The sequence below is a fragment of the Acinetobacter sp. CY79 genome, assembly GCF_059515845.1.
This window is the reverse complement of record NZ_JCAKMY010000003.1, coordinates 57,672-152,469: the sequence shown is the minus strand read 5'-3', so window position 1 is coordinate 152,469 and position 94,798 is coordinate 57,672. Positions and strand designations below refer to the sequence as shown.

Annotated in this window: 90 protein-coding genes, 1 tRNA gene and 1 pseudogene (1 of these 92 running past the window's edge); 61 read left to right on the top strand and 31 right to left on the bottom strand. The window is 40.0% G+C overall.

Going from position 1 to position 94,798, the window contains the following annotated elements; genetic code table 11:
- Nucleotides 1-485: transposase (locus AC5YCE_RS02370; protein WP_496170869.1), on the bottom strand; the 485-nt coding region annotated here is incomplete at its 3' end.
- Nucleotides 486-776: 291 nt separating this feature from the next.
- Between AC5YCE_RS02370 and AC5YCE_RS02365 the strand changes: the two are divergent.
- A pseudogene (locus AC5YCE_RS02365) lies at nucleotides 777-1,022 on the top strand (hypothetical protein); the annotation flags it as partial.
- A 21-nt stretch (nucleotides 1,023-1,043) separates the two neighbouring features.
- Nucleotides 1,044-1,688: a tetratricopeptide repeat protein gene (locus AC5YCE_RS02360; protein ID WP_496170867.1), complete on the top strand. Its 645-nt coding sequence runs from the start codon at nucleotides 1,044-1,046 to the stop codon at nucleotides 1,686-1,688.
- 132 nt (nucleotides 1,689-1,820) lie between these two features.
- Here AC5YCE_RS02360 and AC5YCE_RS02355 read toward each other — a convergent pair whose 3' ends face one another.
- The 7 genes from AC5YCE_RS02355 to AC5YCE_RS02325 form a co-directional block, all read right to left on the bottom strand.
- Nucleotides 1,821-3,236 carry an efflux transporter outer membrane subunit gene (locus AC5YCE_RS02355; protein ID WP_496170865.1) on the bottom strand — a complete coding sequence of 472 codons (1,416 nt, stop codon included), beginning with the start codon at nucleotides 3,234-3,236 and terminating at the stop codon, nucleotides 1,821-1,823.
- A 10-nt stretch (nucleotides 3,237-3,246) separates the two neighbouring features.
- Nucleotides 3,247-5,226, bottom strand: coding sequence for a MacB family efflux pump subunit (locus AC5YCE_RS02350; protein WP_496170863.1), 1,980 nt, complete (start codon nucleotides 5,224-5,226; stop codon nucleotides 3,247-3,249).
- Nucleotides 5,227-5,228: 2 nt separating this feature from the next.
- The gene (locus tag AC5YCE_RS02345; RefSeq protein ID WP_496170861.1) at nucleotides 5,229-6,578 is read right to left on the bottom strand and encodes a MacA family efflux pump subunit; all 1,350 of its coding nucleotides are present in this window, start codon (nucleotides 6,576-6,578) and stop codon (nucleotides 5,229-5,231) included.
- Between the two features lie 135 nt (nucleotides 6,579-6,713).
- Nucleotides 6,714-7,703, bottom strand: a complete 990-nt coding sequence (gene holA / locus AC5YCE_RS02340; protein WP_496170859.1) for a DNA polymerase III subunit delta — start codon at nucleotides 7,701-7,703, stop codon at nucleotides 6,714-6,716.
- A 15-nt stretch (nucleotides 7,704-7,718) separates the two neighbouring features.
- Complete coding sequence (locus tag AC5YCE_RS02335) at nucleotides 7,719-8,279, bottom strand: LPS-assembly lipoprotein LptE (protein ID WP_496170857.1); 561 nt, start codon at nucleotides 8,277-8,279, stop codon at nucleotides 7,719-7,721.
- A gap of 243 nt (nucleotides 8,280-8,522) precedes the next feature.
- Complete coding sequence (leuS, locus tag AC5YCE_RS02330) at nucleotides 8,523-11,159, bottom strand: leucine--tRNA ligase (protein ID WP_496170855.1); 2,637 nt, start codon at nucleotides 11,157-11,159, stop codon at nucleotides 8,523-8,525.
- Between the two features lie 122 nt (nucleotides 11,160-11,281).
- Nucleotides 11,282-11,653, bottom strand: a complete 372-nt coding sequence (locus tag AC5YCE_RS02325) for a DUF4124 domain-containing protein (protein ID WP_496125870.1) — start codon at nucleotides 11,651-11,653, stop codon at nucleotides 11,282-11,284.
- A 578-nt stretch (nucleotides 11,654-12,231) separates the two neighbouring features.
- On the opposite strand from AC5YCE_RS02325, the gene AC5YCE_RS02320 reads away from it, so the two are divergent.
- The 38 genes from AC5YCE_RS02320 (at nucleotide 12,232) to AC5YCE_RS02135 (ending at nucleotide 47,574) form a co-directional block, all read left to right on the top strand.
- Nucleotides 12,232-13,959, top strand: coding sequence for an acetolactate synthase 3 large subunit (locus AC5YCE_RS02320; protein ID WP_496125851.1), 1,728 nt, complete (start codon nucleotides 12,232-12,234; stop codon nucleotides 13,957-13,959).
- A complete protein-coding gene (gene ilvN, locus AC5YCE_RS02315; RefSeq protein WP_496125850.1) occupies nucleotides 13,956-14,447 on the top strand; it encodes an acetolactate synthase small subunit in 492 nt (163 codons plus the stop codon). Before AC5YCE_RS02320 ends, ilvN begins: the two co-directional genes overlap by 4 nt.
- 137 nt (nucleotides 14,448-14,584) lie before the next feature.
- The gene (gene ilvC / locus AC5YCE_RS02310; protein ID WP_496125849.1) at nucleotides 14,585-15,601 is read left to right on the top strand and encodes a ketol-acid reductoisomerase; all 1,017 of its coding nucleotides are present in this window, start codon (nucleotides 14,585-14,587) and stop codon (nucleotides 15,599-15,601) included.
- Nucleotides 15,602-16,109: 508 nt separating this feature from the next.
- The gene (locus tag AC5YCE_RS02305; protein WP_496125848.1) at nucleotides 16,110-16,499 is read left to right on the top strand and encodes a hypothetical protein; all 390 of its coding nucleotides are present in this window, start codon (nucleotides 16,110-16,112) and stop codon (nucleotides 16,497-16,499) included.
- A 64-nt stretch (nucleotides 16,500-16,563) separates the two neighbouring features.
- Nucleotides 16,564-16,974, top strand: coding sequence for a hypothetical protein (locus AC5YCE_RS02300; RefSeq protein ID WP_496125847.1), 411 nt, complete (start codon nucleotides 16,564-16,566; stop codon nucleotides 16,972-16,974).
- Between the two features lie 101 nt (nucleotides 16,975-17,075).
- Entirely contained in the window at nucleotides 17,076-17,894 is an 819-nt protein-coding gene (locus AC5YCE_RS02295; protein ID WP_496170853.1) for an XAC2610-related protein, read from the top strand.
- 182 nt (nucleotides 17,895-18,076) lie between these two features.
- Nucleotides 18,077-19,453 carry a glycosyltransferase family 4 protein gene (locus AC5YCE_RS02290; protein ID WP_496125845.1) on the top strand — a complete coding sequence of 459 codons (1,377 nt, stop codon included), beginning with the start codon at nucleotides 18,077-18,079 and terminating at the stop codon, nucleotides 19,451-19,453.
- Nucleotides 19,443-19,994 carry a phosphatase PAP2 family protein gene (locus tag AC5YCE_RS02285; RefSeq protein WP_496170851.1) on the top strand — a complete coding sequence of 184 codons (552 nt, stop codon included), beginning with the start codon at nucleotides 19,443-19,445 and terminating at the stop codon, nucleotides 19,992-19,994. The genes AC5YCE_RS02290 and AC5YCE_RS02285 overlap by 11 nt, the downstream gene beginning before the upstream one ends.
- A 111-nt stretch (nucleotides 19,995-20,105) precedes the next feature.
- Entirely contained in the window at nucleotides 20,106-20,306 is a 201-nt protein-coding gene (gene iscX / locus AC5YCE_RS02280; RefSeq protein ID WP_496125843.1) for a Fe-S cluster assembly protein IscX, read from the top strand.
- Between the two features lie 109 nt (nucleotides 20,307-20,415).
- Nucleotides 20,416-20,847: a nucleoside-diphosphate kinase gene (gene ndk, locus AC5YCE_RS02275; protein WP_496125842.1), complete on the top strand. Its 432-nt coding sequence runs from the start codon at nucleotides 20,416-20,418 to the stop codon at nucleotides 20,845-20,847.
- 122 nt (nucleotides 20,848-20,969) lie between these two features.
- Nucleotides 20,970-22,205: a dual-specificity RNA methyltransferase RlmN gene (gene rlmN / locus AC5YCE_RS02270; RefSeq protein ID WP_496170849.1), complete on the top strand. Its 1,236-nt coding sequence runs from the start codon at nucleotides 20,970-20,972 to the stop codon at nucleotides 22,203-22,205.
- A gap of 33 nt (nucleotides 22,206-22,238) precedes the next feature.
- On the top strand, nucleotides 22,239-23,042 hold the full coding sequence (pilW, locus tag AC5YCE_RS02265) for a type IV pilus biogenesis/stability protein PilW (RefSeq protein WP_496125840.1): 804 nt from the start codon (nucleotides 22,239-22,241) through the stop codon (nucleotides 23,040-23,042).
- The gene (locus AC5YCE_RS02260) at nucleotides 23,033-23,827 is read left to right on the top strand and encodes a helix-turn-helix domain-containing protein (protein WP_496125839.1); all 795 of its coding nucleotides are present in this window, start codon (nucleotides 23,033-23,035) and stop codon (nucleotides 23,825-23,827) included. Before pilW ends, AC5YCE_RS02260 begins: the two co-directional genes overlap by 10 nt.
- A 21-nt stretch (nucleotides 23,828-23,848) precedes the next feature.
- Nucleotides 23,849-24,967: a flavodoxin-dependent (E)-4-hydroxy-3-methylbut-2-enyl-diphosphate synthase gene (gene ispG / locus AC5YCE_RS02255; RefSeq protein WP_496125838.1), complete on the top strand. Its 1,119-nt coding sequence runs from the start codon at nucleotides 23,849-23,851 to the stop codon at nucleotides 24,965-24,967.
- Between the two features lie 9 nt (nucleotides 24,968-24,976).
- Nucleotides 24,977-26,269, top strand: coding sequence for a histidine--tRNA ligase (hisS, locus tag AC5YCE_RS02250; protein WP_496170847.1), 1,293 nt, complete (start codon nucleotides 24,977-24,979; stop codon nucleotides 26,267-26,269).
- A gap of 29 nt (nucleotides 26,270-26,298) precedes the next feature.
- Nucleotides 26,299-27,042: a YfgM family protein gene (locus tag AC5YCE_RS02245; protein WP_496125836.1), complete on the top strand. Its 744-nt coding sequence runs from the start codon at nucleotides 26,299-26,301 to the stop codon at nucleotides 27,040-27,042.
- Complete coding sequence (gene bamB, locus AC5YCE_RS02240) at nucleotides 27,042-28,190, top strand: outer membrane protein assembly factor BamB (protein ID WP_496170845.1); 1,149 nt, start codon at nucleotides 27,042-27,044, stop codon at nucleotides 28,188-28,190. The genes AC5YCE_RS02245 and bamB overlap by 1 nt, the downstream gene beginning before the upstream one ends.
- Nucleotides 28,191-28,383: 193 nt before the next feature.
- Nucleotides 28,384-29,793, top strand: coding sequence for a ribosome biogenesis GTPase Der (der, locus tag AC5YCE_RS02235; protein ID WP_496125834.1), 1,410 nt, complete (start codon nucleotides 28,384-28,386; stop codon nucleotides 29,791-29,793).
- Nucleotides 29,794-29,982: 189 nt separating this feature from the next.
- On the top strand, nucleotides 29,983-30,606 hold the full coding sequence (locus AC5YCE_RS02230) for a beta-ketoacyl synthase chain length factor (protein WP_496170843.1): 624 nt from the start codon (nucleotides 29,983-29,985) through the stop codon (nucleotides 30,604-30,606).
- On the top strand, nucleotides 30,600-31,400 hold the full coding sequence (locus AC5YCE_RS02225) for a lysophospholipid acyltransferase family protein (protein ID WP_496170841.1): 801 nt from the start codon (nucleotides 30,600-30,602) through the stop codon (nucleotides 31,398-31,400). The genes AC5YCE_RS02230 and AC5YCE_RS02225 overlap by 7 nt, the downstream gene beginning before the upstream one ends.
- Nucleotides 31,397-31,657 (top strand): phosphopantetheine-binding protein, encoded by a 261-nt coding sequence (locus AC5YCE_RS02220; RefSeq protein WP_496170839.1) that lies wholly within the window; start codon nucleotides 31,397-31,399, stop codon nucleotides 31,655-31,657. Before AC5YCE_RS02225 ends, AC5YCE_RS02220 begins: the two co-directional genes overlap by 4 nt.
- Before the next feature lie 9 nt (nucleotides 31,658-31,666).
- Nucleotides 31,667-31,915: an acyl carrier protein gene (locus tag AC5YCE_RS02215; protein WP_496170837.1), complete on the top strand. Its 249-nt coding sequence runs from the start codon at nucleotides 31,667-31,669 to the stop codon at nucleotides 31,913-31,915.
- Nucleotides 31,912-32,466, top strand: a complete 555-nt coding sequence (locus AC5YCE_RS02210; protein ID WP_496170835.1) for a COG4648 family protein — start codon at nucleotides 31,912-31,914, stop codon at nucleotides 32,464-32,466. The genes AC5YCE_RS02215 and AC5YCE_RS02210 overlap by 4 nt, the downstream gene beginning before the upstream one ends.
- Before the next feature lie 25 nt (nucleotides 32,467-32,491).
- Nucleotides 32,492-34,165 (top strand): ApeI family dehydratase, encoded by a 1,674-nt coding sequence (locus AC5YCE_RS02205; RefSeq protein WP_496170833.1) that lies wholly within the window; start codon nucleotides 32,492-32,494, stop codon nucleotides 34,163-34,165.
- A 6-nt stretch (nucleotides 34,166-34,171) separates the two neighbouring features.
- Nucleotides 34,172-34,909 (top strand): glycosyltransferase family 2 protein, encoded by a 738-nt coding sequence (locus tag AC5YCE_RS02200; RefSeq protein WP_496170831.1) that lies wholly within the window; start codon nucleotides 34,172-34,174, stop codon nucleotides 34,907-34,909.
- Nucleotide 34,910: 1 nt separating this feature from the next.
- Nucleotides 34,911-35,840 (top strand): lysophospholipid acyltransferase family protein, encoded by a 930-nt coding sequence (locus AC5YCE_RS02195; protein ID WP_496170829.1) that lies wholly within the window; start codon nucleotides 34,911-34,913, stop codon nucleotides 35,838-35,840.
- A complete protein-coding gene (locus AC5YCE_RS02190) occupies nucleotides 35,837-37,396 on the top strand; it encodes an HAL/PAL/TAL family ammonia-lyase (RefSeq protein ID WP_496170827.1) in 1,560 nt (519 codons plus the stop codon). Before AC5YCE_RS02195 ends, AC5YCE_RS02190 begins: the two co-directional genes overlap by 4 nt.
- Complete coding sequence (locus AC5YCE_RS02185; protein WP_496125824.1) at nucleotides 37,389-37,808, top strand: acyl-CoA thioesterase; 420 nt, start codon at nucleotides 37,389-37,391, stop codon at nucleotides 37,806-37,808. The genes AC5YCE_RS02190 and AC5YCE_RS02185 overlap by 8 nt, the downstream gene beginning before the upstream one ends.
- 21 nt (nucleotides 37,809-37,829) lie before the next feature.
- The gene (locus AC5YCE_RS02180; RefSeq protein ID WP_496170825.1) at nucleotides 37,830-38,456 is read left to right on the top strand and encodes an outer membrane lipoprotein carrier protein LolA; all 627 of its coding nucleotides are present in this window, start codon (nucleotides 37,830-37,832) and stop codon (nucleotides 38,454-38,456) included.
- On the top strand, nucleotides 38,431-40,758 hold the full coding sequence (locus AC5YCE_RS02175) for an MMPL family transporter (protein ID WP_496170823.1): 2,328 nt from the start codon (nucleotides 38,431-38,433) through the stop codon (nucleotides 40,756-40,758). The genes AC5YCE_RS02180 and AC5YCE_RS02175 overlap by 26 nt, the downstream gene beginning before the upstream one ends.
- 15 nt (nucleotides 40,759-40,773) lie before the next feature.
- A complete protein-coding gene (locus tag AC5YCE_RS02170) occupies nucleotides 40,774-42,120 on the top strand; it encodes an NAD(P)/FAD-dependent oxidoreductase (protein ID WP_496170821.1) in 1,347 nt (448 codons plus the stop codon).
- A gap of 16 nt (nucleotides 42,121-42,136) precedes the next feature.
- A complete protein-coding gene (locus AC5YCE_RS02165) occupies nucleotides 42,137-42,700 on the top strand; it encodes a DUF3261 domain-containing protein (RefSeq protein ID WP_496170873.1) in 564 nt (187 codons plus the stop codon).
- The gene (locus AC5YCE_RS02160) at nucleotides 42,678-43,940 is read left to right on the top strand and encodes a beta-ketoacyl-ACP synthase (RefSeq protein ID WP_496170819.1); all 1,263 of its coding nucleotides are present in this window, start codon (nucleotides 42,678-42,680) and stop codon (nucleotides 43,938-43,940) included. Before AC5YCE_RS02165 ends, AC5YCE_RS02160 begins: the two co-directional genes overlap by 23 nt.
- Entirely contained in the window at nucleotides 43,937-44,374 is a 438-nt protein-coding gene (locus AC5YCE_RS02155; RefSeq protein WP_496170817.1) for a hotdog family protein, read from the top strand. The genes AC5YCE_RS02160 and AC5YCE_RS02155 overlap by 4 nt, the downstream gene beginning before the upstream one ends.
- A gap of 2 nt (nucleotides 44,375-44,376) precedes the next feature.
- Nucleotides 44,377-45,102 carry a 3-ketoacyl-ACP reductase FabG2 gene (locus AC5YCE_RS02150; protein WP_496170815.1) on the top strand — a complete coding sequence of 242 codons (726 nt, stop codon included), beginning with the start codon at nucleotides 44,377-44,379 and terminating at the stop codon, nucleotides 45,100-45,102.
- Nucleotides 45,102-46,322 (top strand): beta-ketoacyl-ACP synthase, encoded by a 1,221-nt coding sequence (locus AC5YCE_RS02145; RefSeq protein ID WP_496170813.1) that lies wholly within the window; start codon nucleotides 45,102-45,104, stop codon nucleotides 46,320-46,322. The genes AC5YCE_RS02150 and AC5YCE_RS02145 overlap by 1 nt, the downstream gene beginning before the upstream one ends.
- A 125-nt stretch (nucleotides 46,323-46,447) precedes the next feature.
- Entirely contained in the window at nucleotides 46,448-46,882 is a 435-nt protein-coding gene (locus AC5YCE_RS02140) for an excinuclease (RefSeq protein ID WP_496125817.1), read from the top strand.
- Nucleotides 46,883-46,911: 29 nt separating this feature from the next.
- Complete coding sequence (locus AC5YCE_RS02135; RefSeq protein WP_496170812.1) at nucleotides 46,912-47,574, top strand: 4'-phosphopantetheinyl transferase family protein; 663 nt, start codon at nucleotides 46,912-46,914, stop codon at nucleotides 47,572-47,574.
- Nucleotides 47,575-47,685: 111 nt separating this feature from the next.
- Here the strand turns inward: AC5YCE_RS02135 and secF are convergent, their stop codons facing one another.
- The 8 genes from secF to queA form a co-directional block, all read right to left on the bottom strand.
- Nucleotides 47,686-48,675 carry a protein translocase subunit SecF gene (secF, locus tag AC5YCE_RS02130; RefSeq protein WP_496170810.1) on the bottom strand — a complete coding sequence of 330 codons (990 nt, stop codon included), beginning with the start codon at nucleotides 48,673-48,675 and terminating at the stop codon, nucleotides 47,686-47,688.
- 7 nt (nucleotides 48,676-48,682) lie between these two features.
- Entirely contained in the window at nucleotides 48,683-50,584 is a 1,902-nt protein-coding gene (gene secD, locus AC5YCE_RS02125) for a protein translocase subunit SecD (RefSeq protein ID WP_496170808.1), read from the bottom strand.
- A gap of 51 nt (nucleotides 50,585-50,635) precedes the next feature.
- Nucleotides 50,636-50,965: a preprotein translocase subunit YajC gene (gene yajC / locus AC5YCE_RS02120; RefSeq protein WP_496125813.1), complete on the bottom strand. Its 330-nt coding sequence runs from the start codon at nucleotides 50,963-50,965 to the stop codon at nucleotides 50,636-50,638.
- A gap of 101 nt (nucleotides 50,966-51,066) precedes the next feature.
- Nucleotides 51,067-52,197, bottom strand: coding sequence for a tRNA guanosine(34) transglycosylase Tgt (tgt, locus tag AC5YCE_RS02115; protein WP_496170806.1), 1,131 nt, complete (start codon nucleotides 52,195-52,197; stop codon nucleotides 51,067-51,069).
- A gap of 297 nt (nucleotides 52,198-52,494) precedes the next feature.
- Nucleotides 52,495-53,316 (bottom strand): DUF4303 domain-containing protein, encoded by an 822-nt coding sequence (locus AC5YCE_RS02110; RefSeq protein ID WP_496170804.1) that lies wholly within the window; start codon nucleotides 53,314-53,316, stop codon nucleotides 52,495-52,497.
- 93 nt (nucleotides 53,317-53,409) lie between these two features.
- Nucleotides 53,410-53,976 (bottom strand): LemA family protein, encoded by a 567-nt coding sequence (locus AC5YCE_RS02105; RefSeq protein WP_496170802.1) that lies wholly within the window; start codon nucleotides 53,974-53,976, stop codon nucleotides 53,410-53,412.
- A 41-nt stretch (nucleotides 53,977-54,017) separates the two neighbouring features.
- A complete protein-coding gene (locus AC5YCE_RS02100; protein ID WP_496170800.1) occupies nucleotides 54,018-54,992 on the bottom strand; it encodes a hypothetical protein in 975 nt (324 codons plus the stop codon).
- A 69-nt stretch (nucleotides 54,993-55,061) separates the two neighbouring features.
- Complete coding sequence (gene queA / locus AC5YCE_RS02095; RefSeq protein ID WP_496170798.1) at nucleotides 55,062-56,099, bottom strand: tRNA preQ1(34) S-adenosylmethionine ribosyltransferase-isomerase QueA; 1,038 nt, start codon at nucleotides 56,097-56,099, stop codon at nucleotides 55,062-55,064.
- 177 nt (nucleotides 56,100-56,276) lie between these two features.
- On the opposite strand from queA, the gene AC5YCE_RS02090 reads away from it, so the two are divergent.
- From AC5YCE_RS02090 to arsH, 5 genes are all read left to right on the top strand, one after another.
- A tRNA-Leu gene (locus AC5YCE_RS02090) sits at nucleotides 56,277-56,363 on the top strand.
- Nucleotides 56,364-56,728: 365 nt separating this feature from the next.
- Nucleotides 56,729-57,154: an arsenate reductase (glutaredoxin) gene (gene arsC, locus AC5YCE_RS02085; protein ID WP_496170796.1), complete on the top strand. Its 426-nt coding sequence runs from the start codon at nucleotides 56,729-56,731 to the stop codon at nucleotides 57,152-57,154.
- The gene (locus AC5YCE_RS02080; protein ID WP_496170794.1) at nucleotides 57,151-57,477 is read left to right on the top strand and encodes a metalloregulator ArsR/SmtB family transcription factor; all 327 of its coding nucleotides are present in this window, start codon (nucleotides 57,151-57,153) and stop codon (nucleotides 57,475-57,477) included. The genes arsC and AC5YCE_RS02080 overlap by 4 nt, the downstream gene beginning before the upstream one ends.
- A gap of 2 nt (nucleotides 57,478-57,479) precedes the next feature.
- Nucleotides 57,480-58,535, top strand: coding sequence for an ACR3 family arsenite efflux transporter (gene arsB, locus AC5YCE_RS02075; protein ID WP_496170792.1), 1,056 nt, complete (start codon nucleotides 57,480-57,482; stop codon nucleotides 58,533-58,535).
- Nucleotides 58,536-58,537: 2 nt separating this feature from the next.
- The gene (gene arsH / locus AC5YCE_RS02070; RefSeq protein ID WP_496170789.1) at nucleotides 58,538-59,242 is read left to right on the top strand and encodes an arsenical resistance protein ArsH; all 705 of its coding nucleotides are present in this window, start codon (nucleotides 58,538-58,540) and stop codon (nucleotides 59,240-59,242) included.
- 178 nt (nucleotides 59,243-59,420) lie between these two features.
- On the opposite strand, the gene AC5YCE_RS02065 is transcribed toward arsH, so the two are convergent.
- Together AC5YCE_RS02065 and AC5YCE_RS02060 are read right to left on the bottom strand one after the other, a co-directional pair.
- Nucleotides 59,421-60,716: a Y-family DNA polymerase gene (locus AC5YCE_RS02065; protein ID WP_496170787.1), complete on the bottom strand. Its 1,296-nt coding sequence runs from the start codon at nucleotides 60,714-60,716 to the stop codon at nucleotides 59,421-59,423.
- Nucleotides 60,717-60,742: 26 nt separating this feature from the next.
- Nucleotides 60,743-61,312, bottom strand: coding sequence for a LexA family protein (locus AC5YCE_RS02060; RefSeq protein ID WP_496125800.1), 570 nt, complete (start codon nucleotides 61,310-61,312; stop codon nucleotides 60,743-60,745).
- Nucleotides 61,313-61,831: 519 nt separating this feature from the next.
- Between AC5YCE_RS02060 and AC5YCE_RS02055 the strand changes: the two genes are divergently transcribed.
- From AC5YCE_RS02055 to AC5YCE_RS02025, 7 genes are all read left to right on the top strand, one after another.
- Complete coding sequence (locus AC5YCE_RS02055) at nucleotides 61,832-63,109, top strand: sensor histidine kinase (RefSeq protein ID WP_496170785.1); 1,278 nt, start codon at nucleotides 61,832-61,834, stop codon at nucleotides 63,107-63,109.
- A gap of 75 nt (nucleotides 63,110-63,184) precedes the next feature.
- Nucleotides 63,185-65,935, top strand: a complete 2,751-nt coding sequence (gene glnE, locus AC5YCE_RS02050) for a bifunctional [glutamate--ammonia ligase]-adenylyl-L-tyrosine phosphorylase/[glutamate--ammonia-ligase] adenylyltransferase (protein WP_496170783.1) — start codon at nucleotides 63,185-63,187, stop codon at nucleotides 65,933-65,935.
- Nucleotides 65,936-65,961: 26 nt separating this feature from the next.
- The gene (locus tag AC5YCE_RS02045) at nucleotides 65,962-66,888 is read left to right on the top strand and encodes a branched-chain amino acid transaminase (RefSeq protein WP_496125797.1); all 927 of its coding nucleotides are present in this window, start codon (nucleotides 65,962-65,964) and stop codon (nucleotides 66,886-66,888) included.
- 332 nt (nucleotides 66,889-67,220) lie between these two features.
- A complete protein-coding gene (locus AC5YCE_RS02040) occupies nucleotides 67,221-67,991 on the top strand; it encodes a glycosyltransferase (protein ID WP_496170781.1) in 771 nt (256 codons plus the stop codon).
- Between the two features lie 3 nt (nucleotides 67,992-67,994).
- The gene (locus AC5YCE_RS02035; RefSeq protein WP_496170779.1) at nucleotides 67,995-69,608 is read left to right on the top strand and encodes a glycosyltransferase family 2 protein; all 1,614 of its coding nucleotides are present in this window, start codon (nucleotides 67,995-67,997) and stop codon (nucleotides 69,606-69,608) included.
- Between the two features lie 109 nt (nucleotides 69,609-69,717).
- Nucleotides 69,718-70,695, top strand: coding sequence for a glycosyltransferase (locus AC5YCE_RS02030; protein ID WP_496170776.1), 978 nt, complete (start codon nucleotides 69,718-69,720; stop codon nucleotides 70,693-70,695).
- Nucleotides 70,696-70,714: 19 nt separating this feature from the next.
- On the top strand, nucleotides 70,715-71,479 hold the full coding sequence (locus AC5YCE_RS02025) for a glycosyltransferase family 25 protein (protein ID WP_496124344.1): 765 nt from the start codon (nucleotides 70,715-70,717) through the stop codon (nucleotides 71,477-71,479).
- 226 nt (nucleotides 71,480-71,705) lie between these two features.
- On the opposite strand, the gene AC5YCE_RS02020 is transcribed toward AC5YCE_RS02025, so the two are convergent.
- The 4 genes from AC5YCE_RS02020 to AC5YCE_RS02005 form a co-directional block, all read right to left on the bottom strand.
- The gene (locus AC5YCE_RS02020; protein ID WP_496170871.1) at nucleotides 71,706-72,569 is read right to left on the bottom strand and encodes a lysophospholipid acyltransferase family protein; all 864 of its coding nucleotides are present in this window, start codon (nucleotides 72,567-72,569) and stop codon (nucleotides 71,706-71,708) included.
- A 40-nt stretch (nucleotides 72,570-72,609) separates the two neighbouring features.
- Nucleotides 72,610-72,828, bottom strand: coding sequence for a hypothetical protein (locus AC5YCE_RS02015; protein ID WP_496124345.1), 219 nt, complete (start codon nucleotides 72,826-72,828; stop codon nucleotides 72,610-72,612).
- Nucleotides 72,829-72,952: 124 nt separating this feature from the next.
- Nucleotides 72,953-74,740: an aspartate--tRNA ligase gene (aspS, locus tag AC5YCE_RS02010; protein WP_496124346.1), complete on the bottom strand. Its 1,788-nt coding sequence runs from the start codon at nucleotides 74,738-74,740 to the stop codon at nucleotides 72,953-72,955.
- A gap of 179 nt (nucleotides 74,741-74,919) precedes the next feature.
- The gene (locus AC5YCE_RS02005; protein WP_496124347.1) at nucleotides 74,920-75,684 is read right to left on the bottom strand and encodes a DUF4184 family protein; all 765 of its coding nucleotides are present in this window, start codon (nucleotides 75,682-75,684) and stop codon (nucleotides 74,920-74,922) included.
- A 111-nt stretch (nucleotides 75,685-75,795) separates the two neighbouring features.
- Here AC5YCE_RS02005 and AC5YCE_RS02000 point away from each other — a divergent pair, with 111 nt between their 5' ends.
- The 3 genes from AC5YCE_RS02000 (at nucleotide 75,796) to AC5YCE_RS01990 (ending at nucleotide 80,972) form a co-directional block, all read left to right on the top strand.
- A complete protein-coding gene (locus tag AC5YCE_RS02000; protein ID WP_496170774.1) occupies nucleotides 75,796-77,076 on the top strand; it encodes an O-antigen ligase family protein in 1,281 nt (426 codons plus the stop codon).
- 191 nt (nucleotides 77,077-77,267) lie between these two features.
- Nucleotides 77,268-79,406 carry a zinc piracy TonB-dependent receptor ZnuD gene (gene znuD / locus AC5YCE_RS01995; RefSeq protein ID WP_496170772.1) on the top strand — a complete coding sequence of 713 codons (2,139 nt, stop codon included), beginning with the start codon at nucleotides 77,268-77,270 and terminating at the stop codon, nucleotides 79,404-79,406.
- A gap of 102 nt (nucleotides 79,407-79,508) precedes the next feature.
- Nucleotides 79,509-80,972 (top strand): phospholipase D family protein, encoded by a 1,464-nt coding sequence (locus AC5YCE_RS01990; protein ID WP_496170770.1) that lies wholly within the window; start codon nucleotides 79,509-79,511, stop codon nucleotides 80,970-80,972.
- Nucleotides 80,973-81,035: 63 nt separating this feature from the next.
- Here AC5YCE_RS01990 and AC5YCE_RS01985 read toward each other — a convergent pair whose 3' ends face one another.
- A complete protein-coding gene (locus AC5YCE_RS01985; RefSeq protein WP_496124351.1) occupies nucleotides 81,036-81,488 on the bottom strand; it encodes a hypothetical protein in 453 nt (150 codons plus the stop codon).
- 280 nt (nucleotides 81,489-81,768) lie between these two features.
- On the opposite strand from AC5YCE_RS01985, the gene AC5YCE_RS01980 reads away from it, so the two are divergent.
- Complete coding sequence (locus AC5YCE_RS01980; RefSeq protein ID WP_496170768.1) at nucleotides 81,769-82,383, top strand: RcnB family protein; 615 nt, start codon at nucleotides 81,769-81,771, stop codon at nucleotides 82,381-82,383.
- Between the two features lie 169 nt (nucleotides 82,384-82,552).
- Here AC5YCE_RS01980 and AC5YCE_RS01975 read toward each other — a convergent pair whose 3' ends face one another.
- Nucleotides 82,553-83,047, bottom strand: coding sequence for a phosphate-starvation-inducible protein PsiE (locus tag AC5YCE_RS01975; RefSeq protein ID WP_496170766.1), 495 nt, complete (start codon nucleotides 83,045-83,047; stop codon nucleotides 82,553-82,555).
- A 167-nt stretch (nucleotides 83,048-83,214) separates the two neighbouring features.
- Between AC5YCE_RS01975 and AC5YCE_RS01970 the strand changes: the two genes are divergently transcribed.
- Nucleotides 83,215-83,403: a hypothetical protein gene (locus AC5YCE_RS01970; RefSeq protein WP_496124354.1), complete on the top strand. Its 189-nt coding sequence runs from the start codon at nucleotides 83,215-83,217 to the stop codon at nucleotides 83,401-83,403.
- Between the two features lie 91 nt (nucleotides 83,404-83,494).
- On the opposite strand, the gene AC5YCE_RS01965 is transcribed toward AC5YCE_RS01970, so the two are convergent.
- From AC5YCE_RS01965 to AC5YCE_RS01955, 3 genes are all read right to left on the bottom strand, one after another.
- A complete protein-coding gene (locus tag AC5YCE_RS01965; RefSeq protein WP_496170764.1) occupies nucleotides 83,495-85,276 on the bottom strand; it encodes an acyl-CoA dehydrogenase C-terminal domain-containing protein in 1,782 nt (593 codons plus the stop codon).
- A 226-nt stretch (nucleotides 85,277-85,502) separates the two neighbouring features.
- The gene (locus AC5YCE_RS01960; RefSeq protein ID WP_496170762.1) at nucleotides 85,503-87,305 is read right to left on the bottom strand and encodes an acyl-CoA dehydrogenase C-terminal domain-containing protein; all 1,803 of its coding nucleotides are present in this window, start codon (nucleotides 87,303-87,305) and stop codon (nucleotides 85,503-85,505) included.
- 287 nt (nucleotides 87,306-87,592) lie between these two features.
- Nucleotides 87,593-88,225: a hypothetical protein gene (locus AC5YCE_RS01955; protein ID WP_496124357.1), complete on the bottom strand. Its 633-nt coding sequence runs from the start codon at nucleotides 88,223-88,225 to the stop codon at nucleotides 87,593-87,595.
- 135 nt (nucleotides 88,226-88,360) lie between these two features.
- On the opposite strand from AC5YCE_RS01955, the gene baeS reads away from it, so the two are divergent.
- The 3 genes from baeS to AC5YCE_RS01940 all read left to right on the top strand — a co-directional run bounded on the left by baeS (nucleotide 88,361) and on the right by AC5YCE_RS01940 (nucleotide 91,556).
- On the top strand, nucleotides 88,361-90,022 hold the full coding sequence (baeS, locus tag AC5YCE_RS01950) for a sensor histidine kinase efflux regulator BaeS (protein WP_496124358.1): 1,662 nt from the start codon (nucleotides 88,361-88,363) through the stop codon (nucleotides 90,020-90,022).
- An 11-nt stretch (nucleotides 90,023-90,033) separates the two neighbouring features.
- A complete protein-coding gene (locus AC5YCE_RS01945; RefSeq protein WP_496124359.1) occupies nucleotides 90,034-90,720 on the top strand; it encodes a response regulator in 687 nt (228 codons plus the stop codon).
- Between the two features lie 176 nt (nucleotides 90,721-90,896).
- Nucleotides 90,897-91,556: a VOC family protein gene (locus AC5YCE_RS01940; protein ID WP_496170760.1), complete on the top strand. Its 660-nt coding sequence runs from the start codon at nucleotides 90,897-90,899 to the stop codon at nucleotides 91,554-91,556.
- A 136-nt stretch (nucleotides 91,557-91,692) separates the two neighbouring features.
- Here AC5YCE_RS01940 and AC5YCE_RS01935 read toward each other — a convergent pair whose 3' ends face one another.
- The gene (locus AC5YCE_RS01935; RefSeq protein ID WP_496170758.1) at nucleotides 91,693-92,232 is read right to left on the bottom strand and encodes a TetR/AcrR family transcriptional regulator; all 540 of its coding nucleotides are present in this window, start codon (nucleotides 92,230-92,232) and stop codon (nucleotides 91,693-91,695) included.
- An 88-nt stretch (nucleotides 92,233-92,320) separates the two neighbouring features.
- Here AC5YCE_RS01935 and AC5YCE_RS01930 point away from each other — a divergent pair, with 88 nt between their 5' ends.
- A complete protein-coding gene (locus AC5YCE_RS01930) occupies nucleotides 92,321-92,851 on the top strand; it encodes an HPP family protein (protein ID WP_496170756.1) in 531 nt (176 codons plus the stop codon).
- A 69-nt stretch (nucleotides 92,852-92,920) separates the two neighbouring features.
- Here AC5YCE_RS01930 and AC5YCE_RS01925 read toward each other — a convergent pair whose 3' ends face one another.
- The 3 genes from AC5YCE_RS01925 to AC5YCE_RS01915 all read right to left on the bottom strand — a co-directional run.
- The gene (locus AC5YCE_RS01925) at nucleotides 92,921-93,295 is read right to left on the bottom strand and encodes an MmcQ/YjbR family DNA-binding protein (protein WP_496170754.1); all 375 of its coding nucleotides are present in this window, start codon (nucleotides 93,293-93,295) and stop codon (nucleotides 92,921-92,923) included.
- 12 nt (nucleotides 93,296-93,307) lie between these two features.
- Complete coding sequence (locus tag AC5YCE_RS01920; RefSeq protein ID WP_496170752.1) at nucleotides 93,308-93,907, bottom strand: L,D-transpeptidase family protein; 600 nt, start codon at nucleotides 93,905-93,907, stop codon at nucleotides 93,308-93,310.
- A 206-nt stretch (nucleotides 93,908-94,113) separates the two neighbouring features.
- Nucleotides 94,114-94,798, bottom strand: partial view of a protein adenylyltransferase SelO gene (locus AC5YCE_RS01915; RefSeq protein WP_496170750.1) — the 3' end only. 761 nt of this gene lie beyond the right edge of the window; 685 of the gene's 1,446 nt are visible here — the last part of the coding sequence; the start codon falls outside the window, past its right edge; it ends in the stop codon at nucleotides 94,114-94,116.

Sequence of the window (94,798 nt, the reverse complement as noted above, 5' to 3'; positions counted from 1 at the left end):
GCAATTTCACCAAATTGATTCATCGCAATATGTAATTTACAGCCATAAAACCAGCCCATTGAGCTTCTACCACGTGATGCAATTTGGACTAATGATTTATGACGCTGAATACGTTGATTTTTACAAACTGGCAAAGTTGTTGAATCAATCCATAAATATTGTGTACCTTGACCTTTCATCAGTGCCACATGTAAAGCGTGTAGAGCTAATTGATGCCTATTGATCAGATGAATCATCCGTTGGTAACAGGGTAAGCTTTTAAATAAATGATTTTTATCCTGTTTCAACCATGTAAAAAAGGCTTTGAAATTAGTGAAATGAGAACATTTATACCAGATAGCAATAAAAGTGATTTCTGAGATACTCAAGTGAGCGGTTCGGACTCTTGAGAAACGACGACTTTGTTTAAGGAAATTCCAATAGGTTGCTTCAAATTTAAGAAAGAAATCATCAATTAAACAGAATAATTCGGTACTATTAAACATAGGGACTAGAGTTTTAAGTTTTGTGTGGTAACTCAACTGATGGCTCTAGTCCTCTTATTTTTCAAGTCAATTTCTTATCCGCGATTCGGGTTAAATAGAGTTGAGACCTAAATCGAATTCGATGGGCGTGAAGTGTAAGAAAATGAACATATGAAAAATTCTCTTTTATTTTTAATTTTAAGTACTTTAACCCGAATCCTGCTTAAGGCAATGAGACAATTCATCTTAAGATTTATGCATCATTTTGATCATAAAAAAGTATTTACCTTGATCTGATAGCACTAAAAATTAATCATAAAATTACATTTAGCTTATGATTTTAAAGAAAAATCCTTATCCGCGATTCGGGTTACTTTAATAATTGGTTGTAATAACGATTCTAATGCAAAGAAACCTGTAGAAAATGAGAGTCAGGATGTTAATGCGCTTATAAAATCAGAAAACTCTTCTGAGATTTTTAAATTAGCAACGACCTACGCTTCTAATGGTGGCAAGGAAAATTTAACAAAAGCTTATGAACTTTATAATAAGGCAGCAGAACTAGGATCCACAGATGCTATGTTGCAGTTAGGTTTAATGTATAGAGAGGGAAATGAAGTTGTATCAAGAAATGATAAAGCTTCTACGCAATGGTTTATGAAACTAGCTGAAAAAGGTGAGGCAGCTGGATTGCATAACGTTGGTGTAGCCTACTATAAGGGGCTCGGTGTTGAACTGGATAAAAAGAAAGCGTATCATTATTTTTTACAATCTGCGGAAAAAGGCTTGTTACAGTCTCAAGTGCTAGTTTCAGGTCTATTATATAATGGGGATGGTGTTAACAAAGATTTAGCTGCTTCATTTCAATGGATGTTAAAAGCTGCAGAGCAAGGTGATATAGACTCTCAGAATAATGTTGGTTTAGCTTATGAAAATGGTGAAGGGGTAGAGAAAGATCCTAAGCAATCATTCATATGGTTTAAAAAGGCTGCTGATAATGGACAAGTATTTGCAAATTATAATGTGGCGTTAAAATATTTTACTGGTAATGGTGTTAATCAAAATCTAGATGAGGCAATTAAATATGCAGAAGTTGCTTTTAAACAAGGTGATGAAGGCGCTTATGAATTGCTTTCTGAAATCTATGGTGATGAAACAAGCTTGAAATATAATCCAGCTAAAGCAGCTAATTTAAAGAAAGAATATGAAAATCTGAAGAATTAATGTCTTATTGATATTTAGATCAGAGATAAGTAAGACTTGGCTATATTTTTACTGGGATTAATTAACTCTTCCGAAATCAATTAAATAACTTACATAAATAAAAAAGCCCTCTCGGGCTTTTTTTATTTTAAATCAAGGTAACTGCTGAATCGGACTTCCACCCAATGCCTGCAATAACGTCACATAAGCATTGTATTGGCTTTGTTTAGTCTGAACTAAACTTAAACGGGCCTCACGTGTCGTACGTTGCGCATCGATCAGATTCTTTAACGCCACAGCACCATTTTTATAACGAACTTGGGTCAGTTGTTCTGTTTTCTCTGCAAGTTGAACATTACGTTCTTGTAGAGCCACTTGTTTATCGATTTCATTACGTGCTGATAAAGCATTTTCAACATCTGCAAAAGCTTTATATAGCGTTTGACGGTATTGAATAATTGACTTTTCATACTCAAGTTCATTGACGCGTAAATCACGCTTCATGTCATTCCATTGCAAGAAGGGGAGCGTAAGACCAGCCCCTAAGATCGCAGCAGGATTAGACAGCACATTACTCAGTGAAGTACTCGCGCCTCCTGTAGTAATGCTGCCCGTTAAATTAATCGAAGGATAATAGCTGGCTTTATTGGCATCTTTGTTGGCTAGTGCTTTACGTAAGCGTAACTCAGCCGCTTGTAAGTCAGGACGACGCGATAACAATTCAGCAGGTAAGCCCGACTGAATCTGTGGCAGGGCAGAACGAGGTAAACGTTGTGGCTCCGCGATATTCAGCTGTTGCACAGGTTGATTGAGCAACACAGCGAGTCCCGTACGTGTTTCTACTTTTTGCTGTTCAATCTGACTTAAAGTGGCCTTTTGACTTTGAACGGCTTGTTCCGCTGAAGTCAAATCGAGTCCAGAGACAGCTCCAGCACGATACTGAGTTCTGACTAATTCATAAGTTTTTTGGGTGCTGGCTAAGTTCTGCTGTGCCACAGACAAGCGTTCATTTAAATAACCTAACTGCCAATACAATTGTGTCGTCGTTGCAATCAAGCTTTGCGCAGTGGCTTGAAGGTCTTGCTCTGTAGCCAGCGCTTCCCAACGCGAAGCTTCAGTTTGATTGGCCAATTTACCGAACAAATCCAGCTCATAGCTTAAGCCTGGATAGTTCAGCGAAATCCCATTCGATGAGTCCCCATCACCATCTAAACTAAAGCGATGACCGACAGATGCCCCTGCATTGCCAATACGTATACCTTGCTGGCTTTCAGACTGTTTGGCTTGAATGCGTGCTTGTTGCAGGTTAATCCCTGCAACAGCCAAATCGGTATTACGTGCAATCACTTGATCAACCAATTGATTGAGCTGTGCATCACCAAATAACGTCCACCATTGGTCATGAAAAGCCTGCTGATGGACTTGCTGACTCATTTGCTGACTATTTTGAAATCCCTGTGGAATATCAACGGTCGGTACTTGATACGGTGATTTGACGATTGCAGCACAACCCACCAATGAGCTCGTAAGAATTAAGGCAGTCGTGAGTTTGGTTAAATTTAATGGCATATTCTTTTCCTTATTCTCTTGAAAGTGCATCAACAGGATTGAGTCGAGCTGCGTTACGCGCAGGAATGAATCCGAACACGATACCAATCAAGCTTGAACATACGAAAGCGGCAATAATCGATGTCGTTGAATACGCCATTTGGAATGTTCCGCCGGCAAAATGACTAATCAATTGTCCAATTCCAAGGGATAATAGCACCCCTAAAATACCACCCAAAATACACACCAAGACAGCTTCAATCAGGAACTGCTGCAAGATGTCACTTTGACGCGCACCGACCGCCATACGCACCCCGATTTCCTGTGTACGTTCAGTCACAGATACCAGCATGATATTCATCACTCCAATACCACCGACCACCAATGAAATCACGGCAATAGCAGAAACCAATAAAGTCATGGTTTGTGTGGTTTGTTGAATCGTTTCACGGATACTGTCAGAGTTTTGCGTAAACACATCTTGCGCACCATGACGCTGTACCAATAAATTCAAAATGGCATTTTCAGCGGCAGCACTTGGGTATTCATCTTTAATGCGGACAATAATGCTACGGACATTAGATTGACCCAACATCCGGCTCATGACAGTGGAGTAAGGTAAGTAGACATTGAGACTGTCTGCATTGCCCATCGCGCTTTTTTGCGGTTCAATGACCCCAATAATACGGCTCGGCACACTTCCAAGTAAGATCACTTGACCGACAGGATTTGAACCATCAGCAAAAAAGGTCTTCTTGGTGTTGTCATCAATGACCACATCTTGTGCTTGTTCATTGATACTTTGTTTGTCAAAAGTCTGTCCTGATTGAAAGTTGAGACCTTTGACATAGAAGAAATCTTCACTCACGCCATTCACAGTCGTGCTGGCTTCAATATCTTTAAAGCGACCTGTCACACTGGAGTTCACCGATGGGCTGACCCCGTCGACATAAGGTTGTTCTGCTAAGGCATCAGCATCGGCAGGAATTAAGGTTTTGCTTTGTGAGGATCGTGAGTTGTCACCAAAACCTCGTCCTTGATAAACGGTAATGGTATTGGTGCCAAGACTGCTAATATTCTCTAAAATCTGCTTTTGTGAACCATTCCCGAGTGCAACTACGGATACCACCGAGGCAATACCAATAATGATCCCGAGCATGGTTAAGAAAGTACGCATACGGTGTGCATTCATGGCCAAGATCGCCATGCGGAATGCTTCACCTAAGCGATCCGTAGCAGAACGCCATGATGAAATTTTCTTTTGTTCAGGGCGAACTAAAGTGTGTTTCTCTAGAGGTTCATCATCATTAACAGGTATATTCGGCTCATCGGAAATAATATTTCCATCCGAGATTTCAATAATACGTGTGGCATTTTTAGCGACATTGTGATCATGCGTGACCAGAATAATGGTGTGACCCTTGGCATTCAGCTCACGCAAAATACGCATCACTTCAATACCACTGTTCTTATCCAGTGCACCTGTGGGTTCATCGGCAAGAATTACATCGCCACCGTTCATCAATGCACGCGCAATCGACACACGTTGTTGCTGACCACCAGAAAGCTGACTTGGACGGTTTTGGGTTTTATCGCTTAATCCCAAATCTGTGAGTAACTGAACTGAGCGTTGATGACGTTCAGACGAATCAGCACCTGCATAAATGGCAGGGACTTCAACGTTACCTGCGGCATTCAGATCACCCAATAAATGATAACGCTGGAAAATAAAACCAAAATATTCACGACGCAGTTCAGCCAGTTCATCGGCTTCTAACTCGCGCGTTTCACGTCCTTGAACCTTATAACTGCCTGCTGTGGGCTGATCGAGACAGCCCAAAATGTTCATCAGCGTGGATTTACCTGAACCAGATTGACCGACAATCGCCACCAGTTCACCGGGATAAATTTCGAGATTTACCCCTTTTAAAATCTGTACCGTGCTTTCCCCAGCAGGGAATTCACGGGTCAGATTTTTAACTTCGAGTAAGGGTTGCTTGTTTTGATCCATGATTACATTCTCATTGGACCAGCGCCACCACGGGCACCGCGTTTCGCAGCATCATTCGATGAGTCGGCACCATCAGCAATCACGACTTTATCGCCTTGCTTCAAACCACGAATCACTTCAGCGGTAACACGGTTATTTAAACCGATCAATACAGACTGAGGTTTCGCAGAACCATCTGCTTGTAATACGCGAACCATACCGATCGAAGCCTTGCCTTGATCAATCAACTGACGTTCTTCAGCAGTCAGCTCTAAACGAGCAGGGCGGTTTGGATTATTGGCATTGCCTTCACGGTTACGTTCACCACGAGGTGGTTCAGCACCTGCTTCAGGGTTCGATTTTTGAGTGCGTTGACGCTGTGGACGATTTGAAGCTTGAACAGCTGATGCGGGAATGGTGAGTACATTTTTTGCTTCATCTAAAATAATGAAGACTTGCGCCGTCATATCAATACGCAGTTTGCCATCTTCATTGGGGACATCAAACAAAGCATTGTAGTAGACAGCTGAGCTTGTAGAAGATGTATTGGCATTTGATTCAGTATTGATTGAATTAGGTGCAGGTTCAACTTGACGAAGCGTTGCGTAATGCTTTTTCTCGTTGTTGCCTAAAGTGGTGAAGTATACTTTTTGACCTTCTTGAACCTTCATGACATCGGCTTCTGAAATTTCAGATTTCACGGTCATGGTGTCCAGCTTTGCCAGTTTGACGATGGTCGGTGCACTTTGATTCGCATTGACCGTTTGACCTTCTTCAGTCACGATTGCAACAATCGTTCCATCCATCGGTGCAACAATTTGGGTATAACCCAAGTCTTCTTTCGCAGTTGAAAGCGTTAAACGAGATTGTTCAATTTGTGCATTCACGGCAGTGATGTCTGATTGCGCTGTTTTAAAGCTTGCAAGTGCAGATTCTAGTTCAGCACGAGACGTTGCATCTTGCGCATACATGGCTTTTTGACGGTTATATTCAGCCTCAACTTTAGCCAGATTGGCTTGACGTGTTGCCAATTGAGCTTGTTGATTTTTAATATTGGCTTCTACAGTTTTGAGTTCATTCTCTTGACGGATAGAATCAATTTGCGCGATCAGTTGACCTTGTTTAACCTGATCACCCAGTTGCACATACATTTTTTTGACTTGACCGGACACCTGTGAACCGACGCTGACCATTTTGGTCGCTTCAAGGACACCTGTTGCAAGCACTGAGTTTTCAATATCACCACGCGTCACCTCAGCAGTAATAAATTGACTTTTCTCCGGCTCAGGCTTGAAGAAATACCAAGCAGTCGCCGCAATTGCAATCGCAACGACAGCAATGATAATCAGTTTGCTTAATTTTATTTTTGGCATAGTAGTCAATAGAATTTGAAAATTATGCGAATTATAAAGGTGAAATAAGGAGAAAGCGTGAATATTTTAAATTATTGAAAATGATAATTATTATTAATAAATAGAGTCTTAAAATATGATCTGAAATCGCTTTAATTAATGAACGAATAGAGTGCGACCACAGACTTCAGCGATACATTGCTGGATTAAATGTTCGGGGTTTTCTTGGCTTTTGCCTTTAATCGCAGCATCAATGCGAAGCAGAAGGAGTGGCCAAGTCAAAAATTGTTGGGGATTTAAACGACGTAAGGCTTGCTGATATTGACTGACTTTGGTTTTCCAAATACCGAGTTGTAAGGCATTTTGAGGTTGCTCATACAATTGCATGAGTAAACGCATTTCTTTACTGATTGTCCAAAGAATTAAACTTGGTGCTTCACCAGATTCAATCAGATACTGAAATGTTTTAATCGACTGTGCCAAATGACCTGCAAGCATTGAATCACTCAGATCAAAAGTGCTGTAGCGCGATTGATCCTGCAAGCATTCAACAAGATGATTGACTTGAATTTGAGCTTCATTGGGAAATGTGTCAGCCACACGCATCAAGCTATTTTTTGCAGCAAGGAGGTTGTGCTCATGATGTTGTTCAAGCCAAACCCATGCATCACGATCCAGTTGTATCCCCAGTTTATCGGCTTCAAAGCTTAAAACTTTTTGGCGCTCTTGCGGATAATTTGCCGTTAAAGCGACAACAACGCCGTTGGCTTCTACCGTTTGGAAAAAAGCAGATTTCAAACTGGCACTGTCTTGTTTGGGCATTATGATCACAAGTAAATTGTGTTCATTATGTTGAATATAACTTTTCAGTAATTTGAGGGTGTTGGCATCAGGTTTGATGTTGCCATGCACTTCAACTGCTAAATTTTGAGAAAATAAAGACAGACTATTTAAGGCATTAAAGACATTTTTCCAATCACTGACTGAAGCAATATCGTAACGCTGACGTTCAATATCTTGTTTCGTCCAACTCTGACGAAATGCATCAATCAAATTTTGTTCGAGAAGCGGTTCTTGCCCATGCAGAATCCAAGCACCGCGAGCTTCATCAACGCGTTTTAACGCTTGGAGGTAATCTATCTTCATGGTTTTAGTGATTCATTAATTTTGTGGTTGATTCAGCTGAACGTCTTGCTGGATAGGGAGTTGAACATTGACCTGTGCTTTAGGTAAACGATTCGCCGAAATTTGACGTGACATCTGCTGTGCAACGTCATCAATTAAAATTTGGCTTAAATAACGATACTGTTGATCATCGGTGTTCACCGTTGCAACATTATATTGGTAGCTACGAGATGCTGTTAATGTACGTGGTTCTGTAATCGGATTACCTTGGCGATCTTCAATTTGAAAGGTCACGCTTAAACGCAATAGGACTTCAATTAGACTTCCTTTGAGCTCATGACGTACAGGCTTGTAATCAAGCACACGTAAGACATAGGCATCATTGGCATTACTCAATTGAACGCCAGTTGCTGATAAATATGCGCTCAGTTTCTTTTCTAGATCTTGAGTATTTTCAGGCAGGATTAATTCTAGTTTGGTATAGACCAATGGGGTTGCCACTGGGTTGGTTCCTTTTAAATGAAAATCACAGCCGACTAAGCCTGCACCTAAGCCCAAAGTTAAAACAACTGCTGCTAAACGTTTGACCAAATACATGCGTAATCCTCTGTATATATTCCTCAAGATAAGGAAGATCAATGATATGTTCGATTGTATGTGCAAAGCCCGTTGGCTGGCAACGGGCTTTGTGTTTTTTAAGCCTCCCTTTAGTAAAGGGAGGTTTGGAGGGATTTATCTTCAAGCATTCCCTATCCTTTTAGGAGAGGGTTAGGGAGAGGTTTATTTATTTAATAACCCTCATCCCAACCTTCTCCCAGAGGGAGAAGGTGCTATAAAGAATTAAACCACCAAATTCACGAGTTTATTCGGAACCACAATTTCTTTCTTGGTTGGACCTGTTAAGAACTGTTGTACTTCAGGCAATGCTTTTGCAAGCGCCAAGATATCATCTTTAGAAATATCTACCGACACTTCTAATTTGCCACGAAGCTTACCGTTGACTTGAACCACAATGGTTTGGGTGTTACGTGTTAAGGCAGATTCATCCACCACTGGGAACAATACTTTTTCCAATTCGATCCCAAATTCAGCCAATAATGTTTGGCTTAAATGTGGTGCAAATGGGGCAAGCAAAGTCAGAAGCGTCGTAATAGACTCACGTGCAACAGCAACATCATTGTCATCTTTTGCTTCAAACTTATTGTTTGCGTTTAAAAGTTCCATCATCGCGGCAATAGCCGTGTTAAATGCATGACGACGTTCGATGTCATCACCCACTTTTTGGATGGTTTCGTGTGTTTTACGACGTAGATCTTGTGCAGCTGTCGACAGTGCAGCTTTGTCGATGGTTGATGCATTGTTGCCTTTTTCAAGGAAGCCTGTCGCCAAACGCCATACACGTTTTAAGAAGCGGTTAGCGCCTTCAACACCCGCATCAGACCATTCAAGTGATTGATCAGGTGGTGCAGCAAACATCATAAATACACGTGCAGTATCTGCGCCGTATTGATCAATAATCGATTGCGGGTCGATACCGTTATTTTTCGATTTCGACATTTTCTCTTGACCGCCAACCACAACATCTTGACCATCTTGTTTGTATTTAGCAGAAAGCACACGACCTTTTTCGTCTTTTTCAAGCTCGATATCGGCAGGGTTAAACCATGTTTTCTTGCCTGAATCTGCCTCGCGGTAGAACGTATCTGCCAGTACCATGCCTTGAGTTAAAAGGTTAGTGAATGGTTCGTTACCTTGTACCACGCCTTCATCACGCATGAGTTTGTGGAAGAATCGTGCATAAAGCAAATGTAGAATGGCGTGTTCAACACCACCAATATATTGGTTTACAGGTAACCACGTTTGACCTGCAGCAGGATCAACCATACCACCAGTAAAGTCTGGAGATGCATAACGTGCGTAGTACCAAGATGATTCTACGAAGGTATCTAGCGTATCTGTTTCACGACGTGCATCGCCACCACAGCTTGGGCAAGAGGTTTCATAGAACTCAGGCATTTTGTTCAGCGGGTTACCTGAACCATCTGGAACCACATCCGTTGGAAGTACAACTGGAAGTTGATCTTCAGGCACGGGCACTTGACCACATGATGGGCAGTTAATCATTGGAATTGGACAACCCCAATAACGCTGACGAGAAACACCCCAGTCACGTAAACGGAATTGAACTTTAGTGTTCGCAAGTTCAGTCGGTTCTAGTTTCGCAAGGAAAGCATCGTATGCACCTTGTAAATCTAAACCATCAAATTCGCCTGAATTTACCAGTTTGCCTTCTTTTGAGCCGTACCATTCTTGCCAAGCTGTCGCGTCAAAATCACTGTCATCTGCGCCTTTAGCATCAATGACTTGTTTGATGGTTAAGCCGAATTTGTTGGCAAACTCAAAGTCACGTTCGTCATGAGCAGGAACAGCCATGACAGCGCCAGAGCCGTAAGACATAAGAACGTAGTTTGCAATCCAAACAGGTAATTCTTCATCAGTCACAGGGTGCTTAACTGAAAGACCTGTTGCCATGCCTTTTTTCTCGGCAGTCGCAAGATCAGCTTCAGCAACTGAACCCATACGGCACTCTTCAATAAAGGCAGCAAGTTCAGGATTGCCTGCTTCTGATTGGAGAGCAGCCGCTTTCAGCGCCATTGGGTGTTCTGCTGCAACAGCAACATACGTCACACCCATTAAAGTGTCAGCACGTGTGGTAAATACAGTTAAACCATCTGCATATACGTCGGTATTCGCTGAAGGGAAGGTAATCTCCATCCCTTGTGAGCGACCAATCCAGTTACGTTGCATGGTGAGAACTTGTTGTGGCCAACCGTCTTTCAGCGTGTCTAAATCATCCAGTAATTCTTGGGCATAATCCGTGATACGGAAGTAATACATTGGAATATCACGTTTTTCTACCAATGCGCCAGAACGCCAACCACGACCATTTTCAACTTGTTCGTTTGCTAAAACAGTTTGATCTACAGGATCCCAGTTCACGGTTGAAAGTTTACGGTAGATCAGACCCTTTTTATAAAGCTGAACAAACAACCATTGTTCCCAGCGATAGTATTCAGGTGTGCAAGTTGCAAACTCACGATCCCAGTCGACAGCCAAACCTAATTTTTTAAGTTGATCACGCATGTATGCAATGTTTTCAAATGTCCATTTTGCCGGCGCAACTTGATGGGCAATTGCAGCATTTTCCGCAGGTAAACCAAACGCATCCCAACCCATTGGTTGAAGCACAGTTTCACCTTTAAGTGTATGGAAACGACTGATCACGTCACCAATCGTATAGTTACGCACATGACCCATATGCAGTTTACCGCTTGGGTAAGGGAACATCGAGAGGATATAACGACGTGGACCTTCTACAGTGTCGGCAACTTTAAAGGCTTTGCGAGATTCCCAGTCTTGTTGGACTTGAGGCTCAATCGCACTTGCTTGATATTCGGAATCAATGTGAGTAGTCATAAACGTATTAGTGAATTACGGTCAAAAAGTTTGTTGCACAGCATAGCGCAAAATGCACCTAAAAGTGAATTTTGCGCGATGCATTCTTTGCAAAAATTAATTCACTAAATAGACTTTTTGAATTAACGCAACTCTGCACGTTCCACAGCACCATTTTGTAGTGCAGCATTGGCATCACGTTGTTGTGAATCCATCGTTTGAGGTTGCGTGCTATTTGATGTCGGTGGTGCTTGCACTGGATTTGAAGTCGGAGCAGTATTCGTTGAACTTGTGTTCGATGAATTTTGCTGTGCGTTAGACGTTGTTGGTGTTGATGTGCGATAACCATAGGTATCAATCTTGCCACGGCTTTTACTTGATTTAGGTGGGGGCGTGGTTGTGTAATGTGTCGTCCCTTTGCTATCTACCCATTTGTAATATTCTTTTGCAAAGCTGAGTGATGGTGCTGAACACAGCAGACTCAAAGTTGCCCCAAGTAAAACAGATTTTTGCATCAATTTTTTATTGTTCATACCGTGTACCTAATTCCCAATTACATTCAAAATGAATCGTTGTATTTAAATTTTTAAAACATTATATCCTGTTCCTGAAAATTTGGATATTTTGTCTTAATTTTAATCGAAAAGTATGAGGTTAAAAGATTTCCTTTTGAAATTTATAATCTTATAAGTGATTGAATTATTATTTATAAATGATACAAGAAAAAGTTATAGTTTGAAATTCGCCCGCTTGGTAAATAAACAATAAAAAGCACACATCAAACCTTGACTTTAGTCCTATAAATAACTAAAAATGCTGCTCTAGTTTTATATGTTTTGTTCGATCACCCTTCGAATGAAACACATTGCTTGTAATAACATCTGCTCTAAGCCGAGAAGATGAAATCGCAGAAATATGTTTATCCCAACATGTTGAATATGCACTCACAACTCAAACGGTTGTGAATCAGAAATTTTTTTATTACAGCAAAAACGAATGTATATGTGTGCTATAACAGTGCATACAAATGAATGAATGAGTCTCGAGTTATGTCTCCCATAACTTCGTGCATATAATATTTAGGGTGAAGACGTTGGAACTTTTATCTGGTGGTGAAATGCTTGTTCGCGCTTTGGCTGACGAGGGCGTTGAACATGTTTTTGGGTATCCAGGCGGCGCGGTTTTACATATTTATGACGCGTTATTCAAGCAAGACAAAATTAATCATTACTTAGTGCGCCATGAGCAAGCTGCTGGTCATATGGCGGATGCTTACTCGCGCGTTACAGGTAAAACAGGTGTGGTTCTCGTGACTTCAGGTCCGGGCGCAACCAACACCGTGACACCTATTGCAACTGCCTACATGGACTCAATCCCAATGGTGATTTTGTCTGGTCAGGTGCCGTCGCATTTAATTGGTGAAGATGCTTTCCAAGAAACAGATATGGTCGGTGTATCACGTCCAATTGTGAAGCATAGTTTCCAAGTGCGTCATGCAAGTGAAATTCCAGAAATTATTAAAAAAGCATTCTATATTGCGTCTTCAGGTCGTCCAGGCCCTGTTGTTGTTGATATTCCAAAAGATGTAACGAATCCAACGGATAAGTTTGCATACGAATATCCAGAAAAAGTAAAAATGCGTTCGTATCAACCGCCACATCGCGGTCATACTGGTCAAATTCGTAAAGCCATTGATGAATTAATTAACGCTAAACGTCCTGTCATTTATACAGGTGGTGGTGTTGTTCAAGGGAATGCTTCTGAATTGTTGACTGAGCTTGCACATCTTTTAAATTATCCAGTAACCAATACCTTGATGGGTTTAGGTGCTTTCCCTGGAAATGATGAGCAGTTCATCGGTATGTTGGGTATGCATGGTACATACGAAGCCAACATGACGATGCATAATGCAGACGTGATTTTAGCGATCGGTGCACGTTTTGATGACCGTGTAACCAATAATCCTGCAAAATTCTGTCTCAATGCAAAAGTGATTCATATTGATATCGATCCAGCCACGATTTCAAAAACCATCATGGCGCACATTCCAATTGTGGGTGCGGTAGAGCCAGTTCTTCAAGAAATGTTGGCTCAATTGAAACAATTGAATGTTTCTAAACCGAATCCAGACGTGATTGCCTCTTGGTGGTCGCAAATTAATGAATGGCGCAAGGTTCATGGCTTACGTTATGAAGCGGCTGTGGATGGTGGTATGAAACCACAACAAGTGGTTCAGGCTTTGGATAAAATCACCAATAGCCAAGCGATTATTACTTCTGACGTCGGTCAGCATCAAATGTTCGGTGCGAACTATTATAAATATACACGTCCACGTCAATGGATCAACTCGGGTGGTCTAGGTACCATGGGTGTTGGCTTGCCGTATGCAATGGCAGCGAAGCTTGCGTTCCCAGATCAACAAGTGGTGTGTATTACAGGTGAAGCATCGATTCAGATGTGTATCCAAGAGCTTTCTACGTGTAAGCAATATGGCTTAAATGTAAAAATTCTATGCTTGAATAACCGTGCACTGGGTATGGTTAAACAATGGCAGGATATGAATTACGAAGGTCGTCATTCAAGCTCGTATGTAGACTCATTACCTGACTTTGCAAAATTGATGGAAGCTTACGGTCACGTCGGTATTCAAATTGACCATGCGGATGAACTTGAGTCTAAGTTAGCAGAAGCGATGGCGATTAATGATAAATGTGTATTCATTAACGTGATGGTTGATCGTTCAGAACATGTATACCCAATGTTGATTGCAGGTCAATCTATGCAAGACATGTGGTTAGGAAAAGGGGAGCGCACAGCATGAGACACATTATCTCTGTACTTGTAGAAAACGAAGCAGGTGCGCTTTCACGTTTGGTCGGTTTATTTTCTCAACGTAACTATAATATCGAGACTCTAAACGTAGCACCGACTGAAGATTCGACGATGTCACGTTTAACCTTGACCACTTATGGCGATGATCACAAAATCGAACAAATTACCAAACAATTAAACAAGTTAGTTGAAGTGGTAAAAGTGGTTGATTTGTCTGAAGGTGCACATATTGAACGTGAACTGATGCTGATTAAAGTTAAAGCATTGGGTTCTGCACGCGGTGAAATTAAGCGCACAGCGGATATTTTCCGTGGTCAGATTGTCGATGTAACTCCTACAACATATACGATTCAAATCGCTGGTACGACTGAAAAAATTGATGGCTTTATTGATGCTTTGGCTGAAAATACCATTCTTGAAGTTGTACGCTCAGGTGTATCTGGTATCGCACGTGGCGAAAAAGTTTTAACGCTTTAATTTTCTTAAAAGAAAATTAGACAAAATAGATTTAAATTTTATTCACAAATTCTTCCTGCTCTTTGAGCAAATCTGACCAAGTCATTCAATACTTGGTCGGGGAAAGGGAAAACAAAAGCATTTTAGCGGAGACAGCAATGCAAATTTTTTACGATAAAGACACAGACTTATCAATCATCCAATCTAAAAAAGTAGCGATCATTGGTTACGGTTCACAAGGTCATGCGCATGCGCTTAACCTTAAAGATTCAGGCGTTGACGTAACTGTAGGTTTACGTGCGAACTCTGCATCTTGGAAAAAAGCTGAAAATTCTGGTCTTAAAGTTGCTGAAGTTGCTGCTGCTGTAGCGCAAGCTGACGTAGTAATGATTTTGACTCCGGATGAATTCCAATCTCAACTTTACCGTGACGAGATTGAGCCAAACATCAAGCAAGGTGCGACTTTAGCATTTGCTCATGGTTTCTCTATCCTTTATAACCAAGTTGTGCCACGTAAAGACTTAGACGTCATCATGGTTGCGCCTAAAGCACCTGGTCATACCGTTCGTTCTGAATACCAACGTGGTTCAGGTGTTCCTGATTTAATCGCGATTCACCAAGATGCTTCTGGTAATGCACGTAACGTTGCACTTTCTTACGCTTCAGGCGTAGGTGGTGGCCGTACTGGTATCATCGAAACTTCTTTCCGTGAAGAAACTGAAACTGACCTTTTCGGTGAGCAAGCAGTTCTTTGTGGTGGTGCTGTAGAATTAGTTAAAATGGGCTTCGAAACTTTGGTTGAAGCGGGTTATGCACCAGAAATGGCGTATTTCGAATGTCTACACGAACTTAAATTGATCGTTGACTTAATGTTCGAAGGCGGTATCGCGGACATGAACTACTCAGTATCTAACAACGCCGAATATGGCGAATATGTAACAGGTACTGAAGTCATCAATGAACAGTCTCGTGAAGCGATGCGTAATGCGCTTAAACGTATTCAATCTGGCGAATATGCGAAGATGTTCATTCAAGAAGGTGCGTTGAACTACCCATCTATGACTGCTCGTCGTCGTCAAAATGCTGCTCACGGTATCGAAGTAACGGGTAACAAGTTACGTGCGATGATGCCTTGGATTCAAGCAAACAAAATTGTAGACAAAGAAAAGAACTAAGTTCTAATTTCTAAGTAAAAAAGCCCTTGTTTTTAACAGGGGCTTTTTATTGTATTAATTAAAGCCGTAACAATGATACGTGCCTCAAGATAAGTAAAGCAGTGCTTTACTTATCTTTCGTACCTTGGATTCAAGCAAACAAAATCGTTGATAAAGAGAAAAACTAATTTCTTGAATCATTTGATTTGAATGCGAAAACCCACTCATTTTGAGTGGGTTTTTTAATAGATCAAAATTTAAGTTGCGTGCCTCAAAATATAGCAAAGCACTGCTTTGCTATATTTTTCGTACCTTGGATTCAAGTGAACAAAATCGTAGACAATGAAATGAGCTAAGTTTAAATTTCTAACTCAAAAATCCCTTGTTTTTAACAGAGGCTTTTTTGCGTAAAGATGATTCTCTTTATTTTGGAATTTTAAAGATGGTTGATCTAGTATCTTTTTGGAATATTTGCAATTTTTTTTTAAATTTTTATATACTTTAGCTATATATGAGTAAGAGAATAATAATGAAATTTAAATTTTTCACAGTTATATGTGCAAGTCTTTTTAGCAATTTTGCCTATTCTGAGATTATGACGCATGCAAAATATCAGTCTATGAAGCAAGAAGCATTGGATTTTGAAAAAAAACTTGAACCGCAAGTTTTGTCGGCACTTAATCTATCTAATGGACCTATTTTAAGAAATATATTTGAGGTCTGTACACCGCTTGAATTGCCTACATCATTTGAGGTTGTAGCACATGTCAATCCCAGTGGAATTGTTGAAAATGCATGGTCAGATACTCAGACCTTGTTTGGGCAGTGTGCTGCGAGAGTTTTTATAGGTAAAACTCAATACCCAATTAATCAGCAATATTATTATTCGATATTAAATCTTAATCTTACATCTAAATAATAACTTCAACATGAGGATATGTTTTTGATTTTGGGAAGATTAGCTTTATTTTGGTTGAAAAAACATGAGATTAGAAAATGAATTGAGGGTATGGAAGTTTTTCTCTTTTTCATGGACTGAGATCGGGTTGAGCGAAAGTGAGCTTCAAAGTCATGTAGAGGGTTTGCATATAAATCAACTTTCAATAAATGAGATTAAAGTAGTTCTTTATAGCCAAGTTTTATGGGGTTTTGCTTGGATTTCTTTAAGTATTTTATTTTGCTTTATTCCTTTGGTTGGAGTTTTAATTGCTTCGAGAATGATGCCAGATTGGGAGTTTGACAATATTTGGCTTAAGCATAGGTATCTCCATATACAGAAATGTAGATGGTTTTATGTGTTTTGCCCTTTGGCTTGGATAGGGTGGTTAGTAGGCTATATGGTTTGTAGACGAACGATGAAATTGATTTCTTCATTTTATGTGTCAATTAAATAGATCGTTTAATTGGGTATGAGAAAATCAGTAATTTGGTATTTGAGTGCGATGCGCTTATGCTAAATTAAACTAATTTTTTTGGATTTATGCAGGATTTTATAATGAAAATAAAAACATTTCTTAGCTCAATGCTGATCTCAATGCCTGTATATACGCATGCTGAGATAGTTCAAGATTTATCACTTAATCCATTAAAACAACTGAGTGTCCGAGTCTCCATGCAACGCATGTTGCAATCTACAGATCAACAATATTTCTTGAGTCTGTTTGCGGGTGTGACCAATCCTAAAGCCACTCTAACTGTATTAGAAAATTCAGATTCAATTAAACTTAAAGGTACGCAAAAGGGCAATGATTTAACTTTATATGCTGATACAACGACACAATCAAATATTGAAGTGCTTAAACAAATCACAGGTGTTTTAGACTCAAATTCAGGTGTATTTCAAACAAAAGTGTTGATCGATAATGATTGGCAAAATATTCAATTTGAACCAGCTTTTAAAGTCGAAAATAAACCACTTTTTACTTTTAAATTTTATGGGGTAAAAGCAGATACCCAAACGCGTGAACAACTACTCACCCGTGTTGATGTGATCAATAAAACCAACAATACCGTGGCGCAAACACTGACAGGATTCTCAGCGTATCCAAACAGTATGGGCTATATGGATATTAACTTTGATGGTTATTATGACGTGATTTTGTCAGATCTGTCGCAAGACCGAAAAGTCACAGATAAGCGCTATATTTATTGGATGTATAACCCAAAAACCACCAAATATCAGCGCTCACCGCAGTTGGAAAAAATTGTAGGATTTCCAAACTTACATGGTGAAAAGCAACAGATTGATTTTGGAAATGGGCAATTGTTCCAAGTTGAAAATGGCTTACTCAATCAAATTGTTGCTGATGAATAAAGGGTATGATGACCACAAGTAAATGATCTAAGTGTGGTGATTTAAAATCATAGAAAAATTCTATAAATGCATCAGAATATGTTTGTAGAAAAAAATATCACGAGACTTTAATGAAAAATTCATGATATTGAAATTATTATCTTTTACTGTTTGGTAATGAAAAAAGAAATAATAGAGGTGTAATGATGAGAATCATGGACACTGCATTATCTAGACAGAGAACAATATGTGATCACAATCGTTTTCATTTTAAAAGTCAAAATAATCCACAGTCTGAATTAAAGTTAGTCGAAGATTTGATTCGCCCTCGATTAAAAATAGCCATTGTCACTGAAACGTGGTCACCTGAAGTCAATGGTGTGGCATTGTCGCTCTTGCATATTTGTAAAGGATTACAGAAGCTAGGGCATAAGATTTTATTAATTCGACCTTCACAAAAATTTGCCTGTACAGAATTTGCTCCAAATAAGGAGTGTTTGGTGAATGGGCAGACGATTCCAAAGTATGGACAAATGCAGTTTGGGTGGCCTCAATACCGTAAGGTTTCTAAGTCATTTGAAGCTTTTGCCCCTGATATTGTTCATATCGTGACGGAAGGGCCGTTAGGGCTTGCTGTACTTCAAGCTGCAAAAGCCAAAAATATTCCTGTAACCAGTGGTTTTCATTCTGCTTTTCAAGATTTTAGCCGATTTTATGATTTGGCTTTTTTGGTCAAGCCGATACAGCATTATTTAAAATGGTTTCATAATAATACACGTGTCACGTGTGTACCTAGTCGGGACACAGCAGAAGCCATCCAAAATTTTGGCGTGACCTGTGAGGTGCAGGTGATTAAAACAGGTGTGGACATAGAAAAATTCTCACCACGTTTTAGAAGCTCAGTTTTACGCCGTAAATGGAATGTATGTGAGTTTACAACAGTGATGCTCTATGTAGGACGAGTGTCACAAGAAAAAGAAATTCAAGTGCTGATTGATGCCTATATTCAACTCAAACAAAACTCAGATAAAAAAGCAAAACTGGTCATTGTGGGAGATGGGCCAGATCGGGAGCGACTTGAACGTTACAGCAAAGAGCATGATGTGATTTTTACAGGTGTATTGCGAGGTCAGGCACTGGCAGAAGCATTTGCCAGTGCAGATGTATTTTGCTTTGCCAGTCAGACTGAAACTTTTGGCAATGTCGTGTTAGAAGCGATGGCAAGTGGCTTAGCTGTTGTCGCTTATGATTATGCGTGTGCCAAACAATATTTAGATGCAGATTCTGCATGGTTGATTCCACTTGGGGAAAAACCACGATTTAGTCAACAATTACAGAACCTACCCAACAATAAAATACTGCATGCCATGGGACGAAATGCGCTGATTAAAGTTGAAAATGCAGGGTGGAGTCATCCTGTTCAGCAGTTAGAAGCCATGTTTTATCACATTGTTCATCAAGATGTCGGTCATCAAGATTTGGGTCGCCCAGGTTTAGGTCATAAAGATCAAGCTCATCCCGGTCAACCTAAGCAACTTCTCAATCCTATACATGCAAGGAGTGGAGATTATGAATATTAAAAACACCAAAACAAAAATATTGGATTTAGATTTAAAAGGCTGTTTATACCTCAATCATTTTTCGCATCAACACAAGATCGCTCATTTTTTTAAAGTCATTAGCCGACTGGGTGATGGTTTATTTTGGTATTTGATGTTGGTTTTGGTATGGGGCATACAGGGAATCGGCTACAGCCTACAAATTCTTTATCTCATTTTGGGTTGTAGTCTAGGAACAGTGATGTATAAAACTTTAAAGAATAAAACGACCAGACCTAGACCGTATCAAGTGCATCAGGTGATTCATTTGGGTGAGCGACCACTGGATCATTTTAGTTTTCCCTCAGGGCATACCTTACATGCGGTCATGGTTACTACCATCTTGGGGTATATTCAGCCGATGTTGTTAATTGTGATGTTGCCCTTTACGCTCTTGGTGGCATTGTCTCGGATGGTTTTAGGCTTGCATTATCCAACAGATGTATTGGTGGGGGCGTGTATTGGTGCGGTCATGGCGGTGAGCATGATTCACTTTGCATCTTACTTGAATATTCTGCTTTAGAGCCTTTTAAAAGTTGATGGTGAATTAGATGAACGCTGTAACAAAATGAATAGGCGTGTTTATTGAGTTTTGTTAATATTTAGCTTTAAAGCATTGAATTTAGGAATACCTATGGGCTTACGTTGGACGGATACCCTTGATATCGCGATTGAACTTCTTGAAGCACATCCAGATGTTGACCCACAATGGATTCGTTTTACGGATTTACATGCATGGGTATGTGCTTTACCTGATTTCTCTGATGATCCAAATAAATCGACTGAAGGTTTGTTGGAAGGAATTCAGATGGCTTGGATTGATGAGGCGCGCTAAGTCTCCAATTGAAAAAATCGATTTTTTTACACAGTAAAAGCAGAAAAATGGCTTTTATTCGGTATAATGCGCAAAATTTTCTCGTCTAAATAGACTTAAGGAGCCGATCATGGCTATTGAACGTACATTATCTATCGTTAAACCAGACGCAGTTGCTAAAAACAACATCGGCGACATCTTTGCTCGTTTCGAAAAAGCGGGTCTTAAAATCGTTGCGACTAAAATGAAACATTTGACTCAAGCTGAAGCTGAAGGCTTCTATGCTGAGCACAAAGAACGTGGTTTCTTTGGTGACCTTGTTGCATTCATGACTTCTGGTCCTGTAGTTGTATCTGTTCTTGAAGGCGAAAACGCTGTTCTTGCTCACCGTGACATCCTTGGCGCGACTAACCCTAAAGAAGCTGCTCCTGGTACGATCCGTGCAGATTTCGCTGTAAGCATCGACGAAAACGCTGCTCACGGTTCTGACTCTGTAGCATCAGCTGATCGTGAAGTTAACTACTTCTTCGCTCAAACTGAGATTGCTCCACGTACTCGTTAATACGCAGTATTCGAACCAGATAAGTGATATACTGCTTATCTGGTTTTTTTATTCCCGAAACATTTTTTTGCTCGATTATTGAGCAATCGCTTCCATCCCACGACATGATTTAGGTAGTCCTCATGAATTCAGAAGTTGTCGCTTCATCCGTACATTTAGATGAACCACAGCAATCCTCTCCTCGTACAATTCAAACCAGTACGGTTGAGAAGGTGAACTTACTGGGCATGTCTCGTCCTCAAATGGAAAAATTTTTTGAAGACATGGGAGAGAAGAAGTTTCGTGCAGGACAGGTGATGAAATGGATTCACCAGTTCTTTGTGACTGACTTTGCTGAAATGACCAATATTTCAGGCAAGCTTCGTGAAAAATTAGAGCGCATGTGTGAAATCAAAGCGCCAGAAGTGGTACATCGTAATTATTCAAAAGATGGGACACGTAAGTGGGTATTCCGTGTCGGTGATGGTGAAGGGTCTTTGGTTGAGACTGTACTAATCCCTGCTGATGATAAAACGGGTGCACGTAAAACTTTATGTATCTCATCGCAAGTCGGTTGTGCGTTGGATTGCTCATTCTGTTCGACAGGTAAACAAGGTTTTCAACGTGATTTAAACCAAGCAGAAATTATTGGTCAGCTTTGGATGGCAAACTTTTCCTATATGGAAGATGTGCCTGTAGCTGATCGTGAGCGTTCGGTGACGAATGTGGTGATGATGGGGATGGGCGAACCATTACTCAACTATGATGCAGTGTTAAACTCAATGCGTATCATGCTTGATGACTTTGCTTATGGCATGTCTAAACGCCGTGTGACCCTTTCGACGTCAGGTGTCGTACCGAAGATTGACCAAATGATCAAAGACATTGATGTTGCACTCGCAATTTCATTACATGCTCCAAATGATGAGTTACGTAATGAGTTGGTGCCGATCAATAAGAAATATCCGCTTGAGCAGTTGATCGCAGCTTGTCAGCGCTATATCGCCAAAGATGGCAATGAAAGTTCGCGTAAACATGTGACCATTGAATATGTGATGCTCGATGGTGTGAATGATCATCCAGAGCATGCGCAGCAAATGATTAAGTTGTTGAAAAACTTACCAAGTAAAATTAATTTAATTCCATTTAATCCATTTCCGCATGCACCATACGGTCGTTCAAGTCGAAATCGAATTATTTCTTTCCAAAAAACTTTGTCTGATGCCGGATTTGTGTGTACGATTCGTCAAACACGTGGTGATGATATTGATGCGGCGTGTGGACAATTGGTCGGTCAAGTGGCTGACCGAACTCGCCGTGCAGAACAATGGAAAAAGAAAGTCGAAGAACGTAATGTGATTATGCGTTCTCAAGGCTAAAACATTATAAAGGGGCAGGTTTTGAATAAACCTATGTATAAAAAAACGGTCGTTGTATTCGCGATGTGTTTATCTGCATTGGTAGTCCAAGGTTGTCAAACGACGACCACTGGATCTGTCTTAAAAAAAGACCCTGAAAAAGCAGTCAAAGTCCGTACTCAAATGGCGGCAGAATATATTCGTAGTGGTGATTTAGATGCCGCAAAACGTGCATTAGATCAGGCGCTGGAAACGGATTCGAAAGATGCAACTGCCAATATGATGATGGGTGTCTTGTTGCAACAAGAAGGCAGTCAAATTAGCTTAGATAAAGCCGATCGTTATTTTAATCGTGCGATTTCTTTAGAATCTGATAATGCGCAAGCGCGTAATAATTACGGGACCTATTTGTTTCAAGCTAAACGCTATAATGATGCAATACAGCAGTTTACAATTGCTGGCGCAAGTTTAGGGTATGATCAACGCTTTCGAGCTTTGGAAAACTTAGGTCGCACCTATTTAGCAGTCGGTGATAGTGCAAACGCAGAAAAAGCATTTAAACAAGCACTGTCGGTCAATCGGAATTCTGCGATTTCCATGATTGAATTGTCTGAAATTTTTTATTTACAGCAGAACTTTGCTGGTGCTCGACAGGTATATGAACAATATGTTCGTATCGTCGGTCAAAAAAATCAGGGTGCACGTGCACTTTGGATTGGTTTGCGTATTGCGCGTGCCAATGGTGATGATATGGGAATGAACGTGATTATTAACCAATTACGTGCACTGTTTCCAGAGAGTCAAGAATATCAACGTTATTTGCAATTACAGTACAGTACTGAGGCCGTATGGAAGTAAATCCTAATTCACAGCAACCTACTGGTTCAAGCGTAGTACCTAATGTTTTAGGAAATATTCAGCGCCCTGGTGAGTATTTGCGTCAAATCCGTGTGTCTCAATCACTTGAGCTTTCACAAGTCGCTCAAGATTTGAAAATGCCGATGAAAACTTTAGAGGCATTAGAACATGATGATTATACCTCTTTGCCTGAAGCAACCTTTATCAAAGGCTATTACCGTTCATACGCAAAGTATTTAAAAGCAGATGCAACAGCCATTATTCAGCGTTTTGATGAAATTTATGAAAATGATACCGGCTTATTGCCGAATCACGCTCTAAATAATTCTCCAATTAAAATCATGGGTAAATTGTCGGGATCTAAATCAGATCGCAATCGCAAATGGTTAAAGCGTATTTTATATACCTTACTCGCATTGGCTATAATTTGGATGGTGGTTCTCGGGATTCAAAAAATCACAGCGAAAAATAAATCTACAACATCATCTACGACACAAAACAACGATCTTCAAGTTTTAAACTTGGATAATAACGCGACGACTGCTGTTTCAGGTGATCAAATGGAGTTACAGTTTACGCGTCCAACATCGGTACATATTGTCGATAGTACAGGTAAAGTTTTGGCAACAGGTCGCCAATCTACGGCATTGATTTTGAATGGTGAATCTCCATTCCAAATTCGTTTAGATGATGCAGAAGCTGTGTCATTGAGCTTAAACAAAGAGTCGATTTCATTGTCTCCATATACTGTGGACGGAAAAGCCGAATTCCGTTTGTCTCGTTAATGGAAAGAGAGTAAAGCGTACATGATCGTAAATCCAATTAAGCGCCGCCCGACCCGTAAAATCCGTGTCGGTTCTGTATATGTCGGTGGTGATGCACCGATCAGTATTCAAAGTATGACCAATACTGAGACTTGTGATGTGGCTGCGACAGTTGCACAGATTCAGCGTTGTGCAGATGCGGGCGCAGATATCATGCGTGTTTCTGTACCGTCGATGGAAGCCGCTGCTGCTTTTGGTGAAATTCGTAAGCAAGTGACTGTGCCTTTGGTTGCAGATATTCATTTTGATTATAAAATTGCGCTTGCTGTCGCGGACTTTGGCGCAGATTGTTTACGGATTAACCCAGGCAATATTGGTTCTGAAGCAAAAATTCGTGAAGTGGTTGCTGCGGCACGTCATCATGATATTTCGATGCGCATCGGTGTCAACGCAGGCTCGCTTGAGAAAGATATTCAGAAGAAATATGGCGAACCTACAGGGCAAGCTTTACTTGAATCTGCAATGCGTCACATTGATATTTTAGATCGTTTAGACTTTCAAGAATTCAAAATTTCGGTAAAAGCATCAAATGTGTTTTTAACCATGGATGCTTATCGTTTATTATCAGAGCAAATTGATAATCCTCTACATTTAGGTGTAACAGAGGCTGGGATTTACCGAACAGGTTCTGTGAAATCAGCGATTGCTTTGGGTGGTTTGTTGATGGAGGGCATTGGTGACACCATGCGTATTTCATTGGCAGCAGAGCCTGAAGAAGAAGTGAAAATTGGTTTTGATATTTTAAAATCATTGAGTCTTCGTTCTAATGGGATTAATTTCATCGCTTGCCCAAGCTGTTCACGTCAAGAATTTAACGTGATTTCAGTGATGCAAGCATTAGAAGAGCGTTTAGAAGATATTCGTACACCGATGGATGTGTCGGTGATTGGTTGTAAAGTGAATGGGCCGGGTGAAGCCAAAGAAGCGGATATTGGCGTTGTTGGTGCTGCACCACGTTCATTGGTTTATCGAAATGGTGAGAAAAGCCATTTAATTGATACCAACCAATTGGTTGACGAAATTGAATCCATGGTTCGTCAACGCGTCATTGAGCTTGAAGAAGCTAAATCTAAAGAGATCATTCGTACAAGTTTTGAGTAAGTTTAAGTCATGAGTTCAATCGTCGCAATTAAAGGTTTTAATGACATTCTCCCAACGCAAACCCCTGCGTGGAGACGTCTTGAGCAACATCTAGCATCAATCATGGATGCTTATGGTTACCAGCAAATCCGTCTGCCGATTGTTGAACAAACAAATTTGTTTAAACGTTCAATTGGTGATGCAACCGATATCGTTGAAAAAGAAATGTACACGTTCTTTGATAAAGGGAATCCACCTGAATCTTTGACTCTGCGTCCAGAAGGAACAGCAGGTTGTGTACGTGCAATGCTTGAGCATAATATGCTACGCAGTGCGACGCCACGCGTTTGGTATGTTGGCCCAATGTTCCGCTATGAAAAGCCACAAAAAGGTCGTTACCGTCAATTCCATCAATTCGGCGTTGAAACATTCGGTGTTGCAACACCTGATATGGATGCTGAATTGATTTTGATGACGGCACGTTTGTGGAAACGTATGGGTATTGCCGGCAAAGTACAGCTTGAACTGAATACTTTGGGTGAGTCAGACGAGCGCGCTGAATATCGTCATGCTTTGGTTGAATATTTGACTGCGCATAAAGATGAGTTGGATGAAGATTCTCAACGTCGTTTAACCACGAATCCATTACGTATTTTAGATTCGAAAGATGCACGAACTCAGCAAATTCTTGAAAATGCGCCAAAATTGCATGATTTCATGCAACAAGATACCATGGATCATTTCGCTAAATTACAACAGTATCTAAGCGATGCTGGCGTGGAATTTGTGATCAATCAAAAATTAGTCCGTGGTCTAGACTACTACAACAAAACGGTATTTGAATGGACGACAACCCATTTGGGTTCACAAGGTACCGTTTGTGCAGGTGGTCGTTATGACGGTCTTGTAGGACAGTTGAAAGGTAAGCCAGAGCAATCTGTACCAGCAGTGGGTTTTGCGATGGGTATGGAGCGTTTGTTGCTTCTTCTTGAACAAGTTGAAGACAATACGCCTGTACGTGACTGTGAAGTATTCTTGTTGGCAGATCCAAATACCCAAGGTCAAGCCTTGGTATTGGCGGAGCAGATTCGTAATCAACTTGAAGCGGCGAACAGTAATATTCGTTTAAAAACAGGTTCACAAGGTTCGATGAAAAGCCAAATGAAAAAGGCAGATCAATCGGGTGCATTGTTTGCTTTGATTTTAGGTGAGCGTGAATTAGAAGCACAACAACTGTTGGTGAAAGAGTTGGCGACAGCTGAACAAACCGAAGTTGCGATTGCTGATATTGTTTCGTTTATCATTGAAAAAAATTTAGTCTAAATAATTCCAAGATAGGGTAAGGGTAATCCATGAACGCAATGACTGACCAAGAACAGCTTGATACAGCAAAGTCATTTTTCCAAAAATACGGCTCTGCCATGATCAGTGGTGTGCTCATTGCGTTGATTGCTTTCTTTGGATGGCAGTATTGGAATAAGAAAAACGCAGCTGAAGATCAAATTTCAACAGCAAAAGTTCAACTTTTGGTGGATGAAGCTCGCGCGGCTGAGACGGATCCTAAAGCGGCTGCAGCACTTGCGGCATCAGCTGATAAATTGGTTAAAGAAGACCCGAACTCTATACATGCAGTTCAAGCGCAAATGGTGATGGCAAAGCATGCTTTTGATCAAAAAGATTATGCAAAGGCTGAGCGTGAACTGAAAAAAATTGAAAATACTGAGTTAAAAGATGAAGGCTTAAAGCAAGTGGTTAAGATTAGCTTGGCAGATGCTCAATTGGCTCAGAAAAAATATGATGACGCTTTAAAGACTTTATCGACAGTAACATTGCCTGCGTTTAAAACGACTGTTGAGGAAGCACGCGGTGATATTTATGTGGCTAAAAATGATATTGAAAATGCTAAGAAGGCATATCAAAGTGCTTGGAATAATTTAGTAGAAACGAAACAAGAACGTCAAATTTTACAAATCAAATTGGAAAGCGTAGGTGTGCTGGTTGATGATATTGAAGTTGACCGCCCAATTATTCAAGTGGAAATGGATGAGTCTCAGACTGATCGCCCTGTCGCAGTAACACAAACGGATGAGTCTTAATGGATATAAAATATAAAATCTCGTGTGCATTAACCGTACTATCAATTGCAATGGTAGGCTGTTCAAGCAATAAAGTTAAAGTTGAAGACGTTAAACCGAATCCATTACCAAAGATTGCACAATCAGCAAGTTTAGCGCAAGTGGGCTCTTATAAAGTATCGGCTACGCCAGCTGAAGACCCGTTACGCTTAACCATGAAAAGTGATCAGGGCGTTCTATTCCTACTTGATCCAAAAGGTTCTGTTAGTGCTTATAAAGGCAAGCAGCGCGTTTGGGAAAAACAAGTTTCGAAAATTGGTTTGAGCTCAGGTGTTGAGGCTGCCAATGGTTTAGTGGTTGTTGGAAATAGTAAAGGTCAATTATTCGCTTTAGATCAAGCAACAGGTGCTGAAAAATGGACGGTAAATCTGTCAAGTGCATTGATCAGCACGGCTTTGGTACAAGCGGATCGTGTCATAGTCGTTGCCAATGATGGCACTGTTTATGGCTTAAATGCTGCAACAGGTCAACAAGTGTGGACCTATAAACTACCGGCTGAACAGTTGAGTTTACGTGGTCAAGCTGCACCTGTAAGCTTGGATGGTCGTACAGTATTACTTGCATCTTCGAATGCATTTATCTATGCGATTGATAGCATCACAGGAACCTTGCGTATGCAACGTCGTGTTGCTGTGAGCGATGGGCGTTCTGATATTCAGCGTTTGATCGATATTGACGGTGAGCCAACAGTTGCAGGTCAGTTCGTGGTGACCACGAGCTATCAAGGTCAAGTCACTGTCACAGATTTAGCTTCACAACGTGTTGTATGGAGTGAAGACTCAAGTAGTACAACGCGTCCAGAAGTGTCTGGACGTCAAGTTTTTGTTGCTCAATCTGATGGTAAGGTTAAATCGTATGACTTGGTGACAGGTCAAGTGATTTGGGAAAATGATCAACTTTTACATCGTCAATTGAGTAATCCTGTAATGCTGGGTCAACAGCTTGTTGTGGGTGATTTGGCGGGTGCATTGCATTTGATCGATCCAACAACAGGAAACTTGGTTGGTCGCGAAAAAACCAGCGGTGAAGTTCGTACTTTGCGTGTAATGGACAACCAGCTCTATGCCGTAACACGTGCTGGCGCTTTAAGCATTTGGCAGAACCGTTAATTTTTTTTCTGCTTATGTTAAACTAGTACAACTTTCAAATTTTATGCCTCGGGGTCTTCGATTTTCTAAGACCCCGAGCTTTTTATTCAGGTGCTTTACCTGAGGGGCTGTTTAACATAACAGTGCCTACAATCTTCCACAGTTTCTGATGTTCAGGCCAATTGAGTTGGCTGATCTTGTTAAAGGTTAATCTATGAAACCCGTTATTGCGCTCATTGGTCGTCCGAACGTCGGAAAATCAACGCTATTTAACCAAATTACCAAAAGCCGTGATGCACTGGTTGCAGACTTCGCGGGTTTAACGCGTGACCGTAAGTATGGTGATGCTAAATTTGAAAATAAATCATTCATCGTTGTTGATACTGGTGGTATTGGCGAAAACGAAGGTGGTATTGATTCATACATGGCAGAGCAGTCTAAAACTGCCATTAATGAAGCGGATATTATTGTATTTGTCGTTGATGCTCGTGCAGGCTTACTTGCTTCCGATGAACAAATTGCACGTGAACTTCGTACATTAGGTAAGAAAGTTTATTTGGTTGCAAACAAAGTGGATGGCGTCCATGCCGAAGCGGCTTTGGTTGAATTCTACAAATTGGGTATGGGCGAACCGATGCAAGTGGCTGCAAGCCATGGTCGCGGTGTACAGCAAATGCTGGAAGAGGTGCTTGCCGAAGTTCCTGAAGATCAAGATGAAGCTGAACACGATAAAGCAACAGGTTTGCGTTTAGCGATTATTGGTCGTCCAAACGTGGGTAAATCCACGCTAGTGAACCGTTTGTTGGGTGAAGACCGTGTGGTTGCATTTGACCAACCTGGTACGACACGTGATTCGATTTATATTCCGTTTGAGCGTGATGGTCGTCAATACACATTGATTGACACTGCAGGTGTACGCCGTAAAGGTAAAGTAGATGAAATGATTGAGAAATTCTCAATCGTGAAAACTTTACAAGCGATTAAAGATGCGCACGTGATTGTGGTTGTGTTGGATGCGCGTGAAGGTGTGGTTGAGCAAGATCTACACTTAATTGGCTACGCTTTAGAGGCGGGTCGTGCCATGGTGATTGCCATTAATAAATGGGATAACATGACAGAATACGATCGCAAGCAATGTAAGCTTGATATCGAACGTCGTTTTGACTTTATTCCTTGGGCGAAGGTTCATTTAATCTCTGCATTACATGGCACTGGTGTGGGTGAGATGTACCCATCAATCCATCGCGCATATGATTCTTCACACTTAAAAGTGTCACCTGCGAAGATCACTCAAATTCTGAGTGATGCTGTTGATGCGCATGCACCACCCATGGTACAAGGTCGTCGTATTAAAATGCGTTATGCGCATATGGGTGGTCAAAACCCACCGACGATCGTTGTCCATGGTAACAAGGTGGATAAAACGCCAGCCGATTATCGTCGCTACTTAGAAAACGTATTCCGTAAAGTGTATAAGCTTGAAGGAACACCCGTTCGTATCGAATTTAAAACATCTGAAAACCCATTTGAAGGTCGTAAGACGGTGATGGATGAGCGTATTGCAGCGCGTAAGCGTCGTTATGTTCAGAAATTCAAGAAAGCTGAGAAGAAGTTTAAGCGTTAATTTTCTAATGCATCACTTTAGATAATATTAGCGACAAGCCCAAAGTGATCTTTGGGCTTTATTTATATTTCAATTCTAGATTTATTTTTAAATGTATATAGGATTTCTGCACTCAAATGTTATAATTGGTTACAAGAGAGAATTCTTCATAGCAAATAATTACAGCGAAATTACGCTTTTAGGATCTGTATGATTCAGATTAATTTATCATATGTAAATTACTGTGATGTTCACCACCCACTAGATGCGATCGATATTATTCCCGCCATGCAACGCAGACGTTTGTCTTGTCTTGCAAAAATTGCGCTCAATAATTTGATAAAAACTAAAGAAAATTGCGCGATCAACTATATTGTTTGGGTCTCACAATATGGCGAAGAAGAAAAAACACTCAAAATTTTAGAAGATGTATTACAAGATCAAACCCCATCACCAACACAGTTTTCAACGTCAGTTCATAATGCTATTTCAGGTTTATATTCGATTTTATGTCAAGACAGTACCCCTGCGACAAGTCTGGCGGGCTCTTGGAATGATGCATTGATTGAAGCGTATGCTTGGCTTAGAACTTCACATCAGTCGGATGCAAAGGTCATGATTGTTTACTATGAAGCGCCGTTACCAGATGTGTATAAGGAGTCACAAGTGTTTGATTGTTTTTCCTTGTCAGCAGTGGTGGGTTTGGCACAGCCTAATCTTGAAGTGAATGCTTATGATTTTACAGATAAAGGTGATCACTTTAAGCAGGCGAAGCAATTTTTAAACTTTTGGCAGGGTGACCAACAACATTTTAAGGTCTGGTCAAAATGTTAAATTTCAACCACCTCAAAAAAAATGCTAACTACAAGTGGCGTGTTGCTGCAACAGGTTTGAGTTTTGCAAGTTTTGGTTTGGGTGGTGTAGTTATTGGAAGCCTAATCGCGCCTGTGATTAAATTGACGACCCAAGATCCTGAATTACGTCAAAAAAGAACACAAAAGGTGATTAAACATAGTTTCAAAGGTTTCACTGAAATGATGGTGAAACTTGGCATTATGACCTATGACGTACAAGGTTTAGAAAAATTAGAAAGTAGTCGGCAAGAACTGGTGATTGCCAATCATCCAACGCTGATTGATGTGGTGGTTTTGATTGGTTTAATGCAAGAAACAAATTGTGTGGTGAAACAGGCTTTGTGGGCCAATCCATTCACCAAAGGTCCCGTGCAAAATGCTGGCTATATTTTAAATTCAGGTTCAGAACAGTTTATCGAAGACTGTGTTGCTCGTTTAAAGCAAGATAACGCTGCATCTTTGTTGATTTTTCCGGAAGGAACACGAACTGAAAAAGGACATCTTTTAAATCAGTTTCAGCGTGGCGCAGCCAATATTGCGTTACGTGCGCAAGTGCCTATTCGACCTGTATTGATCCGCTGTACACCATCGACTTTGACCAAAAATGAGAAGTGGTATCATATTCCAGCTCGACCCTTTCATATTCAAGTTAAAGTTTTAGATCCGATTCATATCACTGATGTATTGGAAGACGTGACGATCAACCCTAAAAATGTTCGTCATTTGAATCATCAACTACAGCAGTTTTTTAACCAAGAGTTATTGAAAAAATGAGTAATCTTGCTGAAGAATTAAAGCAAATGATCATCGATGTTTTAGTCCTAGAAGACATTACATCCGATGATATCGATATTGAAGCGCCATTGTTTGGTGATGGTTTAGGCTTAGATTCGATCGATGCTTTAGAGCTCGGTTTGGCATTGAAAAAACGTTACAACATTCATTTAAATGCCGAATCTGCAGAAACAAAACAACATTTTAAGTCAATTCAGAGTCTTGTGGCTTTGGTTGAAGCACAAAGAACACTGTAAGAGGCCATTATGCTTAGCCAAGATCAAGTACTGAATCATTTGCGTGAATGGATGCAAGAATTGTTTGAAATTGAAGCTGAAGATGTTCAGCTTGAATCAAACTTAGCCACTGATCTCGATGTAGACAGTATTGATGCGATTGACCTGGTGGTTAAAATCAAGGCACTCACAGGCAAACAAGTCAACCCAGAAGATTTTAAGAGTGTGAGAACCGTTCAGGATGTCGTGACAGTCATTCAAAACATGACGACTGAATGAAGACTGTTTTAAAAGGGGTAGGTGTGGTCGGATTGATCCTCTATCCCTTTATTGTGGGTTACAGTTTATCGCAAGGTTATATGTTTGGGGTGGCTGTATTTCTGATGATCATGGGCGGCCTTCGATGGGTGACTGGGGGCGGCACACTCATGTGGCCACTGACATTCTTTGCGATTTTGTGTGGTGGACTCAGTCTTGTGTTTCAAGATCAGGCCTGGTTAAAACTGTATCCGGTAATGATGAGTCTGGGGGCCTGTGTTATTTTTACCATTACCCTGTTCAAGCCACCTTCCATGATTGAGCGTTTTGCACGATTAGTCGAGCCAGATCTACCGCATGACGGGGTAATCTGGACCAAGAAAGTGACCCAAATTTGGTGTGTTTTCTTTGTGGTCAATGCTCTGATTGCTTTATATACGGTGTACTTCGCCAGCACCCAAGTTTGGGTGATTTATAATGGTTTTATTTCCTATGTGCTGATGGGGATTTTACTGCTGGGCGAATATTTTTTACGTAAACGCCAGCAAGGTTTAAATCAAATGCGGCGCTAGAGCTGCTGTATTTCTATGGATCGCTATGTGTTGTCATTTTAGAGACTATTTAAACTCTCCACGGATCTTATGTGTGAAAGCAGATCTGAGTGGTGTGAGTTTTCAAGAATTTTGGCAGGACGTGGCGGGGCAAGCTGCATGTATCAAGCAGAAAACCACGCCTGTTTGGGCACTCTGGGAGCAGGACAGCTACACATTTTTGGTGTTATTTTTTGCAGCACTCAATGCAGGAAAAAAGCTGCTACTGCCTCCGCACCGTGTTCGTGATTTAGAACAAGAATTAGCACAGCAACAGATTTATTTTTTAAGCCGGACTGAACCCAAACCTTCTCTTGAACCGATTGAAATCAATGTCGATGATCAGTTTCTAAAAGACGCTGAAGTTTCTTTTTATACCTCAGGTTCAACCGGGCAAGCCAAAAAAATACCTAGAAATTTAATGCAACTCTTCAATGAAGTGGCAGGTTTAGAGGCGAGTTTTAAGCGAGAACAACAGGGAATTGCCTTAGCAACAGTCAGTCATCAACATATTTATGGCTTATTGTTTAAGTTGTTATGGCCTTTGGCGAGTGGACGAAGTTTTTATCAACCACAACTGGCATTTCCAGAAGATGTTGTGGATGCGCAACAACATTTAACTGATTTCAATGTCCCGAACTATGTTATTTCAAGTCCTGCATTGCTCAAGCGATGGACGGCTGATGTGGTGTTGAAAGACTGCATTCATGTATATTCGTCTGGCGGTAAACTTGATTCGGGTATTCGTCCTCAACTGAATCGACCGATTATTGAAGTTCTAGGCAGCTCTGAGACGGGTGGGATTGCCTATCGACAACAGGATGAGGCTGCATGGACACCTTTTCAAAATGTCGAAATCAAGTCAAGTGAACAGGACGAACTTGCCGTCAGAAGTAATCATGCGTGTGATCAGGATTGGATTTTGACGGGTGATCGCGTCAAAGTATGGGATTCTCGAAATGTTCAATCTGCATTTGAATTGTTAGGTCGTTTAGACCGCATCGTGAAACTTGAAGAAAAAAGACTAAGTTTAGATGCGATTGAACAGGTATTAATGTCGCTGACAGAGATTGAGCAATGTTATGCTTTGCTCATCCAAAAGGAAAATCGTCAGATCTTGGCAGTCGTGGTGACGTTGACTACACAGGCTCGCCACGATTTAATCGGGTTAGGAAAAGCCCGCTTTGTTCAAGGTCTCAAAACACAGTTGGCAGACAAATTAGAAGCACTTGCGATTCCAAGGCAATGGCGTTTTTTAACTGAAATGCCGCAGAATGCGCAGTCCAAACTCAATAAACAGTATTTAGCTTCTTTGTTTGCTCCGCTTTACCTGCCTGTGGTGTTATCTCAATCTTTTGAACAGGATAAAATCCAAGCGCGTTTAGAAATATGCCCTGAACTTGAGTGCTTTAAAGGGCATTTCCCGAATCATCCGATTTACCCAGGGGTCGGACAAATTGGATTTATCCAGCATTTTGCAAAGCAATATTGGGCAGATTTAAAGTGGTGCTGCGGATTTGAGCAGCTAAAGTTTCAAGATTTAATCCGACCTTATGATCAGCTTGAAATGACGCTGATGCGTAAAGCAAACAAGGTCATTTTTGAATTAACTAAAACACAGAAAATAGTGGCATCGGGTCGACTGAATTTTGTTTCTGACAATCAGACCACCTCGGAGTAATAAAGTATGCAAACATGTTTTGTGATTCCGGTATACAACCATCCGCATTATTTACAAGCGTTGGTAGAACACTTAAGTGGCTTTGACTTGCCGATTGTAGTCGTCAATGATGGAAGTGATGCAGAGTGTACGACAATCTTACGTCAAATGCGTTCACAGTATAAGCAAGTTGATTTGGTTGAGCATCAAGTCAATCAGGGTAAAGGACAAGCAGTTATAACAGGGCTTCTACATGCCTATAATTTGGGTTATAGCCATGCCCTACAAATCGATGCAGATGGTCAGCACGATTGGTCCGATATTCAACGCTTTTTAGATACAGCGCAACAAAACCCAGAAGCGATGGTCATTGGGCAACCGATCTTTGATCAGTCTGTACCACGGAAACGTTTATATGGTCGTTATGCAACCCATATCTGGGTCTGGATCAATAGTTTATCTTTTGACATTAAAGACAGCATGTGTGGTTTCCGTGTTTATCCTTTAGCACAAACGTTCAAGGTATTGAATTCGGCAAAATTTCAGCCGCGTATGGGGTTTGATTCAGAGATTTTAGTGCGTTTAAAATGGGAGCAAGTTAAATTTATCAATGTTCCCACGCAGGTCATTTACCCAGAAGATGGTATATCCCACTTTAATGTTTGGCGTGACAATCTGGGGATGACACAGGCACATTCGCGGTTGTTTGCGGGTATGCTGTATCGTTTACCCACCTTAGTGTATCGTAAAGTGAAAGGTGAGTAACATGCCACGCAGCCAAGCTCAGACATGGAACACCATCAAAGAGCGTGGAGGGGTGCTTCCGCTGATGTTGGTGCTGTTTTTCTATCGTTTGGGAGGGCGCTGGTTATGTCGAGTTGTACTGTATTTTGTTATTTTGTGGTATTGGGTGTTTTCAACGACAGCACGCCAAGCATCTGCGCAGTATTTACAAAAATTGCATGATTTTGCAGGCGCTTTTTCACCCTTTGAAGGGGTGCCGCAGTTACCGCAGACCTTTACCCATCTCATACAATTTGGCGAATGCATTCTCGACAAAATTGAAGGTTGGTTGGGCCGAGTTTCTGATCAAAATTTGCAGTTGCATGGACATGAGCATTTTCGTGAACATTATCAAAAGGGGGCGATTATTGTGGTGTCGCACTTTGGTAATATTGAATTGCTACGAGCAGTCAAATCTGAGCATCCACAAAAAATCAATGTGTTGGTCTATCAGAAACACGCCACGCAATTTAATCAGTTCCTTAAAAAGCTTAATCAACATGCTGATGTGAATTTGCTCTCGGTCGATGCGTTGGGCATTGAAACTGCTTTGATCTTGCAGCAAAAGCTTGATCAAGGGGAGTGGATTATCCTCGCAGCAGATCGTGTACCGATTCAGTCTGATCGTATACAGCCAATTGAGTTTTTGGGAGAACATGCGGATTGGCCGGAAGGCGCATGGATTCTTGCCAACCTTTTAAAAGCCCCTGTGTTGGCCGTGTTTTGTTATCGTGTCAAAGATCATTTCGAAGTACATATTCATAACATTGCAGCACAACTCAATTTTCCTCGCAAAGATCGAGCGACAGCCATACGTCAAGTGATGCGAGTTTATGTTCATTTGCTCGAACAACATTGTCTTCGGGCACCCTACCAGTGGTTTAATTTTTATAATTTTTGGAATAAAAGATGAGTCTTGTGTTAATTGTTGGGGAAGCACCACTCAGTATTGAAGATGTGATTGCTGTGGCTCGTAAAGAAAAAACGGTTGCATTACCGTCTTCGTTGGCATGGAAAGAATTGATACAAAGAGGGGCTGATTTTCTTGATCAATTATTGCAAGACGAAGGTGTGATTTATGGAGTAACCACAGGCTATGGGGATTCTTGTCTGGTCGAAATCCCACCGCATCAAGTCAATGAGTTGCCTTTGCATTTGTCACGTTTTCATGGCTGTGGATTGGGTCAGAATCTAGATATCGTCACAGCACGGGCTGTGGTCGTGGTGCGTCTATGTTCTTTGGCTCGAGGCTATTCAGGGGTTTCACTGGCACTGCTTGAACGCTTGGTATGGATGTTAAATGAAGATGTGATTCCGGTGATCCCATCTGAGGGTTCTGTGGGTGCCAGTGGTGACTTAACCCCATTATCCTATGTGGCAGGGGCTTTGGTCGGTGAGCGCGATGTTTATTATCGTGGAGCGATTGTTCCCGTTGCTGAGGTCTATGCCGAAAAAGCCATGCAACCGCATGTGATGCGACCTAAAGAAGGTTTGGCATTGATGAACGGTACCGCAGTGATGACGGCCATCGCGTGTATAAACTATAAGAAAGCAGAACAGATTGGCTTTGCCAGTACCTTAATTACGGCGTGTAATGTGTTGGCGCTTGAAGGCAATCCGAGTCATTTTGACGAAGTGCTCTTTGCCCAAAAACCGCATTCCGGGCAACAACATATCGCAGCTCAACTACGTGAGTGGCTCAATAGTGAAGTGCAAACGGCCCATCAAAGTTCACGTTTACAAGATCGTTATTCATTACGTTGTGCACCGCATATCATTGGCGTTTTTGAAGATTCAAAAATCTGGTTACGTCAGTTTATTGAAAATGAATTGAATTCGAGTAATGACAATCCATTGATTGATCCTGTGAATTTACGCGTTTTACATGGTGGACATTTTTATGGTGGCCATATTGCACAGGCAATGGACAGTTTAAAGATTATGATGGCCAATATTGCAGATTTATTGGATCGACAATTGGCTCAATTGGTCGACTATAAAATGAATAATGGACTGCCACGCAATTTAACAGGTGCAAGCAGTGAACGCTTAGCCCTCAATCATGGGTTTAAAGCGGTACAGATTGCGGTTTCTGCGTGGACGGCTGAGGCCTTAAAACACACGTTATCGGCCTCTATTTTTTCACGCTCTACCGAATGTCATAATCAAGACAAAGTCAGTATGGGCACCATTGCAGCGCGTGATGCTACTCGCATTATGGTGTTGACTGAGCAAGTGGTTGCCGCTTTGGCATGTGCGTGTGTACAGGCACTTAAGTTAAAAGGGCTAAATACACAATTAACCCCTGCATTAACCGCTTTTCAACACTGGGTTCTTCAGAGCTTCACGTATGTAGACGAAGATCGTGCTTTACAAAATGAGCTACAGTGCTTGGTGGATCGTTTAGAACGGTTTGAACTTGTACAGTCTCTAGATCAGCATCACGGTGAAGGAAAAGATTATGCATAGCGATGTCATCATTGAAGTGCCATTTCATGATGTCGATACCATGAATGTGGTCTGGCATGGGCACTATTTAAAATATTTTGAAATTGCACGTTGTAAGCTACTGGATCAATTTCATTACAACTATAATCAGATGCGGGATTCTGGTTATGCATGGCCAGTCATTGAAAGTCATGTGCGCTATGCACATGGGATTGTGTTTGAGCAGAAAATTCGTGTTCGTGCAATTTTAAAAGAATGGGAAAATCGCCTCAAAATTGAATATCAAATTTTTGATGATGTTTCTGGGAAAAAATTAACCAAAGGCTATACCACTCAAGTTGCGGTCCATATTCAAACGCGCGAAATGTGTTTTCAATCGCCCCAAGTTTTGTTGGATTGTTTAAATGCATGGTCTGAATTTAAAGCCGACTAGGTGATCAATATGGTAAATAGAATGCTCAGAAAAATTGGTGCGACTGCAATGTTAGTTCTGTGTAGCGCCATGCCCATCATGTCAAATGCACAAACGCAAAACATCAAGCCTATCTTTACGCAACTTGCAGCAGTGCCCATGGTTCGTGCGCATTTTGAACAACATAAAAAGTTAGCGTCTTTGAATAAGACATTTACTTCGCAAGGCACGGTGTTGTTTCATCAAAAACAAGGCGTGTTATGGCAAATTCGTCAGCCTGTCCAAGCAGAATTAATTGTGACGCAAAAAAAACTGGTACAGAAAACACAACGTACCCAAAGCCAAATTGCCGTAGATCAGACTCCTTATGGTTCAGTTGCGACGATGTTCTTGCAATTGATGTCAGGCAATCAGGCTGCTTTGGCTCAGAATTTTAATATTGTTTCAGCAGAATATCATCCGAACCAATGGAAGATGGTGTTAAGCCCTAAATCAGCTCTATTTAAAAAACTATTCGTACGGGTGGAAGCGCAAGGTCAACGCTATGTCGATCGAATTGTGATTGATGAAAAAGCCAATAACAGCACCACCATCCGCTTTAGTCAGCACACGGCTCAACCTCAATCTTTAACGGCAGCTGAACGTGCACTTTTCCAACTGGCAAAATAAACTTAGCGCAATCTGGCTGGTGATCTTGTGTGTCATCGCGATTGCGCTTGGGATGGCTTGGCTGAAAAAAGATATTCATATTGAGACCAATATCTTTGCACTATTGCCTAAAGCTCATCAGGATGATGAACTTCAAAGTATTCAGACCTATGTCAGTGATCAACTGAATCAGAAAGTTTTTGTAGTGCTTGATGCAAAAACAGAGGCTGAACTTGAGCAAGCGACCCAGTTGTTAAAAGATTCTGTCGCCAAGAGTGGGTTATTTGAAACCGTTCAGCCACAGTTAGATCAAGATCAGTTTGCACAAACCCTGTATCAACATCGAGCGGGGCTGCTTTCTGCATCAGACCGTCAGCATTTAGAGCATAAAGATTACCAAGCACTGACTGAGCAAAGTATGTTACAGCTCATGAGTCCCGGAATGCCGATGACTGCCGATTTGCTGAAGCACGATCCTTTGTTGTTGTTTCCACGTTATGCAGTGCAACTCAGTGCATTACAAAGTCATCCTGAAATTCAGTTAGAACAGGGATTAGCCACGATTAGAGATGATCAAGGCATTTCTCGCTTGCTGGTATTAACGCTCAAAAATAGTCCTTATAACATCGCTTATCAGCAACAGACTGCTGAATTTATTGGCGTAGTGAATCAAAAAATCGCGCAGATTCGGGTCAAACCGCATTGGACGGGCACTTTACTCTTTGCTCAATTCGGGACAACATCTGCCAAAAACGAAATTTCAACCATTGGCTTAGGCTCTACACTGGGTATTTTGCTGTTGGTTTGGTTTGGTTTTCGCTCAATTCGCCCGATGTGTACAGAAATGATTGCTGTAGGCAGTGGATGCCTGCTGGCTTTTGCTGCAACGTTCTGGCTGTTTGGTGAAATACATCTGATGACTTTGGTATTCGGTGCAAGCCTGATCGGAGTTTGCGTTGATTTTTCATTTTACTTTATGGCGATGCAGTCTCAGCATCGAACCGTCAATGGCTTCACAGTCTTAAAACCCTTATTACCGAGTTTGTTTGTCGGGTTGATGACAACCTTATTGGCCTATGTGGTGCTCAGTTTTACCCCATTTCCAGGATTTAAACAGATCGCGGTATTTTCGATGGTCGGTTTGGCTGGCGCATGGGTGACAAGTATTTTGTTGCTTCCACGACTCAAAGCCTTAAATGCTGAACCTGCTATTCGTCGCCTTGGATTTATTGGTCGAGCACGTTGCTATATGCAAGCGCGTCGCAGTTTACGTGTGGGGTTAATCATGGGCATTCTGACGGTGAGCAGTAGCAGTTTGTTGTTCTTGAAAAGCAATGATGATATCCGTAATTTGCAAAGTATGGATGAAGGCTTAAAGCAGCAGGATCATTACATTCGTGATCGATTTATGCAGCAACAGGGCAGTGACTACTTTGTGGTTCATGGCAAGAATGCGCAAGATCTACAACAAAAAGAGCAGCAATTGCTGAATGATTTATCTGCTTTACAAGCAGCAGCGAAGTTAGAGCATTTTCAGGCCTTAGGTCAGTGGCTTGTTCCAGAGCAGCAACAGCAGCAAAATATTGCTCTCCTGCAAGCGATTCCAAAAGCCGTATTGATCCAGTATGCCCATGACATGCAATTGAATGTCGATGAGGTCTTGCACTGGCAAAATCAATTGTCCAACCCTGCACTTTTAACCACAGAGGCATTTGCAGATCATCCATTGGCGTTTTTGCAGATCAGCCCTACCGAGCGTTTAGTGATCTTACAGGGCATTCATGATTTAGCGTCTTTGCAAAAGCTCAGTAATGAGCATGTCCAATTATTACGCCCGGTCAGTGAGTTATCCGCACTTTTTCAACAGCATCGACAACATGCCCAATATTTACTTTTGATCGCCTTGGTCATGCTGGCTATGGGTTTAGGACTGTTGTATGGTCGAACATCTATTTTGCCTTTGATACTTCCGGTCAGTTTGGCATTGCTGAGTACCTTTGCAGTTCAGGCGTGGCTCGGGGTCGAAATCAATTTATTTAGTATTATGGGGACGTTCTTAATTATTGGGATCGGGGTTGATTACGCGATCTTTTATCGTCATGGCCATGATCATCCTCAGGTGGTCGGTATGGCGTTATTTTTGTGTATGATGTCGACTTTGTTTGGCTTTGGCTTGTTATCGTTGAGTCAAACCTATGCCATTCATTGTTTTGGTTTAACCGTACTTTTGGGCGTTATATTCGCATTTATTTATGCCACACTTTTTACCGCTTCGGATGAAAGCCAAACTGTGGTTCAACAGATTCAGCAGCAGGCTGAGTGATGAGGATCGAGTGCAATGAGCACCATGCAACAGACTGATGTCGTGATTATTGGGGCGGGACCTTCAGGGAGTTCAGCCGCCGCTTTACTACGGAAAAAAGGCTATCAAGTCACGATGCTTGAAAAGCAATATTTTCCTCGTTTCTCCATTGGCGAGTCGCTGTTGCCACAATGTATGGTGTTTTTAGAAGAAGCGGGGTTATTAGAGACATTAAACGCGCATGCTGAAGAATACGCCTTTCAGTTTAAAAATGGTGCAGCATTTTTGAGAGGTGAGCAACGTAGTTTTTATGACTTTAGGCAGAAATTTAGCGATGGTCCAGGGACCACATGGCAAGTACGCCGTGCACAATTCGACCATCTTTTGGCACAACAAGCCGAAAAAATGGGGACAGACATTCGCTTTGGACATGAAGTCACTGCAGTTAACATTGAACTTGAACATCCTATTCTGGACGTCAACGACGAGCAGGGTGAGCATTATCAAATTCAGGCAAAATTTTTATTAGATGCCAGTGGCTTTGGTCGAGTATTGCCTAAACTCTTAGATTTAGAGCGTCCTTCCAATTTTCCAGTACGCCGTGCTGTGTTTACGCATATTCAAGATGGCATATTGGATCAGCCTGATTTTGATCGAGAAAAAATCCTGATTACGGTTCATGCCAAAGATCATCGTGCATGGTATTGGTTGATTCCCTTTGCAGATGGACGTTGTTCATTTGGTGTGGTGGCGGAGCAAGATTTCTTCGACAAATATGGTTTTGAACATACGCAGGATGTTGATTTAGAACCATTATTTAAACGAATTTTAGCAGATGATGAAAGCCTATCTGCGCTTTTAAAAAATGCCCAATTTGATACCACTGTCCGTACATTGGTGGGGTATTCAGCCAATGTTAAATATCTGGCAAAACGAAATTTTGCCTTATTGGGCAATGCAGGGGAGTTTCTAGATCCTGTATTTTCATCAGGGGTGACCATTGCATTGAAGTCTTCAAGCTTAGCAGTGCCCTTGGTTGATCAGGTATTAAAAGGTCAGTCTGTCGACTGGATGGAGCAATATGAACAACCTTTACGCCGGGGGATTCAAGTATTTCGTGCTTATGTAGAGGCTTGGTATTCAGGGGATTTTCAAGATGTTGTCTTTTCACAGCGTCAAGATGAAAAAATCCGTGGAATGGTGTCTTCCTTATTGGCAGGTTATGCATGGGATGATACCAACCCGATTCATAAAAATGCCAAACAACGTTTAAGTACATTGGCTGAGTACTGTCGTGAAGGACAATCTCGTGAAGCAGAATCTGCTAAAGAAAAATCCCATGAAGCAAAATCTCCTGAAGCAGATTGTCGTGAAACAAAGTAACGGGAAAATTCAATCCATGTTGATCTACCCTCGTATGCAACTCTTGATACTGCTGATGTGTGGCACTTTATGCTTGAGTGCTTGTCAACATGTTGTGCCGCCAGCGCAAGGCTTAATTACGCCAGCCTGGCAGGCAAAAAACTATCAGCGCCAAGATCAAATTGAAGTGCAATGGAAAAATCAGGGTTTAAGTTTTTTACTGTATCAACAGCAGCGCGGACAGACCCTTGAAATGTTGGCACTGACCCTCACTGGACAGCCATTGTTTCAGTTAACCTTCGATGGAAACACAGTGAACGTTCAACAACGTATTGATCCAATGAAGCGCTTACCGTTTGATTATCTGGTGCGAGACATTTTGTACGCAACCTATCCTGATTTTATGCAATTGCACCATAAACAAGTCATGCTCAAACAGGTGGATGACACAACTCAGGTTTATATCAAAGGCAAGGCCGTTCTAAATATTCAACAACAAAAGGCTGTGATTGAACTGAACAATATTCAAGTGCCTTATCAGATGAATATTAGCCCTGTCAGCGATACTTTGCAGAATAATGAGGCACAGCATGTCGAATAATGTTCAGCATTCAACTCATGCGGTTGGTATTCAATGTGCTGTCGGATTGTCAGCTCTAGGTTTTGAGCAAGATGACATTCGAACTCATCTGACCACCAAAACCAACACTTTAACCCTCATGCCGAATCTTTTGGCCGAACGAGAGGTCTGGGTGGGGCATTACCCACATGAGCTGGTTGGGCTGGTTGAGGGTGTCGATGTTCTCAAAGACAGCACGTCACGTAATTTAAGATTTGCGCTCACCGCACTCAAGCAGATCGAGTCGCAATTGAAAGAAAAAACAGTGCATATTAAAAAACAGCGCCTTGCGATTGTAATGGGAACCTCGACATCAGGGATTCAAGACAATGAACAACCGCTAAAAGCGCATTTTCTTGGAGTGTCGGACGAGTTAATCTCACATCAAAAACAAGAAATGGGGTGTTTGGCCAAAGCACTGCAACAGTATTTGGGTTGGCAAGGACCTGCTTATACGATTTCTACCGCCTGTTCATCGAGTGCCAAAGCCATGGCAGCGGGGCAACGTCTGATCCATGCAGATTTGGCAGATGTCGTTTTGGTCGGTGGTGTCGATACGCTGTGTAAACTAACCTTAAATGGGTTTAATAGCTTAGAAAGTTTATCAAATGGAATTTGTCAGCCCTGTGGCATACAGCGTGATGGCATTAATATTGGTGAAGCTGCGGCTTTATTTTTACTTTCAAAACAATCAGCGCCTGTGATGTTGCTCGGTAGTGGTGAGTCTATGGATGCTTGGCATATTTCTGCGCCACATCCTGACGGAAAAGGAGCTGCTGAAGCCATGCAAAAAGCCCTGAATATGGCAGGTTTACAGGCTGAAGATATTGGATACTTGAACCTGCATGGTACGTCTACCCTACAAAATGATGCGATGGAAATAAAAGCAGTGCAAACGGTCTTTAAAGATTATGCTGTACCTTTAAGCAGTACTAAACATAAGACAGGGCATTGCCTAGGTGCGGCAGGTGCGATAGAAGCCTTTATTTGTCATCAGGTTTTACAAGATCAGCTTTCACAAGATCAGCTTTTACAAGATCAGCTTTCACAAGGGCAGTGTTGGTTGCCTGTACATCAATCCGGTGCTATTGATCCTGAATTATCCGGACAAAATTATGTCCTTGAGCCATCCTCAAAGTCCCGTATTCGCTATGTCATGAGTAATTCATTTGCATTTGGGGGAAGTAATATCAGTCTGATCTTAGGTTGTTCACAGTCATGATGGATGCTTTAGCTTTTATACCGCATGCTAAACCCATGGTCTTTGTAGATCAGCTTATTGAAGCCAATGATGATTTTGCGATTGTAGAGCTTAAAATCACAGCTGATTTGATGTTCTATGAAGCAGAAGGTCTACCGACATGGACCAGTATTGAACTGATGGCGCAAACCGTCAGTGTCTATGCGGGTTATAAAGGGCATTCTCGTGGAGAGTCGCCTAAGGTGGGTTATCTATTGGGCACGCGTAAATTACAGTTGCCGATTGCCTATTTTGCTCTCGGCGAAGTGGTCAGAATTCGCGTGGAACAACATTATTTACATGATGGATTGGGTCAATTCAACTGCGAAATTCAATATCAAGCACATTGTTTTAGTGCGATATTGAGCGTGTATGAACCTGCAACTGATTTAGAACAGATACAGATAGGGACGTAAAAGTGAATAGAAGAATTTTAGTGACAGGTTCAAGCCGCGGAATCGGCAAGGCAATTGCATTGGCATTGGCAGAAGCAGGGTTTGACGTGACGGTTCACGCACGCGCAAGACTGCACGAAGCAGAGCAGGTTGCAAATGCAATCAGGCAACTGGGTCAACACAGTCATGTACTGATGTTTGATGTAAATCAAAGAGCTCAGATTAACGATATTCTGGAACAGGACATAGCGCAATACGGTGCATATTATGGGGTTGTGCTCAATGCAGGTTTAACCCGTGATGGTGCATTTCCAGCACTGACGGATGAGGATTGGGACGATGTGATTTCAACGTCATTAGATGGTTTTTACAATGTGCTTAAACCTCTGGTGATGCCTATGATTCGATTGAAAAAAGGCGGTCGAATCGTGACGCTTTCATCGGTATCAGGCTTAATGGGCAATCGTGGACAAGTCAATTATAGCGCTGCAAAAGCAGGATTAATTGGCGCAACCAAAGCCCTTGCCTTAGAGCTTGCCAAACGAAAAATCACAGTGAACTGTGTCGCTCCAGGTCTGATTGAGACAGAAATGGTCACTGAAGAAGTCAAAGAACATGCCTTAAAAATGATTCCCATGCAACGGATGGGGCAGGTCGATGAAGTGGCCAACGTGGTGAAGTTTCTATGCAGTGATGATGCCAGTTACATCACTCGACAAGTAATTTCGGTGAATGGGGGTTTAATCTAATGAAGCGAGTCGTGGTCACAGGCATGTCAGGTATCACCTCATTGGGTGAAACGGCGGATCAAATTTTTGCCCAATTTGCGTTGGCTAAAAGTGGCGTGACATATATGCCAGATTGGGAAATTTATTCTGATCTGCGCAGTAAATTAGCCGCACCAGTCAAGCATTATACGATTCCGAAACACTTTAATCGCAAAGTGACTCGCGGCATGGGAAGAGTCGCCCTAATGTCGGTGGTGTGTGCTGAAAAAGCACTTGAAGATGCAGGACTGTTGAATTCTCCATTACTGAGCAATGGAGAGGCTGGCGTTGCATTTGGTTCATCGGCGGGGAGTGTGGACGCGGTACGTGAGTTTGGTGCCATGCTGATAGAGAACCATATGAATGAGCTGAATGCCACCACTTATATTCGCATGATGTCGCATACCAGTGCAGTGAATATGACGGTTTACTTCGGTTTAAAAGGATTGACCTTACCCACATCAAGTGCTTGTACCTCAGGTTCTATGGCGATTGGGCAAGCGTATGAAGCAATTAAATATGGCAAACAAACCTTAATGCTGGCAGGTGGAGCAGAAGAACTCAGCGCAGCAGGTTCAGCGGTATTTGATGTGCTTTTGGCAACAAGCACCCAAAATGAACATCCTGAAGCTACGCCACGCCCTTTCGATGCCAAACGAGATGGATTGGTGATTGGTGAAGGTGCAGGCTGTTTGATTTTAGAAGAATATGAGCATGCCAAAGCACGTGGCGCTAAAATCTACGCGGAAATTGTAGGCTACGGTAGTAATACCGATGGCCAGCATGTAACACGGCCTGATTCTGAAATGATGGGGCGTTGTATGCAGTTGGCACTCAAAGATGCACAGCTGACTGCACAAGACATCGACTATGTGAATGCCCATGGTACTTCGACCGACCAAGGTGATATTGCGGAGTCGCAAGCCACAGCACGCATTTTGGGATATAAGCCGATCAGTTCCTTAAAAAGCTATTTTGGTCATACACTTGGCGCATGTGGTGCAATTGAGGCATGGCTCAGTATCGAGATGATGTTACGTCAAGAGTTTATACCCACCTTAAATTTGGATCAGATTGATCCAGCATGTGGGGATTTGGATTATATTCAGCATCAGTCTAGACAGCTTGATGCAAATCTCATCATGAGTAATAATTTTGCCTTTGGGGGAATTAATACATCACTCATTTTAAAGAAGATTTAAAATGATCAGTAGAATCGTATGGCATGTATTACATGAATTTAATCAAAGAATTACACGACTTTAACCAAAGAATTAGATTACTTTAATCAAAGAATTACATTAGTTTAACCAAAGAGGGGTTTCTCATGACTTTAAAAAAAATAGCAATGACATTTACATTGTGTATAGGCACGGCAATGGGGGTACATGCTGCTGATGATATGCATAATTTTAATTTTAAAGAAGCGGTTGACCGTGCAGTTGCCGATGGTTTCTTAGATGGCAGTGTGAAGTTCTATTTGGCAGGGACAAAGTCAGGTGGACAGGTGATTGAAAAAGATTTAGTCACCAATAAAAAGACCAATGGTTTTGCAAAGCCTGCCGATAAGGCATGTGATCATGTACTGCGTTCAGCCCTGATTCAATTTCAGAATACTGCAAAAGCAAAAGGGGCCAATGCAGTCACCAATATTGTGAGTTACTATAAATCCAATGAGAGCAAAAGTACCACCACTTACCAATGTGCTAAAGGAACTGCCCTTGCAGGTGTTGCACTCAAAGGGGATATCGTTAAACTATAAGTTGTATTTATAGTTTACTCATTGAGCCGATGAAACACGTGGTCATTCAAATTCATGTTCAGCCATTGGCTCAATTTATCCTCAAACAAAAACAGCAATTTTCAAATTTTGCTGAATTTAATCAGTATAAAAAAAATACCATTTACGCACATAGAAATACATTCATCTCGAATTTCTTGAATCAAACAATTTGCAATCAAGATATACAGCACACCGAGTTTGGAAAGCCTTACCTATCTAATGTGACGCAATTTTCATTTAATCATTCCCATAGTCAACATCATTATGCTTTAGCCATGTCAACCAATATGGCTGATTTAGGTGTGGATATCGAAGATTTAGATCGTCAAGTTCGCTTTGATGCTTTAGCACAACATGCATTTCACCCAACTGAATATCAGACTTGGCAAGGCTTGGACTGTGATCCCCTGTATTGGTTTAAGGTCTGGACCACCAAAGAGGCGGTACTCAAAGCCAGTGGTTTAGGCATTCGGATGGATTTAAAAGATTTGAATACCCATGCTCATCCTCTACAAAATGGCGGAATGTGTGAACATGAAAAAGTGGGTGTCTTCGCCTATCAGAATTTTGAGCTGGCACATTGCATGCTGACCGTCGCATGGCGATCTGAGCACTCCTGCTCAGGTTTTGCATTACCCAATATTCAAATTCATCAACATTCTGAATCTTGAAATTCAAAATGAATCATGCCTAAGTCTTTATTGTTGAAAATAGATTTATAAATTCACATTAAAAAAGCCCATCAAGTGATGGGCTTTTTGTGCAGTTAGATGTGTAAATGCTTAATGAGGAATTTCTTCTTCTTCAAATTCAGGCTTCACTTGTACGATAAAGTCCTGACGGTTCAGACCACGCCATAAGGCAAATCCTGTACCGATATAGATTGAAGAGTAAGTCCCCACGAAAACACCGACAAACATGGCAACAGAGAACCATTGTAGACCATCACCGCCCATAATCATCATTGCAACAACAACCAGCAATAGTGTCATAGAGGTGTGAATGGTACGACGTAGGGTTTCAGTCAATGCAATGTTAATTACTTCAAGCGGTTCTGCACCACGAATCTTACGGAAGTTTTCACGAATACGATCCGATACCACGATGTTATCGTTGAGTGAGAAACCAATAATCGCAAGCAATGCTGCAAGAACAGTGAGGTCAAACGGCCATTGCATTAAGGCAAAGATACCCAGTGTCACCACAATATCGTGGAATAATGACAGTACAGCACCAATCGCCAATTTGAACTCAAAGCGAATCGTGACGTAGACCAACATGAGTAGCAGCGCAAGTGCTACAGCACCACCAGAGCGTACATAGAGCTCATTACCGACTTGACCACCCACTACATCCACTTTAGGAACAGTGACCGTATTATTTGGCAGTTGAACCGCTTGTGTAATCGCTTTGGTTAGGTCATCTGCTTCCATTTCTTCCTGAACGGGCATACGTACCATGAGGTCGCGTTCAGAGCCTAAGGTTTGTACCACAGAGTCCGTGAAGCCCGCTTTGGTTAAAGCAGCATTCACCTGTTCAGGTTTGACTGGATTGCTGTAATTAAGCTCAGCAGCGATACCACCCGTAAAGTCTAAACCTAAATTTAAACCTTTGGTTGTGATAAAAAATAGACTGGCAATCGTTAAGAAGATAGAAAGCAATGCCGCAGGCAAAGCAATCTTCATAAACGGAATCACGCGCTCGTCTTCAGGGCGACCATATTGTTTTGCTTTATCTTCTACTTTTTCAAGTTGAGTATTTTCAGTCATCATCGATCTCCTAAATGCTCAACTTTTTCAAGTTACGTTTTTTGCCATAAATGATTTGTACAATTGCGCGTGTCACGGTAATCGCAGTGAACATCGAGCAAACAATACCAATCATGAGTGTTACAGCAAAGCCTTTAATTGGACCTGTACCAATCGCGAACAAGATGAAAGCCACTAAGAATGTCGTCAAGTTGGAGTCGAAAATGGTGTTATACGCTCGATCATAACCTGCAACAATCGCCTGTTTAGGGGAGGCGCCCCATTTAATTTCTTCTCGTATTCGTTCACAGATCAATACGTTCGCATCGACTGCCATACCAATCGTGATCACGATCCCTGCAATACCTGGAAGGGTTAACGATGCACCAATCCAAGACATCACGGTAAGGATCATGGCAAGGTTAAATACCAGAGCAAAGTTCGCAATCAAGCCAAATAGACGGAAGAAAACGACCATCCAGATCGCAACCAGAATGAAACCGATTTGAGTAGAAAGGACACCTTTGTCAATGTTTTCTTGACCTAGGCTTGGACCAATCACACGTTCTTCAACGAAGTACATTGGCGCTGCTAATGCACCCGCACGTAGCATCAATGCAAGCTCAGCTGCTTCTTGGGGTGAATCCAAACCTGTAATACGGAATTGTGAACCTAATACCGCTTGAATCGTTGCAGCATTAATCACCACAGATTCAGTATAAGGTGTACGTACTTCAGTCTGTGTACCTGTTGCTGGGTCAGTCACAAAGCTAATTTTTTGTTTGTTCTCAATGAACAATACTGCCATACGTTTGCCGACCGAATTACGCGTAGCATCTGACATGAGCTTGCCGCCAGCGGTATCTAAAGTAATATTTACTTCAGCGCCACCACTGTCTTGGCTAAAGCCAGAAGATGCATTTTGAACGCGTTCACCTGTCAGAATACGGTTACGGTTCAATAGCAGTTCACGACCACTGTCTAACGATTCAAATGCAAATTTTTCAGTGCCAGGTGGAAGGGCAGAACTTGTGGCTTGACCTGTCGCTGGACTGATGAATTGATCATTTAAATCAGAAACAAGTCGGAATTCTAAGTTCGCTGTACGACCCAAGACACGTTTCGCTTCTGCAGTATCTTGTACACCAGGAAGTTCAACCACAATACGGTTACTACCTTGGCTTTGAACCATCGCTTCAGCAACACCCAACTCGTTAATACGGTTACGTAATGTTGTTAAGTTCTGATCCAATGCATAGGATTGAATTTCTTGTTTGGCTGCAGCGTTATAAACCAGCTTTAAAGTTGAGCCAGTTGCTGTTGCTAAAGCCTGTTGATCGTATTTATTGCCATTACGACGAAGTTGTTCCATCGCTGCGGCACGGTCATCATTATTCGCAAATTGAACAGTGATCTCATTGTTATTTAAAGACAAGCTATTGAATTTAATTTTATTTTCACGGAATTCGCGACGAAGATCGGATGCAGACGTTTCCATGCGTTGAGCAATGGCTTTGTCCATATCCACTTCAAGGAGGAAATGAACACCACCACGTAAGTCCAAACCGAGTTTCATCGGTTTTGCGCCAATCTTTTGCAACCATTCTGGGGTGGTTGGTGCAAGGTTGAGCGCCACAACGTAGCTTTCACCTAAGCCTTTAGAAAGTGCTTCTTTCGCTTTTAATTGAGCTTCAGATGAGTCTAAACGTAGTAATGCTGCATTTTGAGTAAAACTATTATCGTGTGAGGCAATATTATCGCTTTTTAAAATTTGCTCTGCTTTTTGTATAACGGACTGATCAATCACAGTACCCGCTTTAGCACCTGAAATTTGAACAGCAGGTTCATCAGGATACAAACTTGGCAGCGCGTATAATGTACTGATAATCAAAACGATGATAATCAGTAAATATTTCCATGCTGGGTAACGCATTTGCTTTCTTCTTAAAATGAAAAAGTCGTGCCTTCGCACGACTTATTGTGATTAAAGGTTATCTAGAGTGCCTTCAGGAAGCACAGAGATAACGCTAGCACGTTGGATTTTAACTTCATGACCACGGTTCAATTCGACCACTGCGAAATCACCATCGATTTTTGTAATACGGCCCATTAAGCCACCAGCAAATACGATTTCACTGCCAACCCCTAAGCTTTCAACAAGGGTACGGTGTTCTTTAGCGCGTTTAGATTGAGGGCGCCAGATCAGGAAATAGAAGATTGCCACAAACACAGCAATCATCAATAAGTTTGCTACGAGGCTTGGCTGTTGTGCCGCTTCACCAGCAGCATGTGCAGTCGAAATAAATAGGCTCATTACTTTTTCCTAAACTATAAAAAATCTTTAAAAGACGTGATAATAAATTTGCTTGTTCTGCAATTTACATTGTCTTTTTCTTCAGCGCAAATGCTGATGAATTAATCTTGTGGACAAGGGGGTACTTCTAAGCCACGACGCGCATAGAAATCTGCGACAAACTCATCAAATGTGCCTTTGTCTAAAGCATCACGCATCATTTCAGTTAGGCGTAGGTAATAACGTAAGTTATGTATCGTACCGAGCATTGAAGCAAGCATTTCACCACATTTTTCTAAATGGAATAAATACGAGCGTGTAAAGTTAGTACATGTGTAGCAATCACAGTGTGGGTCAAGAGGACCTTGGTCATGACGATACTGGGCATTACGAATACGCACTAAACCATCGGTGACAAAATAATGACCATTACGTGCATTTCGTGTTGGCATGACACAGTCAAACATATCGACACCACGACGTACGGCTTCTACGATGTCTTCAGGTTTACCCACACCCATGAGGTAACGAGGTTTGTCTGCAGGCATTTGTTCAGGTAAATAATCCAAGACTTTGATCATTTCCTCTTTAGGTTCACCAACAGATAAACCACCAATGGCATAACCATCAAAGTCGATGTCGAGTAAGCCTTTCAAGGATTCTTCACGGAGGTCTTGGTACATACCACCTTGAATGATACCAAACAGTGCATTACGGTTTTTCAACACCTCATGATGCTGCGTCTTACAACGTTTTGCCCAGCGTAATGAGAGTTGCAGTGACTTTTGTGCTTCTTCATGTGTAGCAGGATATGGCGTACATTCATCGAAAATCATCACGATGTCAGAGTTCAAGGTATGTTGAATATCCATTGAAATTTCTGGTGACAAGAATACTTTTGAACCATCAATAGGAGAGCGAAATGTTACGCCGTCTTCTTTGATTTTACGCATAGCGCCCAAACTGAAGACTTGGAAGCCGCCTGAATCGGTCAAAATCGGTTTGTTCCATTTCATAAAGCCATGTAAGCCGCCGTGCTCACGGATGACATCTAAACCAGGGCGTAAATATAAATGGAATGTGTTGCCTAAGATGACTTGAGATTTAATTTCCTCAATATCACGTGGCAGCATGCCTTTTACCGTACCGTAAGTACCGACAGGCATGAACATTGGAGTTTCAACTACACCATGCTCAAGGGTCAAGCGACCACGACGGGCACGGCCCGACTGAGCTAATTTTTCAAACTTCATATAATTCCTAAATCAAGGCGAAAAAACAGTTCGCTGATTACTAGCTTCAAAGGAGGCTATTTTCTATGATTTTGAAATTGAAAGCCAGTAAACTTATTGTTAGCTTCAAATCGAAACAGCTTGTTACTGCAAATTCCATCATTCGTTCACAATGCAAAAATGGGAAGTGAACCTAATCTCCCATTATTTCAAAAAGATTGAAATCAAATCTAAATCTGATTTATGGCCTAATAAACTTATTTTTGATAAACAGGGAAATTCTATAAATAAAAAAGCCTCTGTTCAGAGGCTTGAGGATTAGGAAGCGTAAAATTTATCAATACGCTCTTTAATTTGCTCTTTGCTGATCACCAGAATTCCACTACCCATAGATGCAATTTCATTAATCAAACTCTGAATATAAGGACTGGTCTCTAGGAAATAAGGTTCTAGAGAGAGCATATAGGCTTGCTGAGCGACTTGCATGTCATCATAAGGGACCATTTCTAGAGCTTGTCCTAAGTCAATCAAAATTTCTTTATCAACTTGGCTGAGTTTAAATTTGGCTTTGCCTTGGCTAATGATCGTGGATTGCAAATTTGCAATCGCTTCAAATAGAGTTGAAGAAGGCGGATTTAAACGTTCTAACGATGTAATCGCAATACTCGGATTGGAGGGGAGGTGAACAATAAAAGTGATTTGATTGGCAGTCAGATGATATTTTTCAAGAATTTCATCTTTAGCATCTTCCATACCTTGTAAATAAAAGTTCAGTGCATTTTGGTTAAAACGATCTTTAGCATGAATGTTGGTCAAACCAATCCGAGTCTGCTGGAAATATTGACTCATTTGACGTGTAAATAGGGTAATACCTTGATTGGTTTGAGCGCGGTATTGCCACTTTTCTACTTGCCATTTGTCTTCTTCCTGCAAATACTGATATTTATTTTCAGCTTCACTGAGAAGGCTTTTTTGGGTGGATACCGTGCTGTATTGCGCAACCAGAAGGTCATCCAATACTAAAGCAAATGCGTAAATCCCCTGATCTTGATGCTTTTGGTAGAGCGCATCAAATTCATGTAACAAAGCGGTTTTTAAATCTGCCAAATACTCAGATTCATTAAACTGTAAATCAAACATTTTTTTCTCTTTTTTCTCTATTATGATTGTTTTGTAATGTCAATAATTGTCGGAGATTTGAGCAATAAACTAAATTGATTGATCAAAAGGTTTTTAAAAATTCGGATGATAATCAAAGTTTTGCATCGTACTTGAATCTGAAAAAGGGCGGATCGCTTTCTTTGAAAGTGTGACACTATTCACTAAATTGTTTGGAAAGATCTGAATATTGTTATTAAATGCTTCAACATTACGATTAAAAATAGAAATGGCTGCACCCACATTCTCATTTTGTTCTTGAATGTCATCCATCATTTTTGCATAAAGCGTATCTGCTTTGAGTTCAGGATAGTTCTCAACCACGACACTGAGGTTTTTCATCAGATCTTTACTGAGACTCTCGATATGTTGAAGTTTAGAAACATCTGTTTCTTGCATATTGAGATTTAAAATTTGCTGACGGAGTTCAGTCACTTTTTCCAAAGTGGATTTTTCAAATTCAGTATATTGCTGCAAGGTGCTTTCAAGTGATTCCAAGGTTTTAATTTTCTGACGCTCAAAATTGGCCACTTCTGCCCAAGCTCGACGTGTCGCATTAAAATAGCGAACGATATTATTTCTGACGACCACACCCCAAACCAAAATTAAAACGAAAATCGCTAAAAAAATAATTAAACCCATTTGGAATTTCCTAATTCAATCGTGTTTGTGTTTTTGTATGTTTATGCCACAAAGTTTAACATGCTCTGTTTGAATTTTTCATAGTTTGGCATGTTTAAGGTTCTTAAATATCCGCGTAAATCTGAAATATTTTGAATGCTGTCTTTATCTCGACGACTCACGGTATTGAAGATATTGTGCTCAGTCATAAAACACAGGATATTTTCATCATGATGCACAATCAGATCGCCTTGATTATGTTTAAATAAATCACTGAGTCGAAGCGTGACAGAGGGTGTGATTGCACGTGCGATTTGCTGTTGATCATAGCCATAGATATTTAAATTTTTATTTAAATGGATATCGGCTGTTTCCCAGTGCGTGGTGTAAGGATGAGGAAGTCGACTTCTACGATTACTTGCAGCAAAACCTAAGGCTTCTGTTTCGAACAAGAAGCATCCCCAAAGATCCTTTTCGATTTTACGCACATTGTATTTATTGCCTTGTTCGTCTCGAACGCTGATTTCGGTCATATAGCGATATTTAAACAGTAAAACAGGATGCTGTTGCTCATGTTGGTCTGTCCAAAGCGTCGATGCAAAACTGACGATATCGTTAGATTCAGTGCCCTGATTAAACAATGGAAAATTTTGTTTCAACTTGCCCAATACAAGCATTGGATTCATTGTGCCAGTGAGATGAGGTGGAAGCTTCTGGAAATTTAAATCGTACTTTAACAGTTTAATTTTGAGCTCTAATTCATCAATGACTTGTTCAACAAGTTCATTTGACTCATAACTAAAATAAGCAACTGCAAACCATAGCGTCGATATCAGGATAGTTAATGTCATTGGAATATATTGATCGACCAACCATCCTAATAGCAAACCAGCCATGCCGAAGAAAATGCATAATTTAGGCAGGACGTTATTTAAGACCAGAGTGTTGTTTTCACCCCAAGGATGCAAAGCATCAAGAATGTCTTGGGGTGTATGGGCTTGCCGTGAAATATCCCACAACCGAGCAACATTGTGCATGACCTTTTTATTTTTATTCGTTCGTATGTGAATGAGGTTTTGTACAGTGTCGATCGGCATGGCTAGAATTTATACCTTTGCTTTATCAATCAGCATCGCATCACCATAACTGAAGAAGCGATATTTGCTTTCAACTGCATGATGATAAGCATTCATAATATTGTCACGATTTGACAGCGCAGAAACCAGCATCAGTAAAGTGGATTCAGGCAAATGGAAATTGGTAATCAATCGATCTACCACACAGAACTCGTAACCTGGATAGATGAAAATCTGAGTATCGCCTGTCCAAGCACCAATCTTTCCACCGCAAGCTTGAGCCGCGCTTTCAAGGGCACGTGTTGCTGTTGTTCCGACAGCAATAACTTTGTTGCCTCGCGCTTGAGTTTCTTGAATCAATTTGACTGTATCAGCAGGAACATCACACCATTCGCTATGCATAATGTGATTTTGAATCTCTAAGGTACGGACAGGTAAAAATGTTCCTGCACCCACGTGTAGCGTCACAAACGCTTTATGAATACCTTTTTCCTCAAGTTTTGCTAAAGTTTCCTCATCAAAATGCAAACTTGCTGTTGGTGCAGCAACACTTGCAATTTTGGTGGGGTCATTGAATACGGTTTGATAACGAACGGTATCAATATCTTCTGCTTCGCGGTTGAAGTAAGGCGGAATAGGGAGTTGACCATATTGATCTAAAACTTGAAGAATCGGTTGTGAGAACTCAACAACATATAGATTTTCTTGGCGACCTGTTACAGTGACTTTAACTTCGTCTGGTCCAATAAAAAGTTCAGCACCGGCTTTAGGTGAGTTACTCGCTTTAATATGACAATGTGCAATACGTTGATCTAGCATTCGTTCGACTAAAACTTCAACTGCACCACCACTGGCACGTTTTCCTTTTAGACGTGCTTTCATCACTTTGGTATCGTTTAAGACCAACAAATCGCCTTCATCCAATAAATCAATGATGTCTTTAAAGTAAGCATCTTGATATTGACCATCCGCTTGAATATGTAACAGACGTGAGGCACTACGTGTTTCTAAAGGGTAGCGAGCAATGAGTTCATCAGGAAGATCAAAATTAAAATCAGAAAGTTGCATAATCAAACAAAGCTTAAAAGGGAGAAAAACTGTGATTAGTATAGTCTTTTTAATCATTTTTAGCTGAAATTGATGCTTTATAAGTCAAAAAAGAGCAAGTTGGGTTAAAACTAGGCAGTTGAAAAATATTGGCGTTGACAATGTAAATAAATACGCTAATATACGCACACAACCTCTCCCGAGGTGGTGAAATTGGTAGACGCGGCGGACTCAAAATCCGCTGTCAGAGATGACGTGTCGGTTCGAGTCCGACCCTCGGGACCACTTATTTTAAGTGTGTAGTGTTTAAAGAATTTTAAAAAGCCCAAGCAAATTAAGCCTTGGGCTTTTTTTTTGTCTAAAAATTGGTCTAGCGTTATTCATTACGGTGTTGATCATTTCATGTGCAATAAACTCAAAATTTATCTAATAAAAGACGAGGTCTTTAAGTACCTGTATTTTGTATATTTGAATTACAGCTATTGGCGAACAACATAAAAGTTTCATCAGACTTATCTTTTTTATTCTAAGTTTAAACAAAGCTTTATCCATAAATTTATTGATAATGACAATGTAAATCATATATATGAATTTGCATATATATGATTATTCATATATAAACCAATTATAAAATTATGGTCTAGATATGTATGTCTCAAGTGAAAATCTATCACAACCCTGAATGTGGAACGTCTCGTAATACTTTGGCTTTGATTCGAAACGCTGGGATTGAGCCTGAGATTATCTATTATCTTGAGCATCCGCCATCTGTGGATGAGTTAAATCAACTGATCAAAGAGGCTGGTTTGTCAGTCCGCCAAGCTATTAGGGTAAATGTACCTCCTTATAGTCAATTAGGATTAGAAAAAGACATATTTAAAGATCAAGAATTGTTGAATTTCATGGTAGAGCATCCGTTACTGATTAATCGTCCTTTCGTTGTGAGTCCTATAGGGACACGTTTGGCTCGCCCATCGGAAGTGGTCTTGGATATTTTAACTGAGCCACAACGAGGTGCTTTGACTAAAGAAGATGGTGAAAAAATTATCGATGATCGTGGGCAGAGATTGAAATGAGTCTGGAACAGCTGACTTTCTTAAAATGTTTAGCGGACGATACTCGACTTAACATTGTGTTATTAGTCGCAAAATATAAAGAACTTTGTGTCTGTGATTTGATTGAAAAACTTCAATTGAGTCAGCCAAAAATTTCTCGACATTTAGCTTTATTGCGTTCATCTAAACTGTTGCTTGATCGTAGACAAGGGCAATGGGTCTATTACAGCTTACATCCAGATCTGGATGTATGGGCTAATGATATTTTAGATATCTTGCTTCGAGGTCAACAAAATCAAGCATTGTTGAACCAAGCTTCGATTACATCATCATGCTGTGAGTAACTATGATTTCAAATCGTTTGTCTTTTCTAGATCGAAATTTAACGCTCTGGATTTTTTTGGCTATGGCTTTAGGTGTGATGATTGGATATTTCTTTCCCAAAGCATCTACTTCGCTCGATCAGCTTAGCTTCAACTCGGTCAATATTCCAATCGCGATAGGCCTAATTCTGATGATGTATCCACCTTTGGCAAAAGTGGATTACACGACTCTACCGCAAATATTTAAGGATAAACGAACACTAGCTTTGTCATTGATACAAAACTGGGTCATTGCACCTGTTCTGATGTTTATCTTGGCAATGGTATTCTTACAAGATTATCCAGAATACATGACTGGTTTGATTCTTATTGGGCTTGCACGATGTATTGCGATGGTATTGGTTTGGAATGGTTTAGCTGGCGGTGATAATCAGTACGTTGCTGCCTTAGTTGCATTTAATAGTATTTTTCAAATTCTATTTTTTAGTACTTATGCATGGTTATTTTTAACTTTTTTACCACCATATTTTGGGGTTACTTCTCAAATCATCACCATTGATTTTTGGACGATTACCCAGGCTGTATTGATCTATTTAGGTATTCCATTTCTGCTGGGATTTTTGACACGTTTGATTTTGGTTAAACGAAAGGGTTTGAGTTGGTATCAAAATGAATTTATTCCAAAAATAAGCCCACTCAGCTTGATTGCATTGCTTTTTACTATTCTTGCAATGTTCAGCCTCAAAGGTGCAGAGGTGGTGAGTCTTCCTTTGGATGTTGTGCGGATCGCGATTCCTTTAACCATCTATTTTGTTTTGATGTTTTTGCTGAGTTTCTTTATGAGCAAGTGGATGGGGAGTGATTACCCTAAAACCACAGCAATTTCTTTTACGGCTGCTGGAAATAATTTTGAATTGGCTTTGGCCGTTGCCATTGCGACTTTTGGATTGGCATCACCCGTGGCATTTACCACAGTTATTGGGCCTCTTGTTGAAGTCCCTGTACTGATTGCACTTGTTTCGGTCTCGTTATGGCTTAAACGTAAATACTATGCAAATACTCAAATAATGAAGAGATGAAAATGACACACGCAAATCTTATAAGTGATCTTTTGCCTACGCCTACATTTGATCAAATTCAAGCAAAAGCGTTGCAACATCCTCCTCGAATATTGTTGATGTACGGTTCAAATCGAGAGCGTTCTTATAGTCGTCTTGCAGTGCTTGAAGCAGGACGTATTCTTGAGCGCTTTGGTTGTGAAGTTAAAATCTTCCATCCTAAAGGCTTGCCACTTCCTGAGGATGCTGATCATCAGCATCCTAAAGTCAAAGAACTACATGAGTTATTGGCATGGAGCGAAGGGATGGTCTGGTGTTCACCTGAGCGTCATGGTGCGATGAGTTCTATTCTTAAAGCTCAAATCGATTGGATTCCACTTGCGGCAGGCGCAATACGTGCCACCCAAGGAAAAACCTTGGCACTTATGCAAGTCAGTGGTGGATCTCAGTCTTTTAATAGCGTGAATCAAATGCGTGTTTTAGGGCGTTGGATGCGAATGATCACTATCCCAAATCAATCCTCTATTCCAAAAGCATTTCTAGAATTTAATGAAGATGGAACGATGAAGCCATCCTCACTCTATGATCGTATTGTCGATGTGATGGAAGAGCTTTATAAGTTCACGCTGTTGACCAGAGGGCAGTCTGCGTATTTAGTCGATCGCTACTCAGAACGTAAAGAGACAGCGGAGCAACTTTCTCAGCGCGTTAATCAGAAAAATATCTGATGTTGCTTCATTAAAAATAAGCAATAAAGAATGAAAGCCCAAATATTTTAAATTTGGGCTTTTTAATATAATTTTGACAACATAGATCTGGATGTATGGAGCTAGAGTTGTACTCATTTGAATTTGTAAAAATTTGGCAAGGTAGGCTGACTTTAAGCATTGATGATGTAAATGAGGATTAATGAACCAACATCAGTCCATCCCAGTGAAAGTAATTAGGGGAGAGTTTCGCGCGCGTCATTGCCCAAGTTCTGTCGGGAAATGCACTTGCGCCGATGGCGAGTTTTGATTTGCCAAATTTTTCATGAATATCTTCAAAAGTATCTGTGAGCTTGTCATTTTCTTCAATTTTTTTCACATCTGTGAATAAATCGAAAATATGGCTTTTTTGCGGTTCAAGTGAGTTTAAAATCACACCACACTTTTTGAATAAAATGTTTTTTTGATACAGTCGCTCGATTAATGAATTCACCACTTTAGACATGATAAGGAAATCATCGGTCGCTTCATTAAAATCATGACTTAATGATTGGTTGTAGTAGGGCGTTGTTGTATCAAACGGATTGGATTGTAGAAAAACGGTTACTGTTCCGCAGAGAAGTTGATCTTTGCGTAATTTTTTAATGGCTTCAATCGTATAGGCAGTAATTGCTTCTTTTAAATCGCTCAATTCTGTAATGCGATGCCCAAATGAACGACTGCTGATAATTTGTTTTTTTGCAGCTATTTCAGTTTCGAGTTGAATGCAGGAAATCCCTTGTAATTCCATGACGGTACGTTGCATGACCACAGAAAAGTGCTTTCTTAACATTTGTGGATCACTACAAGCCAAATCATAAGCGTTGTATATGCCTAAGTTTTTGAGTCGTTTTTGATTGTTACGACCAACACCCCAGACTTCAAAGACGTCTATGTCTTGATATAAGGCCTCTACAGAACACAAATCCATGGCTGCTAAATTACAGACACCTTGATAACCTGAATGTTGCTTGGCAATATGATTGGCAAGCTTTGCTTCAGTTTTACTACGTCCAATACCAATACAAACAGGAAGCCCTAACCATTTTGCGATGCATTTCAGAATATGATGACAATACGCTGTGATGTCATAGTTTAAAGCTAAACTGGTTAAATCTAAGAAACATTCATCAACCGAATAGATCTCTTGCTCGTTCTCACCGACAAACTGAGCCAACACCTGCATGAAGCGTCGAGACATTTCTGCATAAACGGCATAATTGCTGGAAAGCACATGCACATTGTGCTTTTGAACGAGTTCCTGAATTTGAAATAGCGGCGCTGCCATTTTAATACCAAGTTGTTTGGCTTCATCTGAGCGAGAAACTGCACAACCATCATTATTTGAAAGCACAATCACAGGTCGACCAATTAAGGCCGGATTAAAAACGCGTTCACAACTGACGTAACAGTTATTGATATCAACCAGTGCGATGATTTTATGGGGATACTGCATGAGTATTTGTCGTTTATCTTTTTAAATTAACGTAACTTTTTGATGATAGAAGTCACGACACCCCAGATGATTAATTCTTGATTACCTTTTAAATGAATGTCAGAGAAATCTGGATTTTCAGCTTTTAACCAATGGTCACCATTTTTTTCAACCATCAATCGTTTAACCGTAAAATCATTGTCCACCAAGGCAACCACAATATCTTGGTTTTTTGAGGTTAGACTTCGATCGACAATGAGAATGTCATTTATATTAATACCTGCATTCAGCATAGACAGCGATGCAACCTTGACTGCAAACGTCGTCAACTCATTTTTAATTAAGTGTTTATTTAAATCGAGTGGTTTTTCTATATAACCTTCTGTATTTGAAGGAGGGCCCGCTGAGATTTTTTCCAAAGCAAGTGGAATACTGCTATTTTTTTGGGCAACAATTTGATGAATAGACTCAACTTCATTAACGTGCTGTCGTCGTTTTTTTAAAAAATCCTGAATATGGATAATGCTTGATTCGGGAACACGAATGACCTTGGTGGGTTCGTTAAATAAGGATTTTCGACCCGCCCCAGGTCGATAACCACCATGATTACTACTCATATTTACCTATGCTTGTTTCTGTTACAAAATCAATTTTAAAAGCATCTGAGTTTTGATCACAACCAATTTTCGACCAATGGTGAAATTTGGAAAATCAAAGAGGTGATACATATGAAAATTAATTCAATGTTATCTCTCTGTTTAATATAAAGATTAAATAATAAGCAATGTTGGTTTTCATGAGAGACGGAATTTACTCTGGTAGAAATGATAAATATAGATACATATTGAATAAGTTAAATCATTAACAATTCATTTGATATTTTCATGAAAAATGATTAACTATTAGTTGTTTAAGGTGTTTTAAGCTAGATTTATATAAATTTTACGTGTGCCTATATGCTTTTTTGATTTGATTTTATGAGTTACTATGCAGTAAGAAAAAATTCAAATTGAATTTTGTACTTTGGTTGTAAAATTTTAAAGTCTTTTATTTGCTGTTTTGAACGTTTGGAATCCCGGCATAAAATTGACGAATACTCAATTTTATAATTCTTCTTATAATATTTAGGTCTGGGCATGAAATTAGAATTATTAAAGGTGGAGAGTGCAGATCAGCTAAGTGCTTGTAAGCTGTCGATTTTATTGGGTGTCATGACGCCTAAAAGTCAGGTGGAAGGTTTTCTCAAATTTGCACGCAGTATTTTAAAAACAGATTCTGCCATTCTTGCTTTTCATAATGAACCTTATATCTGGCACTCATCACCGCTGGGTTTTAATGCTTTTCATGCAAAAAAACAAGCCAACCTTTTGCCGTATTTTAATGGTGCGACATCACTCGGTTCAGATCACGAAAATTACTTCGCATTTTCACAGCATATTAAAGATTTAGGTGTGGATCATGAGCGTGTGATTGCATTTAATTTGAAGATTAATGATACCGATTCTATCGGGCAGGTCATTCTTTTTGATGAATGTAAAGACCCATACGATGAAGAATGCCTAGAGCTGGTTTATGACTTTTCAATGAGCTTAATTCGCATCATTGAAACACGACTCGATTATGAAGAATTAAAAGAGCTGTACGAACAACAATCCGCGTTGAATTTTAGTAAAACTAAATTTTTCCAAATTATTGCACATGATTTACGTGCACCATTTCATGGTTTATTGGGTTTTTCTGAAGTCTTGGCTGAAGAGAGAGAAAGTCTAGACGATTCAAGTCTACAAAACATCGCTGATTATTTACATGATACGGCGCAGTCGACCTATAACTTGTTGGAAAGTTTATTGAATTGGGCGATGGCAGAAGGTGGTCGATTTGTCTATCACCCGATTAATTTTCAACTCAAACAAACCACCAAAATCGTTCATGATGTTTTAAATACTTTAGCTGTTAAAAAACAAATTAAGTTGATAGAGAACGTAGCTGAAGATCTACGAGTCTATGCGGATATCAACATGATCACGTCTGTCATTCAAAACTTGGTTTCAAACGCACTAAAATTCACCCCTGTGGATGGTACGGGCTGTGTTTACATCGAAGCTCAGCGGTGTTCTCGTGGTGTTGAAATCACGGTTCGTGATACTGGTTTAGGTATGACAACCGATCAAATCGCAGGACTATTTCAACCTGATATAAAAGTTACCATCAAAGGAACGTCAGGTGAGAAGGGTGCAGGATTAGGATTGGTATTGTGCAAACGGTTTGTTGATTTGAATCATGGCGAAATTAGTGTGACCTCTAAACAGGGTAAGGGGACGACCTTTAAAGTCATCTTGCCTGCTGCTGAGCATGCACATCAAAGTTTGGTTGTACCTCGAAAGAGTGAACTAAAAGAACTTCGTCCGATATAAAAATCAATTAATTTCTCCAAAAAAGTGAAGTGAACTGATATAAATGTTTTCAATATAAAGTTGAAGGCATTTTTGATGAACGCTGAACAATTGCAAAAAACCTTAAGAGCAAGTCAGTATGCAGAACAAGTTCTATCCTTGCATACACCATCATTAGAGCAAGATTTTGCAATTGATCAATTTCAAAAAAGCTTAACCACATCCCAGATTCGTTCACTTGTTCAAAGTGCTCTGCTTGATATTCAAAATGAAAATCAATGGATGAGCACGTTGCGTATTTTGCGTGCACGCCTGATGTTTCGATGGATCTGGCAAGATGCCAACCAACTCACTGATGTAGTGACGCTAACTCGAGAGCTATCTGATTTTGCTGATGCTAGTATTAATGCCGCCAAAGATTTTGCACGAGTTCCATTGGTTACAAAACATGGTGAGCCAATAGGCTACAACGGAAAAGTACAAGATCTGATCGTCGTTGCCATGGGGAAATTGGGCGCTCAAGAGCTGAATCTTTCCAGTGACATTGATTTGATTTTTGCCTTCGATGAGCAAGGTGAAACCAATGGTCGAAAGTGCATTGATGTTCAGCAGTTCTGCATTGCTTGGGGGCAAAAGATTATTTATCTGCTTGAGCATATTACTGCAGATGGTTTTGTGTTTAGAGTGGATATGCGACTTCGACCTTGGGGTGATGGCTCAGCCTTAGCGATTAGTCATGTGGCTTTAGAAAAGTACTTAAGCCAGCATGGTCGTGAGTGGGAGCGTTATGCGTGGATCAAAGCACGCATTGTTTCAGGTGGAGCAGATGGCGATGATCTACTGGCGATGACTCGACCTTTCGTCTTCCGTAAATATGTGGATTACACTGCTTTTGAAGCCATGCGTGAAATGAAAGCCATGATTGAGCGTGAAGTCGCGCGTCGTAATATTGAAGATGATATTAAATTAGGGGCAGGTGGGATTCGTGAAGTTGAATTTATTGTTCAAGTATTTCAGCTGATTTACGGTGGGTCAAAACTTGAATTACAAGATCGTCAATGTTTGGTCAGCTTAAAACATTTAGGTGAAGTAGGTCTTTTGGATGATGATGCTGTTATTGATTTAGAAGATGCCTATTTATTTTTACGCCGTGTCGAACACGCGATCCAAGCCTTAAATGACCAACAAACGCAGTCACTACCAACAGAGCCTGATTTAAGACGTCGAATGTGTGAAACTTTAGGGTTTACAGATTGGGATCACTTCATTGTTGTATTGAATCAAAAGCGTCAAAAAGTGATTTATCAGTTTCAACATTTGATTAAAGAAAAAGGCACAGAAACTTTAGTACAAAGTTTCGGCCAAATGGAAGAACGCTTAGAGCAGATACTAGATGATCACGCGAAGAATTTAATTCAAGAGTTTTGGTTTGGGCATGCCATTAAAAAGCTTCCAGCAAAAGCAATTCAGCGCTTAAAAGAGTTTTGGCCGCATTTGATTGAAGCGATTCTACAATCTGATAAGCCACAAACAGCGCTGGTCAGACTGATGCCTTTGATAGAATCCGTGATGCGCCGTACGGTGTATTTGGTCATGTTGATTGAAAGTAAAGGGGCCCTACAGCGCCTGGTTAAAATGGCGACGGTCAGTCCATGGATTTGTGAAGAGTTGACACACTATCCAGTGTTATTGGACGAATTCTTATCGATGGATTTTGAGTTACCCAAGCGCAAAGATTTAGAAGACTCTTTACGTCAACAGCTATTGCGCATTGAAATTGATCAGGTTGAGGATCAAATGCGCGTGCTGAGGTTGTTTAAAAAATCCAATGTATTGACTGTGGCTGCCAGCGATGTGTTGGCTGAAAGTCCACTTATGAAAGTCTCGGATGCGTTGACGGATATTGCCGAAGTCTCTGTGATTGCAACATTGAATTTGGCCTATCAAATTACAGCTAAAAAACACGGCTATCCTTTAGATGCCGAAGGGCATCGTTGCTCAATGGATCATATTGCATTTGCCGTGATTGGTTATGGCAAAGTGGGAGGTATTGAACTTGGATATGGTTCAGATTTAGATCTCGTCTTTATTCACTATATGGATGAGCAGTCAGATACCGATGGACTTAAACCGATTAGTGGTTTCACATTTGCAATGCGAGTTGCCCAAAAGTTTATGTCACTCATGACCACGCAGACTTTGGATGGACGTGTGTATGAAATTGATACACGGTTGCGTCCTTCAGGGGAAGCGGGACTTTTAGTGACCAGTCTAAAAGCATTTGAGCAGTATCAACTTAAAAATGCATGGGTTTGGGAGCACCAAGCGATTGTTCGTGCCCGTTCGATTGCAGGAGAAAGTGCTTTACGTGAAAAGTTCGAGCAACTTCGCAGAGTTATTTTGACCTTGCCTCGTGATGAGCATAAAGTTCGTGAAGAAGTTCTCAACATGCGTCAAAAAATGAAAGATCACTTGGGTTCATCGAAAGAACAAAAAAAAGATGGAATTTTTCATTTAAAACAGGATGCAGGTGGTATCGTTGATATCGAATTTATGGCACAGTATGTCGTGTTAGCCTGGAGTGGGACGAATCCTGATCTCGCCCATTATTCCGACAATGTACGAATCTTAGAAGATGCTGCCAAGGCACGTTGTTTATCCAGTGACGATGCTTCAGCCTTGATTCAAGCCTATTTGAGTGAACGCGCCGAGAGCCATAGACTCGCCCTTGCTAATCAAAGTATGCAAGTGAGCGCGGCTGATTGGTTTGATACCCGAGAGGTGGTTTGCACATTGTGGCAAAGATTGATTGATCCAACTGCGGTGTTCGCGTTGGAAAGTGAATAATTAAGTATACATTTGGAGTTTAAGTCATGAATTTGGCTGATCGTGATGGTTTTATTTGGCAAGATGGACAATTAGTTGATTGGCGTGAAGCGAAAACTCACGTCCTTACTCATACATTACACTACAGTATGGGTGTTTTTGAAGGTGTCCGTGCTTATGAAACACCAAATGGTACAGCGATTTTCCGTTTAAAAGAGCATACAAAGCGCTTACTTAACTCTGCAAAAATTTATCAAATGAAAGTTCCATTTGATCAAGCGACGTTAGAACAGGCTCAAATTGATGTTGTGCGTGAAAATAAACTCGCGTCTTGCTATTTACGCCCGATCATTTTTATTGGTTCAGAAAAACTAGGTATCGCAGCAACAGATAATACCATTCATGCGGTGGTTGCAGCATGGAGTTGGGGTGCTTACCTGGGTGAAGAAGCAATGGCGAAGGGTATTCGTGTAAAAACGTCTTCATTTACGCATCACCATCCTAACGTGACCATGTGTAAAGCAAAAGCCTCAGGTAACTACACACTTTCAATTTTGGCGCATCAAGAAGTTGCACACTCTGGATATGACGAAGCAATGCTTCTCGATCCGCAGGGTTATGTATGCCAAGGTTCGGGCGAAAACGTATTCTTAGTACGTGATGGCGTGATTCATACACCTGATGTTGCAGGTGGTGCGCTTGATGGTATTACCCGTCAAACGATTATCACGATTGCAAAAGACTTGGGTTATGACGTGATTGAACGCCGTATTACCCGTGATGAGTTTTATATCGCTGATGAAGCGTTCTTTACAGGTACGGCTGCTGAAGTCACGCCAATTCGTGAGTATGATGATCGTCAAATTGGTGAAGGTGTTCGTGGTCCGATCACCACACAAATTCAAAAAGCCTATTTTGATGCTGTTCAAGGTAAAGATCCGAAATATGCACACTGGTTGACTTACATTAAGTAATCTCTCCCAATAAAAAACCTCTCAAATGAGAGGTTTTTTATGACTTAATTTTTAGCAATATCTAATGTAGTCTCATGATGATGCTGAGATAAAATTATTTCACTAGCTCGCCCAACATAACGATTTCCAACACTGTTAAAGTTCATTTGAGAATCTAAGAGGTTTCATAAATGATGAATTTAAAGCTGATTTTAAATTTCAATATTTCTGAATAATGACTTTAAAATTACAATTTATTTACAGGGTTTGAACTGAGTTTTTAAGTGGCGAATTCTGCTTTAATTCATAGATATGCTATGATGCGAAGCATAATGAGGATGAGTAGTTTAAGCATGTCTTTGCAAGAAAATGATCACGTATTAAATACGACAGAACAGCACAATCAAAATATCGTGCTGTGTATGAAGTGGGGGACCAAGTATGGTTCCGACTACGTAAATCGTCTGTATAACATGGTTAAACGGCACACTACTGTTGATTTTAAAATGGTGTGTTTGACTGATCGTACCGAGGGTATTGATCCTGAGGTTGAATGTTTTCCAATTCCACCTTTAGCTTTGCCTGAGGGTGCACCTGAACGGGGTTGGAACAAGCTTTCTACCTTTGAACCTGACTTATATGGTTTAAAAGGGAATGCTCTGTTTTTAGATTTAGATGTGGTTATTGTTGATAATATCGATGAATTTTTTACCTATCCGGGTGATTTTTTAATTATTCACGACTGGAAGAGACCTTGGCGAATTACAGGAAATAGTTCTGTTTATCGTTTTAAATTGGGTGCTTTTCCTGGACTCCTGCCATATTTTCGTGAAAACTTTGATGAGATTCGGCAAAAATTTCGTAATGAACAAGCTTATTTGTCTTGGTACGTCGATAAACATGCTAAGCAAACCTATTGGCCTGAAAGTTGGTGCAAAAGCTATAAATATCACTGTCTACAAAAAATTCCGATGGCATTTTTTAAACCACCTGTAAAACCTGAGGGTGCGAAAATTATTATTTTCCATGGTGAAATTAATCCACCCGATGCGGTAAATGGGGGTGGTGGTAAATGGTATCGCTATGTGTTGCCATCTCAGTGGATTAAGGATGCTTGGCAGTAATTTATGAATCACTTGCTTAATCAAGAACAACGACCATATCGTTTGAGTGTGGTCATTATGGTAAAAAACGAAGCAAAAAATTTAGAGCAATCTTTACCTGCATTGGCCGGTTGGATTGATGAATTGGTTGTTTTAGATTCGGGAAGTACAGACCAAAGCCAAGTATTGGTAGAAGCCGCTGGTGGAAAATGGTATGTCAATAATGAGTGGCCGGGTTTTGGTAAGCAACGACAAATTGCACAAAGCTACGCAACAGGTGATTGGATACTGGCTTTAGATGCGGATGAAGTCATTACTGAAGAATTAAAAAATAGCATTCTAGAGGCAATCAAAACCAGACCTGAAAATACCGTATTTGGTATAAAACGAATTGATTGTATTTTGGGTCATAAAATTGATAATCCATTATGGCCTATCAAAGCACACTGGCGCTTATATCCAAAATACTTCCAATATAACGATAATTTAGTACATGAGTCTGTTGATTTAAAACAAGCTGAAACTCAAGTTCTATCTGGTTTTATGTTGCATCAAACGGCAGACACCCCTCAATTTTGGTTGGATAAGCGTTTAGCGTATGCAAAAGCATGGGCGATAGATCGTCATCAACGTGGTAAGTCTGCCAGTATCTTGAGTGTATTTTTTCATACGATATGGGCGTTCTTTAAGCAATACTTTTTAGATGGCCGTTTCTTAATGGGTAAATATGGCTTTGTCTATGCTTTACTCTTTACACAATATACATTTAATAAGTATGCAATTTTATATGACTTAAAAAATAATACTGCAGAGCAAACTTTTCAAAAATCTTTACAAGATCAAGACTTGATTAAAACGATTGATTTGGGAGATAGAAAATCAACAGTTTCTTTGGTCATGATTGCAAAAAATGAGTCAAGACATTTAGCCGCATGTTTAGATACAGTTCACGACCTTGTGGATGAAATTATCATACTTGATTCGGGCAGTAGAGATAATACGCGACAGATAGCAGAAAGCTACGGAGCCAAGTGGTTTGTTAATACGGATTGGCAAGGTTTTGGTAAACAAAGACAATTGGCACAAAGCTATGCAACAAAAGATTATGTGTTGGTATTAGACCCTGATGAGCGTTTAGATCAACAGCTTAGAGAGTCCATTGTTAAAGTGCTCAAACAACCAGTGCAAAGGGATAAGGTTTTTACAGTAGCACGTGTCAACTTATTTTGTGGTGTTGAAGTTCAAAAGCGTTATTGGTATACCGACAAACTTGCTCGATTATATTCGAATCAAGACTTTAAATATTCATCATTAGAAGTTCATGAATCTTTGGATCAAAATAATGTTCCATCGGTCCGTCTCAATGGATATTTACCTCATTTAACCAATGATGATTTGCACCACTTTTTACTCAAAAATATTCGCTATAGCCATGATTGGGCAAGTGATAAATTTAAACAGGGTAAAAAAGTAGGTTTAGCCACCCTTATTTTACGTTCTATCTTCTCATTTATTCGAGAATATATAATACGTGGGGATATCGTAGGTGGTGCATATGGATTTATCTTAGCAATGGCATCTATGGGATATACCTTAGACAAGTATTTAATGCTATGGGAAAAGAATCATCAAAAATAAAATCTTAATTTCTGTTTTTTAATCAAACATTGTGGTGTAAATACTAGAAATCTAGATTGTTTTATATTGCTGATGATGATTTTACCGATACTTTAAATGATTTAATGAAATGAAAATATTAATTGTAAATCAATCTCCAATCCCTGTTTATGCGTATGGTGGAACTGAACGCGTCATTTGGGACTTGGCTAAAACTTTAGTCGAGTTGGGGCATGAAGTAGTTTTTCTTGTGCCTGTCGGATCTACCTGTGATTTTGCTCAAGTACTATTTATTAATCCTTCGCTGAGTTGGAGTCAACAAATTCCTTTAGGTACAGATATTGTTCATTTTCAGTTTCAGCCGAAGGATATGCAACTTGATACACCTTATGTCGTGACGGAACATGGAAATGCTCAGTTAAATTCCCCATTAGATTTAAATACTATTTTTGTTTCTAAAAATCATGCAGAAAGGCATGGATCTAAAAGCTTTGTATATAACGGTTTAGATTGGAGAAACTACGGCGAAGTCGATTGGAATATAAAACGAGATTATTATCATTTCCTAGGCAAAGCTGCTTGGCGTTTAAAAAATGTCAAAGGGGCAATACATTTAGCTAAAACTGCCAAAGTTCCCTTACATGTTTTAGGTGGAGATCGTTTTAATTTTAAACGTGGGTTACGTTTAACTTTTTCTCCAAGAATTAAATTTCATGGGATGGTGGGAGGGGAGGAAAAAATCTCTTTATTACAAAGATCAAAAGGACTCATTTTTCCAGTGAAATGGCATGAACCATTTGGATTGGCTATTATTGAGAGTATGTATTTCGGTTGTCCTATATTTGCGACTCCATATGGTGCAATTCCAGAAATAGTGCCTGAGCAATGTGGTAGACTAAGCAATAGCGCCAAAGTACTAAAGAACGCTATTTTGGAAAATAGCTATGATCCATTGGTTTGTCACCAGCACGTTATAAATCATTTCAATGCTTTTGAAATGGCAAATCAATATTTGAAGTATTATCAATTGGCAATATCTGGTGCCAAGATTAATGTTGAAAAACCGTTCTTGAAAGAAGTTGCTGAAAATCAATCTTGGTTTCAATAAATGTTATTAGGAATTTTAAATGCAAAATTATGTTATAAGTCTAAAAAATGCATCAGACCGTAGACAACATATTGAGCATGAGTTTTCAAAAAATAATATTGAATTTAATTTTTTTGATGCGATTACACCAGATCAGGCACAACAAATTGCAGAAAATCTTTTTCCAATGTGTGATTTAACACATTTAAGCCCGGTAGAGTTAGCATGTTTTATTAGTCATATTGCTGTCTGGCAAAAAGCGAAAAGTGAAAACCAAAAGTTTTTTGCTATTTTTGAGGATGATATTTTTTTATCGGATCAAGCAACACACTTTTTAAAATCATCAGATTGGATTACTGAAGAGTTTAAGGTGATTAAACTGGAAACTTTTTTAGAGAAAGTTTTTGTTGGAGGCCCAACATTTAACGTATTAGATAGAAAACTACAAAAATTAAACTTTAAACATTTTGGTGCGGCTGGATATATTTTGTCTGTGGATGCGGTAGATTTACTGATTCGTTATATACAGAATTCTAAGAAAATTGTTCCGATTGATTGGTATTTATTTTTAACTCCTATTGAAGATAACTCATTTCAAATTTATCAATTGGTGCCTGCAATATGTATCCAAGACAAAGTTTTAAATGAACAAGTCTTGTTTGATAGTTTCTTAGAAAGTAGTAGAGTTCAGTTTGAGGCACCGAAGTTAAAATTGAAGTTAAATCAAAAAATTGCTCGAGAGCTTAGACGTTTACTTTTCCAGTTAAGAGTCCTTTTTTTCGCTAAAACGATTCCTTTCAAATAATGTAATAGTAGTCATTACTTGGTTTATTGGTTTGAATTTATCTTATAGTCCAAGAGCTAAGAATAGACCTTATTTTAATAAATCAAGAAAACAGTCTATTCTGTACTGATTATTTATGCCGTGGAATATTGAAAGTTTATACATAATTGTGTATGAAAAGCATTGAGCCGAATAGCTTTATTTGCTGTATCGCAACATGTTTAAATCCGCTAATTATGCAAACATTTTATTGGTATGCATTTTTATTATCGATCAACTTTCTAAACCTTTTATAACCCCAAATATATTGTACTGGATCGGTATTGATCATCTGCTCCAGTTCTTTATTAAGCGTATCCACCGAAAGTTGTAAGTCTTTAGATGAAATATGATCAGAAAGTTCTGATACATAAATTTCAAAACGTTCAGAATCTTCTAGACGTAAACAAGTCAGACCAAGAACTGCACATTGAGTTTTTGAAGCTAACTTAGAAACCAATGTTGAAGATAAAGCATTTTGCCCATAGAACATTGAATATATTCCACCGGACTCTTTAGGGACATGATCGGGTAAAATGACAGTTAATCCGCCAGATTTTAAGTGCTTGAAAATTGCACGCACACCGGATTCATCCGTAGGTACAAGCGTTGCATTCAAACGTTGTCTGGCTTCTAACATAAAGCGATCTATATCTTCATTTTTATTGGGTTTATACATGATCACGGGTGATGAATGTTGATTTAACCATACATTCAATAACTCCCATGTACCAAAATGGGGGACAACAACAATCACGCCTTTTTGAGCATTAATTGCTTCGATGAATATTTTCTCACCATGTATTTTAGAGATTAAAGAAAGAGCGTAATCAGTGCTAGAACCCCATATCTTGATTGATTCAGCATAAGTCATACACTGACTTTGCACGCTTTTCTGCGTGAGAATGTCTCTTTCATCAGCTGTGAGTTCAGGATACGCAAGCGCTAAATTCTTTTCTGTGGTTTTTCTTAATGATGAATTTGTTTTAAATAAAATTCTTCCAATAACTTTAGCAAAGGATTGAATTGCTGTCATTGGAAGTTTAGACACCATTTTTAAGGATAAATAGATCACTCAGAAGTCACTGCTCTAGAATAATTGGAAGGCAAGATTACTGAGAATCAGAGTTACCTTTAAGGACCATATAAATTAATGCAGCGATAGATCCAAAAGCGGCAATAAAGCTACTGGTGCTAAAAAACACAATACGTTGATATGTCGTTAAATTAAATAACTCTTCATTCAGAATGTAGCGCATGAATGCCCATTGGATGATACAAAACACAATAATAATAATTGTATGACGACGAACATCTGGACGCATAGCCATGTGGAAACACCTAAAACTGAGTGAAACCATTATGCCATTGATGAGAATTTATCTCAATTTTGTTATGCGGATTAATAAAAAAGCCCCACATGATGTAGGGCTTTTATGCTTAATCTTTAAAGCATTATGCTTCTTTAGTTTCAGCCTTTGGTTTTTCGCGTAAACGAATCCCCAAATCACGCAATTGATTTGATTCAACTGGTGCAGGCGCCTGCGTTAATGGACATTCTGCAGTTTTCGTTTTCGGGAATGCAATTACATCACGAATTGAAGCACCGCCAGTCATGAGCATCACTAAACGGTCAAGACCAAATGCCAAACCACCGTGCGGAGGCGCACCATAACGTAGAGCGTTAAGCAAGAAGCTAAATTTCTCTTCAGCTTCTTCCTCATTAATCCCTAAAGCTTCAAAAATTGCTTTTTGCATTTCTAGGTTATGAATACGAAGTGAACCACCACCGATTTCGGTACCATTGAGTACCATATCGTAAGCCACAGACAAGGCTGCACCTGGGTTGTTCTTCACTTCTTCAACGCTAGATTTTGGAAGTGTGAATGGATGGTGAACAGACGTCCATTTGCCATCATCAGTTTCTTCAAACATTGGGAAATCAACCACCCAAAGTGGTGCCCACTCGCAAGTCGCAAGCTTCATGTCATGACCGATTTTTACACGAAGTGCACCCATCGCATCATTTACAACTTTGGCTTTATCTGCACCAAAGAATACGATGTCGCCATTTTCTGCACCAACACGTTTTAATAGATCAAGCACGATTGGCTCGATAAATTTAACGATTGGCGATTGAAGACCTTCGATACCTTTTTCGATTTCATTGACTTTGATGTACGCTAAACCACGTGCACCATAGATGCCAACAAATTTGGTGTATTCATCAATTGCAGAACGTGGCAATGAACCCGCACCTGGTACACGTAAAGCTACGATACGACCTTTCGGATCTTTAGCAGGGCCTGCGAATACTTTAAACTCAACGTCTTGCATTAAATCTGCAACGTCAACCAGTTTAAGCGGAATACGCATATCTGGTTTGTCAGATGCATAGTCACGCATCGCATCGTTGTAGGTCATACGTGGGAACTTATCGAAATCAACATTAAGAAGTTCTTTGAACATCTTAACCGTTAAAGTTTCCATCAAATCCATAATGTCATCGTCACTCATGAACGATGTTTCAACGTCGATTTGTGTGAATTCTGGCTGACGGTCAGCACGTAAGTCTTCATCACGGAAACATTTAGCGATTTGGTAATAACGATCAATACCACCCACCATCAACAACTGTTTAAACAATTGAGGAGATTGTGGAAGTGCGTAGAAGCTACCATTTGATACACGGCTTGGGACTAAATAGTCACGTGCGCCTTCTGGCGTTGCGCGTGTCAAAATTGGGGTTTCTACATCTAAGAAACCATTGTCTTCGAAGTAGTTACGAATAAGGTTTGTAAGTTTAGAACGGAAACGTAAACGGTCTAACATTTCTGGACGACGGATGTCCAAGAAACGGTATTTCAAACGAATTTCTTCTGAAATATTAGTATTGTCATCATTCAATGGGAATGGTGGAGTTTCAGATTGAGCAAGAACTTCAATTTCTTTGCCTAAAACTTCGATTTGACCACTCACCATATTTGCATTTTCTGTGCCTTCGTAACGACGACGTACGCGGCCAGTGATTTTTAATACGAATTCTGAACGTACTTTGTCTGCAGTTGCGAATGCTTCAGGGGTATCTGGATCGATGACCACTTGTACTAGACCATCACGGTCACGCATGTCTAGGAAGATAACACCACCGTGGTCACGGCGACGGTGAACCCAACCGCATAATGTAACGGTTTGGTCAATTTGAGCTTCGGTTAAAGAACCGCAGTAATGAGTTCGCATCATAGCGTTAAAAATCCAACTATATGGGTTAAAGTAAGCGTCTACGTAAACAGCGTATCGCCTTTATTCGAAAGATGAATTATGCCTCTTTGGCAAAGGCGGAACAAGGACTAGATATCTAAAGCGAAGGTTTTTAGGGGACTAATTTAAAATACGCTGTGATATTTCAGAAATATAATCCACTACTCAAAAAAATCATGGTGATCTAAAAATTGAAAAATAAGACAACCACATCCAAATACAAGCAGAAAAACGCTAAAAAAATGATTAATGGATTTCCCTATAAACCAATACAGATCATTTTGCCAAGGTTGAGGCCCTAGAGGTTGAGCAAAACTGATATAGGCAAAGAGTCCAGCAAAGAGAGAAATCGTAAATAAACTGAAGGCATAAAATTTAATCTTTGGGCTAACTTGTTTGGATTGACGATGTTGCTGATAATAATGATGAGCCATGATCCCAAGAATAGGTAATGCAATGGCAGAAGTCCCGATCTGTAAAACACGATGCATAGGATAAGTCTGATTAAACATGCTTATGCTTTGACTGAGAAAGTCTTCAAATGCAAATGTTCGAAAGTCAACATGGGTAAGACCATCCCAAATGAGATGTGTAGCCGTTCCAATACTTAAAGCAAGAATGACACAAAGGGCAAATTTAACTGCACTTTGGATAGAATGAATACGGAGAGGTTTATCTATACCGACAAATTTAAAACATGCAGGTCTAAAAATAAAATACCAAAGCAAGCAAAATCCCAGCCCTATAAATAAATTAGGATAAAACCATGCACTCCATAAGTGAGTGCTATGGATGTCTTCGGAAGTAAATAAGCGAACCAAATCCGGCACCATACACCCAATCGCGATAGCTGAAATTGGAAGATGATGCCCAGTCAGTTTTGAAATAGGTGGGGCAAGAACGGCATGTGATATAGTAAAAGGCATTGAATGAATATATCTATTTATGCAATTTTGAACAATAATCTTTGTGTAGTGATCTAGATTATCGTTTAGTTTTCTTTAAAATAAATCATCAAAAATTTATCTAGTCACAAAATGAACCCAATACAAGACAGTATCTATCAGTTGAAAAAAGCTCAAGGAATTTTACTGGTTTCATTATTGTTTTTAATCGTTATTTTTCATCATATATTTAATCATTCATTTCGACACTGGAATGTTTCCATTGTTTTACTTTGTATATTCTTCTTTTGCGTTTACAAAAAAAAAATAGTAAAACCAAATCTATCACTGATCGTTTTCTGTATATCAAGCTTTGTGATCATCACTTTGAATTATCATGTTCTTAATCGATTTGAGCTTATTCCAGAAACCTTATATCGAACTTATAAGTATTTGATCAACCAGTATCTTTGGTTTTTACCATTCATAGCTTTACCCACGATTTATCGTTTTATCGGATTCAATCCACAGCATTTGGCCAAGATTCTTAATGTTGTATCAATATTTTTATGTGGCTACCTTTTATATTGGGGAATAGCCTTAGATTTTAATCGTGGTAATTTTACCAATTATTTTAATCCTGTCATTAGTTATGACATCACCTTTATTTCTCTTGCATTATCAGCAATGTGTTTTGCATTTATGCAAAAAGGTAAATTGGTATATATTTATCTTCTGATCAGTATTTCTACGATCTTTTTGCTCATTTTACATGGCTCCCGTGGAACATGGGTAGGGATACCACTTGCGCTGGTAACTTTGACGATGATCTATTATCGAAGTCAGATGCGTAAAGTTTTATTCATGCTTTCTTTATTTTTAGCATTTGTTGCTGTTAATTTTTCATTGCCTTCTTCACCGATTCAAGAGCGAGTTCAACATTTAAAAGAAGATACTCAAAATATTGTTAAACAGAATTATGAAAATAGTTCTGGTATACGCTTATATTTGTGGGATAACTCAATAGACATGTTTAAAACCAATCCATTTTTTGGAGTTGGAATGAGTCAAATTGAGGTGGAAAACTGTAAATTATATTCGCAAGGAAAGCTTCCCGTTTGTTTTCAACATCAACATAGCATTTACTTTCACGAACTTGCTGCAAATGGCTTAGCTGGAATATTGGCCTTATTTTTGACCTTTTTTTCTGCTCTTTTGTTTTTTATTCGGAAGTGTTTTTGCTCTGACCCAATGATCAAAAATTTAGCTGTATCTGGCTTTATATTTGTGAGTTATTACATGTTTTGTGGTTTGACTGAATATTATTTATTTTTTAAAAATACTACTTATATTTTTTATTTGATTACGGCTTCATTAATGAGCTTCATCATCATTCGAGAATTGAACAAAGAAAATGAAATGAAAAAGATGTGAAAGCTTTTCTTTTTAAGGTCCTATTTAAATTTTTCATGCTTGAATGTTTAAATGATTGAGCATTTGAGCATTTGAGCATTTGAGCATTTGAGCATTTGAGCATTTAAAGCAATCCAAATAATTTGTGATTGCAAAATCATTGAAATGTTATACTATAACAATATTCAAAAATCAGTGTTTCGGGCCAACACATGTCTTTCCATAAGAACTTAATTACCATTTCAATATTTTCGATCATTGCACCTACCGTTTTTGCAGATGAAATTAAACAAACAACACAACTAGAAACCATTCAATTACAGGCACATCCATTGGTTCAGTCTGCAGCAGATTTTTCTGTTGCTGATCATGTGATTGATGAATCAGATTTGAAACAGCGTGCCACAACCATTGGCGATGCATTAGCAGACGAGTTAAGTGTTTATTCAAATCAGTTTGGCACTGGCGCGAGTCGTCCTGTGATTCGTGGTCAAGATGGACCACGTGTTAAAGTGTTGCAACATGCGTCAGAAACAGCGGATGTATCGACCTTGTCGCCTGACCATGCTGTGACGGTTGATCCGATTTTAGCTAAACAAGTAGAAGTCATTCGTGGGCCATCAACCTTACTTTATAGTGCAGGCAATGTAGGTGGTTTGGTCAATGTGACGGATCAAAAAATTCCAACTCAAATGCCTCAGAACGGTCTAGAAGGTTCAGCAGGTGTTCGTTATAACTCTGGTAATGATCAGAAGTTAGCAAGTGTTGGAGTAACGGCTGGGGTGGGTGAAAATTTTGCATTGCGCGTTGAGGGTTCTAAGCATAAAGCCAATGACTATATTGCTCCAAATTACTTCGTTGAGCATGCTCACGATGATCACTCACATTTTGAAAAAGAAAGAAGAGTGGGTAATACCTTTTCCGAAGGTCAAACGGTCAATGTGGGGGGGGCTTGGATTCATGATCGTGGATTTGTAGGCTTATCTTATAGTAATCGTCAGGATCAATATGGTTTGCCCGGGCATAGCCATGAATCACATGGTTGTGAATTGTATGGGGATCATTTCCATTGTCCAAAACCTGATGTAGCGCATGATCATGAACATGAATCAGCAGCAGGGCCATGGGTCGATTTAAAGTCAGAACGTTATGATTTACGCACTGAACTGAATCAACCTTTTAAAGGTTTTGAGAAACTTCGGGCTCATGCAAGTTTTACCGATTATGAACATGATGAGCTTGAAGAAAGCGAAGTCGTGAGTAATTTTAAGAGCAAGGGCTATGATGGTCGTTTAGAGTTGGTACATGTGCCTGTTGCAGGTTGGGAAGGTGTCATCGGCACCCAAATCTCACAACAAAAAATTAAATTATCTGCGCCAGAAGGTCATGCACATGAAGACGTAGATCATGAAGGGCATGACCATGCTGACCACGATCATGCTGGTCATAGCCATGATGTATTTATGGCAGATACCAACACACAGAAATATAGCCTGTTTGCATTAGAGCACAAACAAATCGGTGATGTGCATATGGAGTTGGGTGCACGCGTGGACCATCAAAAAATTGATGTCGACTCTTCACAAAAGGATTATTCGGGAACAGCAGTTTCTGCTTCTGCCGCAGCCAATTGGGAGTTTGCGCCAAACTATAAATTATCAATTGTGGGATCTCATCAACAGCGGTTACCACTTGCTCAAGAGCTCTATGCAGATGGCTTGCATTTTGCCACCAATACCTATGAATTAGGTAATGATCAACTCGATAAAGAAACTTCAAATAATATTGAGCTTGGACTGCATTATGAAGGTGATAAACTCGATTATCATGCTCATATTTATCACAACTGGTTTGATGATTATATTTATGGGGCAACGATTGCTCAGTTACCCAATAGTAATTTAAGAGGCGTAGGATATACGCAAGATAAAGCAAAATTTTATGGTGCTGAAGCACAGGTAGGTTATGCATTTAATGACCAATATAAAATGAGTATGTTTGGTGATTATGTACGTGGAAAAATTGAAAGTGAAAATGCACCACGTATCCCAAGTGGGCGCTTAGGCACAAAATTTGAAGCCGATTTTGCAGATGGTTGGTCAGGTTCGGCTGAGTATTATCATGTGTTTAATCAAGACAAGATTGCCAGTTATGAAACAGAGACTCAAGGTTATAATATGGTCAATGTCGGTGTGTCGTATGCAGGTCAAATCAATGCTCGTAATGATTACCGCGTGTTCTTAAATGCCAATAACTTACTTGATGATCAAGTCTATTCACATGCATCCTTCTTATCGAACATTCCACAAATGGGTCGTAACTTTAGTGTCGGCATTGATTTTGGTTTTTAATCCAAAATACATTATGAAAATTGCAGGTGGTTTAAACAGAAATTCTCTTGAAAAATAAAACAATAAAACCTAGTCTGACCCTATCGGACTAGGTTTTTTGTTATGCGTATTTTTCAGCGAATTCATCAAAAATTGAATTGGTCAGGTCGACAGTACTTTGCCCTCATTCTAGGAATGGTGGCGCTCGGGTATATTTCTTCTGCGATTTATCATATCTATAAACCTTTACCTGAGGGCTTGGATTACACGGGTAAATTACGCCATGCCAAAGTTCAGTTTTTGGCGGATCAAACTTATTTGGATGCACAAGGCAAGCAACAACAAGAGCATCACATTTTTAATCAAATTCTCAAACTGATTGATGAAGCACAGACCACCATTGTGTTGGATATGTTCTTATTCAATGATGAAGTGGGTTCATCGAAAATTTCACATGACAAATTGACTCAGAATTTAACTGAGGCTTTGATCGTTAAAAAACGCATCACGCCACAGATTGAAATTAAGGTGATTACCGATGCGATCAATTCTGTCTATGGTGGTATTGCGCCAGAGCATTATCGACAGTTGCGTCAGGCAGGAATTGAAGTCATTGAAACGGATTTAACGCCATTACGTGCCTCGAATCCAATGTGGTCAGGTTTCTGGTATCTCTGTTGTCAGGGCATTTCGAATAATGCTGAAAAGGGATGGCTGCCCAATCCTTTTGGTGATGAAAAAATCACCATTCGAAGTTATCTTTCATTATTTAACTTCAAAGCCAACCATCGAAAAACTGTGGTGGTGGATACGCTCGAAGGGTGGAAAACATTGGTCACCTCAATGAATCCGCATGATGGCAGCTCGCATCATTCGAATGTTGCTGTAATGGTCACAGGCAATACAGCCATTGATGTGCTTATAACGGAGCAAGCAGTGGGGCGTATGTCGAAAGGTGATATTCCTGTGGTCATTGTAGGAGAGTTTGAAGAGGCAAAACAATTCCCTCAGGCTCAAGTGCTCACAGAAAAAGCCATTCTAGATGCAACTTTGAAATTGATTGAAACAGCGAAATCTGGCGAAAATATTCATCTCGCCATGTTTTATTTGTCCGAGCGAAATATCGTAAAAGGATTGATTTCAGCGAAACAACGTGGCGTGAATGTGAAGGTTTTACTTGATCCGAACAAAGATGCTTTTGGTCGTGAGAAAAATGGGATTCCCAATCGACAAGTCGCATCAGAATTGAATGATGCGGGTGTGCAAGTCCGTTGGTGCAATACGCAAGATGAGCAATGCCATAGTAAAATGATCATAAAATCAAATGCTCAGCAGTCTGAGATGATTTTAGGGTCTGCAAACTTTACTGCACGTAATCTTAAGAACTACAACTTAGAGACCAATATTCGTGTGGTTGGGAATGCTTCAGCAGATGTGTTTAAAGATGCTCAAAAGTATTTCAATACAGCGTGGTCTAATCTGGATGGTAAAAATATGAGTGTGGATTATGCGCAATATGCCGATGAGTCTAAGCTGAAATATGGACTGTATCGCTTGATGGAGTGGAGCGGTCTGTCGACTTTTTAATGAAGCTAAAATTTAATCTCTCCCTAACCCTCTCCTAAAAGGAGAGGGAATGAGAAGTATGGATTAAGGAACTGGATTCGGTGGAATGATTTGATCTAAATCCTTATCAGTCATATTGTCCAATTCTTTAATATCCGTTTGGATCTTCCATTTCGTTTCATCTTCCACTGGTTGAGGTAAACGCGCTTCAAGCCAATCGCAGACCACATCCGGTGGAAAATCTGGATGGTTGCATTGAATCACCCAAGACAGAAATTGTTTTGCTTCGCCATTCATATACGGCGGCGGAGATACAGGTAAAAACTGTGTCGGTAGGCGTTCATTTTTAGAAATGTAATTGAGTACATGCCCTAATTCTTGAACGGTTTGCCATGCCAATGGATGATCAACATTAATTTGAAATTTAAACCACCACGCTTCTTTTCCATCTGTGCCATAAGCATCAATAAGTGATTCTTTTACACTAGGAACTTTGCAAAAAAACTGATGTAAACGATCAAAACTCAAATCTGACACGATTTCGAATCCAGCAATTTAAAAAAAAATCATATTAGCAGATGGATCTCAGGACTGAAGTAGGCAAAACGATTAAAATGTCTTAAATACTACATTTGAGTGTTTTTTATCCAAAACTCATCCATACTTTATCTATAATTTTATATTATCTTAAAGCGACGTGAATGATCGTTTAGAAAAAAGATTCGTTTAGCTTTGATCTATTGCATCGCTGAAATCGTATCGTATACAGAGTACAGCAGACAGAGTACAGCAGACAGAGCACCGCAGAGGTAAAGCCATGAAACAGGTTGATTTTTTGAATATTACTGTACGTTTAAAAGTGGCTTTCCTCGCGACGGGTTTCATGATGGTAGCTGAAGTGTGGGCAACACCTCATATTGGGCAAACGGGTTTGGCTCAACGACAAGCACCTGCTCAATACCATCAGTCTTCGAATCAATTTGCACATCCGTCAAATCAATATTCGCGCTACGGCTATACCACGTATAAAGGTTATGCTGATGCGTATGGTACGCCGTTACCACAACAATATTATCCAATACGGCCTTATGGTAATCAGCGCCCATCTCGCCCGCCTCACGGATACCCACATGGTTATGCAAATAATAATTATCCAAACAATCATTATCCAAACCATGGCTATCCACAAAATCGTCCTGATCCAGTCTATCCACAGCAAAATGGTGTGACGATTATTTACAACCATTCGTTTCCAACACAAACGGAATATCGAACTGAAAGCCATGGTTTTGTAAATGGGAATGGTACGATTGAAAGTTCAAGTTATACCTTAATCTCGGATTGGCAGCGCTACAATTTGCCTGCACCCAATATAGGGATGCATTGGATTTTCCAAAATGGACGTTATTTGCAAGTGCCAAATCATCGCTAATGGAGAACGCATTATTCCTTTTTAACGCTTTGGCTCAAATTGGTGTATTTGGACGATATTCAAAATATTCATGTTCCCTTGGGTATCATGACGAATTACCGATGATAGTTGATTAATTCAACCTCAATCGTTGATTTTTAATGATGCATTAAGAGCAGTGAAAATTCACTTATGCCAATTCATCATCTTCAGGACGAGGGGTTTGACCTTCTGGAAGTGGTTTCTCAGAATGTTTATCACGGATGACAGATGGGAAAGTCCAAGATGCGTAACGAACCACCAATATTGCAACAGCCATGATTAGAATAGACCCTGTAATAATGACCAAATCCATATCGGCTTTATGGTCATGTTGAATGTCTGAAATTAATAGACGAGTCAGGGCTGTGATTGCAATATAAATCAAGAAACGCACCGGCATGTGATTGGTTTTGAAATAAATACCAACCATTGCACCCAATTCCAAATAGATGAATAACAATAAAATATCATCAATAGTGGCGTATTGTTTGACGGTTAAGATATCCAAAACGGTATGCCCTGCTGACCAGATCACCATACAGCCGATAATGAAGAGTGCAACATAGTGGAAACTTTCTACAGCGATATTTCCAAAGCGATCGAGGAGGGACTCTAATTTTTCAAATCGGAGCTCTTTGTTCATTTTTATATTTTCCTATATTGGTCAATTTGCTAATTTTATAGCATGCAAATTTCATGCGCATGACTACAAAAAGATACTTAAATGAATGAAAAATTTAATTTTTTGTATTTTTTTTATGCAAAACTGATGTACTGTATTTAGAGTCATTTAACGACGAAGGGAAAATTATGTTAGATAAAATTCAAACAAAAATTGACACACTTCAACAAGGCAAAAAGCTCATTCTTGGTTCTGGGATTCAGGCCGATGAGATGAAAAAAATCATTGCTTTATGTGAGTCTCTGGAATCTTCAGGGCAGATCAAAATCGTGAAATTAAATAAAGATGCACCAAGCCTTATTGTGCAAAAGCAATAGCGGTAGTAAAGTTAAAAAAGCGCCTGAATTCAGGCGCTTTTTGATTTAGATGGATATTGAAGAAATCAGCAATTCAAGACTGATTCGTGAATTAAGACTGATTCGTGAAGTACTCTGCACTGAAATTCATCACCGTTTCAGAGCTTGCTTTAATACGAGCTAAACGCGTATTCAATTCTGGCAAGATGCGCTGAATGAAATAAGCAGCCAAAGACACTTTGTTTTGATAGAACTCGCCTTGTTTTTCATTTGCAGCTGTTGCGATTTTAGCAAACATATAAGAGAAGCTGAGTAAGCCGACTGCATGTAGATAATCTACAGCTGCCGCATTTGCATAATCGCCATTCTCACGTGCACGCTCTAATACTGTTTGCGTGATCGATTCAAGTTCAGTCGCAGCATCCAATGTGGCATCTTTAATGAAATTCAGTTCAGCGCTCATTTCATTGGCAAAATCACGAATTTCCGCAATGTATTCTGCAATGAATTCACCATTACATTTAATGGTTTTACGACCGATCAAATCTTGAGATTGAACGCCGTTGGTGCCTTCATAAATTTGAGAAATACGTAGATCGCGGATACATTGTTCCATACCCCATTCACGGATATAGCCATGACCACCAAAGACCATTTGTGCATCAAGCGTTGCATTAAATGCGGTATCGGTTAAATAGGCTTTCGCGATTGGAGTCAATAGGGCAACACGATTATTGGCTTTGGCTACAGCTTCAGGATCTGTTGAAAACTTAGTAATGTCTAACTGCTGACCCACATATACGGCAAATGCACGAGAGGCTTCATTATTTGCACGAACATTTAACAACATGCGGCGGACATCACCATGGACAAGAATGCTGTCAGCTGGTTTCTCAGGCGATTGAATACCTGTTGCGCTACGACCTTGTAAACGATCTGTCGCATATTGTGCAGCATTTTGATAAGCGTATTCAGATGCACCTAAGCCTTGGATTCCCATCGATAAACGCTCGTAGTTCATCATGACGAACATCGCGGCTAAGCCTTCATTTTCCTTACCAACTAGGTAGCCTTTTGCAGCATCAAAGTTCATGACACACGTTGCAGAAGCTTTAATCCCCATTTTGTGTTCGATTGAACCTGGACCAGCGGTATTGCGTTCACCCAAAGAGCCATCTGGATTGACAATGAATTTAGGAACGATGAACAAAGAGATACCACGTGAGCCTGCAGGTGCATCAGGAGTTTTCGCGAGCACTAAGTGAATGATGTTTTCAGCAAGATCGTGATCACCACCCGTGATGAAGATTTTAGTACCCGTGATGTTATAAGTACCATCAGCATTTGGCTCAGCTTTGGTCTTAATAATGCCTAAGTCAGTACCTGCATGTGGTTCTGTTAAGCACATGGTACCTGACCATTCACCTGAATAAATTTTCGGTAAATAGGTTTCTTTTTGTTCTTGAGATGCATAGCTGTTTAAAGCCATACCAGCACCGACAGAAAGCAATGGATAGAGCATGAAGGATGGGTTGGTTGCAAATAACATTTCATCTGCAAGCACAGTCAGCATTTTTGGCATGGCTTGACCGCCCCATTCTTCATCGGCACCTAAACCAATCCAACCGCCTTCTGCATATTGTTGGAATGCTTGTTTAAAGCCAGCAGGCGTAGTGACGGCACCATTGCTATAGGTTGCACCTTCTTCATCGCCAGTACGGTTCAGTGGAAGCGTCACGTTTTGAGCAAACTTTGCCATTTCTTCTAGAATGGCTTCTGCTGTTGCAGCATCGACGTGTGCAAGATTTTCATTCGATTGCCAAAATTGTTCAGCTTTAAATACATCATTTAAGATGAATTTCATGTCAGCAAGAGGCGCATTATAGATTGGCATTTTTGATCACCTTTTTTTGTTTAATCTGTTTTGAATATTTAGAGTCTACCGAAGCATAGCAAGTCTTGTTAGACGACTAAAGGTTAAGATTTTGAATTTATTCTTGATCAACTTAAATTGATAAGCATCATTTAAGCGAGACAACGATCTTGGAAAGATCATAAAGAAAAAGGACTGCCAAATCATTGACCGTCCTTTTTCTTCTTATTCATTTTGACATATGATTTTAGAATGCAAAATGTTCTGCATCTAAGCTCATCAACGGCTCTAAGCCACCGCTGATCACATCTACATGTGAACGAACACGTGGTAAAATTTTCTTGAAGTAAAATTGTGCAGTTTTCACTTTTGCATTGTAGAAATCAACTTCAGTTGTACCTTCAGCAAGTTTTTGCTGAGCCACAATTGCCATACGCGCCCATTGGTAAGCAAGCGTTACATAACCAGAGAAGTAGAGGTAATCTACTGCAGCAGCACCTACTTCATCAGGATTTTGCATTGCGCGCATACCGATTTGCATCGTTAAGTCGCCCCATTCTTTGTTCAATGCAGCCAATGGTTCAACGAATTCTTTCATTGCTGCATTGTCTTTGTTTGCTTCATTGAATTTGTGAATGATTTTAGTGAAATCTTTTAGCATCGCACCTTGAGTTTGTAGGACTTTACGACCTAACAAATCCAGTGCTTGAATTTCAGTTGTCCCTTCGTATAAGCAAGCAATACGTGTATCACGTACAATTTGCTCCATACCATGTTCTGAAATAAAGCCGTGTCCACCGAAGACTTGCACGCCATGTTTCGCAGCTTCAGAACCTGCTTCGGTTAAGAATGCTTTTGCGATTGGTGTAAGCAATGACAAGATGTTGTCAGCGAATTTACGCTCTTCTTCAGTCGCAGCTTGTTCAACGATGTCTGCATAATGCGCTAGATCATAAACTAGGGCACGACCGCCTTCAGCAAATGCTTTTTGCGTTAAAAGCATATTACGAACAGCAGGGTGGACGATAATTGGATCAGCCTCTTTTTCTGGTGCTTTAGGGCCAGAAAGTGAACGCATTGCTAAACGATCTTTTGCATAAGCCAAAGCACCTTGGAAAGATGATTCAGAAGCAGAAAGACCTTGAACAGCAGTACCAATACGTGCGGTGTTCATAAAGGTAAACATGGCATTTAGACCACGGTTTTCAGGTCCAATCAGGTAACCTGTAGCACGATCAAAGTTAATCACACAGGTCGCATTACCGTGAATCCCCATTTTGTGTTCAATCGAACCACAACGAACCGCGTTACGCTCGCCAACTTCACCGTCAGCAGTCAGGTTGAATTTTGGTACGATAAACAGTGAAATACCTTTGGTACCTTTTGGAGCGCCTGGAAGACGCGCAAGAACGATGTGGATAATGTTATCCGCCATATCATGCTCACCCGCAGAGATGAAAATTTTCTCACCAGAAATTGCGAAGCTACCATCAGCATTCGGTTCAGCTTTAGTACGGATAATCCCAAGGTCGGAACCTGCATGAGATTCTGTCAAACACATGGTGCCTGTCCACTCGCCTGAAACAAGCTTAGTTAAATAAGTTTCTTTTTGCTCATCCGTACCGTGATGTTCAATCGTACGTACTGCACCGTGCGAAAGACCAGGGTACATACCCCAAGCCCAGTTTGAAGAACCGATCATTTCAGAAATGATGATACCTAAAGAATTTGGTAAACCTTGACCACCATATTGTTCTTCGGCAGCAAGTGAAGGGAAGCCAAGCTCTACATATTTTTTATATGCATCTTTAAAACCAGTTGGAGTCGTGACTACGCCATCTTTCCAAGTACAACCTTCACGGTCGCCGACTTGGTTCAATGGAGATAATTCGTTTTCACAAAAATCGGCAGCAGCTTCTAAGTATTGATCAACCAACTCGCGGCTTACGTTTTCTTGAAATGCAGGAAGGGCTGCATAGTGCTGTTCAGCATTTAATAATTCATGCAAAACGAATTGCATATCACGTAATGGCGCTTTGTATTGTGGCATAGCTTGTTCCTCAATACTGGTTAAACCAGATTTATAATCTTAATAAAAAAGTAGTGTCATCACCGACACCTTTTGTTCTACTACATCGTGCAATATCTTATGGCGCTGTACAAGATTTAAAGATTGTTTCTACGTGACTGTAAAGTCAAAGAAAAAATCAAAAAAAATGCTAAGTGCTTTGAGTATATAGCTTTTTATATCATATAAAGTGAAACAAATTGTCAGATACGTAAAAAAATATGTCCATAAAAAAAGACACCGCAGTGTCTTTTTATAACTTATTCAAATTATGCAGTTTTTATCGCTTGAGCCTTCTGAGGCATTTTAGGTTGGAAGCGTACATGGCACTGACCATTCATTGTCTTTTCACCCATTTTAACTTGAACGGCTTTACCATGCGTTTGACCAACACAAGCTTGTGCAATGGCTTGTTGCTGTGCTTGGCGCTTTGCTAAACGGTGTGCATATTGTTGAGTAAGTTCCGCACGTTTAGCATCAGTAAGCGGTTCACCACGCTTAAATTCGCCTTTAGCCATAGGACCTTTAACATCACCACGCATTGGACGATGTTCATCACGCATACCGCGGAAGTCACCACGTGCTTGTTTAGCGTCTTTACGATCTACTTTGAATTGGATGACACAGGTACCATCTATCGTTTTTTCACCCACTTTGACTTGTACAGTTTGACCTGCATTTTTGCCTTCGCAAGCTTTCTGTGCTTGTTCAAAGAATGCTTTGCGTTCAGCCATACGCGCTTGATGCTTCTCACGCATTTCAGGTGACATGCGATTTTCATGATGTTTTTTAAATTGTTTAGTGTCTTGAGGTGCTGTCGCAGTTGTTGTTTGGCATGCGGTTAATATGCCCATGCTCAATAGGCTCGCTGAAACGAGTACAACTTTGTTCATTGCTTTCATTATGATTATCCCCTTGGGTGCAAGTGTTGATTCATTGGATAAAGAATAAGTAATAATGATGAAGAAACAATGAAGAGTTTTTTGAGTGACTGTTCTATACAATACTGAAATGCGAAGAAAAATGAGAGATCCAATTTGAATATACGCCGAGTTCCAATCGCACTGCGCTTATTCCTGACCGTATTATTAACGACGTTGTTAATTACTACCGTGAGTCTAGGTGTATTGCATTGGACCATGCAGAAAAACTTTACCAAATACGTGGCAGATGTTGAGATGCAAAAACTCGACTATCTGATTGATAATTTGGCTGGCGTTTATGGCGTATATCAAGATTGGGGGAATGCAGTTCAAGCGCAAATTTTGCAAATTGAAGGTGAGGCTGCTGCCGATGATTATGACCGACTGTCACGTTGGTGGTTACGCCGTCAATATGATATTGCATTGCAACAGCGCTATTTTAAAGAACATACATTGATGCGTGAACTCGATTCACAACGTCCACAAAGCATGAACTCAGATGACCTTAAGGTTTTAGAAGACAATTTACCTTCGCAATATCAACCTTTTGAAGGCTTAAAGTTCCCACTGAGTTCGAATCAAAATCAGTTTAGATCGTCAGAGCAAAATAAAAATAACAACACGGTGAATTCAAGTATACGGACTTCAGAACAACAGCACGGTAAGAAGCTTTTTATTTCGATGGCAGATCATTTGGGGTTAAGTTCACGTTTGTCTTTATATGATGCTAAACAACAATTTATATTGGGTGAGCCTTCAGAAAACCCAGTGTCCTATCGTCCAATTATGGTGGATGGTACTACTGTGGGCTATTTAGGATTAAGACCTGTTTTGGATCAAGATGATGCACTCAGCATTAATTTCTTTAGTAATCAGAAACGCTATTTATTTCTGATTTATATCCTGACCTTAATCACCAGCTTGGTTGCTGCATTATTATTAGCGACTTATTTTAGAAAGCCAATTCGACGACTTTTGGATGCGACGCGTGAACTGACCAAAGGCAATTATCAGCATCAGATGAAAGTGAATCGCAATGATGAATTAGGTGATTTATCAAATGAAATCAATCAACTAGCCGTTATTCTTGAACGGCATGAAAATTCACGTCGTCAATGGGTTGCAGATACATCGCATGAGTTGAAAACGCCCTTGGCTGTGTTGCAAGCGCAAATTGAAGCGATGCAAGATGGGATTCGCAAGCCCACACCTGAACATTTTGCTTCAATGCTCGCTCAGGTATCAAGCTTGAAAAAACTCACACAGGATTTGGCAGATTTGGCTCAGGCAGAAGCACAACAGCTCAAATTCTATTTTACTGAAGTTGATCCTTGGTCAGTCATCTTACAAGAAGTTGAAAACTTTAAACCGAAGTTTGAACAAGCCAATTTGAATATTTCAATCCAGGGTCAAGGTACAGATTTACAATTAGATGTAGATCGTTTTAAACAAATTATAGTTAATTTGCTGAGTAATAGTATTCGTTATACTGAAGCGGGTGGCGAGGTTCAGATTCATACGCTAGAAGATGAAAATTCATGGTCAGTGATTGTAGACGATAGTCCTTTAGGGATGACTGACGAGCAATTGAATCATTTAGGTGAAAGATTCTATCGAGTGGATGATTCACGTACGAGAAGTACAGGTGGTACAGGGCTTGGACTAGCTTTATCGGGTAAAATTGCGCAAGGCTTAAGCGGTAAATTAAGTTTTGATCATTCACCATTGGGTGGTTTGCGATGCAAATTGACCTTTCCAAAACAAACCAAAGCATAAAGGGAAAAGATATGAAGCATGTAATGCTGGTTGAAGATGAAGTTGAACTTGCACAATTGGTGCGAGATTATCTAGAAGCGGCTGGCTTTGAAGTCAGCATGTTTCATGATGGTCAAGAAGCTTATGAGAGTTTCCAGCAACGTAAACCAAGTTTGATGATTTTGGATCTAATGGTTCCTCGTATGGATGGTCTCACGATTTGCCGTAAAGTTCGAGAACAGTCAGATTTACCGATTATTATGGTGACTGCACGTACTGAGGAAATTGATCGTATACTTGGTTTGAACATGGGTGCAGATGACTATTTGTGTAAACCTTTTAGTCCTAAAGAGTTGGTCGCACGTGTTCAAGCTGTTTTACGCCGTTTAGATCGTAAGGCTGAACCTGAAGATAATAATTTATTCCGCATGGACAAAGGTCAACAACGTGTTTGGTATCAACAAAAGTCGTTAAATTTGACACCAACAGAGTTTCGTCTTTTAGAGCTGTTTTTAGAACATGTCGGTCAAGTGTATTCACGTGCTCAATTGCTGGATCATATTAATCCTGACAGTTTTGAAGTTGCGGACCGTGTGATTGATAGTCACATTAAAAATTTACGCCGTAAGATTTCAGATGCTGCTGAAACAGGAAACCGCCATGAGTGGGTTCAGGCGGTGTATGGTGTAGGGTATCGCTTTGAGTATCCAGAAGATTGATTGAACTGAATTGAAAGCGGGTCGAAGACGATCCGCTTTTTGTTTTGATTCATTGTATCGTTCACCTGTTCATGCTGTATACCAAGCTCAATCAATCAGTTAGTTTAGTTATATTAATGCATAATTATAATAAGTATTTGTTTTATAATGATAAGATGAGTATTGGGTGATCTAAAATGGAAATAGACCATATCTTTATATGCACGGAATATGGTGCACCTGAAGCTGAAATTCTGAAGAAATTTGGTTTAAGAGAGGGTTCTTCAAATAGACATTTGGGACAAGGGACGAGAAATCGTAGATTCTTTTTTAGAAACTTTTTCATAGAATTACTTTGTGTAGAAAACTTAGAAGAAGTCAAAAATAAAATCACAGCACCGACGAGGCTTTATGAAAGACTAAGACCTAAGAATAAGGATGTTTCACCTTTTGGAATTTGTTTTAGACCAGAAATTCCCATGGAGAGCTCGCCCAAATTTACGAGTTGGCATTATAAGCCTGCGTACTTACCTTCTGATTTATTCATAGAAATTGCTAAAAATACGATGCTGTCTGAACCTATGTGGTTTTTTATTGCTTTTGGTTCAAGACCAGACAGTAATTCCTACACAAATAGAGAGCCTTTAAGGCATACGAAAAAGGTATCTGAAGTTACAGCTATTCAGGTGACAGTACCAAATTTAGAGAAAAACTTTACCCTATTTGAGCACCAAGAAATTAGTAGACTTAAGGTTGTTGATGGAGAGGAACATCTTATGGAAATTATCTTTGATAATGCAAAACAAGGATGTGCTTATGACTTTAGACCGACGCTACCTCTTATTTTCATATATTAATTCAAAAATTTAGTAAGTACTTAAACATTCTAAAACAACAATAGGTTGAAGTTAGCTTTAAAGATTTTAATATGACCAACTGCATTATCAAAATCTATCCATCAGGAACCGAGATAGAATAATAATGATATTTTACTTAACGATTTAATAAAGCATTTAATTTATTTTTTATATTTTCTGCGATGCTTAAGTCAAATCCATCCACAAGAAACCGACTAATCGAACCTTCTATGAGTGTGTAAATCAGCTCAGACATGTCTTCTTGATCAGCGATCTTACAATGCTTTGCGATGAGATCTTTAATCCATTGTTTATGCTGTTGAGCAATTTGAATCAAATTTTCTTCAGTCGAATTGGATTCAGCAACAGCTCGCACAAATAGACAACCTTTGAAATCATCCTGTCTAAACCATTCAATATGCCACTCAAATATTTTATTCAGTGCATCAATACCTCCTGCCATTCCAATATAGTCAAATAAGCTTTGCTTGAATTTTTCATCTCGAGCTTTCAGCACAGATTCGACCAGCTGATTCTTATTTTTGTAATAAGCATACAGGGTAGTCTTAGAACAGCCTGATTCATCTCGAATTAAATCGACGCCCACAGCTCCGAAGCTCTGTTCATTAAATAGTTCTTCTGCGGTATTCAATATCTTTATAGCTGATTTAGACATTAAACAACTCCTGAATAGTACAGATCTGTACTATTTTTGATTTTATCGTTATGATGATTGAAAAACAATAGCGTCAAAAGGTCTTTTCATGTTTTCGATTTTAGAAGGTAAAGAAAAATTAGCCGCTTTTCCTACAGCGAGTGAAGTGTTGAGAAGTCTGCTCGGTGGCAGCCTGAGCATTTTTATGCTGTTAAGTTTAGGACATTGGACAGGTCACTTATACATCATGGCACCTTTTGGCGCGACTTGTGTATTACTCTATGCAGTATCACAATCACCTTTGGCTCAACCTAGAAATATCATTTTTGGACATTTTATTTCAGCTTTAGTTGGCTTAATTTTTGTGCATTTCTTTACGATCTCTCATCTGTCAATCGCGTTGTCGGTAGGCTGTGCTATTGCTTTGATGCAGATGTTAAAGTGCGTTCATCCACCTGCGGGTGCAAATCCGCTCGTCATTTTACTCACAGCAAAGCAAATGACCTATGACTGGAGTTTTCTCATTTTCCCTGTGCTTTTAGGTTCGATTGCTCTGGTGCTGATCGCCTATGTTATGAATAATTTCAACTCAGAAAAGAAATGGCCCTTGTATGGTTTAGGGCTGAAAAAAACGAAATAAACATTACGATCTCATTTGCTTAAGTAGAGGCAATCCATGTCCTTTAGGCAGATTTTAAGCACGATCAGTTTAACTACTTTTTAGAATCTCAATGCGTTGTCGATCCGCTTTGTTTAATCCTGAAACCACCAAATCATATGAACTTTGAATCAATTCCTTGATCAGATCACGCTCTATGGTTTGATCCTCATAGATGGAAATCCAATGCCTTTTATTCATATGGTATCCAGTACGGATAAAAGGATAAATGTCGCGAAGCATTTCGCCATGCGTTGGATCAACTTTGAGGTTAATGATTGCAATCTCATTCAATGTAAATGTCATGAGATAAATTTTATTCATCACTTTATAGACATCACATTCAGGCATGAAAGGCTGAGAACATTCGGATGCCGTCAGTTGATTGGCATATGTCGAGGCAATGTGATGTAAATCAAGCGTCATAAAATTCTTAATCTAAGGAAATATCTGAATTGGTGTGCCGTTATCGACCAATAACCAGATTTCATCCATATCAGTATTTTTAACGGCAACACAACCCCAAGTCCAGTCACTACGTGGAAAATAATCCATGAGAGAGGGCAGTTTATTCACCTGTGAGGTGGTTGCAGAACCATGAATCATGATGTCACCACCAGGTGAAACACCTAGAGCTGCTGCCTTGGCTTTATCCTTTTCATTGGGATAAGAGATATGCAGAGACTTATAAAATGCACTTAGCGGATTTCGCCAATCAATAAAATAGCGTCCCTCAGGGGTTTTGCCATCACCTTCTTGAACCTTATGTCCTGTCGGTGCAAAACCTAAACGCATATGATAGGTCTTAATCACTTGATCATTATGCTTCAATTCTAAAATACGACGCGCCTTGTAAACATGAACTTCATTGATGGGTGTATTCGAACGGATTTGATCAATGCTGTTCTGATCTAAAGGTTTAGCATGAATGACATCGGTACTTGGCAGATATTGATTATATTTTGCATAAGCAACATAACCACCAATGAAAATGGCAATCAGCGCCCCGATCAAAATAACGGATTTGGTTAAAGTCATGAGTTTTATAATTCTAAGTGGTATTTATAAGTATTCAGTTGTTCTGATTTAAAATTATTCTAATTTAAAACAGTGTTCAGAAAGATTCGTTAATCCCAACACCATTTATACTCAATTTAAGGTCTTTAATCAAAAACTGATCTGTGGATAAAGTGTACGATATCCACAGAATAAAAATCATATGCTGATTAAAATGTGTATTTTGCTTATGAAGAGCAACTCACCATCACATCGGGCACATCCGCTGGAAGGGGTGCTAGATCGTCAGCTTTTTCAAGTTCTGGCTGATGAGTGAAAGGTTGCTTCAGCAAGTTAAATAAGCGCTCTACTTCTGAGAAGTCATTGCCTTCAGCCAGCTCAATGGCTTTTTGCATCATATGATTACGCAAAATGTAGCGTGGATTTACGGTCTGCATGATTGCATCAAGTTCTTCAATATTTTGACCATCTCGAATCATTTCATATTGAGTCAAAAATGCTTTAAATTGACGTCGATCCAAACAATCATCTTGAATGGCTTCATAGTCTTTTTGTTGTAAGCGAATAAAGCTCTGGGTGTAATCCAGTTGCTCAGTCTGTAGGATTCTCAGGAATGCCATGGCACAATCAAAACTGTCTTTATGGAAGCTAGGTAGTCCCATTTTTTGACTTAAGCCCATTTTATAATGTTCTAAGAATGTCGGTTCATAATGTTCTAAACATTGAGCCAATTGCTCTTTCCATTCTTCCTTTGACATACCTTGAGGACATAAAGGCACTAAGTTATTCAGCCATTGCCATAAGTTCCAATGTCCAATACTCGGTTGTTGTTGGTAGGTATAACGACCATGGTGATCCGAATGGTTGTTAATCCAATTCGGGCGGAAGCGTTCCATAAAACCGTAAGGACCA

Coding starts and splice junctions, on each gene's coding strand:
- AC5YCE_RS02360 (WP_496170867.1), top strand. CDS start 1,044: ATGTTGCAGTTAGGTTTAATGTATAGAGAGGGAAATGAAGTTGTATCA.
- AC5YCE_RS02355 (WP_496170865.1), bottom strand. CDS start 3,236: ATGCCATTAAATTTAACCAAACTCACGACTGCCTTAATTCTTACGAGC.
- AC5YCE_RS02350 (WP_496170863.1), bottom strand. CDS start 5,226: ATGGATCAAAACAAGCAACCCTTACTCGAAGTTAAAAATCTGACCCGT.
- AC5YCE_RS02345 (WP_496170861.1), bottom strand. CDS start 6,578: ATGCCAAAAATAAAATTAAGCAAACTGATTATCATTGCTGTCGTTGCG.
- holA (WP_496170859.1), bottom strand. CDS start 7,703: ATGAAGATAGATTACCTCCAAGCGTTAAAACGCGTTGATGAAGCTCGC.
- AC5YCE_RS02335 (WP_496170857.1), bottom strand. CDS start 8,279: ATGTATTTGGTCAAACGTTTAGCAGCAGTTGTTTTAACTTTGGGCTTA.
- leuS (WP_496170855.1), bottom strand. CDS start 11,159: ATGACTACTCACATTGATTCCGAATATCAAGCAAGTGCGATTGAGCCT.
- AC5YCE_RS02325 (WP_496125870.1), bottom strand. CDS start 11,653: ATGCAAAAATCTGTTTTACTTGGGGCAACTTTGAGTCTGCTGTGTTCA.
- ilvN (WP_496125850.1), top strand. CDS start 13,956: ATGAGACACATTATCTCTGTACTTGTAGAAAACGAAGCAGGTGCGCTT.
- ilvC (WP_496125849.1), top strand. CDS start 14,585: ATGCAAATTTTTTACGATAAAGACACAGACTTATCAATCATCCAATCT.
- AC5YCE_RS02305 (WP_496125848.1), top strand. CDS start 16,110: ATGAAATTTAAATTTTTCACAGTTATATGTGCAAGTCTTTTTAGCAAT.
- AC5YCE_RS02300 (WP_496125847.1), top strand. CDS start 16,564: ATGAGATTAGAAAATGAATTGAGGGTATGGAAGTTTTTCTCTTTTTCA.
- AC5YCE_RS02295 (WP_496170853.1), top strand. CDS start 17,076: ATGAAAATAAAAACATTTCTTAGCTCAATGCTGATCTCAATGCCTGTA.
- AC5YCE_RS02290 (WP_496125845.1), top strand. CDS start 18,077: ATGATGAGAATCATGGACACTGCATTATCTAGACAGAGAACAATATGT.
- AC5YCE_RS02285 (WP_496170851.1), top strand. CDS start 19,443: ATGAATATTAAAAACACCAAAACAAAAATATTGGATTTAGATTTAAAA.
- iscX (WP_496125843.1), top strand. CDS start 20,106: ATGGGCTTACGTTGGACGGATACCCTTGATATCGCGATTGAACTTCTT.
- ndk (WP_496125842.1), top strand. CDS start 20,416: ATGGCTATTGAACGTACATTATCTATCGTTAAACCAGACGCAGTTGCT.
- rlmN (WP_496170849.1), top strand. CDS start 20,970: ATGAATTCAGAAGTTGTCGCTTCATCCGTACATTTAGATGAACCACAG.
- pilW (WP_496125840.1), top strand. CDS start 22,239: ATGTATAAAAAAACGGTCGTTGTATTCGCGATGTGTTTATCTGCATTG.
- AC5YCE_RS02260 (WP_496125839.1), top strand. CDS start 23,033: ATGGAAGTAAATCCTAATTCACAGCAACCTACTGGTTCAAGCGTAGTA.
- ispG (WP_496125838.1), top strand. CDS start 23,849: ATGATCGTAAATCCAATTAAGCGCCGCCCGACCCGTAAAATCCGTGTC.
- hisS (WP_496170847.1), top strand. CDS start 24,977: ATGAGTTCAATCGTCGCAATTAAAGGTTTTAATGACATTCTCCCAACG.
- AC5YCE_RS02245 (WP_496125836.1), top strand. CDS start 26,299: ATGAACGCAATGACTGACCAAGAACAGCTTGATACAGCAAAGTCATTT.
- bamB (WP_496170845.1), top strand. CDS start 27,042: ATGGATATAAAATATAAAATCTCGTGTGCATTAACCGTACTATCAATT.
- der (WP_496125834.1), top strand. CDS start 28,384: ATGAAACCCGTTATTGCGCTCATTGGTCGTCCGAACGTCGGAAAATCA.
- AC5YCE_RS02230 (WP_496170843.1), top strand. CDS start 29,983: ATGATTCAGATTAATTTATCATATGTAAATTACTGTGATGTTCACCAC.
- AC5YCE_RS02225 (WP_496170841.1), top strand. CDS start 30,600: ATGTTAAATTTCAACCACCTCAAAAAAAATGCTAACTACAAGTGGCGT.
- AC5YCE_RS02220 (WP_496170839.1), top strand. CDS start 31,397: ATGAGTAATCTTGCTGAAGAATTAAAGCAAATGATCATCGATGTTTTA.
- AC5YCE_RS02215 (WP_496170837.1), top strand. CDS start 31,667: ATGCTTAGCCAAGATCAAGTACTGAATCATTTGCGTGAATGGATGCAA.
- AC5YCE_RS02210 (WP_496170835.1), top strand. CDS start 31,912: ATGAAGACTGTTTTAAAAGGGGTAGGTGTGGTCGGATTGATCCTCTAT.
- AC5YCE_RS02205 (WP_496170833.1), top strand. CDS start 32,492: ATGTGTTGTCATTTTAGAGACTATTTAAACTCTCCACGGATCTTATGT.
- AC5YCE_RS02200 (WP_496170831.1), top strand. CDS start 34,172: ATGCAAACATGTTTTGTGATTCCGGTATACAACCATCCGCATTATTTA.
- AC5YCE_RS02195 (WP_496170829.1), top strand. CDS start 34,911: ATGCCACGCAGCCAAGCTCAGACATGGAACACCATCAAAGAGCGTGGA.
- AC5YCE_RS02190 (WP_496170827.1), top strand. CDS start 35,837: ATGAGTCTTGTGTTAATTGTTGGGGAAGCACCACTCAGTATTGAAGAT.
- AC5YCE_RS02185 (WP_496125824.1), top strand. CDS start 37,389: ATGCATAGCGATGTCATCATTGAAGTGCCATTTCATGATGTCGATACC.
- AC5YCE_RS02180 (WP_496170825.1), top strand. CDS start 37,830: ATGCTCAGAAAAATTGGTGCGACTGCAATGTTAGTTCTGTGTAGCGCC.
- AC5YCE_RS02170 (WP_496170821.1), top strand. CDS start 40,774: ATGAGCACCATGCAACAGACTGATGTCGTGATTATTGGGGCGGGACCT.
- AC5YCE_RS02165 (WP_496170873.1), top strand. CDS start 42,137: ATGTTGATCTACCCTCGTATGCAACTCTTGATACTGCTGATGTGTGGC.
- AC5YCE_RS02160 (WP_496170819.1), top strand. CDS start 42,678: ATGAGGCACAGCATGTCGAATAATGTTCAGCATTCAACTCATGCGGTT.
- AC5YCE_RS02155 (WP_496170817.1), top strand. CDS start 43,937: ATGATGGATGCTTTAGCTTTTATACCGCATGCTAAACCCATGGTCTTT.
- AC5YCE_RS02145 (WP_496170813.1), top strand. CDS start 45,102: ATGAAGCGAGTCGTGGTCACAGGCATGTCAGGTATCACCTCATTGGGT.
- AC5YCE_RS02140 (WP_496125817.1), top strand. CDS start 46,448: ATGACTTTAAAAAAAATAGCAATGACATTTACATTGTGTATAGGCACG.
- AC5YCE_RS02135 (WP_496170812.1), top strand. CDS start 46,912: ATGAAACACGTGGTCATTCAAATTCATGTTCAGCCATTGGCTCAATTT.
- secF (WP_496170810.1), bottom strand. CDS start 48,675: ATGATGACTGAAAATACTCAACTTGAAAAAGTAGAAGATAAAGCAAAA.
- secD (WP_496170808.1), bottom strand. CDS start 50,584: ATGCGTTACCCAGCATGGAAATATTTACTGATTATCATCGTTTTGATT.
- yajC (WP_496125813.1), bottom strand. CDS start 50,965: ATGAGCCTATTTATTTCGACTGCACATGCTGCTGGTGAAGCGGCACAA.
- tgt (WP_496170806.1), bottom strand. CDS start 52,197: ATGAAGTTTGAAAAATTAGCTCAGTCGGGCCGTGCCCGTCGTGGTCGC.
- AC5YCE_RS02110 (WP_496170804.1), bottom strand. CDS start 53,316: ATGTTTGATTTACAGTTTAATGAATCTGAGTATTTGGCAGATTTAAAA.
- AC5YCE_RS02105 (WP_496170802.1), bottom strand. CDS start 53,976: ATGGGTTTAATTATTTTTTTAGCGATTTTCGTTTTAATTTTGGTTTGG.
- AC5YCE_RS02100 (WP_496170800.1), bottom strand. CDS start 54,992: ATGCACAATGTTGCTCGGTTGTGGGATATTTCACGGCAAGCCCATACA.
- queA (WP_496170798.1), bottom strand. CDS start 56,099: ATGCAACTTTCTGATTTTAATTTTGATCTTCCTGATGAACTCATTGCT.
- arsC (WP_496170796.1), top strand. CDS start 56,729: ATGTCTCAAGTGAAAATCTATCACAACCCTGAATGTGGAACGTCTCGT.
- AC5YCE_RS02080 (WP_496170794.1), top strand. CDS start 57,151: ATGAGTCTGGAACAGCTGACTTTCTTAAAATGTTTAGCGGACGATACT.
- arsB (WP_496170792.1), top strand. CDS start 57,480: ATGATTTCAAATCGTTTGTCTTTTCTAGATCGAAATTTAACGCTCTGG.
- arsH (WP_496170789.1), top strand. CDS start 58,538: ATGACACACGCAAATCTTATAAGTGATCTTTTGCCTACGCCTACATTT.
- AC5YCE_RS02065 (WP_496170787.1), bottom strand. CDS start 60,716: ATGCAGTATCCCCATAAAATCATCGCACTGGTTGATATCAATAACTGT.
- AC5YCE_RS02060 (WP_496125800.1), bottom strand. CDS start 61,312: ATGAGTAGTAATCATGGTGGTTATCGACCTGGGGCGGGTCGAAAATCC.
- AC5YCE_RS02055 (WP_496170785.1), top strand. CDS start 61,832: ATGAAATTAGAATTATTAAAGGTGGAGAGTGCAGATCAGCTAAGTGCT.
- glnE (WP_496170783.1), top strand. CDS start 63,185: ATGAACGCTGAACAATTGCAAAAAACCTTAAGAGCAAGTCAGTATGCA.
- AC5YCE_RS02045 (WP_496125797.1), top strand. CDS start 65,962: ATGAATTTGGCTGATCGTGATGGTTTTATTTGGCAAGATGGACAATTA.
- AC5YCE_RS02040 (WP_496170781.1), top strand. CDS start 67,221: ATGTCTTTGCAAGAAAATGATCACGTATTAAATACGACAGAACAGCAC.
- AC5YCE_RS02035 (WP_496170779.1), top strand. CDS start 67,995: ATGAATCACTTGCTTAATCAAGAACAACGACCATATCGTTTGAGTGTG.
- AC5YCE_RS02030 (WP_496170776.1), top strand. CDS start 69,718: ATGAAAATATTAATTGTAAATCAATCTCCAATCCCTGTTTATGCGTAT.
- AC5YCE_RS02025 (WP_496124344.1), top strand. CDS start 70,715: ATGCAAAATTATGTTATAAGTCTAAAAAATGCATCAGACCGTAGACAA.
- AC5YCE_RS02015 (WP_496124345.1), bottom strand. CDS start 72,828: ATGGCTATGCGTCCAGATGTTCGTCGTCATACAATTATTATTATTGTG.
- aspS (WP_496124346.1), bottom strand. CDS start 74,740: ATGATGCGAACTCATTACTGCGGTTCTTTAACCGAAGCTCAAATTGAC.
- AC5YCE_RS02005 (WP_496124347.1), bottom strand. CDS start 75,684: ATGCCTTTTACTATATCACATGCCGTTCTTGCCCCACCTATTTCAAAA.
- AC5YCE_RS02000 (WP_496170774.1), top strand. CDS start 75,796: ATGAACCCAATACAAGACAGTATCTATCAGTTGAAAAAAGCTCAAGGA.
- znuD (WP_496170772.1), top strand. CDS start 77,268: ATGTCTTTCCATAAGAACTTAATTACCATTTCAATATTTTCGATCATT.
- AC5YCE_RS01990 (WP_496170770.1), top strand. CDS start 79,509: ATGCGTATTTTTCAGCGAATTCATCAAAAATTGAATTGGTCAGGTCGA.
- AC5YCE_RS01980 (WP_496170768.1), top strand. CDS start 81,769: ATGAAACAGGTTGATTTTTTGAATATTACTGTACGTTTAAAAGTGGCT.
- AC5YCE_RS01975 (WP_496170766.1), bottom strand. CDS start 83,047: ATGAACAAAGAGCTCCGATTTGAAAAATTAGAGTCCCTCCTCGATCGC.
- AC5YCE_RS01970 (WP_496124354.1), top strand. CDS start 83,215: ATGTTAGATAAAATTCAAACAAAAATTGACACACTTCAACAAGGCAAA.
- AC5YCE_RS01965 (WP_496170764.1), bottom strand. CDS start 85,276: ATGCCAATCTATAATGCGCCTCTTGCTGACATGAAATTCATCTTAAAT.
- AC5YCE_RS01960 (WP_496170762.1), bottom strand. CDS start 87,305: ATGCCACAATACAAAGCGCCATTACGTGATATGCAATTCGTTTTGCAT.
- AC5YCE_RS01955 (WP_496124357.1), bottom strand. CDS start 88,225: ATGAAAGCAATGAACAAAGTTGTACTCGTTTCAGCGAGCCTATTGAGC.
- AC5YCE_RS01945 (WP_496124359.1), top strand. CDS start 90,034: ATGAAGCATGTAATGCTGGTTGAAGATGAAGTTGAACTTGCACAATTG.
- AC5YCE_RS01940 (WP_496170760.1), top strand. CDS start 90,897: ATGGAAATAGACCATATCTTTATATGCACGGAATATGGTGCACCTGAA.
- AC5YCE_RS01935 (WP_496170758.1), bottom strand. CDS start 92,232: ATGTCTAAATCAGCTATAAAGATATTGAATACCGCAGAAGAACTATTT.
- AC5YCE_RS01930 (WP_496170756.1), top strand. CDS start 92,321: ATGTTTTCGATTTTAGAAGGTAAAGAAAAATTAGCCGCTTTTCCTACA.
- AC5YCE_RS01925 (WP_496170754.1), bottom strand. CDS start 93,295: ATGACGCTTGATTTACATCACATTGCCTCGACATATGCCAATCAACTG.
- AC5YCE_RS01920 (WP_496170752.1), bottom strand. CDS start 93,907: ATGACTTTAACCAAATCCGTTATTTTGATCGGGGCGCTGATTGCCATT.